At 68.8% G+C, this 113501-nt stretch carries 103 protein-coding genes and 4 pseudogenes (1 of these 107 running past the window's edge); 50 read left to right on the top strand and 57 right to left on the bottom strand.

Going from position 1 to position 113501, the window contains the following annotated elements:
* Nucleotides 1-18, top strand: partial view of a hypothetical protein gene (locus tag WI697_RS20440; RefSeq protein ID WP_062766174.1) — the final stretch only. Its footprint begins 468 nt before the window's first position; the window shows 18 of its 486 coding nt (coding positions 469-486); its start codon lies off the left edge, out of view; its stop codon occupies nucleotides 16-18.
* A gap of 154 nt (nucleotides 19-172) precedes the next feature.
* On the opposite strand, the gene WI697_RS20435 is transcribed toward WI697_RS20440, so the two are convergent.
* From WI697_RS20435 to WI697_RS20405, 7 genes are all read right to left on the bottom strand, one after another.
* Nucleotides 173-2119 (bottom strand): ATP-binding protein, encoded by a 1947-nt coding sequence (locus WI697_RS20435; protein WP_345959750.1) that lies wholly within the window; start codon nucleotides 2117-2119, stop codon nucleotides 173-175.
* Between the two features lie 44 nt (nucleotides 2120-2163).
* The gene (gene flhB, locus WI697_RS20430) at nucleotides 2164-3243 is read right to left on the bottom strand and encodes a flagellar biosynthesis protein FlhB (RefSeq protein WP_345959749.1); all 1080 of its coding nucleotides are present in this window, start codon (nucleotides 3241-3243) and stop codon (nucleotides 2164-2166) included.
* A 17-nt stretch (nucleotides 3244-3260) separates the two neighbouring features.
* The gene (gene fliR / locus WI697_RS20425; RefSeq protein ID WP_345959748.1) at nucleotides 3261-4016 is read right to left on the bottom strand and encodes a flagellar biosynthetic protein FliR; all 756 of its coding nucleotides are present in this window, start codon (nucleotides 4014-4016) and stop codon (nucleotides 3261-3263) included.
* Between the two features lie 19 nt (nucleotides 4017-4035).
* Nucleotides 4036-4311 (bottom strand): flagellar biosynthesis protein FliQ, encoded by a 276-nt coding sequence (fliQ, locus tag WI697_RS20420; RefSeq protein WP_062766183.1) that lies wholly within the window; start codon nucleotides 4309-4311, stop codon nucleotides 4036-4038.
* Between the two features lie 70 nt (nucleotides 4312-4381).
* A complete protein-coding gene (locus WI697_RS20415) occupies nucleotides 4382-4696 on the bottom strand; it encodes a flagellar hook-basal body complex protein FliE (RefSeq protein WP_062766186.1) in 315 nt (104 codons plus the stop codon).
* 58 nt (nucleotides 4697-4754) lie between these two features.
* Nucleotides 4755-5162, bottom strand: a complete 408-nt coding sequence (gene flgC / locus WI697_RS20410; protein ID WP_014744640.1) for a flagellar basal body rod protein FlgC — start codon at nucleotides 5160-5162, stop codon at nucleotides 4755-4757.
* Between the two features lie 48 nt (nucleotides 5163-5210).
* Complete coding sequence (locus WI697_RS20405; protein ID WP_082828669.1) at nucleotides 5211-5678, bottom strand: flagellar basal body rod protein FlgB; 468 nt, start codon at nucleotides 5676-5678, stop codon at nucleotides 5211-5213.
* Nucleotides 5679-6010: 332 nt separating this feature from the next.
* Between WI697_RS20405 and csrA the strand changes: the two genes are divergently transcribed.
* The 6 genes from csrA to WI697_RS20375 all read left to right on the top strand — a co-directional run bounded on the left by csrA (nucleotide 6011) and on the right by WI697_RS20375 (nucleotide 9110).
* On the top strand, nucleotides 6011-6289 hold the full coding sequence (gene csrA, locus WI697_RS20400) for a carbon storage regulator CsrA (RefSeq protein ID WP_231889465.1): 279 nt from the start codon (nucleotides 6011-6013) through the stop codon (nucleotides 6287-6289).
* Between the two features lie 125 nt (nucleotides 6290-6414).
* The gene (locus WI697_RS20395; protein WP_014744637.1) at nucleotides 6415-6699 is read left to right on the top strand and encodes an EscU/YscU/HrcU family type III secretion system export apparatus switch protein; all 285 of its coding nucleotides are present in this window, start codon (nucleotides 6415-6417) and stop codon (nucleotides 6697-6699) included.
* Nucleotides 6700-6760: 61 nt separating this feature from the next.
* Nucleotides 6761-7120: a hypothetical protein gene (locus WI697_RS20390; RefSeq protein WP_345959747.1), complete on the top strand. Its 360-nt coding sequence runs from the start codon at nucleotides 6761-6763 to the stop codon at nucleotides 7118-7120.
* A gap of 65 nt (nucleotides 7121-7185) precedes the next feature.
* The gene (locus WI697_RS20385; protein ID WP_345959746.1) at nucleotides 7186-7644 is read left to right on the top strand and encodes a FliO/MopB family protein; all 459 of its coding nucleotides are present in this window, start codon (nucleotides 7186-7188) and stop codon (nucleotides 7642-7644) included.
* 8 nt (nucleotides 7645-7652) lie between these two features.
* Nucleotides 7653-8411, top strand: a complete 759-nt coding sequence (gene fliP / locus WI697_RS20380; protein ID WP_345959745.1) for a flagellar type III secretion system pore protein FliP — start codon at nucleotides 7653-7655, stop codon at nucleotides 8409-8411.
* A 417-nt stretch (nucleotides 8412-8828) separates the two neighbouring features.
* Nucleotides 8829-9110 (top strand): hypothetical protein, encoded by a 282-nt coding sequence (locus WI697_RS20375; RefSeq protein WP_345959744.1) that lies wholly within the window; start codon nucleotides 8829-8831, stop codon nucleotides 9108-9110.
* Nucleotides 9111-9119: 9 nt separating this feature from the next.
* On the opposite strand, the gene WI697_RS20370 is transcribed toward WI697_RS20375, so the two are convergent.
* Nucleotides 9120-9998, bottom strand: coding sequence for a LysR family transcriptional regulator (locus WI697_RS20370; RefSeq protein ID WP_345959743.1), 879 nt, complete (start codon nucleotides 9996-9998; stop codon nucleotides 9120-9122).
* A gap of 157 nt (nucleotides 9999-10155) precedes the next feature.
* On the opposite strand from WI697_RS20370, the gene WI697_RS20365 reads away from it, so the two are divergent.
* Nucleotides 10156-11067, top strand: a complete 912-nt coding sequence (locus WI697_RS20365; protein WP_345959742.1) for a DMT family transporter — start codon at nucleotides 10156-10158, stop codon at nucleotides 11065-11067.
* A gap of 22 nt (nucleotides 11068-11089) precedes the next feature.
* On the opposite strand, the gene WI697_RS20360 is transcribed toward WI697_RS20365, so the two are convergent.
* From WI697_RS20360 to WI697_RS20295, 14 genes are all read right to left on the bottom strand, one after another.
* Nucleotides 11090-11854 carry an SDR family oxidoreductase gene (locus tag WI697_RS20360; RefSeq protein WP_345959741.1) on the bottom strand — a complete coding sequence of 255 codons (765 nt, stop codon included), beginning with the start codon at nucleotides 11852-11854 and terminating at the stop codon, nucleotides 11090-11092.
* A gap of 65 nt (nucleotides 11855-11919) precedes the next feature.
* Nucleotides 11920-12531, bottom strand: a complete 612-nt coding sequence (locus tag WI697_RS20355; protein WP_345959740.1) for a TetR/AcrR family transcriptional regulator — start codon at nucleotides 12529-12531, stop codon at nucleotides 11920-11922.
* 93 nt (nucleotides 12532-12624) lie between these two features.
* Nucleotides 12625-12885, bottom strand: a complete 261-nt coding sequence (locus WI697_RS20350) for a hypothetical protein (RefSeq protein WP_345959739.1) — start codon at nucleotides 12883-12885, stop codon at nucleotides 12625-12627.
* A gap of 24 nt (nucleotides 12886-12909) precedes the next feature.
* On the bottom strand, nucleotides 12910-13737 hold the full coding sequence (locus WI697_RS20345) for a TrmH family RNA methyltransferase (RefSeq protein ID WP_345959738.1): 828 nt from the start codon (nucleotides 13735-13737) through the stop codon (nucleotides 12910-12912).
* Nucleotides 13738-13740: 3 nt separating this feature from the next.
* Nucleotides 13741-14718 carry an RsmD family RNA methyltransferase gene (locus WI697_RS20340; RefSeq protein ID WP_345959737.1) on the bottom strand — a complete coding sequence of 326 codons (978 nt, stop codon included), beginning with the start codon at nucleotides 14716-14718 and terminating at the stop codon, nucleotides 13741-13743.
* Nucleotides 14719-14859: 141 nt separating this feature from the next.
* Nucleotides 14860-18021 carry a tetratricopeptide repeat protein gene (locus WI697_RS20335; RefSeq protein ID WP_345959736.1) on the bottom strand — a complete coding sequence of 1054 codons (3162 nt, stop codon included), beginning with the start codon at nucleotides 18019-18021 and terminating at the stop codon, nucleotides 14860-14862.
* The gene (locus WI697_RS20330) at nucleotides 18018-18782 is read right to left on the bottom strand and encodes an OmpA/MotB family protein (RefSeq protein ID WP_345959735.1); all 765 of its coding nucleotides are present in this window, start codon (nucleotides 18780-18782) and stop codon (nucleotides 18018-18020) included. The genes WI697_RS20335 and WI697_RS20330 overlap by 4 nt, the downstream gene beginning before the upstream one ends.
* Nucleotides 18779-19441: a flagellar motor protein MotB gene (locus WI697_RS20325; protein WP_062766232.1), complete on the bottom strand. Its 663-nt coding sequence runs from the start codon at nucleotides 19439-19441 to the stop codon at nucleotides 18779-18781. The genes WI697_RS20330 and WI697_RS20325 overlap by 4 nt, the downstream gene beginning before the upstream one ends.
* Nucleotides 19442-19491: 50 nt before the next feature.
* Nucleotides 19492-20154, bottom strand: a complete 663-nt coding sequence (locus WI697_RS20320) for a protein phosphatase CheZ (RefSeq protein WP_062766235.1) — start codon at nucleotides 20152-20154, stop codon at nucleotides 19492-19494.
* Between the two features lie 49 nt (nucleotides 20155-20203).
* Nucleotides 20204-20590 carry a response regulator gene (locus WI697_RS20315; RefSeq protein WP_014744621.1) on the bottom strand — a complete coding sequence of 129 codons (387 nt, stop codon included), beginning with the start codon at nucleotides 20588-20590 and terminating at the stop codon, nucleotides 20204-20206.
* A 23-nt stretch (nucleotides 20591-20613) separates the two neighbouring features.
* Nucleotides 20614-21429: a MotE family protein gene (locus WI697_RS20310; protein ID WP_014744620.1), complete on the bottom strand. Its 816-nt coding sequence runs from the start codon at nucleotides 21427-21429 to the stop codon at nucleotides 20614-20616.
* An 83-nt stretch (nucleotides 21430-21512) separates the two neighbouring features.
* Nucleotides 21513-22106: a DUF6468 domain-containing protein gene (locus tag WI697_RS20305; protein ID WP_345959733.1), complete on the bottom strand. Its 594-nt coding sequence runs from the start codon at nucleotides 22104-22106 to the stop codon at nucleotides 21513-21515.
* The gene (fliM, locus tag WI697_RS20300) at nucleotides 22103-23209 is read right to left on the bottom strand and encodes a flagellar motor switch protein FliM (RefSeq protein ID WP_014744618.1); all 1107 of its coding nucleotides are present in this window, start codon (nucleotides 23207-23209) and stop codon (nucleotides 22103-22105) included. The genes WI697_RS20305 and fliM overlap by 4 nt, the downstream gene beginning before the upstream one ends.
* A 55-nt stretch (nucleotides 23210-23264) precedes the next feature.
* On the bottom strand, nucleotides 23265-23828 hold the full coding sequence (locus WI697_RS20295) for a flagellar basal body-associated FliL family protein (RefSeq protein WP_041604843.1): 564 nt from the start codon (nucleotides 23826-23828) through the stop codon (nucleotides 23265-23267).
* A 387-nt stretch (nucleotides 23829-24215) separates the two neighbouring features.
* On the opposite strand from WI697_RS20295, the gene flgF reads away from it, so the two are divergent.
* The 4 genes from flgF (at nucleotide 24216) to flgH (ending at nucleotide 27683) form a co-directional block, all read left to right on the top strand.
* A complete protein-coding gene (gene flgF, locus WI697_RS20290; protein WP_345959732.1) occupies nucleotides 24216-24935 on the top strand; it encodes a flagellar basal-body rod protein FlgF in 720 nt (239 codons plus the stop codon).
* A gap of 48 nt (nucleotides 24936-24983) precedes the next feature.
* Nucleotides 24984-25769: a flagellar basal-body rod protein FlgG gene (gene flgG / locus WI697_RS20285; RefSeq protein ID WP_014744615.1), complete on the top strand. Its 786-nt coding sequence runs from the start codon at nucleotides 24984-24986 to the stop codon at nucleotides 25767-25769.
* A gap of 48 nt (nucleotides 25770-25817) precedes the next feature.
* Nucleotides 25818-26810, top strand: coding sequence for a flagellar basal body P-ring formation chaperone FlgA (flgA, locus tag WI697_RS20280; protein WP_345959731.1), 993 nt, complete (start codon nucleotides 25818-25820; stop codon nucleotides 26808-26810).
* Nucleotides 26811-26888: 78 nt separating this feature from the next.
* Nucleotides 26889-27683, top strand: coding sequence for a flagellar basal body L-ring protein FlgH (flgH, locus tag WI697_RS20275; protein ID WP_062762566.1), 795 nt, complete (start codon nucleotides 26889-26891; stop codon nucleotides 27681-27683).
* A gap of 13 nt (nucleotides 27684-27696) precedes the next feature.
* Here flgH and WI697_RS20270 read toward each other — a convergent pair whose 3' ends face one another.
* From WI697_RS20270 to WI697_RS20260, 3 genes are all read right to left on the bottom strand, one after another.
* On the bottom strand, nucleotides 27697-30402 hold the full coding sequence (locus WI697_RS20270) for an ATP-binding protein (protein ID WP_345959730.1): 2706 nt from the start codon (nucleotides 30400-30402) through the stop codon (nucleotides 27697-27699).
* Nucleotides 30403-30738: 336 nt separating this feature from the next.
* Nucleotides 30739-31155 (bottom strand): RNA polymerase-binding protein DksA, encoded by a 417-nt coding sequence (dksA, locus tag WI697_RS20265; protein WP_014744611.1) that lies wholly within the window; start codon nucleotides 31153-31155, stop codon nucleotides 30739-30741.
* Nucleotides 31156-31276: 121 nt separating this feature from the next.
* The gene (locus WI697_RS20260) at nucleotides 31277-31705 is read right to left on the bottom strand and encodes a flagellar assembly protein FliX (protein WP_014744610.1); all 429 of its coding nucleotides are present in this window, start codon (nucleotides 31703-31705) and stop codon (nucleotides 31277-31279) included.
* 339 nt (nucleotides 31706-32044) lie between these two features.
* Here WI697_RS20260 and WI697_RS20255 point away from each other — a divergent pair, with 339 nt between their 5' ends.
* The 12 genes from WI697_RS20255 to bcsN all read left to right on the top strand — a co-directional run bounded on the left by WI697_RS20255 (nucleotide 32045) and on the right by bcsN (nucleotide 48699).
* Nucleotides 32045-33208, top strand: coding sequence for a flagellar basal body P-ring protein FlgI (locus WI697_RS20255; RefSeq protein ID WP_345959729.1), 1164 nt, complete (start codon nucleotides 32045-32047; stop codon nucleotides 33206-33208).
* Between the two features lie 11 nt (nucleotides 33209-33219).
* Nucleotides 33220-33603 (top strand): rod-binding protein, encoded by a 384-nt coding sequence (locus tag WI697_RS20250; protein WP_296718986.1) that lies wholly within the window; start codon nucleotides 33220-33222, stop codon nucleotides 33601-33603.
* 55 nt (nucleotides 33604-33658) lie between these two features.
* Nucleotides 33659-34180: a hypothetical protein gene (locus WI697_RS20245; RefSeq protein WP_345959728.1), complete on the top strand. Its 522-nt coding sequence runs from the start codon at nucleotides 33659-33661 to the stop codon at nucleotides 34178-34180.
* 31 nt (nucleotides 34181-34211) lie between these two features.
* Complete coding sequence (gene flgK, locus WI697_RS20240; protein ID WP_062762575.1) at nucleotides 34212-36023, top strand: flagellar hook-associated protein FlgK; 1812 nt, start codon at nucleotides 34212-34214, stop codon at nucleotides 36021-36023.
* A 78-nt stretch (nucleotides 36024-36101) separates the two neighbouring features.
* Nucleotides 36102-37004 carry a flagellin gene (locus WI697_RS20235; RefSeq protein ID WP_345959727.1) on the top strand — a complete coding sequence of 301 codons (903 nt, stop codon included), beginning with the start codon at nucleotides 36102-36104 and terminating at the stop codon, nucleotides 37002-37004.
* A 143-nt stretch (nucleotides 37005-37147) separates the two neighbouring features.
* Nucleotides 37148-37666 carry a flagellar assembly protein FliW gene (fliW, locus tag WI697_RS20230; RefSeq protein ID WP_345959726.1) on the top strand — a complete coding sequence of 173 codons (519 nt, stop codon included), beginning with the start codon at nucleotides 37148-37150 and terminating at the stop codon, nucleotides 37664-37666.
* A 25-nt stretch (nucleotides 37667-37691) separates the two neighbouring features.
* Complete coding sequence (fliB, locus tag WI697_RS20225) at nucleotides 37692-38867, top strand: flagellin lysine-N-methylase (RefSeq protein ID WP_345959725.1); 1176 nt, start codon at nucleotides 37692-37694, stop codon at nucleotides 38865-38867.
* A 218-nt stretch (nucleotides 38868-39085) separates the two neighbouring features.
* The gene (gene bcsA / locus WI697_RS20220) at nucleotides 39086-41422 is read left to right on the top strand and encodes a UDP-forming cellulose synthase catalytic subunit (RefSeq protein WP_345959724.1); all 2337 of its coding nucleotides are present in this window, start codon (nucleotides 39086-39088) and stop codon (nucleotides 41420-41422) included.
* 17 nt (nucleotides 41423-41439) lie between these two features.
* A complete protein-coding gene (locus WI697_RS20215; RefSeq protein WP_345959723.1) occupies nucleotides 41440-44220 on the top strand; it encodes a cellulose biosynthesis cyclic di-GMP-binding regulatory protein BcsB in 2781 nt (926 codons plus the stop codon).
* A complete protein-coding gene (locus tag WI697_RS20210) occupies nucleotides 44217-45545 on the top strand; it encodes a glycosyl hydrolase family 8 (protein ID WP_345959722.1) in 1329 nt (442 codons plus the stop codon). The genes WI697_RS20215 and WI697_RS20210 overlap by 4 nt, the downstream gene beginning before the upstream one ends.
* Nucleotides 45536-48007, top strand: coding sequence for a hypothetical protein (locus tag WI697_RS20205; protein ID WP_345959721.1), 2472 nt, complete (start codon nucleotides 45536-45538; stop codon nucleotides 48005-48007). Before WI697_RS20210 ends, WI697_RS20205 begins: the two co-directional genes overlap by 10 nt.
* 5 nt (nucleotides 48008-48012) lie before the next feature.
* The gene (bcsN, locus tag WI697_RS20200; RefSeq protein ID WP_345959720.1) at nucleotides 48013-48699 is read left to right on the top strand and encodes a cellulose biosynthesis protein BcsN; all 687 of its coding nucleotides are present in this window, start codon (nucleotides 48013-48015) and stop codon (nucleotides 48697-48699) included.
* Between the two features lie 92 nt (nucleotides 48700-48791).
* Here bcsN and WI697_RS20195 read toward each other — a convergent pair.
* Nucleotides 48792-49172, bottom strand: a pseudogene (locus tag WI697_RS20195) (carboxymuconolactone decarboxylase family protein); the annotation flags it as partial.
* A 326-nt stretch (nucleotides 49173-49498) separates the two neighbouring features.
* On the opposite strand from WI697_RS20195, the gene WI697_RS20190 reads away from it, so the two are divergent.
* The 6 genes from WI697_RS20190 to WI697_RS20165 all read left to right on the top strand — a co-directional run bounded on the left by WI697_RS20190 (nucleotide 49499) and on the right by WI697_RS20165 (nucleotide 56292).
* Nucleotides 49499-50662: a flagellin N-terminal helical domain-containing protein gene (locus WI697_RS20190; protein ID WP_345959719.1), complete on the top strand. Its 1164-nt coding sequence runs from the start codon at nucleotides 49499-49501 to the stop codon at nucleotides 50660-50662.
* 414 nt (nucleotides 50663-51076) lie between these two features.
* Complete coding sequence (locus WI697_RS20185; RefSeq protein WP_345959718.1) at nucleotides 51077-52240, top strand: flagellin; 1164 nt, start codon at nucleotides 51077-51079, stop codon at nucleotides 52238-52240.
* 394 nt (nucleotides 52241-52634) lie between these two features.
* The gene (locus WI697_RS20180) at nucleotides 52635-52901 is read left to right on the top strand and encodes a flagellar protein FlaG (protein ID WP_345959717.1); all 267 of its coding nucleotides are present in this window, start codon (nucleotides 52635-52637) and stop codon (nucleotides 52899-52901) included.
* Between the two features lie 82 nt (nucleotides 52902-52983).
* On the top strand, nucleotides 52984-55107 hold the full coding sequence (gene fliD / locus WI697_RS20175) for a flagellar filament capping protein FliD (protein ID WP_345959716.1): 2124 nt from the start codon (nucleotides 52984-52986) through the stop codon (nucleotides 55105-55107).
* Between the two features lie 31 nt (nucleotides 55108-55138).
* Entirely contained in the window at nucleotides 55139-55615 is a 477-nt protein-coding gene (fliS, locus tag WI697_RS20170; protein ID WP_345959715.1) for a flagellar export chaperone FliS, read from the top strand.
* A 197-nt stretch (nucleotides 55616-55812) separates the two neighbouring features.
* Nucleotides 55813-56292: a carboxymuconolactone decarboxylase family protein gene (locus WI697_RS20165; protein WP_345959714.1), complete on the top strand. Its 480-nt coding sequence runs from the start codon at nucleotides 55813-55815 to the stop codon at nucleotides 56290-56292.
* Here the strand turns inward: WI697_RS20165 and WI697_RS20160 are convergent.
* The 5 genes from WI697_RS20160 to WI697_RS20140 all read right to left on the bottom strand — a co-directional run bounded on the left by WI697_RS20160 (nucleotide 56276) and on the right by WI697_RS20140 (nucleotide 61578).
* Nucleotides 56276-56752 (bottom strand): pyridoxamine 5'-phosphate oxidase family protein, encoded by a 477-nt coding sequence (locus WI697_RS20160; RefSeq protein ID WP_345959713.1) that lies wholly within the window; start codon nucleotides 56750-56752, stop codon nucleotides 56276-56278. The genes WI697_RS20165 and WI697_RS20160 overlap by 17 nt on opposite strands.
* A gap of 96 nt (nucleotides 56753-56848) precedes the next feature.
* Nucleotides 56849-57706, bottom strand: a complete 858-nt coding sequence (locus WI697_RS20155; RefSeq protein WP_372021112.1) for a hypothetical protein — start codon at nucleotides 57704-57706, stop codon at nucleotides 56849-56851.
* Nucleotides 57707-57819: 113 nt separating this feature from the next.
* Entirely contained in the window at nucleotides 57820-58338 is a 519-nt protein-coding gene (locus WI697_RS20150) for a hypothetical protein (RefSeq protein ID WP_296718925.1), read from the bottom strand.
* Nucleotides 58339-58373: 35 nt separating this feature from the next.
* Nucleotides 58374-59900, bottom strand: coding sequence for an acetaldehyde dehydrogenase ExaC (exaC, locus tag WI697_RS20145; RefSeq protein WP_041605524.1), 1527 nt, complete (start codon nucleotides 59898-59900; stop codon nucleotides 58374-58376).
* A 217-nt stretch (nucleotides 59901-60117) separates the two neighbouring features.
* Nucleotides 60118-61578, bottom strand: a complete 1461-nt coding sequence (locus WI697_RS20140) for a sensor histidine kinase (protein WP_345959712.1) — start codon at nucleotides 61576-61578, stop codon at nucleotides 60118-60120.
* Nucleotides 61579-61867: 289 nt separating this feature from the next.
* On the opposite strand from WI697_RS20140, the gene WI697_RS20135 reads away from it, so the two are divergent.
* Nucleotides 61868-62950, top strand: a complete 1083-nt coding sequence (locus WI697_RS20135) for a GGDEF domain-containing protein (RefSeq protein ID WP_345959711.1) — start codon at nucleotides 61868-61870, stop codon at nucleotides 62948-62950.
* A gap of 8 nt (nucleotides 62951-62958) precedes the next feature.
* Here WI697_RS20135 and WI697_RS20130 read toward each other — a convergent pair whose 3' ends face one another.
* The 6 genes from WI697_RS20130 to WI697_RS20105 all read right to left on the bottom strand — a co-directional run bounded on the left by WI697_RS20130 (nucleotide 62959) and on the right by WI697_RS20105 (nucleotide 74891).
* Nucleotides 62959-64260, bottom strand: coding sequence for an HlyD family type I secretion periplasmic adaptor subunit (locus WI697_RS20130; protein WP_062770008.1), 1302 nt, complete (start codon nucleotides 64258-64260; stop codon nucleotides 62959-62961).
* The gene (locus WI697_RS20125) at nucleotides 64250-66061 is read right to left on the bottom strand and encodes a type I secretion system permease/ATPase (protein WP_062770011.1); all 1812 of its coding nucleotides are present in this window, start codon (nucleotides 66059-66061) and stop codon (nucleotides 64250-64252) included. The genes WI697_RS20130 and WI697_RS20125 overlap by 11 nt, the downstream gene beginning before the upstream one ends.
* A complete protein-coding gene (locus tag WI697_RS20120) occupies nucleotides 66058-67485 on the bottom strand; it encodes a TolC family protein (protein ID WP_345959710.1) in 1428 nt (475 codons plus the stop codon). The genes WI697_RS20125 and WI697_RS20120 overlap by 4 nt, the downstream gene beginning before the upstream one ends.
* 145 nt (nucleotides 67486-67630) lie before the next feature.
* Nucleotides 67631-69652 (bottom strand): Ig-like domain-containing protein, encoded by a 2022-nt coding sequence (locus tag WI697_RS20115; protein WP_345959709.1) that lies wholly within the window; start codon nucleotides 69650-69652, stop codon nucleotides 67631-67633.
* A gap of 14 nt (nucleotides 69653-69666) precedes the next feature.
* Nucleotides 69667-74394: a choice-of-anchor I family protein gene (locus WI697_RS20110; protein WP_345959708.1), complete on the bottom strand. Its 4728-nt coding sequence runs from the start codon at nucleotides 74392-74394 to the stop codon at nucleotides 69667-69669.
* A gap of 209 nt (nucleotides 74395-74603) precedes the next feature.
* Nucleotides 74604-74891 (bottom strand): hypothetical protein, encoded by a 288-nt coding sequence (locus WI697_RS20105; RefSeq protein WP_062770022.1) that lies wholly within the window; start codon nucleotides 74889-74891, stop codon nucleotides 74604-74606.
* Between the two features lie 307 nt (nucleotides 74892-75198).
* Here WI697_RS20105 and tmoA point away from each other — a divergent pair, with 307 nt between their 5' ends.
* The 8 genes from tmoA to WI697_RS20065 all read left to right on the top strand — a co-directional run bounded on the left by tmoA (nucleotide 75199) and on the right by WI697_RS20065 (nucleotide 84770).
* The gene (gene tmoA / locus WI697_RS20100) at nucleotides 75199-75417 is read left to right on the top strand and encodes a 3-thiahomoleucine biosynthesis pearlin carrier peptide TmoA (RefSeq protein ID WP_345959707.1); all 219 of its coding nucleotides are present in this window, start codon (nucleotides 75199-75201) and stop codon (nucleotides 75415-75417) included.
* Between the two features lie 269 nt (nucleotides 75418-75686).
* On the top strand, nucleotides 75687-77750 hold the full coding sequence (locus tag WI697_RS20095) for a B12-binding domain-containing radical SAM protein (protein ID WP_345959706.1): 2064 nt from the start codon (nucleotides 75687-75689) through the stop codon (nucleotides 77748-77750).
* Between the two features lie 83 nt (nucleotides 77751-77833).
* A complete protein-coding gene (locus WI697_RS20090) occupies nucleotides 77834-78463 on the top strand; it encodes a LysE family translocator (protein ID WP_062770031.1) in 630 nt (209 codons plus the stop codon).
* Between the two features lie 65 nt (nucleotides 78464-78528).
* A complete protein-coding gene (locus tag WI697_RS20085) occupies nucleotides 78529-79446 on the top strand; it encodes a DUF692 domain-containing protein (RefSeq protein ID WP_062770034.1) in 918 nt (305 codons plus the stop codon).
* A complete protein-coding gene (locus WI697_RS20080) occupies nucleotides 79446-80300 on the top strand; it encodes a hypothetical protein (protein WP_345959705.1) in 855 nt (284 codons plus the stop codon). The genes WI697_RS20085 and WI697_RS20080 overlap by 1 nt, the downstream gene beginning before the upstream one ends.
* Nucleotides 80297-82696 carry a lantibiotic dehydratase gene (locus WI697_RS20075; protein WP_345959704.1) on the top strand — a complete coding sequence of 800 codons (2400 nt, stop codon included), beginning with the start codon at nucleotides 80297-80299 and terminating at the stop codon, nucleotides 82694-82696. Before WI697_RS20080 ends, WI697_RS20075 begins: the two co-directional genes overlap by 4 nt.
* Entirely contained in the window at nucleotides 82693-83853 is a 1161-nt protein-coding gene (locus tag WI697_RS20070) for a M50 family metallopeptidase (protein WP_345959703.1), read from the top strand. The genes WI697_RS20075 and WI697_RS20070 overlap by 4 nt, the downstream gene beginning before the upstream one ends.
* Nucleotides 83850-84770, top strand: a complete 921-nt coding sequence (locus WI697_RS20065; protein WP_345959702.1) for a class I SAM-dependent methyltransferase — start codon at nucleotides 83850-83852, stop codon at nucleotides 84768-84770. The genes WI697_RS20070 and WI697_RS20065 overlap by 4 nt, the downstream gene beginning before the upstream one ends.
* Here WI697_RS20065 and WI697_RS20060 read toward each other — a convergent pair.
* The 3 genes from WI697_RS20060 to WI697_RS20050 form a co-directional block, all read right to left on the bottom strand.
* Complete coding sequence (locus WI697_RS20060; RefSeq protein WP_345959701.1) at nucleotides 84754-85350, bottom strand: hypothetical protein; 597 nt, start codon at nucleotides 85348-85350, stop codon at nucleotides 84754-84756. The two genes, WI697_RS20065 and WI697_RS20060, sit on opposite strands and share 17 nt — an antisense overlap.
* A 23-nt stretch (nucleotides 85351-85373) precedes the next feature.
* Nucleotides 85374-86633 (bottom strand): MFS transporter, encoded by a 1260-nt coding sequence (locus tag WI697_RS20055; protein ID WP_345959700.1) that lies wholly within the window; start codon nucleotides 86631-86633, stop codon nucleotides 85374-85376.
* A 263-nt stretch (nucleotides 86634-86896) separates the two neighbouring features.
* Nucleotides 86897-87469, bottom strand: coding sequence for a histidine phosphatase family protein (locus tag WI697_RS20050; protein ID WP_345959699.1), 573 nt, complete (start codon nucleotides 87467-87469; stop codon nucleotides 86897-86899).
* A gap of 187 nt (nucleotides 87470-87656) precedes the next feature.
* Here WI697_RS20050 and WI697_RS20045 point away from each other — a divergent pair, with 187 nt between their 5' ends.
* Nucleotides 87657-88160 carry a DUF2147 domain-containing protein gene (locus WI697_RS20045; protein WP_345959698.1) on the top strand — a complete coding sequence of 168 codons (504 nt, stop codon included), beginning with the start codon at nucleotides 87657-87659 and terminating at the stop codon, nucleotides 88158-88160.
* A gap of 38 nt (nucleotides 88161-88198) precedes the next feature.
* On the opposite strand, the gene WI697_RS20040 is transcribed toward WI697_RS20045, so the two are convergent.
* The 9 genes from WI697_RS20040 to WI697_RS20000 all read right to left on the bottom strand — a co-directional run bounded on the left by WI697_RS20040 (nucleotide 88199) and on the right by WI697_RS20000 (nucleotide 96784).
* Nucleotides 88199-88657: a hypothetical protein gene (locus tag WI697_RS20040; RefSeq protein ID WP_345959697.1), complete on the bottom strand. Its 459-nt coding sequence runs from the start codon at nucleotides 88655-88657 to the stop codon at nucleotides 88199-88201.
* Between the two features lie 93 nt (nucleotides 88658-88750).
* Nucleotides 88751-89266, bottom strand: coding sequence for a flavin reductase family protein (locus WI697_RS20035; protein ID WP_345959696.1), 516 nt, complete (start codon nucleotides 89264-89266; stop codon nucleotides 88751-88753).
* A gap of 75 nt (nucleotides 89267-89341) precedes the next feature.
* The gene (locus WI697_RS20030; protein ID WP_345959753.1) at nucleotides 89342-90565 is read right to left on the bottom strand and encodes a PepSY-associated TM helix domain-containing protein; all 1224 of its coding nucleotides are present in this window, start codon (nucleotides 90563-90565) and stop codon (nucleotides 89342-89344) included.
* A gap of 10 nt (nucleotides 90566-90575) precedes the next feature.
* The gene (locus WI697_RS20025) at nucleotides 90576-93065 is read right to left on the bottom strand and encodes a TonB-dependent siderophore receptor (protein WP_345959695.1); all 2490 of its coding nucleotides are present in this window, start codon (nucleotides 93063-93065) and stop codon (nucleotides 90576-90578) included.
* Nucleotides 93066-93229: 164 nt separating this feature from the next.
* A complete protein-coding gene (locus WI697_RS20020) occupies nucleotides 93230-94225 on the bottom strand; it encodes a FecR family protein (protein WP_345959694.1) in 996 nt (331 codons plus the stop codon).
* Nucleotides 94222-94746, bottom strand: coding sequence for an RNA polymerase sigma factor (locus WI697_RS20015; RefSeq protein WP_385998688.1), 525 nt, complete (start codon nucleotides 94744-94746; stop codon nucleotides 94222-94224). Before WI697_RS20015 ends, WI697_RS20020 begins: the two co-directional genes overlap by 4 nt.
* Before the next feature lie 338 nt (nucleotides 94747-95084).
* Nucleotides 95085-95711, bottom strand: coding sequence for a TetR/AcrR family transcriptional regulator (locus tag WI697_RS20010; protein WP_062763785.1), 627 nt, complete (start codon nucleotides 95709-95711; stop codon nucleotides 95085-95087).
* Nucleotides 95712-95789: 78 nt separating this feature from the next.
* Nucleotides 95790-96284 (bottom strand): hypothetical protein, encoded by a 495-nt coding sequence (locus WI697_RS20005; protein ID WP_345959692.1) that lies wholly within the window; start codon nucleotides 96282-96284, stop codon nucleotides 95790-95792.
* Nucleotides 96281-96784: a cupin domain-containing protein gene (locus WI697_RS20000; protein WP_062763783.1), complete on the bottom strand. Its 504-nt coding sequence runs from the start codon at nucleotides 96782-96784 to the stop codon at nucleotides 96281-96283. Before WI697_RS20000 ends, WI697_RS20005 begins: the two co-directional genes overlap by 4 nt.
* 121 nt (nucleotides 96785-96905) lie before the next feature.
* On the opposite strand from WI697_RS20000, the gene WI697_RS19995 reads away from it, so the two are divergent.
* From WI697_RS19995 to WI697_RS19980, 4 genes are all read left to right on the top strand, one after another.
* The gene (locus tag WI697_RS19995; RefSeq protein ID WP_014744555.1) at nucleotides 96906-97130 is read left to right on the top strand and encodes a hypothetical protein; all 225 of its coding nucleotides are present in this window, start codon (nucleotides 96906-96908) and stop codon (nucleotides 97128-97130) included.
* A 173-nt stretch (nucleotides 97131-97303) separates the two neighbouring features.
* Nucleotides 97304-97897 carry a hypothetical protein gene (locus tag WI697_RS19990; RefSeq protein ID WP_156503143.1) on the top strand — a complete coding sequence of 198 codons (594 nt, stop codon included), beginning with the start codon at nucleotides 97304-97306 and terminating at the stop codon, nucleotides 97895-97897.
* 269 nt (nucleotides 97898-98166) lie between these two features.
* A complete protein-coding gene (locus WI697_RS19985; RefSeq protein ID WP_345959691.1) occupies nucleotides 98167-98889 on the top strand; it encodes an L-threonylcarbamoyladenylate synthase in 723 nt (240 codons plus the stop codon).
* 10 nt (nucleotides 98890-98899) lie between these two features.
* A complete protein-coding gene (locus WI697_RS19980) occupies nucleotides 98900-100138 on the top strand; it encodes an MFS transporter (RefSeq protein ID WP_062763780.1) in 1239 nt (412 codons plus the stop codon).
* 33 nt (nucleotides 100139-100171) lie between these two features.
* On the opposite strand, the gene WI697_RS19975 is transcribed toward WI697_RS19980, so the two are convergent.
* From WI697_RS19975 to WI697_RS19955, 5 genes are all read right to left on the bottom strand, one after another.
* Complete coding sequence (locus tag WI697_RS19975; protein WP_298651572.1) at nucleotides 100172-101074, bottom strand: LysR substrate-binding domain-containing protein; 903 nt, start codon at nucleotides 101072-101074, stop codon at nucleotides 100172-100174.
* Between the two features lie 22 nt (nucleotides 101075-101096).
* Nucleotides 101097-101966 carry an ABC transporter permease gene (locus WI697_RS19970; protein ID WP_062763778.1) on the bottom strand — a complete coding sequence of 290 codons (870 nt, stop codon included), beginning with the start codon at nucleotides 101964-101966 and terminating at the stop codon, nucleotides 101097-101099.
* A 5-nt stretch (nucleotides 101967-101971) separates the two neighbouring features.
* Entirely contained in the window at nucleotides 101972-102922 is a 951-nt protein-coding gene (locus tag WI697_RS19965) for an ABC transporter permease (protein ID WP_062763777.1), read from the bottom strand.
* 18 nt (nucleotides 102923-102940) lie between these two features.
* Nucleotides 102941-104599: a peptide ABC transporter substrate-binding protein gene (locus WI697_RS19960; RefSeq protein WP_345959690.1), complete on the bottom strand. Its 1659-nt coding sequence runs from the start codon at nucleotides 104597-104599 to the stop codon at nucleotides 102941-102943.
* A gap of 89 nt (nucleotides 104600-104688) precedes the next feature.
* Nucleotides 104689-105834, bottom strand: a complete 1146-nt coding sequence (locus WI697_RS19955; protein ID WP_345959689.1) for an NAD(P)/FAD-dependent oxidoreductase — start codon at nucleotides 105832-105834, stop codon at nucleotides 104689-104691.
* Nucleotides 105835-106116: 282 nt separating this feature from the next.
* On the opposite strand from WI697_RS19955, the gene WI697_RS19950 reads away from it, so the two are divergent.
* The 5 genes from WI697_RS19950 to WI697_RS19930 are packed head-to-tail and all read left to right on the top strand — an operon-like array spanning nucleotide 106117 to nucleotide 112510.
* Nucleotides 106117-106545, top strand: a complete 429-nt coding sequence (locus WI697_RS19950; RefSeq protein ID WP_062763774.1) for a Rid family hydrolase — start codon at nucleotides 106117-106119, stop codon at nucleotides 106543-106545.
* Nucleotides 106532-107887, top strand: coding sequence for an NAD(P)/FAD-dependent oxidoreductase (locus WI697_RS19945; RefSeq protein WP_345959688.1), 1356 nt, complete (start codon nucleotides 106532-106534; stop codon nucleotides 107885-107887). Before WI697_RS19950 ends, WI697_RS19945 begins: the two co-directional genes overlap by 14 nt.
* 51 nt (nucleotides 107888-107938) lie before the next feature.
* Nucleotides 107939-109471: an aldehyde dehydrogenase family protein gene (locus WI697_RS19940; protein WP_345959687.1), complete on the top strand. Its 1533-nt coding sequence runs from the start codon at nucleotides 107939-107941 to the stop codon at nucleotides 109469-109471.
* Entirely contained in the window at nucleotides 109468-111324 is a 1857-nt protein-coding gene (locus tag WI697_RS19935) for an ABC transporter ATP-binding protein (protein ID WP_345959686.1), read from the top strand. Before WI697_RS19940 ends, WI697_RS19935 begins: the two co-directional genes overlap by 4 nt.
* Nucleotides 111325-111367: 43 nt before the next feature.
* Nucleotides 111368-112510, top strand: coding sequence for a serine hydrolase domain-containing protein (locus tag WI697_RS19930; protein WP_345959685.1), 1143 nt, complete (start codon nucleotides 111368-111370; stop codon nucleotides 112508-112510).
* Nucleotides 112511-112599: 89 nt separating this feature from the next.
* Here WI697_RS19930 and WI697_RS27560 read toward each other — a convergent pair.
* Both WI697_RS27560 and WI697_RS27555 read right to left on the bottom strand, forming a co-directional pair.
* Nucleotides 112600-112857 (bottom strand): annotated as a pseudogene (locus WI697_RS27560) (transposase); the annotation flags it as partial.
* Nucleotides 112839-113057: pseudogene (locus WI697_RS27555) on the bottom strand (transposase); the annotation flags it as partial. The pseudogenes WI697_RS27560 and WI697_RS27555, both read right to left, overlap by 19 nt.
* Here WI697_RS27555 and WI697_RS19920 point away from each other — a divergent pair.
* Entirely contained in the window at nucleotides 112950-113177 is a 228-nt protein-coding gene (locus tag WI697_RS19920; RefSeq protein WP_345959754.1) for a hypothetical protein, read from the top strand. The pseudogene WI697_RS27555 and the gene WI697_RS19920 sit on opposite strands and share 108 nt — an antisense overlap.
* Before the next feature lie 106 nt (nucleotides 113178-113283).
* Here WI697_RS19920 and WI697_RS19915 read toward each other — a convergent pair.
* Nucleotides 113284-113501: pseudogene (locus WI697_RS19915) on the bottom strand (helix-turn-helix domain-containing protein); the annotation flags it as partial.

The raw sequence follows: 113501 nt of genomic DNA, 5'->3' as shown, positions 1-113501 counted from the left end.
CGCACGCGCGCGACGTGACGTCGCTCCCTGCCGTCAGCAGGCGCCGGGGCCCGATGCGCCGCGCATCCCGTCCCCTCCCCGCGGCCCCGTCCAGGCCCCGGCGTCGCATCCACCGGTCGATGCCCCGCCCTGCCCTCCCCAGGCAGGGCGGGGCATCGCCGTTCGGGAAGGTTCACCCCGCGGCTTCGTCCATGGCGTCGCGCACCGTCTGAACCAGCTGCTTCAGGTTGAAGGGCTTCGGCAGGAAGCGGACATTCGGATCGTCGCCGAGCTTGCGGCGGAAGGTGTCTTCGGCATAGCCCGAGATGAAGACGATCGAGACCCCCGGCACCTTCTCGCGCACCTTCTCGGCCAGTGCCGGGCCATCCATGCCCGGCATCACCACGTCGGTGACCAGCACGTCGATGCCGGCCTCGACCAGTTCGTCCAGCCGGGCCGCCGCCACATCGGCACTTTCGGCCTCTTCCACCGTAAAGCCCCGCTGACGCAGGGCGCGGGCGGCAAAGGCACGTACCGGATCCTCGTCTTCCACGAACAGCACCCGGCCGCCGGAACCTGCGATCTCGGATTTGCGCGGCGGCGCGGCTTCGGGGGCGAGATCGATTTCGAGCCCGCTGGTTTCCACCTCGGTGTGACGGGGCAGCAGAATGCGAAAGGCGGTGCCGCGGCCGGGCTCGCTGCGCACGAACAGGAAGCCGCCGGTCTGGCGGATGATGCCATAGGCGGTGGCGAGGCCGAGCCCCGTGCCCTGCCCGGCCGCCTTGGTGGTGAAGAACGGCTCGAAAATCTTGGGCAGGATGTCGCGCGGAATGCCCGAGCCGGTATCGCGCAGTTCGACCATCACGTAATCGCCGGTCGGCACCCGCTCGCGCCCGCCGGCCATCATCCAGTCGCGATCCATCGCCAGCGTGTCTTCGCTCGCGAAATTGCGGGTCGCGATCGACAGCTGCCCGCCGCTCGGCATCGCATCGCGGGCATTGACCGCCAGATTGATGATCACCTGTTCCAGCTGCCCCTGATCCACCCTGACCGGCGCCAGATCGCGACCGTGATGGACGTCGAGCACGATCGCCTCACCCAGCAGCCGGCGGAGGAGATGGGTAAGCTCGGCCAGGACATCGGTGATGTCCAGCACCCGCGGCTGCAGGGTCTGCTGGCGCGAAAAGGCAAGCAGCTGGCGGACCAGATTGGCCGCGCGATTGGCATTCTGCTTGATCTGCATGACGTCGGCAAAGGAGGCATCGCCCGGCGGATGGCGCATCAGCAGCAGGTCGCAGAAGCCGATCATCGCCGTCAGCAGGTTGTTGAAGTCATGCGCGACGCCGCCGGCCAGCTGTCCCACCGCCTGCATCTTCTGCGACTGGGCGAACTGAACCTCCAGCTCCTTGCGCTCGGTGACGTCGATGACATGGATCAGGGCCGCCGCCAGATGATCTTCATCGGCCCGGCGCAACAGCAGAGAGGCGACCCGGTCGGGGCGCTGGCGAAACGAGACCTCGATCGGCGCGGTGATCCGCTCGGCACCGCCGAAGACCGCATCGAAGGCGTCGGACAGGGCAAACCGTCGGTCGTGGACCACCAGATCGGTGAAGGCATGGCCGGGCTCCAGCCCGTCCTCTCCGGTCAGGCGGATCAGCGCGGCATTCGACGCCAGCACCCCGCCGCGATCGTCGACAAGGGCGATGCCGATCGGCGCCAGATCGAACAGACGCCGGAAACGTCCCTCCGCCGGCTCGATCGGCACGATGTCGAGATCGAGCCCGCCGCCACGGCCGGCGGGCAGCTGCGGAGGTGGCGGCGGCAATTGCAGCGGCTCTTCCACCTCGGGCACCACCTCGGGCAGATCGTCCGGCACGGCGGTCACCGCCGGTGATGTGTCGATGGCGGCAGCCCGAAGCACCGCCGCCCGCGCAAGCCCGGCACCGGCAAAGATGATCAGGATCAGGCCGGCGACATCGACCAGCGTGGTCATACCCCCTTCCGGCATGCCACCCAGTTCGAGCCCGGTACTGCCCGCCAGAAGGGCGATGCCGGTGATGCCGATCACCAGATCGCGCATCACCGCCTGGGTCGCGCCCTTCAATGCCTCGATGCTCATGCCGTCCTGCTCGCCCGTCATGGTCTCCGGCGGGATGCCGTTCGGGCATCATGCCACAGCACGGGTCATCCGCGCACGCGCCGCCCTTTGGCCCGGAAGACATAGCCGATCACCTCGGCCACGGCCTGATAATGCTCGACCGGAATTTCCCGGTCGATCTGGGCCGTATCCCAGAGCGCGCGGGCGAGCGGCGGGTTCTCCACCACGGCCACATCGTTCTGCAGCGCCAGATCGCGGATGCGGAAGGCGACCGCATCCACGCCCATCGCCACCACCATCGGCGCATGCATTTTGGGCGGGTCGTATTTCAGGGCGACGGCGTAATGGGTCGGGTTGGTGACCACCACATCGGCGGTCGGCACCGCCGCCATCATGCGCTTGCGGGCGCGTTCCATGCGGATCTGGCGCAGGCGGGCCTTGATGATCGGATCGCCTTCGCTCTGCTTCATCTCGTCGCGGACCTCGCGCTGCGACATCCGCATCTGCTGCATGAAGGTATAGCGCTGGAAGGCATAGTCAGCGGCGGCGATCACGGTCATCACGCAGGCCGCCGCCAGGACGATCACGAAGGCATCATCGGCCAGCCGTTCCATCAATGCCACCGGCGCTTCGCGCGGCACCAGATCCAGATCTTCCAGCCGCGGCCGGGCCACCAGCCACGACACGCCGGCGACCACCATGATCTTCAGCAGCCCTTTCACGAATTCGACCAGCGCCTTGGCCGAAAACTGGCGCTTCAGTCCGCCGATCAGCGAGATCTTGTCGAGGCTGGGCTTCAGCGATTCCGCGGAGACATTACCACCGCGCTGCACGAAGCCCGAGGCAAGGGCCGCGATGATGAACACCAGCACCGGCAGCGCCAGCCAGGTGAGCATCTGAATGGCCAGCGCCCTGAGCAGATGGCCGACGGCGCTCGGGTCCATCAGGAAGGTGTCGGCGCTGGCGATCAGCCCGCGCAGACCCAGGCCGACATCACGGACCATACCGGGCAGCACGGCCACGATCGCGATCGAGACCGCAACCAGCATAAGCCAGTGATTGATTTCCTGGCTGGACGGCAGCTGACCCTTCTTGCGCGCGTCTTCGAGTTTTTTTGGCGTGGGGTCTTCGGTTTTTTGGCTGTCGTCTTCGCTCTGCTCGCTCATGGCTCAGGATCCCGGCTTCAGGGCAGGAGCATGTCGAGACGCTGGCCGACCCGATCGAGCCAGACAAGCATCGCGGCAGACAGGGTGATCGCCATGACGGACAGCCCGATCAGCATCTGGACCGGAATGGCGATGAAGAACACCTGGATGGTGGGCATCAGCCGCGCCAGCAGGCCAAGCGCCACCTGGAACAATGTGCCGACCAGCAGCAGGGGTGCTGCAACCTGGGTCGCAAGCACGAAGGCCTGGTCCAGCAGCCGCCCCATCATCTCGGCCGCATCGCCGAAGGGCAGCGGCTCGCCCACCGGGAAGGTCTGGTAGCTGTGGATGATCGCCCCCAGCATCATCAGATGCATGCCGCTGGTGAAGATCAGCACCAGCGACAGTGCGGTCAGGAAATTGCCCGGCAAGGCGCCCTGGGCCTGCTGGGTGGGGTCGTACATCATGGCGGTCGCAAGACCGCTCTGCATCGAGATGACCACACCCGCCGTGTGCAGGGCCGCGACCAGAAGCCGCAGCATCAGGCCGAGCAGGATGCCGACGGCGGCTTCGAGAAAGGCGAGCCGCAGAATCTCTGCCGGCTGGTCGGGCGTAATGGGCAGATCGGCCTCGATCACGGGCGCGAGTGCCACCGACAGCAGCAGGGCCAGGATCAGCCGGGCCCGGGCCGAGACATTGGTTTCACCGATGCCGGGCATCAGCATCAGGGCGGCGCCGAGCCTCAGGAACACCAGCAGGACCGAGAAGACCTCGACCCCCAGGAGGTCGGTCATGCCCCAGGCCCTCCGGGCGTCATGGCGCCGCGCCGATGGCGGGGATGCGCTCGTAAAGCAGGCGGGTATAGTCGGACATGCCCGTCCACATGAACGGCAGGAAGATCACCAGCGCCACGACGATGGCGATGATCTTCGGCACGAAGGACAGGGTCATTTCCTGGATCTGGGTCAGCGCCTGGACCAGCGAAATGGCAAGGCCCACGGTCAGCGCAACCAGCATGACCGGCGCGCCCAGCTTGAGCATCGTCCACAGCGCCTCGCGCCCGATATCGATTGCCTCGTTGGGCGTCATGGCCGGCCGGTCCGGAACTGGGGAAGACGAAGCGGAAGAGAGAGGAACGGAACGCAGGCCACGGCCGCGCTCAGATCGGCATGCGCATGATTTCCTGATAGGCGCCGATCACCCGGTCGCGGATCGCCACCACGGTCTGCAGAGAGGTTTCGGCGGCAGCCACCGAGGTCACCACGTCCTGAAGGCTGGCGGTGCCCGAAACCGCCTGCATCGCCGCCCGTTCCGATGCCTGACCGGCCTTCACGCTCTGGCCGATGACGTCACTCACCATGTCGGCGAAGGCGCCGGAAGCACCGGCCCGGTCGCCGCCCTCGGTGCCCGGCGCCTTGATGCCGCGGGCGGCATTGGCGTAGGCGGCGGCGGCTGAGGCGAACTTGGCATCCATGGGTCTGATCCGTCCGTGTTCTGGGGCGTAGCGGCCGGGGCCGGCGGCAGGTCAGGTCTCAGCGCAGCAGATCGAGCGCGCGCTGCACCATCGTGCGGGTGGTCTCGATGACGCTGAGATTGGCCTCGTAGCCGCGCTGGGCCTCGCGCATGTCGACCATCTCGACCACCGGGTTGACGTTGGGGCGCAACACATAGCCGTTCTCGTCGGCTGCCGGATGGCCCGGATCGTATTCGCGATCGAAAGGCGACTGATCGACGCCGTAACGCGACACCCGAACCGTCGGCAGGCCCAGTTCCTTGTTCAGCCCTTCGGCGAAACTGATCGTCCGGCGGCGGTAAGGTTCCGAGCCCGGCGTGGTTCCGGTGCTGTCGGCATTGGCGAGATTTTCCGCGACGACCCGCAGGCGTTCCGACTGCACCTGCATGCCGGCCGCGGAGATCCGCGTGATCTTCATCAGGTCCATGAGGCAAGCCTCCCCTGGCCGATGTCAGCGGGATGATCCGTCATGGCCTCACCCCGCCCCGCCACCGCGCCCGAGCGCAGTGCGGATCATGTCCATATGCTTCTTGTAGAGGGTGGATGCAAGCGTGAACTGGCTGGCATTGCCGGCAAGCTTCACCGCCTGATCCTCGATGTTGATCTTGTTCTCGTCGATCGTGACCTCGAGCGGCTTGCGATCCTCAGCCGCACGGTAGCCGCCATCCGCCACGGCCGGCGCCATGTGGCCGGTTTTCGTCGCGGCCATCTGCAGCTCGCCGCCGGCCGCCATGCTGCTGCCGCCGCCCGTCGAGGCGCCGGTCATCCGCAACCCCGAGGCCCGTTCGGCCATGGCGCCGAAATCGACGGGCTTCAGGTCGCGTGCCTTGTAGCCCGGCGTGTTGACGTTCGCTATGTTCTGGGCCAGCACCGCCTGACGTTCGGTCAGCCAGCCCATCCGCTTCTTCAGGGAAGAGAACAGCGGTATGCGCGTTATGTCCATCGTCGGGCCCGGTCCGATCGGATATCTTCAGGAAGCGCGCGAGGCGGGCCGGCAGGGCCGGCAACGGGATCCACCGACGGATCCGTTTCCGGATGCCAATCCCGCACCGTGGCAGGATGCCAGCATCGTGGCAGGAAGGTCGCCGCAGGATCAACAGGATATGCCGGCGGCCTTAAGGAAACGTAAAACCGCGGCGCCCGCGGATCAAGAGAAGGACGTGCGCGACAGATGCGCGCGCCGGCTGCAGAGGGCGGCGAGACCGCGGAAATCGACGGTTCGGAACCGGCGCCCCGATCCGGAAGGCCAAGGCCTGCCGGAGACGGGCCCCGGACATGGAAGGGGCGAGCATGCTCTATCTGACCCGCAAGGTCGGTGAAGCGGTGGTGATCAACGACGAGATCGAGGTGACCGTGATCGAGGTGCGCGGCAAGACCGTGCGGCTCGGCCTCACCTTCCCCGCCGATGCGACCGTACTCAGGCGCGAGGTCTATGACCGGGTCCAGGCGGAAAACCGCGCGGCGCTGGGCCTGGACGAAGCCGGGCAGACCGGCGCGCCGGAAGACGTGCCGGCCTTCGTGACCCGAGGCCCCGCCCCCGACGAGGCCGGCTGAGCGAAGGTTGACCGGCTCTCTGAGTTGCTTATGGGCCCGGAAGGGATCATCATGAAATCTGTTGCCAGACGACGGCCCCGGTCTGCCAGACGAAGGGCCGTGTCAGCCCGACGGGATGATCCGAGATGACCCAGAAGCAGCCACGCCAGGTGGCGGTGGCCCTTGGCTTCGATCCCACCGGCGACGACGTGCCCAAAGTGCTGGCGGCCGGCCACGGCGCCCTTGCCGAAAAGATCCTCGCCATGGCCTTCGCCTCGGGGATCCCCGTCCGGCGGGATGCCGACCTGGCCGCGATCCTTGAGGCGCTGGAGCCGGAAAGCCCGATCCCGCCGGCCGCCTTTGCGGCGGTGGCGGAGATCCTGGCCCATCTCTACCGCCTGAACGGCAGTCTGGGCGGCGGCGACCGCTGATCGAGGGCGACGCGGAACGATGGGGACGCTGCACGTGGACACCGACGGAGGATGACGGGTGATGACGCCTGATCAGGGCGACGACGATCGCAGAACCGGCCTTGGGGACATCCAGGACCCGGTGGCGGCGCTGGATGCCATCGCCGCGGAAATTTCCGTCGCCCGCGAGATGCTGGCCCGCGGCGATGCCGTGGACCTGCACGGTATGGAAGTGCGGGTCACCCGGTTCTGCGAACAGCTGGCGAGCCTGCCGCCCGGCAGCGGCCAGGCCGTCCGTCCGCGCATGCTGGGGTTGATCGATGCGCTGAACGTTCTGGAGCGCGAGATGCGGCAGGTTTTCGATGAAACCGCCCGCGAGATGGGCGGGTTCTCCGCCCGCCAGCGCGCCACAGCCGCCTATGGCCGCACAGGCAATCGCTGACTGCGACGACGCAACACGCCCCCTGCCCCAGCCTTCCCGCGCCCCTGTACTTCCGGACCGCTTGCATGACCTTTAACGATATTCTCCAGATGATTGCCGGGCTGGCGCTCGTGGCCGGGCTGATCGGGCTTGTCGCCCTGGCGATCCGCCGCTGGGGCGACCGGGCCGGCGCCCCCGCCCGCGGCCGCCGGCTTGCCCTGGTCGAAAGCCGCCAGATCGACCCCAAGCGGCGGCTGGTGCTGATCCGCCGCGACGATGTGGAACATCTGCTGCTGATCGGCGGCGACGGTGATCTGGTGATCGAGCGGGCGATCGAAGCGCCCGACATGGCCGCTGCACCCGCGCCCATGCGGGGGACCGAGCCCGGCTTCCGCCCCGCGGCCGCGCCCGTCGCTGCGCGCGACTATGCCGATGACGACGACGACGACGAGCCGGTGCTGCGCGTCGACCGGCGCGGAACCGAGCGGCGGCGCGGTTTTCCGCCTCAGCCCGGACGGCGGATCCCGCCGGAGTTCGACCGGTGAATCAGGTCGTGCGGTATAAGACCGCACAGCTTGCCGGCCTTCTGATCCTGGTTCTGCTGGCGGCCCTGGCCGGCAGTCATCCGGCCTTTGCCCAGTCGGTCACCGTCGATCTGGGGGCCGAGGATCCGGGCGGCTTCACCGGCCGGATCGTTCAGCTCGTCACCCTGGTCACTGTGCTGTCGCTGGCACCGGGGCTGCTGGTGGCCGTGACGTCTTTCACCCGGATCGTGGTGGTGCTGTCGCTTCTGCGCAGCGCGCTGGGCGTGCAGCAGACACCGCCCAATGCGGTGCTGATCGGCCTTGCCATGTTCCTGACCGGCTTCGTGATGACGCCCACTTTCGAGCGCGCCTGGACCGAGGGCGTGGCGCCGCTGGTGGCCGAGGACATCACCGAAGAGGAAGCCTTCGACCGGATTTCCGCCCCGTTCCGCGACTTCATGACCGCCCATGTCGGCGAGCGCGAGCTGACGGCCTTCGTGGATATGGCGGCGCTCGATCCCGAGCCCGCATCGGTGGAAGACGTTCCCCTTCAGGTGCTGGTGCCGGCCTTCATGGTCAGCGAGTTGCGCCGTGCCTTCGAGATCGGCTTTCTGGTCTTCCTGCCCTTCCTGATCATCGACATGCTGGTGGCATCCCTGCTGATGTCCATGGGTATGATGATGCTCCCGCCGGTGATGATCTCGTTGCCGTTCAAGCTGATCTTCTTTGTTCTGATCGACGGCTGGTCGCTGATCGCCGGCAGTCTGGTTCGCAGTTTCGCCGGCTGAGGACTGCCGCCACCTGATCTGCGCCAGATCCCCCAAACGGGGATGGGCGCGATGGCGCCTTTTCGCGTAGACTAACCGCATTGCGCGACAGAATCCGGCCACACAAAAGCATGACGGGCGGGACGTATGATCAGGTGGAAGTTTGCCGTAGCAGCCATGACACTGTTCATTGCCGGGCAGGAGGCCGCCGCAGCCTCATCGGTAACCGTGTCGACACCGGTTTCGCGGGTCGGGACCGGTGACGGCGGCGCCGAGGTGACCCTCACCTCCGGCGCAGATGGCGGGCCGCTGCTGCAGTTCCGATCATGGGCAGCCCCCCAGCTGATCGGAGATCACGCCCAGTCCAACGCCGTTGCCCTGATCAGCGACGCAGAGGGACATGTGCTCCGGCGCGCGGTCTTCAGATGTCATCGGGCGATGACCCGGCTTGCCCAGAACCTCAATCGTCAGTGCGACCACCAGTTCAGCATGCCTGCCGAGGTCGTGGGACGGGCCGCCTGGCTGTTCGCCTTCAATCGCCTGTGCGTCTGGCAGGAACACGACAAGGCAGCGAGCCATCGCCAGACGGGGTGCATCCGCGATGGAGACACCATTCAGGCTGCCGATGCCTTCGCGGGCAGGCTGCCCCAGCTGCTGTCGACCGCCGGTGACGCGGCAACCATCGATGCCGGGGAATGGCGGGGCGTGCGGTTGCCCTGATCCCGCGGCTCAGCGCCCGGCCGCCAGCCCGGCAAGGGCGGCGACAAGATCGGCACCAAGCCCTGGTGCTGCCAGCGGCCGCAGCATCGCCCCCGGCAGGGGCGGCAGGCCAAGCCCGGCCGGAGCATGGGGAATGTCGTCATAGCGCCCGACATCGGGAACGGCGGCAACGCCCAGACCGGCCGACAGTGCCGCCGCCAGGGAACGGGCATCGGTCGCTTCGTGAACCAGCCGCCAGCGCCGGCCGGCACGCCCGAGCGCCATAATCGCTGCCTGCCGGAAGATGCAGGGTGGCCGGAAGGCGATCAGAGGCAGCGCCGTGGTGCCTCCTGCCTCGCTTGTCCCGCGCCAGTCGATCGAAACCGGCAGCGCCCCCTCGTGCCCGGCCCCTCCATCCTGCCCTGCACCATCCATCACGACCGCCAGTGGCAGCGCCAGATCAAGCTCACCTGCGGCAATCTCTGCCGTCAGCTGGGCATTATGGGTGATGCGCAGGTCCAGGCCGGTGCCGGGGCGCAGCCGCGCCACTTCTGCAACCAGCCGTCCCAGGATCTCGTCGCTGGCATGCTGGTGCACGCCCAGCCTGAGCGTGGCCGGCAGTTCCTCCAGCCCCAGCATATCGGCCACCAGCCCGTCATGCAGCGCAATCAGCCGCCGGGCCTGTTCGGCCAACCGTTCCCCCGCGGCCGTCGGCTGCGGCGGCTGGCTGCGCCCGGGGGAGGCACGCTGGATCAGCCGATGGCCCAGCAGATCTTCCAGCCGCCGGATCTGCTGGCTGACCGCCGGCTGGGTCCGGCCGAGCAGGCTGGCCGCGCGGGCGAAACCGCCGGCGTCGAGCACCGTCAGAAAACAGCGCAGCAGGGTGATGTCGAGATCGGGGCGGATCATCCGGCGGCCTGTCGCTGGGAATACCTATAACGGAGCGTGATAGGGTGGATCACGCCATTCGATTTTACAAGCGCTTACCTTGGGAACCACACTGCGCGTGTTCTCCATCGGGCGGTGCCGCATGAACGGCCCTGCCCCGCCCTCCAGAGGATGCGCCATGATCCGCACCGCATCGCATACCCAGGCCCCAACCCCCGTCCCGGTCGCCCCCACCCTGATCGACCGGACGATGCCGGCGGGTTTCGTTCTGTTGTGGAGCACCGGCTATATCGGCGGCGCGATCGCACTCCGCGGGCTGGAGCCGCTGACGATGAGCGTGATCCGCTTCGCCCTCGCCACCCTGGTGATGGCCGGCATCGTCGCCGCCCTGCGCATCCGGCGGCCGGCACGGCCGATGCTGCTGGTCCATGCCGCCGTCACCGGGCTGCTGATGCACGGCCTGCAGTTCGGCGGGCTGTATGGCGGCATGGCGGCCGGCGTGCCGGCGGGCACGGCGGCGCTGATCATGGGGCTGATGCCGGTGGTGGTGACGGTGGCCGCCGGGCCGTTTCTGGGCGAATGGCCGGGGCGGCGGCATCTGGCGGGGCTGGCGCTCGGGGTGGCCGGTGTCGGTCTGGTGGTGGGGCAGCGCCTGGGGGATCCGGGCCAGGCACCGCTCCACGCCTATCTGCTGGTGGCGGCGGGGCTCGCCGGTCTTTCCTTCGGCTCGCTCTGGCAGAAGCGGTTCTGCGCCGGGCTTGACCTCAGGCTGGCCGGCATGGTGCAGACGGCGGCCGGCGGGCTGGTCCTGGTGCCCGCCGCCCTGCTGCTGGAAACCGGCCACATGGTCTGGACCGCCGAGGTGACCGGCGCGGTGGTCTGGCTGGCCCTGGTGAATTCGATCGCCGCGATCGCAATCCTGGGCGCGCTGATGCGGCGTGGTGCGGCTGCCCGCGCGGCCGGGCTGTTCTTCCTGGTGCCCTCTGCCACCGCCATCATGGCCTGGCTGCTGCTGGGTGAGCCGATCACCCCCCTGATGCTGGCCGGCATCGCCCTTTCGGCCGCGGGGGTGCGGCTCGGCCGCAGCTGACCCCGCCGGGCCATTGTCATTGTCAGATCACGGTCATGCCGCCATCGACCGTAAGGGCATGGCCCAGAACGAAGGCCGCGTCGTCCGAGGCGAGGAAGACCACCGCATTGGCGATCTCCTCTGCCTCCCCCACCCGGCCGATCGGGTGCATGGCCGCCATCAGCGGCTCGTGATCTGGCCGGCGCTCCACCGCCCGGGCCATCATGTCGGTGCGGATGACCCCGGGGCAGACCGCATTGATCCGGATGCCCTTGCGACCGTTCTCTACCGCCGCACTCTTGGTCATGCCCAGAACCGCATGCTTGCTGGCGGCATAAAGCGCGCGGCCCGGCGCGCCGACCAGTCCGGCCACCGAGGCGGTGTTGATGATCGCCCCGCCGCCCGGGCGATCCAGCATATGCGCCAGCTCGTGCTTCATGCACAGCCACACGCCCTTGACGTTCACATCCATCAGGCGCTGATAGATCTCGTCGTCGCTGCGCACCAGCGGGCCGGTTTCGATCTCGATGCCGGCATTGTTGAAGGCGATGTCCAGCCGGCCGAAGCGTGCCACCGCCTGCGCCACCATCCGGCTAACCTGGTCGCCATGGCGGACATCGGCCGCCAGCCCGAAGGCCTCGCCGCCGCCGGCCATGATCGCATCCGCCGTCGCCGCGGCGGCGGCGGCGTCGATATCGGCGACACAGACCCGCGCGCCCTCGCGGGCAAAAGCGAGTGCGGTGGCACGACCGATCCCGCCACCGCCGCCGGTCACCAGCGCGGCCCTGCCTGACAGGCGCTGCGTCATCCTGTTCCTCCCGTCTTGTCGTTGTGGCCGTTTTGTCGTTATGGCCGTCTTGTCGTTATGATATGTCAGGCAGCCTGATGATGGGGCCAGAGCAGCTGCCCCAGCAGCAATGTCATGCTCTGCCGGACCGGCTCCGCCGAGCGTTCCAGCTTCATGCGCAGCAGCGCGCCTTCCCAGGCATCCCAGATCAGCCCCGACAGCAGCCCGGCCGGCAGATCGCGGCGCAGCTCCCCCTTGTCCTGCCCCTCGCGGATCAGCCCGGCCAGACGGCCGCGCCAGGCCAGATGCGCCGCCTGCAGCGCCTCGCGGCACAACTCACTCGACAGCGTGATCTCGGCCGCCAGATTGCCCATCAGGCAGCCGGGCCGGTCGGGCGCGCGCTCGTGCCAGGCGATCATCTCGTTGAAGACATGGGCGATGGTGGCCTGCGCCCCCGGCGGGGCGGCGGCGACCATCGCATCCCACGACCGCTGCAGATGGTCGCCATACTGGCCGATCACCGCGACCGCAAAGGCTTCCTTGCTGGGGAAGTGATTGTAGAACGAGCCCTTGGGCACGCCCGCGGTCTCGGTGATCTGCAGGATGCCGGTGGCGTTATAGCCGTCGCGCCAGAACAGATCGCGCCCCGCCTTCAGCAGATGGTTCGGAATATCGGCGCTGTCCTTGGTTCGCGGCATGGCGGTCACCCCGGGGGCGGAAGGATTGATCGAACAATATGACCGGTCGTCTCAGGCCGTCAAGCAGCTGCGGCACGCGGGTCGATCTGGGGCCTAACCCATTCGCGGGATGGCAAAACCGGGATCCTGCCCCGCCGTCAGCGGCGCGGTGATCAGATCGGCGAGGTCAAGCAGCACCACACGCGCCGGCCTGAAGCCGCCGTCTTCCGCCCCGACCAGCAGCCCGGCATCCAGCAGGGCATCCCGCACCGCCGAGGGCCCGAGCGGCCGGCCTTCGGCGGCAGCGGTCAGAAGATCGATCGCCCCGGGCAGGGCCAGGGCCGCAAAGGCGCGGCGGGTGGCGGCCTCGGTCATCTGCTGGTCCTTCCGCTTGCCCGGTCAGCTTTCCGCCAGCGGCTGGCGGCAGCGCACGACCTCGTAAAGCATGATGCCGGTGGATACCGCAAGGTTGAGGCTGTCGGCCCGACCCAGCATCGGAATCTTCACCGTCCGGTCGCAGGCCTCCACCATCTGGGGCGGCAGGCCCGATTGTTCATTGCCCATCATCAGCAGCAGCGGCGGCCGGTAGTCGACCAGGCGGTAATCCACCGCTGCGGTGAGCGCGGTTCCCACCACCGTGCCGGTCCAGCCGCGGCGCCAGTCCAGGAAGGCCGCCATCGGGGCACGCACGATGCGGTTGACGAACAGCGAGCCCATGGTTGCACGAACCGCTTCCACCGACCAGGGGTCGCAGGTGTCGCCGACCAGGATGACCCCGGCCCCCTTCACCGCATCCAGCGTGCGCAGCACCGTGCCCAGATTGCCGGGATCCTTGATCCCTTCCAGCACCACCCACAGCGCACCGGGTTCGGGCCGGACGTCGGCCAGGGTGAATTCCCGGCGGCGGAAGGCGCCGATCACGGTCTGCGGGTTGTCGCGCCGGGCGATCTTAACCAGAACCTCGGGCGTCACCTCCAGCGCGCGGGCGCCGGTGCCGGCGATCAGCTTCGCCAGCCGCCGCCCGGGCGGCAGATCGCGCAGCCGGTCGACGAAGACCACCTCGTCCAGCGTGAAGCCCAGTTCCACGCCTTCGATCACCGCCCGCAGCCCTTCGACCAGGAACAGGCCGGTCGCCTCGCGGTTCTTCTTCAGGTGCAGCCCAGCCAGCCGCTTCACCGCCGGATTGGACAGGCTGCTCACCGGCCTCGCATCGATTTCGAAGGTCATGTCTCAGGCTCCGCGAAGGGCGGCGGGCTCGGCCGTCAGCGCCGTATCGGACATCCAGCGGGCGAAGAGCGCGGTGGGCAGCACCCGGCCGGCCGAGAGTTCGGCCGTGGCGATCTCGCCGCAGAACACCCGCCCCTGCAGCCGGCCCATGGTTTCGGTCATCAGCCCGGCCAGCGCCGCCGAGGTAAGGCGCGTGGCATAGGCGGTCAGGATCACGAACATGGCATCGGGGGCGGTCACGGCCGCGACATCGGCCAGGATCGGCGGCAGATCGTCGAACAGCTTCCAGACCTCGCCCTTGGGGCCGCGGCCATATTTGGGCGGATCGAGCAGGATGCCGTCATAGGTGTTGCCGCGACGGACCTCGCGCGCCAGGAAGCGGCGGGCATCCTCTACCAGCCAGCGGATCGGCAGATCGTCGAGGCCGGCTGCGGCCTGGTTCTCGCGCGCCTGATGGATCGCCTTTTTCGAGGCATCGACATGCACGACCTCCGCCCCGGCCGATGCGGCCAGCAGCGAGGCGACACCGGTATAGCCGAACAGGTTCAGCAGCCGCGGCGGCGGGCCGCCGGCGGCGACCCGCGCGCGGATGCGTGGCAGCATCCAGGCCCATTGCGTCGCCTGTTCGGGAAAGAAGCCCAGATGCCGGAAGGGCGTGAACCGGCCGAGGAAGCCGACGCCGTCAAAGCTCATCGGCCAGGTCTCGGGCATGTCGTCGCGGGCGAAGCGCCAGCGGCCGCCCTCGTCTTCCGAGCTGCGATCGGCATCGAACATCGCATCCGCCCGCTCCCACGCCGCCTCGTCGAGCGCCGGGCTCCACATTGCCTGAGGCTCGGGACGGATGACGGTCATCCGGCCGGCACGCTCCAGCTTGCGGCCATAACCGCTGTCGAGCAGGGCGTAATCGGCCCAGCCCTCGGTGATCATCAGCTCAGGCGAGGGCCAGGCGGGATTGCGGGACGGATCGGCGGGCGCGGACAAGATGCGGACGAAGCTCCGGCAGGGACAGGACATGCGATCCCGGCGGCAGACGGCCCGGGACCGGAGGCGCGCATCCTAAAGCCTCGCCGCGGCAGACGGAACCGCAAAGCGGCAGGCGGGATCAAGGGGGGCGTGCCCCGATCAGTTGATCGTGCTGAGACGCTGGGTCGCGACCTGCTGGCGATAGGCGGCAAGGAAGCTCTCATAGCTGCCGACCTGCGACAGGGCCGCGCGGAAATCGGCGCTTTCCGGCCGTGCGATCGGGTCGGTCACGAAACGGAAGGCACCGGCGACGGTGGTACCGGCCATGCGCTGGCCCAGCTTCTGGCGCAGCTCGCGCCGCAGCTCGTCATTGCCGGCCAGCACGGCCGCAACCGCGGTCTTCAGCGCCTCGCGCGCGGTGACGTCGTCGACCCGGGCGTCGGGGCTGTTCAGCACCGGCTCGATGACATGGCGATAGGCGGTGGCCGCATCGCCCCATTTCTCCTGGGCCCAGTTGAATTCGGCCCGCAGCCGACGGGCTTCGGCGCCGTCATCCCCCTGGATCGCCGCGAAGGCGCCGGGATATTCGCCCAGATCGGCCAGCGCCCGCGCCTCCAGCCGCTGGCGCTGTTCAATCAGCGACGGGGTCATGTCGGCGGTGACACTGTCCTGCAGGGCCTGGCGCGCACCGGCGGGGTCGTTGTCCAGCAGGCGGATCAGCGCCAGCCGGGCGCCCACCCGCGACTTGTCGGCGCCGCTCAGCCGGAAGGCGACCTGATGGCGGAGCAGTTCCGAGGCCTCGTCGAGCAGATCGACCGCGGCCAGCTTGTCGGCCATGATCCGGATCATCTCGTCGCCGCGTTCGCCCACCGGGGTCAGTTCCCGATAGTCGTAGAACAGGGCCAGCGCATCCAGCGGCGCCAGTTTCGAGGCGCCGCCATCGACGAACAGCCACGAGAAGGTGTCGCTCATGCGCTTGGCCAGCGCCGCCGATTGCGGGGCGTCGGGATAATAGGTCACGGCCTCTTTCCAGGCGGCGAGCGCATCATGGTAGTTGCCGGCCTTTTCGTGCATCTCGCCCAGAAGCTGCAGCATGTGCAGCTCGATCTCGTCTCCCCGCCAGTCGAAGCGCAGCTTGTCGATCGCCGCCGCCCCGTCGGATGGGGTGATCGCACCGGTCTCCACCTCGGTCTGGATCTGCGCCAGGCGGGCCAGAACCGAGACCTTGCGATCGATGCCCTGGTCGGCGATGGCGCGCCAGCGCTGGATGGCAGCCTCGGGATTGCCGGCCGCCTTGTCGGCCAGGCCCGACAGATAATCGGTCATCGCCCGGTCGGATGGCGACAGGTTCATCGACGACAGGTTGTCCAGGATCTCGCGGCCGATCTCCAGCCGGCCGCTGGTCAGCGCCGACTGTCCGATCTGGACCAGCATCCGCACCCTGAGTGCTTCCGGGAAATCGGCCGGCACCTTCACGCCGCCCGAGGCATACTCGCCCACCTGCTGATGGCGTTCCCGCCCGGCCGCCACCGCCGCGCGCCACAGCGCATAGCCGGGGTCCTGGTCGAAGCGCGGATCGTTGAAGGCGGTCTCGGCCTCGTCGTAATGCCCCTGCATATAGGCCGCCGCCCCCTTCAGGGCCACCACGTCCACCCGGTCGGCAACGCCCGGTTCCAGGGCGATCGCGGTTTCGATCACCCCCGCCGCCTCGGCCGCGAAGCCATTGGCCAGCAGGAAGCGGGCCAGCGTCAGCCGCGGCCCGGTGCGCAGCGGCGGCGCCACCGACACGATCGCCTGCTGCAGGGCCTGGCGGGTCTCGGTGATCAGATCCGGGGTCCGCACCCAGCGAGCGAAATCGAACGGATCGCGGCCGCCGATCGCCATTTCGGTCATCAGCCGGGCCGCCTCGGTGTCGGTCTCCTGCACCGGGGCCGACGGGGCCGGCGGCAGGGCGGCCGGCGCCAGAGCCTCGGCCGAAATCGGCAGGCCGCCGCCACCGCCGATCTCCACACCGTCGCGACGGCTGGCAACCGGCAGGGTATCCGGCCGCGGCCGGATCGCGACGCCCTGCGCGGTTTCAAGCAGTTCGAACGGCACGAATTTCCGGGTCGGGACCACCCCGCGCGAAGAGGCACGGATCGGCACCAGAATCATGTGGATGCCCGAAACCGGGTCGGTGACGTTGAGCGGTGCTGCACCATCGCTGCCATCCACCACCAGCCCGCCGGTGGTGCCGCCGGCCACCGTCAGCGGCTGGTCGGGCAAGGGGGCGTCTTCCAGCAGCCGCACCCGCCAGATCCCCTCGTCGCGGCGGACATGCGGTCGGAGCCCCGGCCGGGTGTCGAGCCGGAGCACCAGCGCCCGGTCGGGATTGTCGACCACCAGCACCCGTTCGATCTGCCCCGCCGACGGCCCGGTCAGGCTTTCGGTGACGACATTGGCCGGCCGGTCGAAGGCGATCCAGATGGCATCATAGGCTTCGAACACCACTGCGGCCGGGGCATTGCCACCCCAGTCGAAATCGATCACCACACCACGATCGGCGGGCGTGGTGATGATCGTGACACCCGAGGCCTCGGTGCTGCCGGTGCCGGCCTGAAAACCGGGCAGCAGGCCCGGCAGGCCACCGGCAGGGGCAGGCGTCGCAGGGCCGGGGGCAGCGGGGGTCGCCGGCGCGGTTCCCGAGCTGTCGGCACCGCCCGGCGCCGCACCCGGCGCGGTCTGGATCTGAACCGGCGGCACCGGCCCGTCGGGCACGGCAGGCGTCGGCGTCGGCGTGGGGGTCGCAGGGGTCGGGCTCTCGCCCACCAGCGTCGCGATGTCGGCGATCGGCTCCCGCCCGGCGGCGCGTGCCGCGGCGTCGGCGGGTTCGTAGATGTCGATCACCACACGATTGCCGACATAGAAATGGCGGATGCGGGCATCGGCCTTGACGGTAAACCCCGCCGCGGTGCGCCCGTTGCCGGTCTCCACCGCCGCCGCGGCGACATAGCGGCCAAGGCGCACCGGCACGTCGGTCACATCGATCGTCACCGGCTCCTGAAAGACGATGGTGAGAGCATTGCCCTCTACCTTCACCTCATAGCCGACACGGCCGGTCCAGTCGAAGACGATGCGGCCGAAAGTGGGGTGCAGACCGGTGCGCACGCGGATGGACGGCAGGGTCTGCGCGGCCGCCCCGTCCGGCCGGGCCGCGGCGGCGGCAGGCGCCTGCTGGGCGAAGGCACGGGGGGACATCGACGGCAGGCACAACCCTGCCGCCACCGCCAGCGCGACCGTCAGCCGCGTTACGGGCCCGTACCCTCCCTTCAGATCCCTCACGATCCGAAGCCCTCCGCTTCCGGTTCGTCGATCAGCACGTCGACCCGCCGGCTCTTCGCATAGCGTTCGTCCCTGGGCAGGCGGATATCGACATCGTCGAACCGCGAAGACCCGTGACCATAGACCGCTATCGTCTTCGTGTACCCGCTCTGGCGCAAGGCCCGTGCGACCGAAGCGGCACGATCGATCGACAGTTCCCAGTTGGACGGATAGCGGTCGTTCTGGATCTGGATCGGATCGGTGTGGCCCTCGACACTCACCCGGTTGGCGAAAACCGACAGGCTTTCACCCAGCAGGAACAGCACCCGGCGCGCGCCCGGCACCAGTTCGGCACTGCCTGGCTGAAACAGGCTGTCGGCCGGCAGGGACAGCACCACCCGGCCGTTCTCGCGCCGCAGTTCCAGATCCGGGATGCGTTCCGCCATGGGCAGCTGGGCCAGCTTGGCGGTCATGATCCGGCGCAGATAATCCAGATCCACCGCCCGCGGGATCAGCACGCTCGGCATGTCGACCGAGGCCGAGGGCCGCGGGGCCGGCACCGCCTGGGTCAGGTTCAGCCGCGCGCCGAGCGAGCTTGCGATCTCCTGGAAACGGTCGTCCTGAAGGGAGGACATGGCGAACAGCATCACGAAAAAGGTCAGCAGCAGCGAGACCAGATCCGCGAATGTGTACATCCAGTCGGCCTTGGCCGGCTCGCCATGGACCGGTCCGTCCTCTCCCCCGGCACCATCGACGCCCATCGGATCGTCCAGGCCGCTCATTGTGCGGCCCCCCCGCCCTGAGGGTCGATCTGCGGCGGGGATCCGGCGCGGAACTCGATCACCAGTTCGGGGTCCCGGTGGTCGCCGACACCGGTCGCCAGGATCCGTTCGGGCATGCCGAAGGCGACGGCGGTGCGGGCCAGCACCCCGGCGCGGAGCAGGGATTGCCGGTCGACATCACCGCCCGGGCCGCGAGGCAGGCCGAAGGTCACCTCGCGCACCTCGGGCCCGCGGGTGGAGAGCAGATCGCTCACCCGGTCGAGCAGGTCCGAAACCCGCGGCCGCACCCGGGGCTCCCCCTCGGTGAAGACCTCGTCCATGGGCACGCGCACCTGCAGCACGTTGCCATTGTCGAAGGCCTGCACCCGGGCACGCGGGATCGCCGCCTGCAGCAGTTCGAACAGGGCGGTGCGGAAGGCTTCCGAGATATTGCCCGGGCCATAGAGGATCGCGATCCGGTCGAGCCGGCCGTCGGTGGCGGTCGAAGAGGCGAAGGTCGACTGCAGGCTGTCGACCGTCGACTGAACCTTCTCTTCGCTGACCTTGGAGATCACGTTCAGCATGATGAAGAAGGACAGGAGAATGAGGTAGAGCCCCAGATACAGGGCCACGTTGCCGTCGGCGTGCCGCCGCTTGGGGCGTGGCGCCTCATCCTCCATTCCCCGTCTCCCTCAGCTTCCCGCCGATCGCAGCATCTGAGCCTCTGGTCTCAATCGAACAGCGCGTCGATGTCTTCCTGGCGGATCGCATCGTCGTTCGACGCCGGCCCTTCCAGGGTCTGATCGTCGTCGACGCGCGAGACCACGTCCTTCCAGGTCTTGTGCGACGGGTCGGCCGGGGCCTTCTCCGCCTCGCCCATATCGCCGAAGACCGAGATCATGGCGTCGATCTTGATCTCGATATACTTCAGCGTCTTGACGACCTTGCCGATGCGCTGGCCGGTCACGTCCTGGAAGTTGCAGGCCTCGTAGATGCGGGTCACCTGATCGCGCATCCGGTCGGCAGCCTCGCCTTCCATGCCGTCGAGCGCGGTCTCGATGGTCTCGACCGCATCCAGGATGTTGCTGGTCGCAACCTCGGTCGCGCCCACGATGGCATCCAGCTCGTCGGTGGCCGACGGGATGTGATCGGTCCGGATCTCATGCGGGCTCAGCTCGGCGATTTCGAGCTTGGCACGCTGGATGTAGGTCGCGAGTTCGTTCAGTTCGCCGTAGAGCTGCAGCTCCTGGGCGGTGATGTCGCCATCCATCGTGCCGAGCAGCGCCTCGACCACTTCGGTCACTTCCGAGAGCTGCACGTTCTCGCCGCGTTCGGCACGCAGCGTATCGATACGCTGCTGCAGGTCGGCACGCAGATTGCCTTTGACGTTCATAGCACGGTGCTCCCGATGAGCCTGCGAAAGGACCGGAACCCGCCTGAAATCAGAACGGCCCGAGGACCGCAACAAGCTTCGACTTGAGCGTCTCGGCGTTGAACGGCTTCACGATGTAGTTGTTCACGCCGGCTTCCTTGGCCGCCAGCACGTTCTCGGTCTTGCTTTCGGCCGTGATCATGATGAAGGGGGTGTCCTTCAGCTTCACGTCCTTGCGCACTTCCTTGAGCAGCTGGAGACCGGTCATCGGCTCCATGTTCCAGTCGGAGATGACCAGCCCATACTTCTTCTCGCGCAGCTTGCGCAGGGCCATGCCGCCGTCGGTCGCCTCGTCGACGTTCACGAAGTCGAGCTGCTTCAGCAGGTTACGGATGATCCGCAGCATCGTCTTGTAATCGTCGACGATCAGGATCGGCATGTTGAGGTCGACACTCATAAGGGTCCAACTCCGTTCGTTCTTCAGTTGCCGTTTCCGGGAGCAGCCGGGGTTGCGAGCGTCCCGCCCTCCACTGCACCTTCTGCGCCGGGCGGCAGCTTGCGCCGCTCGGCGAGTTCCGTCGTCACCTCACGCGCGCGGACCGGGTCCATCTGGGCCAGGATCGGCGCGGTGCGGCGCTCTTTCATACGTTCCATCACCTGCATCAGCACCGGCAGGTCCAGGCCCTGGAAGATCCGGGCGGCATCTTCGGGCTCCATCGCCTCGTAGATGCGGACCAGGCGCTGATATTCACTCTCCTGTGCCTCGCTGACCTTGCCGAGCAGGGACTCGATCTCGGTCTGGATGGAACGGAGCTGGGCGATCTTGTCGTCGATGCGGGTCTCCATCGCCGCCAGCAGCCGCTCGCGCTCGTCGACCCGGGACTGACGTTCGTCAAGCTCGCGGCGACGTTCGGACAGGCGCTGCAGCACGGCCACCTCGCCGCGGGTCAGCTTGCTCACGTCGATCGGCTCGGACCCCTCGCTCCCCGATGGGACGTCGGGGGTGCGGAAGGCGTCGGTCGCGATCGGACGGTCGGGTGCCGGTGCAGGCTCGGTCGCGGCAGGCTGGGCCGGCGCGGCCTCAGCCGGGGCAGCGCCCCCCTCGGTGCCGGGCTTGCCCTCGGGCGGGGTCGGCGGCACGGCCTGCGCTTCGGCGGGCGCGCCGCCGACACCGATCTCCACCGCCGGATCCCGGCCGTCGAAGATGTCGACCACGCGCACCGACAGCATCAAGGCCGCCACGAAGATCGTCGCCGGCAGCAAACGCAGGCCAAGCGGGCCCGAGCGGCGCTGCACGGCGGCAACGCTCGGCCTCGGGTTCGCGGCAGCGGCTTGTGGTGCAGGCGCCGTCGTCCGCCGCCTGCGGATCAGAGAGGCCATCAGTCACCCCCCTTCAGCATGCGCAGGATCGCGGCCGTGGTTTCGGCGCGGCTGCGCTGGGCGCGCGGCTGTGCGGGTTCGGGTGTCGCCGCCGGCCGCTCCGCGCGCAACGGCCGGTCGTCGTCCTCGTCGTCGAAATCATGGGCCTGGGGCTCGGCGGCGCCGTTGCGCCGGCCCGGCCCGCCCCGATCAGCCGGCCCGCCCCGCTCGACAGGTTCGGGCCGTGCGGAGGCCAGGGGGGCGGCGGCACGGCTCTGTGCCTCCACCCGCGCCACCCGGACGGCGGCTTCCAGCCGGTCGGCCAGCTTGCCGCCATGGTCGATCATGAAGGCCAGATCCTCACGCAGGACCTGCGCCTCGCCCAGCTTGGGCCCGATCTCGTCGGCAGTGGCGGCGCTGGCCGCCTTCAGCCCGGCGATGCCGGCCTCGGCCCGGCGGGTGGCTTCGATGAAATTGTCGATCAGTCTGGGCAGTTCGCTCTGGGCGGCACGCAGCTCCCCCAGGCGCCGGTGCAGGGCAACGCAATAGCCGATGGTGGCGCCCAGCAGCACCACCAGCGTCACGTCGAGAATCATGCCCAGGCTGAAGCTCATCGTGTCATCTTCGACTTGCGCACGCTGTCCTTGAGCTGGACCGCGATGTTATCCATAACCCGCCCCAGACGGCCGCGCGCCAGCGGCACACTGCCGCAGCGCACCAGCACATCGGAATTCGGCCGTGCATTCAGCTTCAGGGTGGTCCCCACCTTGAACCTCATCACCTCGCCCAGGGTCAGGGTCTGTTCGTCGAGCAGAGCCTCGACGGTCACGTTCGTATACCACAGCTCCTGAGCGAGATGAGTCTCCCAGATCGTATCGCGACCGAACTTCTCACCCATGAACATCTGAAGCAGCAGCTCGCGCACCGGCTCCAGGGTCGCATAGGGTATCAGGATCTCCAGTCGCCCGCCGCGATCCTCCATATCCACCCGGAACCGCGCCACGATCGCGGCATTGGCGCCGCGGGCGATGGTCGCGAAGCGGGGGTTGGTCTCCAGCCGCTCGAACTTCATGTTCACCGGGCTCAACGGATCGAAGGCCGCGGACAGGTCGTTCAGCACCACCCGGATCATCTGTTCGACCAGGTTGCGCTCGATGGTCGTATAGGGCCGGCCCTCGATCCGCATGATCGTGGTGCCGCGCCGGCCACCCAACAGCACGTCGACGATCGAATAGATCAGCGAGCTGTCGACGGTGACCAGGCCGTAATTGTCCCATTCCTCGGCCTTGAACACCGCGATCATCGCCGGCAACGGGATCGAGTTCAGATAGTCGCCGAAGCGGATCGACGAGGTGCTGTCGAGCGAGACTTCGACGTTGTCCGAGGTGAAGTTACGCATCGAGGTGGTCATCTGCCGCTGCAGGCGGTCGAACACGACCTCCAGCATCGGCAGACGTTCGTAAGAGACCAGCGAGCTGTTGATGATCGCCCGGATGCCCGAACGTTCCTCGTCGCCCTCATCGCCCTGGTCGAAGCCCAGCAGGCTGTCGATTTCGTCCTGGCTGAGCGCACGCGTGCCCTCTTCGGCGAAGAGCGCATCGACATCGCCCTGGTCGCCGCCGCCCTCGCCGGAGCCCTCGGCCGCCATCATCGCTTCCCATTCGGCGGCGATGGCGTCTTCGTCGGGGCTGCCGTCTTCGTCGTTGGGATCGGCCATGGACCTGGTCTCCTTCCGGCAGAGGCGGCGTGGCCGGGGCCCCGCCGCCCGCCGCCTACTGGACGAGCATCTCGCGGAACAGCACGTCGTTCACCACGACGGGCCGGGCCGCCACGTTCACCCGGTCGAGCAGCTCCTCGCGGAGGCGGTAGATGCCGGCAGACCCGCTCAGATCCTCGACGCGCATTTCGCGCAGATAGACCTGAAAGCTGTCGATGATGCGCGGCAGCACTTTTTCGACCAGGGGCGTATCTTCCTGCTTCTGGAGTTCGAGGGAAACCTTCAGCTTAAGGAAACTCACACGTTTGCCGCCGGTGTTCAGGTTCACCAGCATTTCAGGGAGATCGTAATACACCGCGGTCAGCGGATCGCGGGCCTGCTGGCCGGCCGGGGCCGCGCCATGGCCGCCGCCGGCGGCGGCCGCAGCGCCGTGCCCGGCCGCATCGCCCTCCGCATGGGCCGCTTCCTCGCCGCCGCCACCTATCATGCCGGTCAGGAAGGCAGCGGCTCCGCCACCGCCGATCAGCAGAAGGGGGAGCAGGATGAAGAGGATCAGCTTCTTGCCGCCCTTCTTCTTCCCCTCGCCCTCGCCGTCCATACCGACTGCCTCGTCAGCCATCTTCCAAGCTTCCCGCTTCTGTCCGTCCCGTCGGAGATCCGGGCACATGCCTCTGATATACGAGATCGTCCGCCTCTGACGGAGCTGCAAGCCCCGGTGCGGTCCGATCCGCAGGCGCGGCCGTCCTCTCCACCGTTCAGCCGTACCCTAATCGGAACACGGTTAACAAGCTCTTGCGCTGCACCACGGACCGGCAATTTTTTCCGGACCGACCGGCGGTCGACCCGCAGATCCTGCCGCCCGGCAGGGGCAGGTTCGGCTTCCTGCCGCAGATCCATCCATCAACTTTCATATCTTTCAATGACTTACGAGTTTGGCACGCCATCTGCATAGAGGTTCGGCGACCCCGCCGGGATGCCGGCAGCAGAGCGTTTCGAGGCCGATCCGATGCAGAACACCAGTTATGTCGCCCTGTCGCGTCAGATGACGATGGCCCGCGAGCTGGAGCTGGTGGCGAACAACATCGCCAACGCGGAGACCACGGCCTATCGCGGCGAGCGGATGATGTTCACCGATTTCCTCCACGATCCGTCCGATGCGCCCAAGACCCATTTCGCCCGCGACGTCGCGGTCGTCCGCAACCTGGCCCAGGGCCGGCCGATCCAGACCGGCGCGCCGCTGGACGTGATGATCGAGGGCGACGGCTACTTCCAGGTCGAAACCCCCTTCGGCCCCCGCTACACCCGCAACGGCAAGTTCTCGACCGATGTCGACGGCCGGCTGGTCAGCGTGACCGGCGACCCGGTCACGGCGGCGGGTGGCGGCACCATCACGGTGCCGCTGAACGACGGCCCGATCCGGGTCGGCACCGACGGCACGGTGGCAACCGATGCGGGCCCGGTGGCGCAGATCCGGGTGGTGAATTTCGAAAGCGAATACCTGCTGCGCAAGACCCAGTCGGGCCTCTACGCCACCGATTCGCAGCCGCAGGACGTCGACGAGCCCAAGGTCGTGCAGGGCATGATCGAAGGCTCCAACGTCCAGCCGGTGGTGGAGATGACCCGGATGATGACGCTGCTGCGCGCCTTCGAGGCCGCCCAGAACGTCATCGACACCGAACACGACAACCAGCGCCGCGCCGTCGAGCGCATTCTCCGTCAGGCCTGAGCCGGCTGACCCCAGGACGTACAGGATCGGAAGAGAGAGGCCAGGCAGATGAGATCGCTCAGCATCGCAGCCACTGGCATGGTCGCCCAGCAGACCAATGTCGACGTGATCGCGAACAACATCGCGAACATGAACACCGCCGGCTACAAGGTGCGGCGCCCGGAATTCCAGGATCTGCTCTACCAGAACCAGCGCCGCGTGGGCTCGGCCTCGTCGGATGTGGGCACGATCGTGCCGTCGGGCGTGCAGATCGGCCTGGGCGTGCGAACCGCCTCGGTCTACCGCATCACCCTGCAGGGCCCGCTGGAGGTCACCGACAACCCGCTCGATCTCGCGATCCAGGGTGACGGCTATTTCCGGGTGGCGCTGCCCAATGGCGACGATGCCTATACCCGCGCCGGTTCTTTCCAGCTGTCGCCCCAGGGCGCGATCGTCACCGCCGACGGTTTCACCGTTCAGCCGCAGATCGTGATCCCGGCCGAGGCGACCGAAATCTCGATCAACCCGACGGGCGAGGTGCAGGTGAAGCTGGCCGGCCAGGTGGATCCGCAGAATGTCGGCCAGCTGGAACTGACCATCTTCCCGAACGAAGGCGGCCTGGAGGCGCTGGGCAACAACCTCTTCGCCCAGACCCCGTCTTCGGGCGAGCCCGCCAATGCCGTGCCCGGCACCGCCGGCTACGGCACCCTGCTGCAGGGCTATATCGAGCGCTCGAACGTCGACCCGGTGAAGGAAATCACCAACCTGATCACCGCCCAGCGGGCCTATGAGATGAATTCCAAGGTCATCACCGCCTCGGACGAGATGTACTCCACCGTCACCAAGCTGCGCTGATTGCCTCCCGTCCTCTTCCGCCTCTTCCGTTACCGGAGCCCGGCCGCCATGACCCGCCCCACCGCCCGCCTCACCCGTCATCTCCGCGCCGCCGGCCTTGGCCTGCTGCTTGCCGGCGTTGCCGTGGTCCCGGCCATGGCCGGGGTCATTCTGCGTGCCGCATCGGATGTCGGCAGCGCCCAGGTCCGCCTGTCCGATCTGTTCGACGGTCTGGCGCCCGAGACCGGCAGCCTGATCGCCTTTCCGGCCCCGGCCCCCGGCGAGAGCATGACCATCAATGCCCGCCAGCTGGACGGCATGGCCCGCCGGGCAGAAATTGCCTGGCAGCCGTCGACCGGCACGGAAGAAGTGACCATCACCCGCCGGGGCCAGCGCATCCCGCGGGAGCAGATCGACGCGCTGATCACCGATGCGCTCGACCGGGCGCCCGGTGCCGGCATGGCCGACGAATACCGGCTGGACTATACCGGCCGCGCCCCCGAGGTCATCGTGGCCGAAGGGCTTGAGGTGATGCCGCGCCTGGCGGATTTCATCTACGACCCGCGCAGCGAGCGCTTCTCGGCCCGGATCGAGGTCGATCAGGGCGAGGGGCTGGCGCCGCTGGTGGTGGTGGCCGCCGGACGCGCGACCGCGGTGGTCTCGGTTCCGGTGCTGCGGGAACGGCTGGCGCGCGGCGCCATCATCGGCCCGGGCGATATCGACCTGATCGAGGTGGAACGCCGCCGGCTGACCAACCAGCAGGTCACCGACCCCAACCAGCTGATCGGCCAGGCCCTGCGCCGCCCGGGCTATCCCGGCCGGCCGCTGATGGCCCGCGACGTCGGCACCCCGCAGCTGATCCGCAAGGGCGAGATGGTCACCATGATCTTCCGCCGCGGCGGTCTGGTGCTCACCGCCCAGGGCCAGGCGCTGGACGATGGCGGCGAAGGCGAGACCGTCCGGGTGCTGAACCCGCGCAGCCGCAACACCGTCTACGGCCGGGTCGCCCCCGACGGCACGCTGGAAGTTGGTGACGCCGGCCCCAGCCTGGCACGCAACTGACCGAGCCTCTCCCCATTCCCAAACTTAAGCTTCCCAGACTTTCCCTTCCCAGGCTTCCCGAGATCCGAGGACCGCATCATGACGACGGCCCGCACCCCCCGCACCTCTGCCCCTGCCCGGACCGGCCGCCGCTTCGGTGGCGCCCATGTCGCCGTCCTCGGCCTGGCCCTCGCCCTCGGCGCCTGCAATGCCGGTGAGCGCATTGCAAACATCGGCAAGGCACCCGACCTTTCGCCGATCAACAACCCGACCCAGACGGAAGGCTACAAGCCGGTCTCGATGCCGATGCCGCCGGTGCGCACCGACAGCCGCGCGCCCAACTCGCTGTGGAAGGCCGGCGCCCGCGCCTTCTTCGACGATCAGCGCGCCAAGCAGGTCGGCGACATCCTGACCGTGAAGGTCACGATCAACGATCGCGCCCAGATCAACAACCGCACCAACCGGTCGCGCACCAACAGCGAAAAGATCGGCCTCGACGGCTTCTTCGGTGTCGAAAACCAGCTGGGCAAGGTGCTGGCCGAGCCGATCGATCCGGGCAGCCTGGTCGATCTGGGTTCGTCGACCAGCAATGTCGGCCAGGGCGGCGTGCAGCGGACCGAAGCGGTCGCGATCTCGATCGCCGCGGTGGTGACCCAGATCCTGCCCAACGGCAATCTGGTCATCAACGGCCGCCAGGAGATGCGGGTGAATTACGAGGTCCGCGAGATCCTGGTGGCGGGCGTGGTCCGGCCGGAAGACATTGCCGGCGACAACAGCATCCCGCACGACAAGATCGCCGAGGCCCGCATCGCCTATGGCGGCCGCGGCCAGATCTCGGACGTGCAGCAGCCGCGCTACGGCACCCAGGTCATGGACATCCTGCTGCCCTTCTGACCCGGGCGGCAGATCAATGCAGACGGCCGGCGGGCCCCGGGGGAAGATCTCCGGGGCTCGTCGGCTTTCTGGCCGCGACCGGCGGCTCGGGTGCACCGTCCAGGCCCAGCGTGCGCTCTGCGGGCAGGGTCACCCGCACGGTGGTGCCGAGGCCCGGGCGGCTCAAAATCTCCAGCCGGCCGCCATGCAGTTCGGCGATCGCACGGGCAAGCGGCAGGCCGAGCCCCGTGCCGCCGCCCCGGCCGCGCCCCGCCGCCAGCTGCTCGAAAGGTTGCAGGGCGACGGCGATCTGCTCGGGGTCCATCCCGATGCCGTCATCCACGACCTCCAGCATCACACCGCCTTCCTTGCGCCGCACGACCGAGAGCGAGACGGCGCCGCCGGTGTCGCTGAACTTCACCGCATTCGACAGCAGGTTCAGCACCAGCTGGCGGAGCTTCAGCCGGTCGGCCAGCACCACCGGCGCCGGATCGGGCAGGTCGAGAGAAACCTCCACCCCGCGCGTCTCCGCCTGCGGCGTGATCAGCCGTACCGCCTCGCGGCCGATGGCGCCCAGATCGGCATGGCTTTCATCCAGCCGGGCCTTGCCCGCCTCGATCTTCGACAGGTCCAGAATGCTCTCGATCACCCCCAGAAGATGCCGGCCGGCCGACAGCACATCGGCCAGATAGCCGCGATGCCGGTCAGACGGCGCGCCGCCCAGCCCGCCGAGCATGGCTTCGGTAAAGCCGATGATCGCATTCAGCGGCGTGCGCAGTTCGTGGCTCATATTGGCCAGGAAGATCGACTTGGCCTCGTTCGCAGCCTCGGCCTGTTCCTTGGCGCGGCGCAGGGTCTGGGCGGCGACCCGGTCGGCGGTGGCGTCCAGCAGGGCGGCCAGCAGCACCCGCCGGCCGCCATCCACCTCCATGGCGCCTTCCACCCGCAGCCAGCGCGGCTCCTCCCCCGGACGGCGGATGCGCAGATCCATGCGCAGCGGTGCGCCGCTTTCCACCGTATGGGCCAGCGCCCGGTCGAGCAGCGCCATGTCTTCGGCCACGACATATTCCGCCAGCCGTTCGAAGGGCAGCGGGCCGGAAGCGGGCGGACGATCGAACAGCCGGTAGGTTTCGGCCGACCACCACACCGTATCCGTCGCCGGATCCCATTCGACGATGCCGAGGCCGGCAACGCGCTGGGCCGAGGCCAGGCTGCGCTCGCTCAGGCTCAACCGGCGCATCATCACGGTCTGCTCGGTCACGTCGTCGACCACGATGATGACGTGGTTGAGGCGGTCGTCGCCGCCCGCGAGCGTGTCGCGCACCAGGCTTGCCGTCACCCGCAGCCAGATCGCTTCGCCGGCGCGGATCACCCGGCAGTCGGTCGACAGCACATCCGTCTGCCCCGAAAGCAGGGCGGTCACCCCGACCGTCCAGTCCGGGCGGTCGTCGGGATGGACGAAATCATCCACCCGCCGCCCGCGCAGGGTCTGGGTCGACAGGCCGAAAATGGTGGCGAAGCGGCTGTTGCTGCGCTCGATCGTGCCGGCCGGGCTCAGATGGGCGATGCCCACGGCCGCATGATCGAAAGTGCTGCGGAAGCGGCGCTCGCTGATCGCCAGGCGCTCCACCGTCTCCACCAGCCGCCGCTCGGTGTCGTCATGGGCCATGATTTCGGCCTCCAGCTGACGCAGGGTGGCCAGATTGCCCGCCCGCGCGTCTTCCAGCATCGCAGCGCGCCGCTGGGTGCGCCGCAGCAGCCCGGCAGCCATGCCGGTCACGGCAAAGCCGGCCAGCAGCACGGCCAGCGCCGGCACTTCGATCGTCCAGCGCCCGGGCATGTCGCTGCCGGCCGCGATCTTGATCCGGAACAGCCGGTCGCCGACCTCCACCGCCCGGACCCGGGTCCAGGCCGAGGGATCGGATCCTTCCGGCATGCGGTCATAAATTCTCGGTGACACGGCGGCAGCCGAGGGCAGGCGCTCGATCGGCCGCAGGCTGAGCTTGCCGGCGCGGGTCAGATCGTCGGTGCGCCGGCCGACATCGTCGACCAGCCGCATGGCGTCGATCAGGCCGATCACCACGTCCAGCCCGCCGACCCTGCCGCCGGTGCGGACCGGAATCGCGAACAGCAGCCCGGTGACCGGGCCGCTCGCATCCGGATGACCGAAGGGTTCCACCGCCGTCGCGCCCGAAAACAGGGCCCGTTCCACCAGCCGCGTCATGACCGACGGCTCCACGGGCGGACCGCTCGACAGCTGCCCGGTTTCGTCCTCGGGCCCGGCCACATCCCGCGCCTGGACCAGGACCTGCCGCTCCAGCCGCGCCGCCATCAGATCCACGTCATGGGGCAGCATCTCCCCCGGGGTCGGCGGCACCTCCCGCAGGGGCGAGACGATCTGGCCGCGATACCAGGCCAGAGCGCTGATCGCCGGCGCACGCCTGCGGGCCGAGACGACATAGCGTTCGAACTCGTCGGCCGAGACTTCGTTGGACGAGGCGAACAGGGCCGCAAGATCGTCGGCCACACCGATATGGCGGTCGATGTCCAGCGCCATGGCGGCCGCGGTGGCCGTCGCGATCTCGGAAAAAGCGTGCCGGCTGGCCTGAAGCCGGTCATGTCGGGCGATCGACCAGACGACGATCGAGAAGACGACGCCGAGCGAGGCCACGACGATCAGCCAGCGGCGCTCACGCCGACGCCGCCGCTCCATCGCGATCGTCGGATCGGCCATCGACATCGTCGGATCGGATTCCCCCGTCGGCCCGGTTAAGGCCATGCACGACCGTCCATCGGCAGCCACGTCCCCCACGTGTTCCCGGCACCTGCCCTGCGGGACCATCCCCCTTCCCGCATGCAACCGTTACACGACTATGGCATCACAGCCGTCGCCCGACCACCCTTCAGCAGATATGGTTTCCCGGTCACGCTCAAGAATATCGGGTCACGTTCAGGAATATGGGCCGCGCTCAGAAAAAATAAGGGGCGCACCGATGTTCCCGGCATCGGTGCGCCCCTTACGTTCTGGCGGTTGCAGGGCCACGACATGCCCCGCTTCCGGTGCGTGGCCCCGCGGTCAGTCGTCGCGATAGCTGCGCTCGCGGCGCTCGTGGCGTTCCTGGGCATCGATGCTGAGGGTCGCGATCGGCCGTGCGATCAGCCGCTTCAGGCTGATCGGCTCGCTCGTTTCCTCACAATAGCCGTAGGAACCATCCTCGATGCGCTTCAGCGCGGCATCGATCTTGGAAATCAGCTTGCGCTGACGGTCGCGTGTGCGCAGATGGATCGACCAATCGGCCTCTGCCGAGGCACGGTCGGTAATATCCGGCTCCTGCAGGCTGTCTTCCTGCAGGTTGCGCAGCGTTTCCGAAGATTCCCGGAGGATTTCCTCGCGCCATGCCAGAAGGCGACGGCGGAAGAACTCGACCTGCCGATCATTCATGAACGGCTCGTCTTCGGACGGCAAGTAGTCGGGCGGCAGCGTGACAGCCATCCTGGTCTCCCCTCAGAGAGGCCATCCACCCACGATACGGCCGCGGGCAGGTGGTCGCTCGCGTTCCGGTTGGCGGCCGGCCCGCGGGGGAACACGGCGGCCCGTCCGGTCGGGCCTGTAGTTACCCGATACGATCGAGTTTCGCAAGCTCGACGGCAGCACGAACGTCGATCTCGGCCAGAACCTCTGCCAGACGGGGATCGGAGACCTTGCCGCGCTCGGCATCGACCAGGCTGCGGAGCTGGCCGAGCGCCGCCTTCGGCACCCGCCCGTCCAGCAGACCCAGGCGGATGTCGTCCAGCAGGTCGAGCATCTGGCCGCCGCGCTCGGCCGCATCACGATCGGCATCCTCGCCGCGGCCCGGCACACCCTGCAATGCCAGCAGGGCGTCCATGGCGGTCAGCGGCCCCGCCTTGGCGGGCGCCGCGGTCGAGCGGGTCTCACCTCCGTCGTCGACGCGGCTCGCGAAATCGTCGGAGCTGCCGCTGCGACCCTGGGTCCGACGGCTCTTGGATGCGGGCGCGCCGGTACCGACGCCTGTGACCTTCATTGCCTCGTCAGCCTCCACTGCCTGAAGCGGTCCCACCGGGGACCGCGGGCTGCATACGACGTTTATAACAACCGGCACCCACATCTGTATATCGGCGTGCATGTGCCGGGTGCCAAGCCCCGGCGGCAAGCGGTCATCAGGCGGCCCGCTGTTGCAGCGGGAACCCGGCAGTTTCTGCCGGGCACCATGCAGCGCTTGCCGCGACCCCCGTGGCCGCTTCTGCCCGCCCTGCCCGGGTCGCACCACAAAAACCACGACACGGCAAAGGCTTCGGTCCTGGCACGGTTCTCGCATCTGCACTGGCGAAGCGAAGCCCCCCGAACCGGAGCAGATCCGCCCATGTCCGCCTCCCGCCATCTGACCCATGACCGCCCGCGCCGCGCCTTCCGCGCGATCCGCGCCGTGTTCGCGGCGTCGCTGGTCGCCGTGGCGGCCATGACCCTGCCGACCGGGGCGCTGGCCCAGTCGCGGATCAAGGACATCGCCGATATCGAAGGCGTGCGCGACAACCTGCTGGTCGGCTACGGTCTGGTCGTGGGCCTGAACGGCACGGGCGACAGCCTGAACAACGCCCCCTTCACCGAGCAGAGCCTGGTGGCGATGCTGGAACGGCTGGGCGTCAACAGCCGCGGATCGCGCCTCCGCACCGACAATGTGGCGGCGGTGATGGTCACCGCCAACCTGCCGCCCTTCGCCCGCCAGGGCAGCCGGGTCGATGTGCGGGTCTCGGCGATCGGCGATGCCAGCTCGCTTCTGGGCGGCACCCTGCTGGTCACCCCGCTGCTGGGCGCCGATGGCGAGATCTACAGCGTCGCCCAGGGCCAGGTCGCCGTCGGCGGCTTCTCGGCCCAGGGCCAGGGCGCCTCGGTCACCCAGGGCGTGCCGACGGTGGGCCGGATCGCCAGCGGCGCGATCGTCGAGCGCGAGGTGACCTTCGCCTTCGACTCGCTCGATCAGGTGACGATCGCGCTCCGCAACCCCGATTTCACCACCGCCCAGCGCATCGCCTCTGCCGTGAATGCCTATATGGGCGGCGCCATCGCCAAGGCGACCGATCCCGCCAGCGTGCGGGTGCAGGTGCCGGCGCAGTGGCAGGGCGACGTCGCCGGGTTGATGACCCAGATCGAACAGCTGCGCGTCCAGCCCGACCAGGTCGCCAAGGTGGTGATCGACGAGAACAGCGGCATCATCGTGATGGGCGAGAACGTCCGGATCGACACCGTCGCCATCGCCCAGGGCAACCTGACCATCCGGATCACCGAGACCCCGCAGGTCTCGCAGCCCGGCCCCTTCTCCCAGGGCCAGACCGCGGTGGTGCCGCGCACCAACATCCAGGTCGACCAGGGCGCGGATCGCAAGCTGGCCGTACTGCCCAAGGGGGTCACGCTGCAGGAACTGGTCGACGGGCTGAACATGCTCGGCATCAGCCCGCGCGACATGATCTCGATCCTGCAGGCGATCAAGGCTGCAGGCGCCCTCCAGGCCGAAATCGAAGTGATGTGAGGACCGGTCAGATGTCGATCAGCAGCTCCGGTGCCCTTGCCACCCCGCTCATCCCCTCCGCCTTTTCGGGCACGCAGAGCCGCGATGCCGAAGGCCGCGTCGAGACCGGCCGGCTGAACCAGCTGGCCACCGGCCGCAGCATCGACATCGACAAGGCCCGCGACAAAACCGAAGCCCTGGAAGGCGTTTTCCTGTCGCGGCTGATGTCGACCATGCTGGAAGGCATCGATCTGATGCCCGGCATGGGCGACGGCGCCGGCGCCCGGGCGGCGGAAGACTTCCAGAAGTCGATGCTGGCCGAAAAGACCGGCCAGGCCATGGCCCAGGCCGGCGGTATCGGCCTGTCGGCCGAGGTGCTCGACCAGTTGATCCGCATCCAGGAAGCCCAATCCTGACGACCGCCACCCGACGCTGCCCTGAAACGCCCTGCCCTTTGCCCGGAGATCCGTCATGCCCGCACCCACCGACGTCATCACTGCCGGCCAGGACGGCCTCGCCGCCGCCATTCGTGCCGCCGCCAGCCGCCAGGATCCCGAAGTCGCCACCCTGGTCGCCGATCTCGCCCATGTGGTCGAGGAACTGACCCGGGTGCTGGAAGAGGAAACCGCGGCGCTGGCGATCAAGGACATGGACCGGATGCGCGCGCTGCAGGGCGACAAGCAGCGCCTGGGCCGCGGCTACGAGCAGCTCTATGCCCTGCTCGGCCGGCAGGATCAGGCGGCGGTGCGGCAGACCCCGGATTTCGCGCGCCTGGGCGACATCGCTCCGCGCTTCGCCGAGGCGGTGAAGGACAACCTGCGCCGGATCGGGGCGGCCCGCTCGCTCAATGAACGGATCCTGGGCGCGGTGCGCAGCGCCATCGTCCGGGCCCAGGCCCCCACCACCGTCTATGGCGCCAATGGCCGCACCTGCACCGCAGGCCGCGCCGGCACCATCCGGGCGGGTGCGATCAGCGTGAACACCAGCATCTGATCCAGACCCCGAGCCGCCGGAGCCCTTCGCCATGTCGCTCTCCCTCGACGCCGCCTTCCGCAACGCGACCACCGGCCTGAACGCGGCCCAGGCGGGGCTGTCGGTGACGTCGCAGAACGTCGCCAACGCCAACACGCCGGGCTATACCCGCAAGACGGTCGTCCAGGAATCGGCGACCATCGGCGGCTACGGCATGGGCGTGCGGGTGACCGGCGTCGAGCGCGAGGTCGACAACTATCTGCGTGCCGAGCTGCGCCGCGCCTCTTCCGACGAGGCGCGCGACAGCACCCGTGCCTCGATCCTGGATCAGGTGCAGAGCATGTTCGGCAAGGTCGGCGGCAGCAACTCGATCGCGGCCGATCTGGATGCCTTCCTCACCCAGCTCGAATCGGTCGCCAACGCCACCGAGTCGGGCAGCGAGCGCTACAATCTCGTCTCGTCCGCCAAGGCCCTGACCGACCGGCTGAACACCAATGCCGCCCAGGTCGGCCAGGTGCGTGCCGACACCGACGCGAAGATCGGCGACTCGGTCGAGGCCGCGAATGCGGCGCTGCGCCAGATCTATGATCTGAACGCCCGCATCCAGCGCGCCAATGCGCTGGGCGAATCGGCATCCGAGCTGGAAGACAAGCGCGACATCGCGATCGCCAGCCTGTCCGCCGAGATCGACGTTGAAATCGTCAGCGGCAGCAACGGCCGGATCGCGATCTATACCGGCGCCGGCCAGACCCTGCTGGACGAAAGCCTGCGCCAGCTGACCTATACGCCGGTGATGGAGCCGGGCGCCGACGCCGTCTATGGCCCGATCAAGGCGGTGGCGGTCGATCCCGACACGCTGGAAGAGCTGAACGACGGCGATGTGCTGGTGACCGGCGGCACCAGCGATCAGGTCACCTCCACCATCAAGGGCGGCAACCTCGCCGGCCTGCTGCAGGTGCGCGACAAGGACCTGGCGGCGCTCAGCGGCCAGCTCGACACCCTGGCCGACAATCTGGTCGAGCGGATGAACGCCATCCACAACCAGGGCACCGGCTGGCCGGCACCCTCGTCGCTGACCGGCTCGACCGATGTCGCGGCGACCACGCCGCTCTCGGCCACCGGCAATTTCCGCATCGCCGCGGTCGCAGCCGACGGTACGCTGGTGGCCCCCCCGCTCGACATCGATCTCTCCACCGTCACCAGCATCGGCGACCTGCGCGACACCATCAATGCCAGCGCGCTCGGCCCCTATGTCTCGGCCTCGATCGTGGACGGCAAATTCACGCTGACCGCCACCGGGACCGCCTCGGGCATCGCGCTGTCGGAAAGCACCAGCCAGGTGACCGACACCGACGGCACGGTGCGCGGCCTGTCGCATCATCTGGGGCTGAACAACCTGTTCGACGGCGACGATGCCGCGACGATCGAAGTGTCCAAGGCCGTGGTCGCCGATCCGGGCCGGGTCGCGACCGGGCTGCTGAAAGACACCGCCCTGCTTGCGGGCGACGTCGCCATCACCTCGGGCGACAACCGCAACGCCCAGGCGCTGGCGGTCGGTGTCAACACCGCCCAGGCGATGCCCGGCGTGGGGTCGCTCGCCCGCGGCAACTACACGCTGACCGGCTATGCCTCGGGCATCATCTCCAACATCGCGAGCGTGTCGGCCGAAGCCTCTACCCGCGCCAGCGACTCGGCCATCCTGAAGGAAGATCTCTCCTATCGCGATGCCTCGGTCACGGGGGTCAACATCGACGAGGAGATGAGCAACCTGATCGTGTTCCAGAACGCCTACACCGCATCGGCCCGCGTGCTCACCACCGCGAAGCAGATGTTCGACGAGTTGCTCAACATCGTCGGCAACTGACCCGGCCGGCCCCTTCATTCAGCATGACGCCCGGCCCCCGCCGGTTCCGCCAGATCCTCTCGATGCAGGTTTCCGATCATGATCCGCGTCACCAACTACGCCCAGATGAACCGCAGCCTGAACAACGTGATGGAGGTTCAGGCGCGGACCTATGCGACCAACACGCAGATCTCCAGCGGCAAGGTCGCCCAGAATTATGCGGGCATCGCGGGGGATTCGGAAAAGACGCTGAACCTGCGGTCCGAGGCGACGCGGATCGACAACTATCTGTCGAATGCCAAGGACGTCGATCGCCGGCTGACCCTGATCGACCAGAGCCTCTCGGCCATCGGTGATGCGGCAAGCAGCCTGCGCACCCTGCTGATGCAGGCGACCACCTCGGGGCTGTCGGATGCGGTGCCACTGGAACAGGAAGCCCAGGGCCTGCTCGATACCGTGACCGGTGCGCTGAACGTGTCGGAGGACGGCCGCTATCTGTTCGGCGGCTCGCGCACCGATACCAAGCCGGTGACCGTCCCGGTTCCCGATCCGGCGATCTGGGGCGACCCGGATGCCAGCTATTACGCGGGCGACGAGGTCGAACTCAGCGCCCGGCTCGACGACCAGATCACCATGGATTACGGCATCAATGCCGACCGGCCAGGCTTTCAGCAGCTGATCGGCTCGCTGAAAGCGGCGATCGAGGCCGGCCAGATCGGATCGACCGCCATGGCGGAAACCGCATTGACCATGGTCAATGACGCCATCGCCACCCTCGCCGATTATCGCGCCGAGGTGGGCACCAATCAGGCCCGGCTCGACAGCATCATCACCGGCCACGAGGACCGGAAGGTGACGCAGGAAGAAGCCATCTCTGCCATCGAGAATACCGACATCCCCTCGGCCACCGTCCGGATGTCCAACGACCAGACCATTCTGGACGCCTCTTACATGATGGTGTCGCAGATCAACCGGATGTCGCTGGCCGACTATCTGAAATAAGCGCCCGCGCAGGGCTGAAGTAGGCGCCCGCGCAGGGCTGAAGCAAGCGCCCCCCGCAGGGCCCGCCCCTGCATCCACCCGATTCTCCCCCGTATCGCGGCACTTGCCCATACGGGGACTGCTCAAGCGAAGGAAAGCGTGTCATGCTGACGGCTGTCGCCCATGCTATCCGGATGTCGCCCGACATGTCCGAAACCACTTCCGATGCCCCCATGACCTCCGATGCGCAGATGGTGCTCGACACCCGCTTCGGCCGGATCGCGATCGACCCCGATCGCGCCATCGAAATTCCCCGCGGCCTGGTCGGCCTGGGCGGTCGCGGCCGCTTCGCCCTCGCCGAGGTTGCGGACGAGCGCATCGACCATCTGAAGATCCTGGTCTCGATCGACAATCCCAAGGTGTCGATGCTGGTGCTGCCGGTGCCGGTCAAGACCGATGCCATCGATGCCGAGGATCTGGACGAGGCGCTGGCCCATCTGGGCATCGCGCGCACCAATGCCGCCGTGCTGCTGGTGGTCGCCAGCCACCGGGTGGAAGGCGGCGTGCTGCTGACCATCAACCGCCGGGCGCCGATCCTGGTGGATGTGGAGGCGCGCCGGGGCTGGCAGCATGTGCTGCACAATCCCAAATATCCGATCCGCCAGCCGCTGATCGCAGGCTGAGCCCAACCCGTCTCGTCCGGACCGCATGGAGCAGGACAGCCCGCGCAACCAACCCGTTCTCGATGCCTTCACCTGCATCGGCCCCGCCTGCGGCGACACCTGCTGCGCCGGCTGGTCGATGCAGGTCGACGACGAGACCTGGGCGCGCTGGCAGGACCTGTTCCCACCGGCGGAACTGGCTTCGCTCACCAGCACCGATGCCGATGCCGGCCGCAGCATGGCCCGCCGCGACGGTGCCTGTGTGGCGCTGGATCAAGGCTGGTGCCGGCTGCACGCAGCCCATGGTCATGACGTGCTCTCCAAAGCCTGCGGCGGCTTCCCGCGCCGGGTGGCAAGCTTCGCCGACGGCAGCCGGCTGCGCATCGCCCAGCTCGCCTGCCCGGAAATCGCCCGGCTGGCGCTCGACCCCACCGCCCGGGACGGTGTCGGCCCCCCTGCCCCTGCCGGCGAGGGGTTGAGGGCGGTGATGGCCCGGCTGGCGGCCGATGCGCCGGCCGATCAGCGCATGCGCGCACTCACCGCGCTCACCGGCTCGGTCGCCCGGTTTGCCGAGGCCGAAAAACCCGCCGCGGCAGCGGCGCTTGCCCGATCGATCCTCGACCGTCTGCCCCAGCCGGCGGGCGACCCGCTCGACGAACCGCGCCTGCTGCTGACCCTGGGCGCCCTGGTCCATGCCACGGGCGGCGTCTGGCGGCCGGCGCTCGACCGGCTGACCGGGCGGCTGGAGGCGGCGCTGGGTGTGACGCTCGATCGCACGACGCTTGCGCTCGATATCCGCGGGCAGGACGATCCCGATGTGTTGAGGGCCGCACGCGACGCGGCCTGGCGGCGCCATGCCGCCCCCTCGGGCCTCGCCCGGATGCTCGATGCCTGGATCGACCATCAGCTTCTGGCTTCTCCCCACGCGCCGGCGGCGGCCCCGCTGCCCACGACCACGCCGGAAACCCTGCCCGGCATCCGGCTGGTCGTCACCTTCGCCATGACGGCACTTGCCGCACGGGTGGCCGCGCTCGATCTCGACACCGATGCCGCGCCGGAGGCCGAAGAGGCCCGCGCCGCCTTCGTCGCCGATGCAGCCGTCATCGCCCGCCTGTTCGAGCATCTGAGCCGTCCGGCGCTGATCGACGCGCTTGCCACCGAGTGTGGCTGGAACAGCGCAGGGCGTGTCCATGGTCTGCTGTCTTATGCAATGTTGACTTGACGGGCCCATCGCTCGATGCGCCATCATGCATCGAGGGGCGGTAGGCACACGGGCATTCAAGAGATTCTCCGAAAAATTTTACTGGTATTTTATGTTTCCAGAGGGTCATATCGTAGCATCCCCTGGTCGTCGCACCGGTCAGCCCCCACGTCGCAGCGGAACGTCGACGACGATCCGTGTCCATGGCATCACCCCGGACCCGGTATGGAATTGACAGGATGGTCGCACAACGCTTCGGGCGCCTCGCGCTCGGTCTGATCTGGATCCTGGCGCTGATCGCGCTGCTGGCGGCCGCGGCGCAACCGGTCAGCCTGCCGGCGCAGATCGTGCTGATGATCCTGCTGCTGGCGGCGATGGCGGTGCTGAAAGGCACACGGGCGCACGAGGACGCCAGCGTCCGCCGCACCATGCTGGTGATGATCGGCGGCTTCATCGTGGCGCGCTATCTGTGCTGGCGCACGCTGTCCACCCTGCCGCCGCTGGACGACCCGTTCGCCTTCGTGCCCGGCCTGGTGCTCTATGCGGCCGAGGTCTACGCGATCGTCATGTTCTTCGTGAACAACTTCGTCGTGATCGACCCGGTGACGCGGATGAGCCCGCCTTTGCCCGACAATCCGGCGGAACTGCCGACGGTCGATGTCTTCGTGCCCAGCTTCAACGAGGATGACGGGCTGATCGAGACGACCCTGATCGGCGCAAAGCGGATGTGGTATCCGGCCGACAGGCTGAACGTCTATCTGCTCGACGACGGATCGACCGACATGAAGCGGTTGTCGGCCGACCCCCAGGAGGCGCTGAAGGCGCGTGAACGGCACGAGCGCCTGAAGGCGATGTGCGCCCGGCTGGGCGTGCACTATCTGACGCGGGAAACCAACGCTCATGCCAAGGCCGGCAATCTGAATGCCGCACTGCCGGAAACCCATGGCGACCTGATCGCGGTCTTCGACGCCGACCACGTGCCCACCCGCGACTTCCTGCTCGCCACCGTCGGCTTCTTCCGCAAGGATCCAAAGCTGTTCCTGGTGCAGACCCCGCATTTCTTCCTCAGCCCGGATCCGCTGGAGCGCAACCTCAAGACCTTCGAGCGCATGCCCAGCGAGAACGAGATGTTCTACGGCATGATCCAGCGTGGCCTGGACCGCTGGAACGGCGCCTTCTTCTGCGGATCTGCAGCCCTGCTGCGCCGTGCCTGCCTGGAAGAAGTGGGCGGGTTCAGCGGCCTGTCGATCACCGAGGATGCGGAAACCGCGCTCGACCTGCATGCCCGCGGCTATAACAGCGTCTATTACGGCAAGCCGCTGATCGCCGGCCTGCAGCCGGAAAGCTATGCCGCCTTCATCGGTCAGCGCTCGCGCTGGGCCCAGGGCATGACCCAGATCTTCATGATGAAGAACCCGCTGCTCAAGCGCGGCCTGCGGCTGCCCCAGCGGCTGTGCTATCTGGCGAGCAGCATGTTCTGGCTGTTCCCGTTCTCGCGGCTGATGTTCCTGATCGCGCCGCTGTTCTATCTGTTCTTCGGTCTGGAAATCTATCGGGCGACGGCAGCGGAGTTTGCCGGCTATACGCTGACCTATCTCGTCGCCTCGCTGATGATCCAGAACGCGCTCAACGGCCGGTTCCGCTGGCCGCTGATTTCGGAACTCTACGAACTCAGCCAGTCGCTGCACACCTCGGTCGCGATCGTCAAGACGATGATCGACCCGCGCAAGCCGACCTTCAAGGTTACCGCCAAGGGCGAGACACTGGCCCATGACCATGTCTCGCCGCTGGCGAAGCCGCTGGTGGTGGTGGTCGGCCTGCTGGTTCTGGGAACGGTTGCCGCGCTCTGGCGCTGGTGGATGGAACCGGCCACCCGCGACGTGCTGCTGGTGGTGACCTTCTGGAACACCTTCAACCTGCTGCTCGCCTCGGCGGCATTGGGGGTGGTCTGCGAGCACGCCCAGCATCGCGCGGCCCCGCGGGTCACGGTGAAGCGCCCGGCCCGGATCCTGATCGACGGCACGCTCTATGAAGGCGCGCTGCTGGACCTGTCGCAGGGCGGTGCCCGGCTCGCCATTCCGGCGCGCCAGGCGCCCAAGGGTCGCCTGACCGGCCGCTTTGCCGAGCTTCTGGTCGACGAGTTGACGGCACCCGCCCATATGGCCACCGGCGAGGCCCGCCCGGTGCCGGTCGAAATGCGCTATGGCCGGCCCGACGATGCCGGCAACATCCAGATCGGCCTGCGCTTCATGCCCGAAACCGACGCCGCCAAAGAGGCCATCGTCGATCTGGTCTACGGCTCCAGCGCGCTTTGGGCCGAACTGCTCTCGCGCCGTCACAGGCGGCCGGGCGTGGTGCGCGGCGTTGCCCATTTCATCCGTCTGAGCGCCGCCTACGGCTTCCGCTCTCTCGGCTTCGTGCTGGGCGGATCGCGCTTCCGCACCAACCCGGCGCCGCCCCCGCCGCCGCGGCTGCAGATCGAGCCGGCCGGCGCCGAAGACGGCGTGCCGCCGGACGGAAATTTCACGCCGCCCGCCGGCTGGAGCGGCAGCGCACCCGCCCCGCGCACCAGCTGAGCCGGAGGACGACGCAGATGGCCATCCATCCATCATTCCGTGTACCGCTCGCCACCCGCGGCCGTCTCCGGTTTCTGGCGCTGGGCGTGCTTGCCCTGCAGCTGGGCGCCGCCCCCGCCATGGCCCAGTCGCAGGGGCCGGTGGATCTGAAGCTCTGGGGGCAGACCCCGGCAGATGCCGGTGGCGCCTATCGCGGGGTCATCGCCCCGGCCCCGGCGCCGGCGGAACCCGCACCGGCACCGCGGGCGGTGGAACAGCCGCGGCGTACATCGCCGCCGGCCCCCCGCCCGGCATCACAGCCACGCCCGGAACCGGAGCCGGCGCCCAGGCCGCAGGCACCGCGGGTGACCGTGCCGCCGACACCGCTGCCGGCGGCGTCGGCCCCCGCACCCACCCCCGCCCCGCAGCCGGTGCAGGCGATGCCGGACGATATGCTCGGCTACGCCCTGGTGCCGCTGGACCCGACCGGCAGCCGCGGCACGCTGCTTTCGGGCGAGTATGCGGTCGGCCGCTTCTCGGTCCTGCTGCCCGATGCGGTGGCGGTGGATCACGCGGTGCTGAAGCTGGTCTACAGCAATTCGGTCGAGACCTCGCCCGAGGCTTCGGCGCTGGATGTCTGGATCAACGGCCAGCCGGTGGCCCGCCTGCCGCTGGACGCGCATCGCGGCCCGGTCACCGCGCGGATCGAACTGCCGGTCGAGATGCTGACGGTCGGCCAGAACCGGGTGGATATCATCGCCCGACAGCGCCACCGGTTGCTCTGCGACATCCCGTCCACCTATGAACTCTGGGCGCGGCTCGACAATCAGGCCTCGCGTCTGATGCTCGCCGTCGCCGATGACGGCCCGGGCCTGGCCGATTTCGACAGCCTGATCACCGATCCGGCCCTGGCGGACGATCCGGTCGCGATCGTTGTCGCCGACGGCTTCCGGTCGGATGGCGGGATGACGGCGGCCGCGATCGCCGCCCAGGCGCTGGCGATCCGCGCCGGGGTATCGATGCCGTCCTTCGAGATGATCGACGCCACCGACGATACCCGGCTGGCCCGCCAGCTGTCGGACCCCGGCTCTGCCGACGGCCCCCGGCGGGTGATCGTGGTGGGCTCGGCACCGGCCATTGCCGGGCTGGTGGGCGAGGATCCGGGCGATGCCGGCGACGGCGTGCTGCGCCTGATCCGCAGCACCGGCGACCGCAGCATTCTGGTGCTGACCGGCCGCGACACCCGCGAGGCCCAGCTGGCGGCCCGCCGCTTCGCCGACCAGACCCGGCCCCTGCCCGGCAGCGACCGGCTGGTGGCGGACCTCTATGACATCGAAACCCGCGTGCCTGCCCGCCCCACCCCCAGGATCGACGGCGACGCAAGCTACAGCCTTGCCCAGCTGGGTTATCACACCGATCCCTTCGACGGTCTGCGCCAGCGCATCGACCTGCCGGTCGACATGCCGATGGATCTGTATGTCGGCGACAATTCGCGGGTCCGGATCCGTCTGGATGCCGCCTATGGCGCGAATGTCGGCCCGCGAGCCGAAGTGGCGGTGCTGATCAACGGCAATTTCGCCACCGCCCTGCAGCTGGACGCCCCCGGCGGCGCCCTGATCGAAAATGCCGAGCTGCTGGCACCGCTGTCGATGTTCCAGCCCGGCCGCAACGTAATCTCGTTCGAGACCCGCCTGCCCGGCACACCCGCCTTCTGCGGCCCCGACGGCGTTCTGGCCGGCCCCGGGGGCGGCGGCACGGCGGGCGGCGGCGCACCGCGCTTCACCCTGTTCGACACCACGGCGATCGAGGTGCCGCCGGTCGCCCATCTGGCCAGCCTGCCCGATCTGCGGGTCATGGCCGGGACCGGCTTTCCCTATAACCGCCCCGGCCACGACATCAGCGCCTTCCATGTGGTGACCCCGCTGGACCAGCCGCTGGGGGTGACGGCGGCGGCCACGGTCATTGCCCGCATGGCCCGGGCGGCCGGCGTGCCGATGGAACCGCATTTCTACGACCAGATGCCGCGGCTGCGCGCCCGCGACACGCTGATCGTGGCGCCGATTGCGCGGCTGGGCCTGGATCTGGTCGCGGCGGCACCGGTCGGGCCCGAACTGCTGGGCGATCTGAACCGCGGCCGTCTGCCCGAGGCGATCGTGGACGGCGACGACGCCGCGGCCCCCGGGGGTGATGCCGAATCCGGCCCGCAGCTGCTGCAGGCACAGACGGCCCGGCGGCTGGAAGCCCGGGCCGCCGCAACCAATCGCTGGTCCGAGGGGCTGCGCGAGGAATGGCAGCGCCGGCTGGGGGAAAATGCCGAAGACAGGGGCGACGGCATGATCGGCTGGGCCAGCCGCAGCTGGGGCTGGCTGCGCACCCAGACCCGCTGGATTCTGGACGAGACCCTGCCCGACCGGCGCAGCCCGGAAACGCTGTTCACCGAGGGCAGCCGGCCCTTGGTGGCGGTGATGCAGTATGCCGCCCCCCAGGATGTCGGCACCACCTGGACGCTGGTGACCGCGGCCGATGATCAGCGCCTGCTGGGCGGCGTGCGGCTGCTGGCCGCCGACGAGGCCTGGGACGCGCTCAAGGGCGGTGTCGCCACGCTGGCAAGCGACGGGCGCACGGTGACGACGGCCGATGGCGGCCCGTCCTATCACGTGCTGACCGGAGAGGTGGGGCCCTTCGGCGTGCTGTCGATCACCGCCAGCTGGTTCTCGCGCAATGTGCTGATCTGGACTGCGGTGATCGCCCTGCTGATCGGCACGCTGGGCGTCGCCACCCATATTCTTGTCCGCCATTCCCCCCGGAGACCCGTATGAGCAGCCGTTCCCGCGTGATCAGCCTGGCGGTGATCGCCGCGATCGCCTTTGCGGTCTGGGCGACCACCAAAAGCCGCACGCCGGACGGCACCGCCGAGGCCGGGACGGCACCGGCCGCACCGGCCCAGCCGGCCCCGCGTGCCCTGGCCGCGGCGGCGACGCCGGCGGTCGTGCCCGTCTCGTCAGAGGCCGTCTCGTCAGAGGGACAAGCCATAGCGAAAGACCGGACACAGCTGCCGACCCCCACCCCTGCCGGTACCCCGCCGGTTCAGACGGCGCGCGCCGAAGCCCCACGGCCCGAGGCCGACCGCAAGGCGGGGCTGGATGCGGGCACCGTGGCCCTGTGGGAAGACTGGCGGCAGCGTTTTCTCACCCCCGAAGGCCGGGTGATCGACACCGGCAATGGCGGCATCAGCCATTCGGAAGGCCAGGGCTATGGCCTGCTGCTGTCGGTGCTGATGGGCGACCGGGCCAGTTTCGCGCGGATCTGGTCGTGGACCTATACCACGCTGTTCGTGCGCGATGACGGCATGATGGCCTGGCGCTACGACCCCAAGGCCGATCCGGCGGTGACCGATCGCAACAGCGCATCGGACGGCGACATCCTGGCGGCCTGGGCGCTGGCCGAAGCGGGGCGGCGCTGGAGCGACGATCGCTATCGCGAGGCGGCGGCAGAACTTGCCGCCGCGATCCGCCGCACGGTGATCGTGGAACATGCCGGGCGGCTGATGGTCCTGCCCGGCCAGGAAGGCTTCCGCCGCGACCCGTCGGTGGTCGTGAACCCGGCCTATTGGGTGCTGCCGGCCTTCCCGGTTCTGGCCGACATCGATCCGGACGGTGCCGCGGTCTGGAACCGGCTTGCCACCGAAACCCCGGCGGTCATGGCCGCCGTGCGCTTCGGCACCCCGGCCCTGCCGCCCGAATGGGTGGTGGCAGAGCCGGACGGCGCCTTCACCCTGCCGCAGGATCCGAATTTCCCCGCCGCCTTCGGCTACAACGCCGTGCGGGTGCCGCTGTATCTGGCCTGGGCCGGGGTGCTGGACCCTGCCCTGCCGATCTATGTCGATCTCGACCGGCTCTGGCCGGCCGGGGCCGCCCGCATCACCGACCGGCCGCAGGTCGTGGCCCTGCCCGACGGCAGGGTCACCGAGCGCGGCAGCGATGCCGGTTTCCGCGCCGTGGCCGGCCTGGTCGCCTGTATCGTTCACGACCGGCCGATGCCGGCCGATGTCACCGCCGTCGACGACGACGCCTCGTATTACGCGGCCAGCCTGACCCTGATGGTCCGCCTTGCCGCCGCCGGGAGGAAGCCTGCATGCCTGTGACCCTGAGACCGCTTCTCCGCGCCTCGGCGCCGGCGATGGTATCGGTGATCGCCCTGCTCGCCGGCACCGGCATGGCCGCGGCGCAAGGCACCGCCACCCCGCGATCCGGCGCCGAAAGCCTGGCCCCCGGCGTGCGGGTCGAGGTTCAGCCCAGCACGCCGGCCACCGGCGCCGTCGACGAAACGGCGCTGCGCTATTACGCCCGCATCCGCGACATGGAGAAGCTGGAGGCCGAAATCCGCCGGCTGAAGGCGCTCCATCCCGACTGGCAGACGCCGACCGACCTGTTCAGCCGCACGCCCGACAGCCCGGTGGACGAACGCCCGATCTGGGATCTGATCGGCGACGGCCGCTTTGCCGAGGCACGGGCACGGGTGGCGGAGCTGCGCGGCCGCTATCCCGGCTGGTCGCCGTCGCAGGCCATGCTCGACACCCTGGCCATGGGCGAAGACCGCACCCGGCTGGTCTCGGCCAGCGATGCGAAGCAGTGGCGGACCGTGGTGGAGATCGCCGATCGCCATCCGGCGCTGATCAGCTGCTCCAGCGTCGACAGCATGTGGCGCCTGGCCGAAGCGCGGGCCGAACTCGGCGATCCGGATGCGGCCTTCGGCCTCTACCGGACCATCGTGTCCACCTGCGACAACGCGCAGGAGCGGCGCGCCACCTTGCAGAAGGCCGGCACCATCCTGCCATCCGATCAGGTGGAACAGCTGGTGGCGATCGAACGCGGCCGGGTCGGCACCGATCCGGCGGCGCTGCAGCAGGTGGTCGGCGGGCTGCGCCGCGGCGAGCTGGCCGCGGCGATGTCGCCCGAGGCCCGCAAATCCGGCACCCGGCCGCAGGTGACCGCCGAAACGCTGGACGCGGTGAAGGCCGATGTCGAGGCGGGCCGCGATGCCGACGGCGCGATGCTGGTCGCCTGGTATCTGATGGAACAGGGCCAGGCCGGCGAGGCCGAAGCCTGGTTCCGCAAGGCCGAAGGCTGGGGTGCGAAAGAGGCCGGGCTGCGCGGCCGGATTCAGGCCCTCACCCGCCAGGGCAAGACCGCCGAGGCGGCGCGCCTCGCCCGCTCGTCGGGGCTTGGCCGCGACTATGTCGACAGCATGAGCGCCATGCTCGGCCGCCAGACCAACGCGCCGCGCGCCATGGTGGTGGATTTCGCGACCTGGGCCGAAGAAAAGCACGATGCCCGCGCCGCCATGGCGCTCGGCTGGTGGCACAGCCGGCGCGAGGATCCCGCCACGGCGGCGCTCTGGTTCGAAAATGCGCTGGCCTGGGGCGGCGGAGACGAGGCGGTCGAAGGCCTTGCCCTCGGCCTGCAGGGCAGCGGCCAGACCGCCCGGTTTCAGGCACTGGAACAGCAATATGCCGGCCGCTCGGCGCGGCTGACGAAGTTCTTCAGCGGTCTGCGCGGCAGCGGCGGCGGTGGCGGCCCCGCGACCGAAGCCTATGCCCGCGGCGACAATGCCGGCTGCCTGCTGGTGCTGGATGGCCGGCTGGCCCCGGATCCGCGGGGCGGGGCGGCCGGATATGCCGCACAGATGTCCACCGACGCCGCCCGCGCCCTGGCCGGGCGCCTGCCGCCGGTGCTGCCCCCCGACGCCGTGCCCACCGCCTATACCGGCTATGGCACCGGCCGGGCGGGTGTGACCTGGTCGGCGGGCGAACCGGTCTATCGGGCGGGCCTGCCGGCCGCAGCCGGCTATGCGCCGACCACGGGCTATACCGGGGGCGATGTCTATGGCCGCTCCTATGGCTATACCCCCGATGCGGTCGCCAGCCGCGGCGCCACCAGCGCACAGACAGGCGTACCGGCGGGGGTGTCGACCACCGCAGGGCGGGCCACGACCGGCGGTGTCGTCCCGGGCGGCCTGAGCGCGGGGGGCCTGAGCGCGATGGGTCTGAGCGCGGGGGGCCGCGCCACCAGTGTCGCAGCACCGGCAGCCACGACGCTTTCAGGCGCCGCCGCCCTGCCGCCGGTGCCGGTAGAAGCACCCGGCACCGCCATGCAGCGCGCCTGGTGTCTGCTGGGCCTCGGCCGGCCCGCAGAAGCCCAATATGCCTTCGCCCAGGCCCGCGCGGCCGGCGGCGAGATGGGGGCGGATGCCGTCTATGGCGAAATCCTGACCCTGATGCAGATGGGTCTGGTCAGCGAGGCGCAGCGGATGATCGAAACCCAGCCGATCACCCCGGAACGCCGCACCGATCTGCAGGCGGAACTGCTTGCCGCCCGTGCCCAGGCCGCCTATGACGACGAGGATTATCTGCTGGCGATGCGCCTGCTCGACACCCGCCGCCAGATCGCCCCGGAACGGCGGGATCTGGCCCTGATGCGGGCCTGGTCGCTCTATCACACCCGCAAGCTCGGCCAGTCGCGCCGGCTGTTCGAGCGGCTCGACACCGAACTCAGCACGCCCGAATCGCGCGAGGGCCTGCGCGTCGTCACCTTCTATCCGGAGTGATCCCGATGACCCGGATGCGCAACTCAGCCCTCGTCCCCGGCCTCCGCCCCCGCCTTCTGGCCGCAGCACTCGGCCTTCTGGCTCTCGGCGGCTGCACCTATGAACGTGCGGGGCCCCAGCCGACGGCGCTGGCGGAAGAGGCCGGTGCCACCCGTCTCGGCCCGCTGGAGGCGCTGGCCCGGCTGGCGGCGGCCCCCGATCCGCTGATCGTCACCCAGACCAGATCGAACAACGGCTCCGAGCTGAAGCAGGTGTCGATCCTGCCCAACCGTTCGGTCGAAGCCGGACAGAACCGGCTGGAGGCCGATCTCTGGCTGGTGCGCACCGACAGCCTGTGGTCTTTCGCCGATCTGCCGGTGAATGCGCCCCGCGACCGGTTCACCCAGGAAAAGCTGAGGCTGCTGCTGGCCAAGGAATTCCCGGGGCTGGAGCCGCAGATCTCGGCCGTGCCGCGCCGCAACGCCTATGGCCGCTACGGCTTTGCCGTCGCCCGCCGGCCGCTGGGCGTCACCTGCGTGCTCGCCTGGCAGCGGCTGCAGGATGAACGCGGGATGCTGCCGCGCCATATCGAGGGCTTCGACATCATCTTCCGGGCCTGCGACCCGGTCCTCGGCCCCGAGGCGCTGCTCGACGGCTACGACACCCTGCAGATCCGCCCCGAGACCGGTGTGGTGGGATACGGCTACCGCTGATCGCGCCCCGCCCGACGCGCCCTGACCTGAGCTGACCGCGGCCGACGCTTCGATGCGTCGGCCGCATCCGTTTCGGCGGCGGCGGCCGGCGGCTCGTCCATCGGCACCTGATAGCCGAAGACCAGGCGGTTGGTCTCGTTGGCCATGCCGACCACGGCCAGCATCTCGCGGATCATCTCGGGGCTGGCGCCGGCTTTCGCCGCCGCGCCGCCATGGCTGGTGACGCAATAGGCGCAGCCATTGGTGGCGCTGACGGCGGTGAAGATCAGCTCCTTCACCATCGGGTCCAGCGCGCCCGGGGCCATCACCTCCTTCAGGCTTTCCCAGGTCCGCTTCAGGGTCGGCGGGTGGACCGCGATCACCTTCCAGAAATTGTTCAGCCGGTCGACGCGACGGGTCTGCATGATGTCGTCGAAGACCGCCCGCACCTCGGGCGATGCATCCTCGTATTCGACCATTTCGGGTCCGGCCATGGGGCTCCTCCGGCTCGGCAGATATTGACGGGGTCGCGACGAGATTACCGCCGTGCCCCGGGTGATGCGAGCCTGCCGATCGGCAGTTTCTGCCGCCCGCCCTGGCGGAAACTGCCGGGTCGGAATCTCCGCACGGTCTGCAGATGCGGCGGATCAGACATCATAACTTATTGAATTTCATCATTTTTCAGACTTGGCACACCCCGTGCAATAAGCGTCCCCGATCAGATCGTGCCGTGCGGGCCGGGCCAGGGATTGGCCGCTCGGGTTGGCGCGATGGAACGCTCCAAAGCCACCGGAAGCGCAAGTATCGGAGAGACCAAGTCATGGCGCTGACGATCAATTCGAACTACGCCGCGAACGTCGCGCACCGCCATCTGAGCGCGAGCGACTCGGACGCCACCCGTTCACTCGCCAAGCTCTCGGCCGGCACCCGTGTGCTGTCGGGTCGTGACGACGCAGCCTCGCTCGCCATCGGCAAGCGACTGGAAGCCGAGACCGCGGCTCTGCGTCAGGCCAGTGTCAACGCCGGTCAGGCGGGCTCCATGCTGCAGATCGCCGATGGTGCGCTCTCCAGCATCAGCGACATCCTGACCCGGATGAAGACGCTGGCCACCCAGTCGGCCTCGGATCAGGTTTCGGATGCCGAGCGCGTCTACCTGAACGACGAGTTCGCCTCGCTCCGGTCGGAAATCGACCGCATCGCGGCCGACACCGACTTCAACGGTCAGAAGCTGATCAACGGTTCGCAGACCGTGACCGCGGGCACCATCGGCACCGATATCGAATCGGCCGACGGTTTCGGTGCGATCACCTTCGACACCAACGCGGCCGGTGTGTCGAACGGCGATACGTTCAGCATCGCATACGACACGACCACCAACCGCTTTACGGTCACCAACACCACCACCGGTGTTGCCCAGACCTCTGAGCAGGTGACCGCGGCCCCGGCGGCCGGCGCGACCCAGGATGTCCGGCTCGACGAATTCGGCCTGACCCTGACGCTGACCTCGGACTTCGACCCGGCGACCGCAATCACGGCGAACAACACCTTCGACGTGACCATCGCCAACAGCGCGTCGGCGACTTTCACCTACAAGATCGGCACCGGCACCAACGCGATCGAAGACGATCTGGCCTTCACCATCGACAGCGCCGCCGTCGCCTCGCTTTCGGCCGGTCTCGCTGCCGACACGCTCGACACCCGGGCGAATGCGGAGACCGCGATCGACAACGTCGCCGCCGCGATCGACGAGATCAACAGCCGCCGCGCGGGCATCGGTGCCAACCAGAACCGTCTGGAATTCGCCGCCGCGAACCTGGCGTCGAGCATCGAGAACAGCGAAGCTGCCCGCTCGGAACTGCTCGACCTCGACATCGCGTCCGAGATGACCGCCTTCACCTCGAAGCAGATCCTGCAGCAGGCCGGCGTGTCGATGCTCGCCCAGGCCAACCAGATGCCGCAGAACCTCCTCAAGCTGCTGGGCTGATCAGGGCGGCCGCCGCCGCGGCCCCCTCTTCCGCTCCAGGACCGTCCTCCGGGGCGGCCCCGTCCCGCAGCGGCACCTCAGGGTCGCCGCAAAGGGAACCGGGCCGCCCCGCAGTCGTTCAAGCCGGCGCACCCGGCACGTGCCCCATCCGGCGCATGGCCAGCCCGGCAAAAATAGCCCGGTTGCGCCGCCGCCCGGCAAAATCTGCCGGGCCAGACCGCCAAAACCCGGCAAAATCTGCCGGGTTTTCTCTGCCTGCGACAGGCTGCCTCACGGTATTTCAGGGGCTTGCGTCTCTGGCATTGTCATTGCATACTTACCCACAGGCACGACCAGGAAGGACGTGCTGCCGACAGGATGTCGGCATCAGCGGGTGGATGCCCGCGCCATCGGTTCCAAGTAGGAGACCGTACCATGGCCATGACCATTGCCTCCAACTATTCGGCCAACGTTGCGTACCGCTACCTGAAGGACAGCGATAACGACGCGACCCGGTCGCTCGCCAAGCTGTCGGCCGGTACCCGCGTTCTGTCGGGCCGTGACGACGCCGCCTCGCTCGCCATCGGCAAGCGTCTCGAATCCGAGACCGCGGCGCTGCGTCAGGCCAGTGTCAACGCCGGTCAGGCGGGCTCCATGCTGCAGATCGCCGATGGCGCGCTGTCCAGCATCAGCGACGTTCTGACCCGGATGAAGACGCTCGCCACCCAGGCCGCATCGGACCAGGTCTCCGACGCCGAGCGTGTCTACCTGAACGACGAGTTCACCTCGCTGCGGTCGGAAATCGACCGTATCGCCGGTGACACCGAGTTCAACGGCCAGAAGCTGATCAACGGTTCGCAGACCGTGACCGCGGGCACCATCGGCACCGATATCGAATCGGCCGACGGTTTCGGCGCGATCACCTTCGACAACAACGCGGCCGGCGTGTCGAACGGCGATACGTTCAGCATCGAATACGACACGACCACCAACCGCTTCACGGTCACCAACACCACCACCGGTGTTGCCCAGACCTCTGAGCAGGTGACCGCGGCCCCGGCGGCCGGTGCGACCCAGGATGTCCGGTTCGACGAATTCGGCCTGACCCTGACGCTGACCTCGGACTTCGACCCGGCGACCGCAATCACGGCGAACAACACCTTCGACGCGACCGTCGCCAACAGCGCCTCGACCACCTTCACCTACAAGATCGGTACGGGGACGACGGCGGCCGAAGACGATCTGGCCTTCACGCTCGACAGCGCCGCGGTGGCGTCTCTGTCGGCCGGCCTCGCCGCCGACACGCTCGACACCCGGGCGAATGCCGAAACCGCGATCGACAACGTCGCGGCGGCCATTGACGAAGTCAACGACCGCCGCGCCGGTATCGGTGCGAACCAGAACCGGCTTGAGTTCGCGGCGGCGAACCTGGCCTCGAGCATCGAGAACAGCGAGGCCGCCCGGTCCGAGCTGCTCGACCTCGACATCGCCTCGGAGATGACCTCGTTCACCTCCAAGCAGATCCTGATGCAGGCCGGCGTGTCGATGCTCGCCCAGGCCAACCAGATGCCTCAGAACCTGCTCAAGCTGCTGTCCTGACGGCCCTTCCGGAGCCGCCGGCGCCTGATGGCCCGGCGGCTCCGGCGCCTTTCCATTACGGTGGCACGATCCGAGAGATCGCACCTGACGGGCGGCGGGGCCGGCTTGGCGCTGCCGTCCGCTTTTGCGTGACATCCATCGTGTACCGCACGTCTCGACCCGACATGTACAGCAAGCCGTCAAGGCATCCTCAGCAGCCGCGTCAGGGCAAGGGAACGCGGCAGCCATGGAGGGGACAATGGACATCGCATCGGTACGCGGAAGCTCATACGTTCAGACCGTGACCGACCGACCGGCAACCAATGCCCGGTCCGGGAGCGGTGGTGGCGGCGACACATCGGCAGCGGCGAGTTATGCGCGCGCTGCCACGATAGAACCCTTCCGGCGGGTCGACGTGACCCAGACGGAAGAGCAGAGCAGCGGCAACAAGGCAGCCGAGGCTCTGGCCAAGGCCCTGCGCGAACAGGGCATCGATCTGGGCGGCATGGCCAGCCAGGTCAAGCTGGCGCTCGACATCGATACCAATACCGGCGACGTGGTCGGCCGTATCGTCGACCGGAGCACCGGTGAGGTGGTGGAGCAGCTGCCGCCCGAGAAGACGCTGCGCATGATCGCGGCGCTGCGTGAGATGGTCGGTGCCGTCGTCGACCGGACGTTGTAAACTGTCCGGGTCGGCCCGTTCGACACGCATCTGCCGGTTACAGCCGGCCGCCTGATCCAGTTCTGCGAAGAGGCAAGGCCCCATGTCGACCAGTTCGGTAAGTTCCAGCTACAAGCTGTCGACGGATGCGAACGGCCGCCTCACCGTGACCGGCCTGTCGAACAGCGGTATCGATACCGACGCAGCGGTCGAGGCGCTGGTCAAGGCAAAGCGTGTGCCCATCGACCGGCTTGAAACCAAGGTCGAGACGGTCGACAAGCAGATCGCTGCGCTGAAGGAATACCAGACGCTGATGCAGAACTTCCGCACCGCGGTTGATGGTCTGCGCGGCAAGGTGACCTTCGACAAGAGCGGCAGCGCGTTCGAAACCAAGAACATCTTCCTGCAGACCTCGCGGCTCGACGGCGGCACCGCCTCCAGTGCCGCCAATCTGGTCAGCATCTCGGCCACCAATCAGGCCGAGGTCGGCGTGCGCTCGATCGAGGTTCTGCGGGTCGCGACCCAGGCCAAGGTGGCGACCGGCGCCGCCGCATCGCAGACCGCGGATCTGGGCACCGCCTTCGGGGGTGCGGCCAATTCGGTCTCGGGCAGTTTCGACATCGTCAATGGCGATGGCGCGGCGACCACGATCAACGTCTCCGGCACGGATACGCTGCAGTCGCTGCGCGACAAGATCAACAACGCCAACACCGGCACCACCAAGACCGGTGTGACCGCCAGCATCATCTCGGTCGGCGGCACCCAGAATTATCTGGTGCTGACCAATGATGCGACGGGCGAGCCGATCCAGATCGGCAACGAGACCGGCGGCGTGCTCTCCACGCTCGGCATCTCGGCCGATGGCGGCGCCACCTTCTCGAACGTGCTGCAGGAAGCGCAGACGGCGCGAATGGCGGTCGACGGCCTCAAGGACCCGTCCCGCTACGAAAGCCATCGCTTCGCGAACGACACGGCCTCGATCAAATCGCTGGTATCGACCGCGCCGTCGACCGGCAGCTTCACGCTGTCGACCGGCCTGGGCTCGGTCGCGATCAATTTCGACACCACCACCGACAGCCTCTCCGACCTCGCCAACACCATCAACGCCAATGCGGCGGCGATTGGTGTCGAGGCCTCGATCATGGATGATGGCGGCGGTGCGCGGCTGGTGCTGAAGGACACCAATGGCGGCCAGCTCAGCGTCATCGACAGCGACGGGCTGATGGCCTCGCTGGGTGTCGACAATGATCTGGTGGTGGAGCGGAGCAGCAACACGGTCTCCGACCTCTTCACCGGCATGACCATCAATCTTTATCAGGCCGAGGAAGGCACCAAGATCAACCTTCAGGTCGAACGCGACCTGAACGGCGTGAAGGATCAGGTCTACGCCTTCGTCGACGCCTATAACGAGATGCGCCGGTTCTATAACGAGCAGAACCTGACCGCAGCCGACGGCACCAAATCCGAAGATGCCGGGCCGCTGTTCGGCAACAGCGCGCTCAAGGACATGAACAGCTCGCTGCGCGACGCCATCAACGGCGATGTCGAAGGCCTGGGCATCGATTTCGCCGCCCTGTCGGCGATCGGCATCACGCTGACCTCGACCGCGACGCTGACCGATCCCCTCGACAAGGAAACGCTGCAGATCGACGAGTCGAAGCTGAACGAGGCGCTGCTCAACAATTTCGACGATGTCCGCAACCTGCTCAGCTTCCGTTTCACCACCGACAACGCCGATCTGTCGCTGGTGAGCTTCGCCTCGACCACCGGCTACAAGAATGGCGGCTACAATCTGGAAGTCACCGTCGCCGGCGGGGTGATCACCTCGGCCAAGCTCGACGGCGTCGACATGCAGGTCAGCGGCACCACGCTGACCGCCACCGAAGGCAGCGCCAAGGGGCTGAAGCTGTTTTTCCGCCCGGGCGCGGACGGCACCACCAACAGCACCTTCAGCGTCACCCAGGGTGTGGCCTCCCAGCTTTACGACGTTGCCGACAAGGCGCTCGCCAGCGAAACTGGCACGATTGCTGCACAGCTCGATACATTCGAGACCCGGACCAGCGCCTGGGAGGATCAGATCTCCCGGATGGAAACCCGCCTCGACCTGTACAAGACCCGGATCACGGCGAAGTTCCTGCGGATGGAAGAGTCGCTCTCGCAGATGAATTCGATCCTGGAAAGCCTGAAGGCCCAGGTCGATGCCATGAACCCGAACTCCAACAACTGATCCGCGGCCCTGCCACACGAGGAATAGGCCGATGAGCAACCCCTACGGCGCCTCCGCCCAGACCTATCGCATCCAGTCGGTGATGACGGCCAGCGCCGCGCAGCGCGTGGCGATGCTCTACGACCGTGCCATCACCTGGCTGCAGGAAGCGAAGGCCGCCATCGCGCGCGGTGACGTCAAGGCTCGTCACGACGCCAACAACCATGCCGGTGAGATCATCGTCCATCTGCAGGCGACGCTGGACCTGGAAAAGGGCGGGGAAATCGCCGCCAATCTGTCGCGGCTCTACCGCTTCATGCTCAACCGGATGATCCAGATCGACCTGCGCAACGACGCCAATGCCGCCGATGAGGTGATCGGCCTGCTCCGGCCCCTGTCGGAAGCCTGGCATGCGCTGGACGCCCAGATCGTCGCCGAGGCCGGTGCCAGCGGGCGGGCCTCGGGCCAGCAGGGCTATGGCCAGAACGCCACCGGCGGTGCCTATTCGCGGGTCAGCGCCACCGCCTGACCGGCCGGCCTTTCCGGAACGACACAACCCGGCAGATCCCCCGGCATTTTCTGCCGCCGGGTCGGATCTGCCGGGTATTTTTTGCCGGGTACCGTTTTTTCGCGTCCAGGGATGTCACGTCCGGGGCCCTGCCGTCGTCTGACAGGTATCAAGACCTGAATGGCCCCATGGCCTGATGACGAAACGGAGTGCCCGTCATGACCAATCTCGCCAACCTGCCCGCCGCCACATCCCTGATCGACATCCACGGCTCAAAGTCTACGGCTGCAACATCGCGCAAACTGATGGCTGCGAGCGAAGCGTTGACCGGCCCTGCCCTGCCTGCGGCCCTCGGCCATCTGATCGACCTTCACGTCTCGCGGCTGAACGGCTGCAGCTATTGCAAGCTGCTTCATCTGGCCGAAGCGCGCGAGACCGGCGTGGATGAAGCGCTGATCGCGCAGATGGGCGATCCGGCCGCCGTGGCGGCACTTGAAGATCGCCGCCTCGCCGCCGCCCTCGCCTGGGCCGAAGCCCTCACCCTGCCCTGTGACGAGGCGGCACTCGATGCCCCGCGCGCCGAACTGGCCCGCCACTGGTCGCCCGAGGAACAGGCGGCCATCACCGTGAAGATCGCGCTGATCAACGCCTGGAACCGTCTGGGGCGCGGCGCCTGGCATGTCACCGAAGCGGCGTGACCGCCGCCTCGTCAAGCCGCAGCCGCGGCACGGTGCCGGCTGAGCCGGCATCGTAGCCGGTGACCGCCACCTCGATACAGCGCAGGGCCGCGGGCCACCAGCCGTGCCAGGCATCGGGCCAGCGGGCCGGGTCGTCATGGATCACGGCATCGCCGTCGACCCTGAGCCTGAGACCGCGGGCGAAATCGAGGAACAGCAGGCTGACCGCCGGACGCTGGATCAGATTGCCCAGCGAATTGAACATGGCATTCCCCTTGTAGTCGGGGAACACCAGCCGCCGGGGGCCGGTCACCTTGACCAGGGGATCATGCGTCCCCTCCTCTCCCCGAAGCCCCGCCTCTCCCCTGGGCATGCGGCCGCGATGGGAACAGTCCGCCGCACCCGTGGCATCGACGGTTCCCAGCATGAAGAAGGGCAGTGCCTCCAGCACCGCCGCCTCGGCGGCCGGGATGGTCACCATGCGATCGGCCTCCCTGGCATTCTTTATGTCGCGAATCGAAAAAGGGCCTCCGCCACCATCACCCCGGTGTGGCGGAGGCCCGGCTGCATCACCGGATCAGGCGGCCGAGGTTTCGGCCGCGCCGGCGAGCGCCAGCTGTTCGTCCCAGAACCGCACCCAGAGGTCGCAATATTCCAGGCTGATGCGGCGGACGTGATCGAACTGATCCTCGGTGATCGCCTGGGTCAGGATGAACCACAGATCGTCCTCGTGATCGTCATCGGCCGCCTCGGCGGTGTCGTCGTCACTGACACCATGGACGTAGTAGTAGCCGTCATCGACCCCCAGACCCAGGGCACCGGTGGCCCGGCGCAGCGGCGGGCTGAACAGGATCACCTCTTCCTCGGCCACCGCCAGCAGGGCCGAGACATCGACATAGCTGCCGTATGCATCTTCCAGGAAGGACCGCACCTCGGTCGCGATCGCGGTGGGCTTGAAGGTCGCGCGGTCGTCGGCGCTGACGCCGTAATCGTCCAGCACCGCCTCGAACAGCGGATAATGGGCGCAGGCCGGGTTGCCGCGGTAATAGCCCTCGGTGTCCTTGCCCGGGCGGAAGCCGAATTCGTCGAGCACGTTCAGGGTCAGCAGGAAGCGGCCGGCCATCTTCGAAGCGGGGGCCAGGCGCGGCTCCAGCTGGCGGCTCTGCATCTGGGCGGCGAGCAGCGCATCGGTGAAGATCTGCACGATGGCGTGGCGATATTCCAGATGGATCAGGCGCATCGCGTCGTGATCGAGCACACCGCGGTTCAGGATGTCGATCGCCGGGTGGCGCGACACCGGATGCGCCGAAATCTCGCGGCGCAGCTCGGCCACGAAGGCGGCGTTCCGCGCCCATTGCTCGGGCGAAAGGCTCGCCTTCATGGCATCGATCGCCTGGCGACGGGGGGCATTCAGATCGGCTGACTTCAGGGACACCATGTCGTCCTCCCTCTTTTATCTTAGGTTGTGTTCCAAGGCATGCGAGGTCGTCACGAAGACCGGTGGGGGTCAGCGTGAGAGACCGTGTCAGCGGGTATGGCTGGCGGCGTTCAGTCGGCGGCGATCAGCCGCACGATGCGCGCCGGGCAGTTGGCATAGGCCTGGTCGACGGTCACCTCTACCAGCGCGCGGGCCTGGGGCCAGAGCGTTCCCATCTCCGCCTCGATCGCCGCCGGATCGACGGCGCGGCACCGGCCATTGACGCGATAGCGCGCCCGCCGATCAAAATCGACGAAGAGCAGGCCGATACCGATATCATCCTGCAGACAGTTATCAAAAACGTCCAGATCATCCCATGGTTGCAGGGCCATGATCAGGCGTTTCGAATCGGCGGCGCGGATCAGCGGCGGTTGCCCCGGCATGTCGTCCGGTCGAGCCTTGAAGGCCGTGACCGGACGGCCGGTGCCGTCGACGGTGGTGACGAAGACGATGGACCGGGCCTCGATGAAACGGCGCACCCCCAGGCTCAGCCGGTCGGTGACCATGTCCGAGATCTCCGCCGCCTCGTCCTCGACCCCGAACCGGCGATGCGCCTCGCGCTCGCCCTCGTGATAGACCAGGCGTGCCATCGTCTTCGCCCTCCCCGATCAGACCGATGCCCGGCTCAGAAGAAGCCGAGCGCGTTCGGGTTGTAGCTGACCAGCAGGCACTTGGTCTGCTGATAGTGCGACAGCGCCATCTTGTGGTTCTCGCGGCCGATACCCGACTGCTTGTAACCACCGAAGGCGGCGTGGGCGGGATAGAGGTTGTAGCAGTTGGTCCAGACGCGGCCGGCCTCGATCTCGCGGCCCATGCGATAGGCGCGGGTGCCGTCGCGGCTCCACACCCCGGCACCCAGGCCGTAGAAGGTGTCGTTGGCGATCTCCAGCGCCTCGTCCTCGTCCTTGAAGGTCATGACCGAGGCGACGGGGCCGAAGATCTCTTCCTGGAAGATCCGCATCTTGTTGTTGCCGAGCAGCATGGTCGGCTTGACGTAGAAGCCGTTGGCCAGATCTTCCGACAGGCGGCTGCGCTCGCCACCGGTCAGGCACTGGGCGCCTTCCTGACGGCCGATATCGATATAGGAGAGGATCTTCTCCATCTGCGCTTCCGACACCTGCGCACCGACCATGGTGTTGCGGTCGAGCGGGTTGCCGGTGGTGATCGCCTCGACGCGCTTGATCGCGCGCTCGATGAAGCGGTCATAGATCGATTCCTGGATCAGCACGCGCGACGGGCAGGTGCAGACCTCGCCCTGGTTCAGCGCGAACATGGCGAGCCCTTCCAGCGCCTTGTCGAAGAAGGCGTCGTCGCGGTCCATCACGTCGGCGAAGAAGATGTTCGGGCTCTTGCCGCCCAGCTCGACCGTGGTCGGGATCAGATTGTCGGCCGCCGCCTTCAGCACCAGCTTGCCGGTGGGGGTGGACCCGGTGAAGGCGAGCTTGGAAATCCGGGTGCTGGTCGCCAGCGCATGGCCGGCCTCGCGGCCATAGCCGTTGACCACGTTGATCACGCCGGCCGGGAACAGGTCGCCGACCAGTTCCATCAGCAGCAGGATCGAGGCCGGGGTCTGCTCGGCGGGCTTCAGCACCACGCAGCAGCCGGCGGCCAGCGCCGGGGCCAGCTTCCAGGCCGCCATCAGCAGCGGGAAGTTCCAGGGGATGATCTGGCCGACGACGCCGATCGGCTCGTGGAAATGATAGGCGACGGTGTCGTGGTCGATCTCGGAGATCCCGCCCTCCTGGGCGCGGATGCAGCCGGCGAAATAGCGCAGATGGTCGATGGCCAGCGGCAGGTCGGCCGCCATGGTCTCACGCACCGGCTTGCCGTTGTCGATCGAATCGGCCACCGCCAGCAGCAGCAGGTTCTGCTCCATCCGGTCGGCCATGCGCCACAGCAGGTTGGCGCGCTCGGTGGTCGAGGTGCGCGCCCAGGACTTGCGGGCGGCATGGGCGGCGTCCAGCGCCTTCTCGATGTCGGCGGCACCCGAACGCGGCACCCGGCAGAAGGGCTTGCCGGTGATCGGCGAAACGTTGTCGAAGTATTCGCCGCCGACCGGGGCCACCCACTGGCCGCCGATATAGTTCTCGTACTGCCCCTTATACGGGTTGTCGACGTCGAGCCCCATCTTCTTCGGCTGGATCGTATCCATCAGGTCTTCCTCCCGGAACATTCGGCGCGGCATTCCCTCGCGCGCCGTCGTTCCGGTCATCGCAACCGTCATGCCACCCGGGAATGATCAGGATAAGACCGCGGAATATCTGGAGTTTCAATCCGTCATTGCCCCGCGTCACCCGGGGCGGCGTCGCGCGATGCGACGGCCCGGCTGTCGCATGCGACGCCGCCCCTGTCGCGTTCTGCGACAGGGGTCAGATCTCGACCACCACGCGGGTGCCGACGCCCGGGCGGCTGGTGATGTCGAACCGTCCGCCATGGGCCAGGACCAGCAGGCGGGTCAGCGGCAGGCCGAGCCCGGTGCCGCCCGCCCGCCGCTGGCGGTCGGCCGAGACCTGTTCGAAGGGCTGAAGCGCGCGGGCAAGCTCCGCCTCGGTCATGCCCGCGCCGCCGTCTTCCACCACGAAACGCACCGCATGGGGCGCCGCCTCGGCCGGCGCGATGCCAAGCCGGATCTCCCCCCCCTGACTGCCATAGCGGATGGCATTGGTCAGCAGGTTGATCAGCACCTGCTTCACCCGCCGCGCATCCAGCCTGGCCTGACCCGGGGCCTGATCCGCCTCCAAGACGATCTCCACACCGGCATCGCGGGCCATGGTCGAGACGATCGACATCGCCTCGGCCGCCAGCTGGCGCGGCGAGGTTTCCACCGGGTCGATATCGATCCGCCCGGCCTGGATGCGCGACAGGTCCAGAATATCCTCGATCAGGGCCAGCAGATGGCGGCCGCTGGCCAGAATGTCGCGCGCATAGCCGGTGTAGCGCGGGTTGCCGACAGGGCCCAGCATCTCGGTCGCGATCATGTCCGAAAACCCGATCACCGCATTCAAGGGCGTGCGCAGCTCGTGGCTCATATTGGCCAGGAAGCGATCCTTGACCGCATTGGCGTCGGCAAGCGCGCGATTGGCACGCAGAAGCTCGGCCGTCCGCACCGCCACCCGGCTTTCCAGCTGCAGATTGGCGGCTTCGACCTGAAGGCGCAGATGGCGTTCCTGCTCCCGGCTGCGGCGCAGGCGGCGGAACATGACGATCGCGGACGGGATGGCGAAGCTGAAGCCCAGCAGCGAGGCGCCGGCGGCGATGGTGAAATTCTCGTCGGCAGCCGAAAGCCGCGCGGAAATCCGCTGGCCGATCTGGGTCTGCGCCAGGGCGATCTGCTGGCGCGCCAGATCGACCGCCTGCATCTGCCGCGCTTCCGCGGCCATCAGAACCTCGTCATCGGCGCGCGCCTGGCGGAGGTCGATCACCCGGTCCATGCTCCGGAACGCCTCTTCCAGCATCGCCGTCATCACGCTGCACCCGGCGCCGCTGTCGGCCTGTTCCGCCTCTGCCAGACGTGCCAGCTGACCGAAGGCGACCGGCGCGCTGCCACGGGTGCGGCGGTAGTCGTCGAGCGCCCCGGCCGTCTGCAGGCGCAGATAGCGCCCCTGCGCAACCTCCGCTTCCTGAAGCAGATGCAGCAGGCTGTCGGTTTCCCGCATCAGCGCGTCGCCGTCGGCCACCGCACGGGTCGACGAGATCACGCCGAAGCCGGCCCAGATCTGCAGGGCCAGCATCAGCGTCATCAGGCCCGCGAGCCCCGCGATCCAGATCTGCGACCCAAGGCCGGACATGCCCTTGCGGGCTGCCGCCGGATCGGCTGCGTCGCGCGCCATTTAACCTCCAGGACCGGCATGTGGTGGAGCTTTGCTTTATCCTGGATAGAAAACGACAGGAAGCATGAAGAAAGCGTTTGGAAGATGATGCCGGAACGCGAAAACTTGTGATGAAGACCCCGGTACCTGCGGATGCCATCCATCCGACGGCTTCGTCTCGATGGAATGATCATTTCCGAAATACACCCTGTGGTGCCACACCGGGTGATCCGGACGAAGGGGAGGATGAGATGCTGATGCCACGGCACGCAGACCTCGTGCGGCCGCATTGCCGGATGCGGAGCATCGCATGACCGGCGGCCTGCTCGCCCTTGCGATCAACGTCGTGGTGTCGGGGCTGTTCGCCGCCGTCTTCCTGCTGATCGCCCGCTCGCACCCGGCCTTCCGGCATCTGGGCTGGATCGCCGCCGCCTGGGGGGTGGGCACCGGGGCGCCGGCCGCAGAGGTTCTGCTGCGGGTCACCCCCTGGACCACGGTCTTATCGTTCACCGGCTATGCCTGTTTCTCGGCCGGTGCCCATCTTCTGGCACATGGGCTGGCCCGCCACTACCGTCGCACCCTGCCCCGCTGGCTGTTGCCCGCAAGCTTCGCCGCATCGCTGATCATCCGCCTGGCGATCTGGGGCGGTGAGCGCAACACCATGCCTTACGAGCTGTATTATCAGCTGCCCTTCGTCACGGCGCTGGCGATCTCCGGCGTCATCGTCTGGCCTGCCCGCCGCCGCAGCGTGTGGGACGCGATCCTGGCCGGATGTCTCTGGCTGTTCACGCTGACCTTCGCCAGCAAGCCGGTCGCCGCCATCCTGCTCGGATCGGGGGCCACCGCACGCGACTATGCCTCCAGCCACTATGCGATCTATTCGCAGGCGGCCTCGGGGCTCATCGCGCTCGGCTGCGGCATCGCGCTCATGGCCGTGGTGATCCGCGATCTGCGGGTCCGGCTGAAACGCGATCTGGTGACCGACGCCCCGACCGGCCTGCCGAACCGCCGGGGCTTCCTGGCCGGGCTGCAGACCCGGATGGATACCGCTCCGGCCGGGGATCTGCTGATCGTCTGCGAGACCGGCTGGCAGGCGGCACCGCATGACCGGATCACGGCCCTGCGCCGGGCGCTGCCGCCCACGGCGCTGCTGGGGCGGATCGACCCGCAGCGTCTTGCGGTGCTGCTGCCGGGCGAGACGGACCCCGACCGATCGGCCATCGTCCGGGGGATGATCCGCGACCTGTCGGGCGCCGGACATGATGGCGGCCTGGGAGAGGTGAGGCTTGCGGCAGGCGAGGATGCCGCCGCGGCGCTCGCCCGTGCCGAAGGCAGCCTGTTCCTGGATGCCGAGTTGCGCAAGGGGCGCCGCGGCCCGTCGCCGCAGCCCTGACGCCTTGCTCAGCGCTCGGTCAGCGCCATTTCGCGCAGCTTGACCACCGGCTTCAGCAGATAGTCCAGCACGGTGCGCCGCCCGGTCAGAATGTCGACCTGGGCGACCATGCCCGGGATGATCTCGAGCGGATGGCCATCGGGGGCGGTCAACGCTGCGCCGGTGGTGCGGACCTTGACCAGATAGCTGCTGGAACCGTCTTCCTTGACCACCGCATCGGCGCCGATGGTCTCCACCTCGGCATCCAGCATGCCGTAGACCGAATAGTCATAGGCCGTCAGCTTCACCCGCGCCGGCTGGCCCGGATGCAGGAAGGCGATGTCGGCGGGCTTGACCTCGGCATCGATCAGCAGGGTGTCTTCGACCGGCACGATCTCGGCCAGCGGCTGGCCGGGGGTGGCGACGCCGCCCTCGGTGGTGACCAGCACCCGGTTGACGATGCCCTTGACCGGCGAGCGCACCTCTGTCCGGCGGACCTTGTCGACCAGTGCGGGCAGCTGTTCGACCAGCCGGTCGTGGTCCAGCTTGGCGGTGGCCAGTTCCTCGATCGCGCGGGTGCGGAAGCGTTCGCGGGTGGTGCGGCGCTGCTGCTCCACCTCGTCGATCGCGGCATCGGCGCGGGCGACCGCAAGCCGGCCGGCCTCGATCGCGCCCTCGGCCTCGGCCAGGCGCTGTTCGGCGCGGATCCGCTCCAGCTTCGGCGCCAGACCGCGGGCGACCAGCGGGCCCAGCACGTCCAGCTCTTCCGCCGCCAGCGCGCGCCGGCGGCCGGCCGCATCCAGCGCGGCGCGGGCCTCGTTCAGCGCCTCCTGCCGCTGGCGGGACTGGGCGTCGAGCATGGCCAGGCTGGCCGCCAGTTCGGCGGCCCGCGCGGCATGGATGCTGCGCTCCACCTCGATCATTTCCGCCGGCAGATCGGGCGCGAAGGCCGGGGCCTCGAAGCGCGCCTCTGCGGCCAGACGGGCAAGCCGCGCGCGCGCCGCCAGGAAGTCGGTGCGGCTCTGCTCGTAATCGGCGCCGAACTGGGTCGAATCCAGCCGGATCAGCAGGTCGCCCGGCTCCACCCGGTCGCCGGCCATGACCGCGATTTCAGAGACGATGCCGCCTTCCAGATTCTGGGCCACCTGCACCCGTTTCGACGGCACCACCTTGCCGTCGCCGCGGGTGATCTGGTCCAGTTCGGCGACGGCCGCCCAGGTGATCAGCGCAAAAACCGCCAGACAGACGGTGACGATGATGATGCCCGGCACCGCCGAACGGCGCGGCGGCGCCTCGCCGGGAAACAGGTCGGCGACCGGATCAATCTGCATGGCCACGGAGACCTCGCCGGACGGTTGGGGTTTCACGAAGATTGGCCGGGGCCGCCCCGTCGGCGGGGGCCTGAAGTGCGGCCAGCACCTCGGCCTTGGGGCCGTCGGCCACCACCCGGCCCTGATCGAGCACGATCACCCGGTCGACCAGTTCCAGCATCGACATGCGATGGGTGACCAGGATCAGGGTCCGGTCGCCCAGATGCGGTTTCAGCCGCTTCACGAACAGCGTTTCCGAGCGCACATCCATGGATGCGGTCGGCTCGTCCATCACCAGCACCCGCGCGGGCGAGACCAGGGCGCGGGCCAGCGCGATCGCCTGGCGCTGACCGCCGGAGAGCCCCTCGCCCCGCTCGCCCAGCATCAGGTCGTAGCCGTCGGTCATGCCGCCGATGAAATCATGGACACCGGCGACGCCGGCGGCCGCCAGCATGCGTTCGTCCGAGGGCTCGTCCGCCCCCATCAGGATGTTGTCGCGGACCGAGCCGCTGAACAGCGGCGTGTCCTGCAGCACCGCGGCGACATGGCGGCGCAGCTCGTCCGGGTGCAGCTGGCGCAGATCCACGTCATCCAGCAGCACCGTGCCTTCCGACGGCGCATAAAGCCCCGAGGCCAGGCGGACGATGGTGCTCTTGCCCGAGCCGATCCGCCCCAGCACCGCCACCTTTTCGCCCGGCTGAATGATGAAGCCGGCGCGGGTCAGCGCCGGCTGGCGGCCGCGGGGATAGGTGAAGGAAACGCCGCGGAAGGTCATCCGCCCCTCGACGGTCCGGCGGGTGAGATAGCGCCGGCCCGGCTCCACCGTCGCCGGCAGGCGCATCAGCCGGTCGATCGCCCGATAGCTCTGAGCGACATGGTTGAGACGGGTGAGCAGCGTGGCGATCTGGGCCAGCGGCGCCAGCGCCCGGCCGCAGAGGATCACGCTCGCGATCAGCGCGCCGATGCTGACCGTGCCCTCACGCACCAGGAAGACGCCGGCAAAGACGATGGCGACCTGGGCGCCCTGCTGCACGAAGCTCGCAAGGTTGACCGCCAGCTGGCTCCAGAACCGGCTTTTGGACTGGATGCCGGCCTGAAGCTCCACCGCATCGCGCCAGCGCCCGGCCATGATCCGTTCGGCCCTGGCCCCCTTCACGCCTTCAAGCGAGCCCACCGTTTCGACCAGCACGCCATGCTTGGTCTGGGCGGCCTTGTGGCCCTCGCGCGCGGCACGGGCCAGCATCGGCTGGACGGCGAGCCCGGCCAGGATCACCAGCGGCACCGCCAGCGCCGGCACCCAGACCAGCGGCCCGCCGATCATCAGGATCACGCTCAGGAACAGAAGGACGAAGGGCAGATCGACGAAGGCGGCGAGGCTGGCCGAGGTCAGGAAGTCCCGCAGCGATTCGAATTCGCGCACCGTGGCGGCGAAGGCGCCGGACGATCCGGCGCGATGCTCCAGCGGGATGCGCAGCACATGGCCGAAGACCCGGCGGCCGATCCGCTCGTCGGCGGTCTGGCCGGCGACGTCGATCACATGGCTGCGCAGCATCTTGAGCAGGAAGTCGAAGACCAGCACCAGCACCATGCCCAGCGTCAGCGCCACCAGCGATTCGACCGCGTCATTGGGGATGACCCGGTCATAGATCGTCATGATGAACAGCGACGAGCCCAGCGCGAACAGGTTGATCACCGCCGCGGCAAGCGCGATCTGGCCGAAGGCCGGCCATTCCCGGCGGACCCCGCTCCAGAACCAGTGGCCGGGGCGCCGGCCCGGATGGACGGCGGCGGCCGTCCCGTCATCGTCGATGCCTGCGGTCATTCGTCATCTCCCTGACGGGCGAGGCTGAGCAGGCCGACGGCCCCGCCCAGGGCGCCGCTCGCCTCCAGCAGCCGCCAATGGGCGCGTTCGGCCTCGACCCGGCCGGACACCAGGCGCGCCGCGGCAAGGTGGTAGTCGCGTTCGACCTCGATCAGGTCGAGCAGGTCGCGCTGCCCGGCTTCGAACTCGTCGCGGAAAATCGCGCGGGCGTGCTCATTGGCCTCCAGCGCGCTCATCAGCGCGCCCAGCTCGGCGTCCCGGGCGGCACGAACCGCCACGGCCGCGGAAACGTCGCGGGTCAGCATGCGGCGGATGCGGGCGGTATCGGCCTCGGCCGCGCGCATCGCGGCGCGGGCCTGGGCCTGGCGGCCGTCGCGGGCGCCGCCGTCATAGAGCGGCAGGCTGACCACCACCCGCCCGACCAGATCGCTTTCGCGGCCGTCGTCGAAAACGTCATAGCGCCGCCCCTGCACCTGCAGGCTGAGTTCCGGCCAGTCTTCGGCATCGGCGGCGTCGACATCGAAGCGCGCGGCGCGCTCGGCATCGCGGCGGGCAGCCAGCGCCGGGCTGGTGCCGTCGATCAGCCCGATCGCCTCCTGCACCTCGCGCGGGGCGTCGGGCCGGGGCGGCAGGATCAGCCCCGCCGGCGGTTCCTGGCCATAGAGTTCCAGATAGGCTTCGGCGGCGGTGTCGAGCGCCCGGCTCTGCGCGGCCTCGGTCGCCAGCGCCTCGGACAGCCGGGCGGCGATGCGCAGCCCGTCGCCGCGGGTGCCGCCGCCCAGATCCAGACGCTCGGCGATCCGGGCTTCGAGCGCGCGATAGGCATCGGCCTCGGCACGGGCGAGATCGAGCCGGGTGCGCGCCTCCAGCACGTCCAGATGGGCGATCACCGCATCGCGGATCAGCAGGGCCGCCTCGTCCCGGTCTTCGTTGCGGGCGGCGGAGACCCGGGCGCGGGCGCCGTCGATCCGGTCGAAGGTGGCACCGCCGTCATAGAGCAACTGGCGCGCGGTCAGCACCACGTCGCTGCGGTCGTCGGAGCCGCGGATCCGGCTGTCGAGCGTGTCGACGCCGTGATCGGCCAGCCGGCGCGAGGTGTCGAGGCCGATATCGACCGCGGGATACTGGCCGGCACGGGTTTCCCCCAGCCGGCCACGGGCGGCATCGATCCGGGCCGCCGCCACCGCGCGGCGCGGATGATCGGCGGCAACGGTCAGCAGCCGGTCGCGAAAGCGCGCCCAGTCGTCCGGTGCAAGGGCGACCGGAACCGGCGCGTCGCGGAAGGCGCCGGGCAGCGGCAGCGGCGGCAGCACGGGCATGCCCGGCAGGGCCGGCTCCGCCGCCGGCGCCGTCTCGTCGACCATGGCGGATGCGAGACCCGCATCGAAGGTGAAGACCGCCGCCGCCGCGGCGCCGGCCAGCACCACCCGCCTCAGGGTGGCGCCGGCCGGGCTGCGGCGGCGGGGATGGTTCGGGGTGAGGGGAAACAGTGCCGGGGCACTCCGGTGGAAGGTTTGTCAGGCGCCAGGGTCAGGCGCCTGGGTCAGGCGACAGGGTCAGGCGCCAGGGTCAGGCGGCAGCCGGGGTGCCGAGGGCATCGTCCAGATCGTCGCGCCAGGCGGGCGCTGCATCGAAGACGAAATCCCCGGCGCCGAGATTGCCGGCATCGATGCCGGCCAGGGTCAGATGGCCGGTGACGGCACCGCCGCCGGTCCCGGTCAGCCCATCCAGATCGATCACCGCATTGCCGTCCACCGTCTGGGCGCGGCCCAGCACGTCCTCGATGGTCAGCAGGGCACCATCGGCACCGCGCAGATCACCGAGGTCGATCAGGTCGCCCTCGATCCGCGAGAAATCGGCGATGGTGACGTCCAGATCGAGCGCGCCGTCCGCCTCGCGCGGGGCGATGATGAACCGGTCGGCCCCGGACCCGCCGAACAGGTCCACCGCCTCGCCGGCCTGATGGGCGGCGACGATCCGGTCGGCGCCGGAACCGCCCGCCAGCCGGTCGGCGCCGGCCTCACCCACGATCAGATCGGCACCGGCCCCGCCGAAGACGGTGTCGTCGCCGGCACCGGGCAGGATGAGGTCGGCACCGGCGCCGCCGTCGATGGTCTCGGCCCCGTCGGTACCGAGCAGCAGATCGTCACCATCGGTCGCCCGCCAGGCCGGCACGTCGACCAGCACCAGGCCCTCGGCCTGATGGCCGGCGGCATCCTCGACCACATAGGTGAAGGCGGCGGTGCCGTGGAAATCGAGCGCGGGGGTGATGGTGATCGCGCCGGTCTCGGGGTCGAGGGTCACGACCAGCTCGCCCGCCATGCTCTCGGGCACACCGACCGAGACCAGTTTGAGCGCGCCACCCGCGGCATCCAGCGTGATGTCGTTGGCAAGCGGATGGTCGTCATCGGCCGCCTCGACCACCAGGCTCTCGCCGCGCGCCACCACATAGAGATCGGCGCCGGCCACCAGCTGCGCATCCGGATCGGCGACATCCGGCAGCACATCGGCGAGGCGGATGATCAGATCGTCGAGCCCGTCGCCATAGCGCGCCGCCAGCCGGTCGAGTGCCGACGCATCCGCCGTGTCGCCGGCAAGCGCCGCGATTTCCTCGGGCAGCACATATTCGGCCAGCAGCGCCGTCGCCCGTGCGCTGGCGGACAGCGGATCGGCCGCCATCTCGCTCGCCAGCCGGTCGTTGACCGCGGCCAGCGCATCGGCCAGACGGGCGATGTCGGCGGTGTCGGCATCGGTTCCGGCGGCACCGGCCAGCAGATCGCCGATCAAGGCGGTGTCGGTGAGGTCGATCGGGTCGCCGGTCTCGATCTCGGCGCCCAGCAGGTCGAGCGCCCGATCGGCGGCCGCCATGTCGGTGACGCCGTCCTGGATCGCCTGGAGCGCGGCGAGGGTTGCATAGACCATGTGGCCCTGGGCGAGTACATCGCGGGCAAGGGCGTCTTCGGCCCCGCCCAGCGCCGCCAGCGGATCGAAGGTCGCAAGGTTCGTGCCCTCGGGCAGGCCCAGCGCCTTCAGCAGTTCCGCGGCATCGCCGGTCTCTACCAGCAGCGTGGTCAGGGGTGTGACGACCTCGGCGCCTTCCGGTGCCATCAGCCGGCCCATCACCGCGCCGGTGGTGGTATCGATGCCGCCCTCGGTGACGATCTGGCCGTCGCGGCCGTCGATCTTCACCCGGCCATCGGCATCGGAGACGTCGCCCTTCTCACCCTCGTCGCGGATGCGGTCCCCGTCGGCATCGAGGAAGGCCTCGGCACCGGCGATCTGGTCCTTGACCAGCCGGGCCTCGGTGGCGCCGGCCGAGGGCAGCGGGCCGTCATTGTCCGACGAGCAGGCGGCGAGCGCCAGGGCGGCGAGCGCCACACCGCCCAGGCCCATGCCGCGGTTTTCGATGAAGCGCATCAGCCGCCGGCGCAGCTGGCGACGCAATGCGCCATGGGCCGCCGCATCGGCGACCGGTGCGGTGGCGTTCAGGAAGCCGGCCCCGGACAGGGGTGCGGCACCGGGAAGCCGAAGCTCCCCGGTGCCGTCGTCCAGGCCCAGATCCGCGAGAGACGGGATCGTGGCGAAGGTCATCTCGTGCCCCCCGCTCACGCCGCCGCCGCCGCGGCGACCAGATCCTCGTCGAAGGCGCCGTTCGAGAAGACGAACATGCCTGCGTCCAGATCCGCTGCATCGAAGCCCGCGATCGTCAGCGAGCCTGCAACCGCCTCGCCACCGGTGGTGGTCAGACCATCGAGCGCGATGACCGCATTGCCGTCGACCGTCTCGGCCATGCCGACCACGTCGTCCAGCGTCAGCACCGCACCATCGGCACCACGCAGGCCCGACAGGTCGATCATGTCGCCTTCGATGGTCGAGAAGTCGGCGATGATGCCCTCGACATCGATGCCCTCGTCCTCACCGGCCGAGAGGCCGAAGACGTCGGCGCCCGAACCGCCGAACATCACCACCGTCTCACCGGCCTGATGGCCGGCGGCGATGATGTCGTCGCCCGAACCACCCGCGAGGTTGTCCTCGCCGGCATCGTCATAGAGCTGGTCGTCGCCCGCGCCGCCCAGCACGGTGTCGTTGCCGGCACCGCCTGCGATCACGTCGTCGCCGGCACCGCCGTCGAGCACGTCGTCACCGGCACCGCCCGCGACCTTGTCGGCGCGGCTGCCGAAATCGATCTCGTCATTCGAAGCCGACAGGGTCAGCACGCCGTCTTCCACGGTGAAGGCGCGATCGCCGAAGGCGATGACATCGGCCTGGACCCGGGTCTGCGCGCCGGTCTCCAGATCGGTGATCACATAGGCCGGGGCGTCGGCGTCGAAGGCCGCATCGCCCGCCGCCAGCAGGCGGTTATAGAGCGAGATGTCGAAGGCGTTCATCGTGGTGATCCCGATCTCGGAGGGGTCGAGGTCGAGCATCACGGTGTCGCGGCCTGCGCCGCCGATCGCGATGTCGGCACCGCTGCCGGTCGAGATCATGTCGTCGCCGCCGACGCCGACGATGATGTCGTCACCGGCCGCACCCGCCATATGGGCGTCGCCGCCCTCGACCGCCTGGAAGCGGTCGTCACCCGCGCCGCCTTCGGCCGCACCGACGATCTCGACGGTGACGGTCGAGCTGTCGGTGTTGCCGGCCTCGTCGGTCGCCACGATCTCGAAGCTGTCGGTGGTGACCTCACCCGGATCGAGCGCGCCCAGCACCGCCGCATCGGCCTGATAGCTGTAGCGGCCGTTCTCGTCGATCTCCACCGTGCCCTTCTCGGGGCCTTCGCCGGCCGAGAACACCGGCAGGTCGCCGTTCAGGTCGACGGCCAGCGGGGCTGCGATGTTGTAGAGGCTGGTGGTGCCGCTCACCTCGTTGGCGACGATCAGCTTGGCGACGCCGTCAGCCGAGTCAGCTGCCGCGATGTAGAGCACGCCTTCGGGGCTGACATCGCCGTCGCTGCGGATCATGTCGAGGAAGGTGACGTTCTCGGGGTCGGTGATGTCGAACACCATCACCGCGCTCGAACGCTCAAGGCCGATGAAGGCCAGCGTGCTGGCGCCGTAGTGGCCGACGGTGACACCCTCGGGCTCGGGGCCCTTGTTGTCCGAACGGCCGTCGTCCCAGAGTTCCGGATAGCGGGCGGCGATGATCTTCTCGATCGAGGCGCCGCTGTCGAAGACCATCTCGCCCTTGTCGTTCAGGATCGAGAAGGACCGCGCACCATAGGCATAGAGGGCGTCGTAATCGCCATCGCCGTCGGTGTCGCCCAGCTCTTTGGTGACGGTCAGCCGGCCCAGATTGTCATCGGCCTGCAGTTCGTCGGCGTTCGGGAAGGCGGTCGGGTCGAGATCCAGGTCCTTGACCCGCTCTTCCTCGGCATAATCGCCCCATTCGCGGGCATCGCCCTCGTTGGCGATGACCAGATAGGTGCTGCCATCGGTGCCGGCATAGGACGCGATCGAATCCGGCATATACATGCCGAAGACCGGGTGGTTGGCGATGTTGATGCCGTCGTCACGATCCGAGGCGTCGAACTCGTTGCCGGCCAGCGAATGGTCCTTGTAGCCGAGCGGCACGATCTCGGTCACGACCGGCGCATCGCCCGACAGGTCGACGATGGCGATCGCGTTGTTTTCCTGCAGGGTGACATAGGCGGTCTGGCCATCGGGCGCGACCGCGATGTATTCCGGCTCCAGATCCTGGGCAACCGTCGAGCCCGGGCCGAAGATCCGCACGCCGGCATCGCGCAGCGCGTCGATCTGGTCGTTGAACTGGGTGAAGCCGGCAGTCTGGACGGTGCCCGAGGCCAGGTCGATCACGCTGATCGAGCCTTCCGGATCACCGACGGTGTAGTCCTCGGGCTCGCCCTCGTTGGCGACCAGGATCCGGGTGCCGTCGGGGGTGAAGGTCACCATGTCGGGCAGCGAACCGACCGTGTAGCGGCCGATCTCGGCGCCGTCGGTATCCATCACCACCACGGTGCCGGGCTGGGTCTTGTCTTCGGCGCCGACCGCGACCGCGACCATCCCGTTCTTGACCGAGACCGAATTGGCGCCGCCGAGTGCCGAGAGATCAACGCCGCCCAGAACCGTGCCGGTCGCCGCGTCGATGATGTCGACACCGTTCGGGCCGACCGCGAAGACACGGTTGCTGGCCTTGTCATAGGCGACGATTTCCGAGGCACCGGCGGTGGTGTCGGCGCTGCTGGTGGTCCAGACATTATGCGCGATCACCGATCCCTCGGCGACGTCGTCGCCCGAGACGGTGATGCTGCGATCGGCCGCGACCGGGCGGCTCTCGATATCGGTCTGCACCGCAAGATCGACGATGCGGGTATCGTCCGAAACCGGCGTCTCGGCCTCGCCGAAGGCGGTGCCGCCATTGTCGACATTGTGCTCGTCGAGCAGGTATTCGGCGAGCGCATCCTGCTCGCTGCCCGGGGCCGCGAAGCTCGCATCACCGGCCGCGACGTTGTTCTCGTCCAGCGCCACGACATTGGCGAAATCGGGATCGGCCTCGGCGAATTCCGCGAAGGGATAGCCGTCGCCGCCTTCCTGCATGAAGCCCAGCGTCACGACCCGGATCGGCCGCGAGGCATCGCCCTGCACCTCACCGCCCGAGACGATGGTGTCGACCACCTCGCCCGCCTCGTTGACGATCTGCAGCGTCTCGATGCGGTCGCCGGCGGCGCGCTCGGGATTGAAGGCGAAGGTCATGCCGCCGACCTGGGCGAACTGGCCCGGGGTAGCGCCGTTGCCGCTGGCGGCGACCGCATGTTCCATCACCGCCTTCAGCTGGGCGGCGGTCAGGGTCTGCATCGACAGCGTGTTGTTGAAGCGCAGCGCATTCTCGATGTCGAGCTGCGAGATGTCGCCCGCGTCCTTGCCGGCCACCGGGTTGGCCTGGGGCGGCAGGGCGGACACCTGGCCGGTCGCATCGTCGACCACGACCTCGCCGATGCCGGCGCGGATGCCGCCGCCATTCTTGATCGAGACCATCACGGTGTCGTCCACCTCACGCGCCGCCGCCAGATTGGCATCGGCCGAGAGATTGCCCAGATTGGTTTCCTGGGTGCGGACATCGGCGCGATCGCCGTCGAGATAGACGTCGGTCTGGCCGAGGATGTTGCCGTCCTTCTCGACCACCACGGCCTCGACTGCGTCGACCAGATCGTCGACCAGATCGCCCTTGGTGCCTTCGGCGAAGGCGGCATCCAGATCGCCGTCCCAGGCGGCGGCGACATTCTCTTCGGTGCTCGCGACCGGGCCGTTATCCGGGTTGGTCACGCTCTCTGCGATCACCTTGCCCTCGTCGTCGAACTCGACGATCAGGCGGCCCAGATAGGAATACTCGCCGTCGGTCGACACCACGACCGCGGTATCGCCATCGGCATTGGTGGTGACGATCGGGTAGCCGGCAACCGCCTCGTCGCCCGGGTTCAGCACGTCGTCCTCATTGGCGAGGATGGTGTCGGAACCGCCGGCGATGACCACGTCGACGCCGTGCAGCAGCTTCACCAGCTCCTGCTCCAGCGCGATCTGCTGCAGATGGCTGACGAGAACGACCTTGTTCACGCCCTGGGCGATCACCTCGTCGATGACCGGCTGCAGCACCCTGGCCAGCGCCGCCATGTCGTTCTGATCGGTGCCGATGGTGTCGACACCGCCCGGCGAGGAAATGGTGCCGAGAACCGGGGTGGTGGCGCCGACCACACCGACGGTCTCGACGATGCCGGTCTCGGGGTCGGTGACCTCGATCAGGGTCGCCGGCGCGATCTTGGGCGCGGTGGTCGAGGTCGCCGACTGCTCGGGGCCCGTCGCGAAGGCATCCGAGGTCAGGATCTCGCCGGTATAGAGGCCCCGCAGGCTCGAATCGCCCGAGAAGTCCAGATTGGCCGAGAGATAGGGGAACTGGGTGCCGACCCAGCCGTCATCGGCGACGCCGTCGGCCGCACCGAAATTCGGGGTCAGCAGACCACCGACCGTGCCGGTGCCGAGGTCAAACTCGTGATTGCCGAAGGCCGAAGCGTCGAAGCCGATCACGTTCATGATCGAGATGTCGACCCGGCCGGCGCCGGCGCCGAGACCGGCATAGCCCTCGCCATCCGCCAGGTCGTAAAGGTCGTTATAGACCTGATCCAGCACGCCGCTTGCGCCGAAGGACGGGTCGGCGGCCGCGTTGAAGAACGGGCCCGACAGATAGTTGTCGCCGGCGGACAAGGTGATCGAATAGGCGTAGTCGTCTTCGAAGGCATCGACCAGCGCCGCAAAATTCGCGGCACGACCGATGGCATCGACGCCACCCTCAAGGTCAGAGGCGTGCAGGATCTGGAGCTGCATGAACCGTATCTCCGGCTTGCGGACCGGTGCGGGGGATCGCCGTCACCGGGTCCGTTTCTGTCGGGAAATTCTGGACAGGTGCGACGCCGCGCATGCTTTCGTCTGAAGCCCTGCGCGGCGCCCAGGTGTGGAAGATGCCCAAGGAAAGTTGCAGCTTCGGGACAGGACCGTTAAATCCGTGCCCGCCGGCGAACATCAGGCGGTGGCGGTTACCCCTGCGCGGTGCCGGGGGCCGCAGCGGCAGCCGCCGTCTCGGCCAGCTTGCGATCGCCGGCGGCGATACCCGCCTGCACCAGGCGCTGGGCGACGCCGGCGAACTGGCGTTCCGCCCGCAGGAACGCTTCCACCGGCATGATCAGCATGCCGTTGGGCGCCAGTTTCGGCCGGCCGTCGGCGTCGGCATCGTCGAACACCGCACGCGCAAGCTCGATGCGTACGACGCCGCCGGCCAGGCGGATGGTGCCGAAACCGTCGATGAAGATGTCCTGGTCGACCATGGGTCTGCTCCTGAAACGGGCCGGGACCTGCGATATCCCCGGAACGGCCGGCACACTAGCCGTCGCCGGTAACCGTTTCATGACAGATCCCAAGTGGAGCGGATGAGATCGGATACTCATCCCCAGGCGCGCAGATAACTCCACCATTCGGGGAGTTTCATGATACTCAATGGTTAGAAAGGTTGACGTATCGGGGCCTTCGGCGCCAGAATTCAAAGATTACGCACTCCAGAACAGAGCGGCCCGCGACGACGAGGCAGCCCACCTGCGACGACAGGTTTCACCGGAACACGAGGAGGAGACGAAAATGACCGAGAGGGACGCCACCGCCACCGACGAGCTGGAGCCGGCCGCCACCGAGGCCGAAGGCACCACCGACACCACGGCGGCAACCGATACCGCGGCAGCCGACGGTACCGATACCGTCGAAGCCGACGCTCTTGAAGCCGACGCTCTTGAAGCCGACGCTCTTGAAGATTTCGATCTCGAAGACGTCGAGATCATCGAAAGCAAGGTTTTCGCCTGACCGGCCGACACGGCCCGCGCGACGCCGCCCCCGCTGCTCCGCGATCCGTCCCGGCCGGACACCGGCCCGCTCCGACATGACGACGACAGGATCCGGCCGTGCCCTTGCGCATCTCGCACAGGCACGAAGCGTTCTCGTTATGTCCGCCGACCGGCCGGTGCACCCCCGTGACCCCGGTGTAAAATTCCGCGTCGCTGCCGCCCCGTCGCATGACCGGCCATTTCCGAATGAGCCAGGATCCGGACCTTTTGTCTCCGGATCATCAGGGGATGGACATGCCCGATACCATGATCGCCCGCACCGCCACCGCGGCCTCTGCGAGCTTCGGCGCGAAGCCGACCCTCCGCGTCGGTCTCGTCGCCTATAACTGGGAAGCCGACACCTCGCTCGCGCTGTGGAACCTGGTGACCTATGCCCGGCGCACGCCCGCGATCGCCGAGCGTGTCACCTTCGTCGAACACTGTGCCGCCACGCCCAAATCCCTGATGGATGAAGAGGCGCAGCTGTTCTTCCTGCTGAAATGGCAGGAGACCCACAATTTCGACGTGGTCGGCTTCTCCTGCTACATCTGGAACATCAAATTCGTGCTGCGCGCCGCCAAGGCGATCAAGGAGCTGTGGCCGCAGACGGTGGTGATCTTCGGCGGCCAGCAGATCCGCGGATCCTATGTGCCCTTCGTGTTCGATCGCGAGCGCTGCGCCGATATCTGCGTCTGCAACGAGGCCGAGGTCACCTTCCGCGACCTGCTGAATTCCTTCCTCGACGGCAGTCCGAAGCTCTCGACCGTGGGCGGCATCGCCTATATGGCGCCCGACGGGAACACCGACGACTTCCTGATCTTCGACGGCAGCGGCCGCGTGCCCGCAGGCACGGCCTATCACGAGACCGCCGAGGCCGCGCTGATCGAAGACATCAACGACATCCCCTCGCCCTATCTGGGCGGGATCGAGCTGCCCCATGGCGGCGCCTTCCTCTACGAAGCCTCGCGCGGCTGCCCCTATCGCTGTTCCTTCTGCATCTGGGGCGAGAGCAAGGGCGTGCGCGAATACGAGATGGAGCGGGTGGAGGCAGAGCTTCACAACATCCTCTCGCATCATCCGTCGCACATCATGTTCTGCGACGGCACCTTCAACATGCGCAAGGAACGCGCGGCCCGGATCCTGGAAATCCTGGTCGAGCATCTGCGCGACGGCCGGGTTCAGCCCTTCAGCCTGCTGCTGGAGCTGAAGCTCGAGATCATCGACGACAACCTGGCCCGGGTGATGGACGAGCTGGTGCGGCTGAACCCGCTGGTCACCTTCGAGTTCGGCCTGCAGAGCGCCAGCCAGGAAGCGGCGAAGCTGATGCGCCGCCCCTTCACCGAAGACCGCTTCCGCCGCGCCTGGAACCGGCTGTCGGACAAGCTGAAATCCTCGGCGATCATCGATTGCATCTACGGCCTGCCGGGCGACGGCATCCCGCAATTCATGCAGACGGTGGATTTCTGCTACTCGCTGAGCCCGCACCGCATCCAGGCCTTCCGGCTCTCGATCCTGCCCGGCTCGGAATTCGAGCGGCAGGCCCAGGAGCACGAGATCCGCTATATGCGAGAGCCGAACCACATGGTCTACGAGACCAAATGGCTCAATCTCGACCAGATGGCCTGGGTGGAGACCTTCGGCTTCGCGGTGGCCGACCTCTACCACTTCCACGGCACCACCATCAAATGCCTGCTGGCCATGAAGGATCAGCTGGGCGTCGACGGCTTCAGCGACCTGATCCGCCGCTTCGTCGACTGGGCGGGCCGCGACCGGATCCTGGGCAGCATCTATGCCGGCAACCGGCCGGAGGGCCGCTGGCGGGCGATCGACCTGTCGAAACCCTTCGAGCAGTTCATCCAGACCCGGCTTCTGCCCGATGCCGGCATCACCGATCCGTCGATCCGCGACCGGCTGCACGACCTGTTCCGCTACGAGGTGACCATGGGCCGCGTCGCCGTGGGCGGGCTTGCCGAAACACCGCTGCCGGCGCTGTCGGCCGGCGGCGGGGCGGGTGAACTCGCCATCCGTGTGGAGCTGATGCACAGCCGCTTCGACATTCCGGGCTTCATCATGGGGGCCCATGGTCGCGGCGACATCGACATCATGGATATGGACGAAACGGACAGTTACGTCGCCTTCACCCAGAAGGCCGGCCATCAGGGGGTTCTGGTGCCGATCTCCTACCGGATCAGCGGCCGCATGGCCGGGCTGATCGAGGCGGCGCGGCGCGACACCGCGGCCGGCGCCGGGCTGGCGCCGGTGCTCTCCAAGCTGGTGAAGATCGGCATCGTCGCCGAAGCGACCGGCAGCTGAGGCATCGCATCGCCCGTATTGCACTCCGGGTTCGGATGGATCAACCTCGGGTTATCCATCCAACCCGCGCCGGAGCCGCCCCCGTGCCGCCCATCGAACCACCCTCGCTCGACTTCGTCTGGCCGGTCGTGACCTTCGCGATCGTGGCCCTGCTGTCACCCGGCCCCAACACCGTGCTGCTCACCACTTCGGGCGCCAGCTTCGGCTTCCGGCGCAGCCTGCCGGCGATGGCCGGCATCTGCTTCGGGGCCCCCCTTCTGATCCTGGCGGTGGGGCTGGGTCTTGGCGCCATTCTTGAAACCGTGCCCGCAACCCGGATCGCGATCGAGGTGATCGGCGTCGCCTACATGCTCTGGCTCGCCTGGAAGATCGCGAGCGCCGAGCCCAAGGGGCTGGACCAGAACCTGAAACAGGCCGAGGGCCGGCCGGTGGGCGCGTTGCAGGCGGCCCTGCTGCAATGGGTCAACCCCAAGGTCTGGACCATGGCGGTCGCGACCATGGGGGCCTATGGCGCGGCGGCCAACAACCCCACCGTTCAGGCGGTGATCATCGCGCTGATCTTCTTTCTGGTCTGCGTGCCGGCCGCGGTGATCTGGACCGGCTTCGGCGTCGCGGTCCGCCGGCTGCTTGCGACGAGGCGGGCGGTCAGGATCTTCAACACCGTCATGGCGATCCTGCTGGTCGCCTCTCTCATTCCCATCGTGGCGGGCTGACGCTGCAGCGCAGCCAGGCCTCCCCAGGATCAACCTGCCCGGGATCAACCCTTAAGGACTCCCCGATGGACAAGCCCGCACCGCTCGGCGTCGGCCTGCAGTACAATCCCGAAATCCTCGACTGGTTTCCGTTCGAAACCCAGCCGGTCGACCTGTTCGAGATCCTGCTGGACGCGATCATGGGGCCGCTCGACAGCCCCTGGATCTTCCGCCCGGGGCAGGAGCGGCGCATGCAGGCGCTGGGTGCCGCGAAGCCGCTGCTCGCCCATTCCAATTACGGTTGCGAATTCGGCTTCGGCCGGCTGGAAGACACGCCGGCCGTGCGCCGCCATGTGGCGCTGGCCAAGGCGATCAACAGCCCCTGGGTCGGCGATCACTGCTTTTATGGCGACGGGTCCTGGCTCGACATCTGGTCCAGCCCGGTGCAGTTCTCCTCGCCCGAACTCGTCCGGGTCGCCGACCGGGCACGGCGGCTGCAGGACATCTACGGCATGCCGCTGGCGCATGAGAACGCGGCCTATTACATGCCGACCCCGGGGGCTGCGATGCGCGAGGCCGAATTCATGGCCCGGCTGGTCGATCGCGCCGGCACCTGGCTGCATCTCGACCTGCACAACGTCTATACCAATTCAGTCAATCTGGCCGGCTACGACGCCGCCGACTATCTGGCGACCATCCCGCTCGACCGGGTGGTCTGCATCCATCTGGCCGGCGGATCCTGGTATGACGGGCTCTATCACGACTGGCATGACAGCACGGTGCCCGAACCGGTCTGGGCGATGCTCGATCAGGTGCTGTCCCGGGCCCTGCCCTCGGCGGTGATCCTGGAATTCCAGGGCCGCGCCCATCACCCCCAGACCCGCGAGCTGGGCGGGGCGGAAGACGAGGCGATGATCGCCGCCGATCTGGCCCGCGCCAAGGCGGCCTGGGATGCGGCAGCACACCGCCATGGCGTGGTGCCGCCGGTTCGGGAGATCGCGTGATGACCGCCATGCCCCCGCCCGCCGCCCCCATCCCCGGTGCCGGGCTGCCCGCCGCCACGGTCTATGCCACCTGGCGGCGGATCCTGCGCGAAGCGCCGCTGGCCGAGGCGATGTTCGATCCCGCGATCGACGATCAGACGCTGGGCCGCCGCTTCGGCCTGGACGATGACGGCGTGGCCACGGTACGTGCCTATGCCGCGACACCCAAGCCGACGCGCATGTTCATTCTGAACTACCGCTTCCGCATGACCGGATCGGTGCAGAACGCGCTGGAAACGGCGGCCCCATTGACCATGCGGGCGCTGAAGGGCAAGGGGCTGGACCTGCGCGAGCTGGCCGAAGGCTTCCTCGAAGCCGATCGCTGGCAGGATGACGGCCCCTTCGTCGTGGGCTATTGCGCCCGGATCCTGGACCATCTGGCCGCCGATCCCGCGACCGGGGCCCCGGCGGGGCTGCGCGACCTGATCGCGCTCGACCGCGCCACGGCCGGGCTGCTGATGCGGCTTGCCGATGCGCCGCCGCAACCGGCGGTGCCCGCAGGGCATGTCGGCCTCACCGGCCGCGCGGTGGCCGTCACCACCAGCCATGATCTGGCCCCCTGGCTGCGCAATTCTGCGGCGCTGGGCCGCGAGGATCTGCCGGCGCGGCCGGCCGCCTATCTGGTGGCCATGCCCGATCTGGCCGCCGCGCCCAAGGTCTCGGCCCTGCCGCCGCGGGGGGCCCTGATGCTGGCGGCCCTGGAAGAAGGACCGCTCAGCCCCGCGGCACTCACCCGGCGGCTGGGCGGTGCCGGCCCGCAGGATGCGGCCCTACTGGGCAAGCTGGCCGAACGCGGCGCGGTGGTGGGGGCATGACGGTCGCGACCCGCCCGGCCCCATCCGCCACCCGTCTCGCCACCGCAGATCAGGCCGCCACCACAGACCAGGTCTCCACCACAGGCCGGGCATCCGCTGGCGACCTGCCCGCCATCGACTGGTTTCCGCTGTTCTGGATGCGCGGCGCCGGTTTCGGCTTCGCCCGGTTGCGGCGCGCCTGTCTGGACGCGGACATTCTGGCCATGATCGATGATCCGGCCGTCACGCCCGATACCCGCGCCGCCGCCTTCGCCCCTGCCGCGGCCGATGCCCGGCGCCGGCTGGTTGCGGCGCTCGGCGATGCCATGGCGGAAGAGGCGCTGTTTCTGTCCAACCGCGACGCGCCGGCGCGCATCGCCGAACTTGCGGCCGAAAACCTGGATCAGCCGCGCAAGCGCGCCCGCCAGAAGCTGCGTCTGGCCTGGAGCTATCTGCAGCGCTTCGCGGCCAAGAACGACACCGCGAGCTTTTTCGGCCCCGTCGCCTGGGGGCGGATCGATCCCCGATCCGAAACCGCGCTGCAGGTGACCGGCGATCCGGACCGGGTCATCGGCGACCGGATCACGGTGATCGAACACTGGGTGGCCGAGGCCCTGGCCGAAGCGGTGGCCGCCGATCCGGCGCTGGCCGGGCAGCTGCCGCTGATCCTCAACCCCGGTTGCACGCTGGATGATGCGGGCCGGCTGCGCCTGCCGGTCGATCGCAGCACCCCCCTGCCCGCCCGGGTCGCCGCGGTGGTGCGCGCGGCCATGCGGCTGGGGCCGGCGCGGCCCGCCGAGCTTGCCGCCGCCGCAGCGACCGGGGACGCGGCCGCCGCCATCGACATACTGGTCGGCCGGCGGGTGCTGCTGCCGGCGCTGACGCCCGCGCCCGGCAGCCGCCGGCCGCTCGATCATCTGGCCGGGCTTCTGGGGCGGATCGGCACACCGGCCGCCGGCCTCTGGCTGGATCGCATCGCCGCGATCGAGGCCGGCGCCCGCGATTTCGCCGCCGCGGCCGGGTGGCCACGCGACCGGCTGGCGATCCTGGACCGGCTGCACGCCCTGCTGGCCGCCGCCGGCGCCGACCGCGAGCGCGACCATGGCCGGATGTATGTCGGCCGTCAGCCGGTCTACGAAGATTGCGCCCGGGCCGGCACTGTCGTTCTGGGCGGGCCGTTCCTCAAGGCCGCCGAACCGGATCTGGCCCCGGTGCTGAACCTGTACCGGCGGGTGGCGACGGCCGCGGCCATGCTGATCGCCGATGGTCAGGCACAGGCCTTCGACCGGCTGGTGCATGACGGTGCCGCCGATGCCGGGGGAACGGTCGATCTGGTCCGGCTGCTGGCCGCCACCCCCTCGGCCGATCTCGCGACCGCCGCGGTGGCGGTGATCGAGCCGGTGCTGCGCGAGGCCTGGGACCGGTTGGCCACTGATGCCACCGTCGATGAAATCGCCCTCACCCCGGCCGATATCGCACATGTCGGTGATGCGGTGGAGGGCGCCGTCCGCCGCCTGCTGCCGCAGGCACCCCGGCCGGTCACCCTCGGTCTCGACATCGCCTCACCCGATCTGATGATCGCGGCGGCAAGCCCTGCGGCGATCATCCGCGGCGACTGGCGGCTGGTGATCGGCGAGGTGCACCCGGCGGTCGCCACCGCCGTGCAGCCGGTGGCCATGCCCTTCTGCCCCGATCCGGACCGGGCGGCCGATCTGGCGGCCGGCTGGGCGCTGGCGGATGCCGCCGGGCCGGCGCGGCTGGGCCTGGCCGATGACGGCCGGCATTACCAGCGGTCGCATATCGACTGGCCCGAACACCCCGGCTTCATCGACATCGCCCTGCCCGGCGATGCCGCGACCGGCCCGCGCCGGCGCATCCGGGCGGCGGAGGTCCGGGTCCGGCGCGCGGCCGACGGCACGCTGCGCGTCCAAAGCCGCTGCGGACAGGATGACGACCTGGGCACCCTTACCCGCACGGCCCTGCACCGGGCGATGTTCACGCTGGCCTCTGCGGTGACCGGGCGGCATCTGGCGCCGCGGCTGGTGCTGGGCCGGCTGGTGGTCAAGCGGCGAAGCTGGCGGATCAGAGCCGGTGACCCTCGCCCCGGCGGCAAGCCGGCAGAGGATGCCGAGGCCTTCCGGGCCATGCGCCGCTGGGCGCGGGATCTGGGCCTGCCGCCGGCGATCTTCGCCAAGGCGCCCGGCGAGCCCAAACCGGTCTGCATCCTGCTTGATGCCCCCCAGGGGGCGGAAATGCTCGCCCGGCTGTTCGACCGCGACGAGCCGATCGATCTGGCTGAAATGTCGCCGGGCCCGGACGACCTCTGGCTCGATGCCGGCCCGGAAGGCCGGGTGACGGCAGAATTCCGCCTCAGCACCCGGCTTCGCCCGGCAGCCCCCACGAAAGACCCGGCATGACGACGCTGACCGCGCCTGAGATCGACACCACGGCCGCTGAGAGCGCCGGCGCCGCGATCGCCCGCGGCTGCTTTCCCGCCCGGTTTGAACATGCCGAGATCACCGATCCGGCCCGCGGCCGGCGGATCGAAATCACCGATCCCGCGGGCGATGGCCATTGGGTTCTGGGCCCGGCCGAATTCGAAGTCGCCCGGGTCTTCGACGGGCAGTCGAGTTTCGACACCCTGTCCGCCCGGCTGGCGGCGCGCGGCATTCGCGCCGATGCGGCCAAGCTGATGCGGTTCGAAACCAAGCTTCTGGGGCTTGGCCTGCTGGAGATCGACGGCCGCGGCAACCGCGCCCGCGACCCGTTCACCGGCTTCGATTTCGCCCTGCTCCACCATCTGGTCATCCAGCGGCTGGGTGTGGTCCATCCCGAACCGCTGCTCGACCGGCTGCTGGCCTGGCCAGGCGCGGTGCGGATGGGGTTGCTGGGGGCCGTGACCCTGGCCGCCCTGGCAACCCCGGTGCTGCTGGTCGTGATGGGCGGGCGCTTCCTTGACGAGGCTTCGGCCACACTGACCGGCTGGATGCTGCCGCTGCTCTATCTCGTGACGCTGGCCAGCGGCTTCCTGCACGAAGGCGGCCATGCACTTGCCTGCAGGGCGCTTGGCGTTAAGGTGCGCGAGACCGGGTTCGCGATCTATTTCCTGATGCCCTTCGCCTGGACCCGCCCCGACCGGCGCGACTGGGAGGCGCTGGCCATGGGGCCGCGCATGGTCGCGATCCTGGCCGGCCCCTTCGCCAGCCAGGCCCTGGCCGGGCTGGGGCTGGCGGCGATGATGGCCGCCCCCATGGGCAGCCCGCTGCATTCGGGCGGCGTGATCCTGGCTGCGGCCGGGCTGTTTGGCGCCACCGTCACCCTGCTGCCGGTGCTGAACGGCGACGGCTATCTGATGCTGGTCGAGGTGCTGCGCCTGCCCAATCTGCGCCGCCGGGCCTTCGATCATCTGCGCCGGGCGGTCGGGCTGCCGGCCCCCGCCCTGCCGGCATCGCTGCCCGCCGGACGCGGGCCGCTGCTGCTGGCCGTCGCCGTCGGCACCATCCTCGGCTGGGCGGGGATCTGGGTCGGCATGGCGTGGTGGCTGGGCGGCATGATGCTGGAGTTGATCCGATGACCGCCCCCTCTCCTGCCAGCCCCGCCACCTATGGCAGCCGTGCCCACTGGGACGGCGTTCATGCTCTGCTGGAGGATCGGGCCCTGCTGGAGGATGGCGGCTCCGTCCGGCCAAAGGCGGCAGGCGCGCTGCTCGACCACATGGCGGCGGTGGCCGATCGTCTGGCCGGGGCCGACGGGGTGGTGATGGATCTGGGGGCGGGCCAGGGGGCGCTCGCACGCGCCCTGGCGCAGCCGGCCCCTGCACATCCGGCCTCGACGAATCCAGGTCGCCTGGTGATCGCCAGCGACATCGCGGCCGGCCCCCTGGCGGCCATCCGGGCGCCGGGCATCGCCGGGCTCGTCGCCGATGCCGCCCGGCCGGCGCTGAAGCCGGGGGTGGTTGATCTGATCACCTGCCTGCGCGGCCTCTGGACCCTGCCCGATCCGGCAGGGGTGCTGACGGCGATGGCCGGGCTGCTGGCGCCCGGCGGCCATATTCTGGTGCAGCTCTGGGACAGGCCGGCCCGCTGCCGGCTGATCGGCACCGGGGCCGCCCTGCTCGGCAAGGTGCTGCCCGATCTCACCCGCCCCGCGGGCGAGGCCGGCCCCTTCGACATCGATCCGGACGGGCTGGCGGCGCTTGCCGCCCCGGCCGGGCTGGAGCTGGTCGCGATCGAGGATGGCGCCGCCACCGCCGAGATCGGCGATGCCGCCGGCTATTGGCGCGAATTCGACGCCCTGGCGGAAACCGCCGCTGCGGCCAGGCTGCGCGCCCCGGCCGCCCTGCAGGCAAGGCTGGATGCCGCCCTGCCGGGCGTGCTGGACCGGGTTCTGCCGCGCGGCGACGATGCCGCCGTCTGGCAGGCGCCGATCGCCTGGCATCTCTGCACCCTGGCGCCGCGCATGGCGCCGGAAACGGTCACACCGACGGGCTGATCTCCGGCGAGCTGACGCCCCCCGCCGCAATGGTCTTCGCCAGCTGACGGTCCATTGCGGCCAGCAGATCGGATCTGAGTGCGTCGAGTTCCGCCAGCGCCCGGGTGAACTGCTGGCCGGTCCGGGCGATCTGGGCCGCGGCATCATCCCGCGTCGCCGCATCGCCATCGCGGCAGGCAAGCGCATGGGCCAGTTCGGCATCGCCGCGGGCATGGTCGATGCGCCCGATCCGGGCATCGAGTTCGCCGAGACGGTCCTGAAGGGTGGCGGCTGCGGGATCGTCCACATCCTGCAGTGCGCGGACCGCCTCGATCATCCGCACCCGGGCGGTGGTATGGCTGCAGGCCAGGCGCTGGCGGCGCACCGGCATCGGACAGAGCCCCGCGCGCACCACCCCGTTCGGCAGGTCGGAGGGCAGCGGCGTCTGCCCGTCTGCCGCCCGCAGCACCCGTTCATGGACCATCCCGCAATCGACGATGCGGGCAGCGGCGATTTCGGCGCGCAGCCCCTCCAGCCGCATCTGCGGCGGAAGGGGCTGCAGGACCGAAAGGTCAGGGACGACGGGTGCGGCAGGATGCAAGCAGAACCCCTCCGGAGTTGACGTCAGGCGGTGGCGGCGGCCGCGCGCAGCCGTTCGACCGGCCGTTCGCGGATCAGGATATGCAGCAGGGCCGAGATCAGGCCCAGCCCGACCGACAGCCACCAGACCGGATCGTAAGAGCCGACCATATCGAAGATCCGGCCGGCAAGCCACGAGCCCAGGAAGCCGCCCACCTGATGGCCCATGAACACCAGGCCGAACAGGGTGGACAGATAGACCGGCCCGAACATATGCGCCACCAGCCCGCTGGTCAGCGGCACGGTGCCGAGCCAGGTAAGGCCCAGCAGGAAGGACATGGTGATGACCAGGGTGGGCGACAGCGGCAGCAGCAGGAACCCCAGGAAGATGAACGCCCGGACGGTGTAAAGCAGCGCCAGCGCATCCTTTTTCTGGATCACCGTGCCCAGCTTGGCGAAGCCATAGGTGCCGAAGATATTGCCCAGCCCCACGGCGGTGAGTGCCGCGGTCGCCACCCAGGGCTCCAGCCCGCGATCCGCGGCATAGGCCGGCAGATGCACGCTGATGAAGGCGAGGTGAAAGCCGCAGACGAAGAAGCCGGCATTCAGCAGCCAGAAGCCAGGGGTGCTGAAGGCCTCGCGCACCGCCTCGCCCAGGGTCTGGCGCGAGACGATCGGGTCGCCGGCCTTCGACGCCCCCATCAGCCCCAGCGCCAGCGGCACCATCAGCGCCGAGGTGATGCCCAGGATCACCAGGCTCCACCACCAGCCGGCGGCATCGGTCAGCCCATGGGCATAGGGCAGCGCCACGAACTGGCCAAGCGACGAGCCCAGGCTGGCCAGCGCCAGCGCCGAAGCGCGGAAGCGTTCGGGCGCCGCGCGCCCCACCGCACCCAGGATGACGGTGAAGCCCGCGCCGCTCAACCCGATGCCGATCAGGATGCCGGCACCGGCGAGTTCGAGTTCCGAGCCCGAAAAGGCGAGCCAGACCACACCCACGGCATAAAGCGCGCCGCCGGCCAGGCCCACCGCCATCGGCCCGCGCTTGTCGGCCAGCACGCCGGCAAGCGGCGCAAACAGGCCCCACATCAGATTCATCAGCCCCAGCGACAGCGCATAGGCTTCGCGCCCGGTACCGATCGCCTCGCTGACGGGGGTGAGATAAAGGCCCAGGCTCTGCCGGACCCCCATGGACAGGGCCAGGATGCAGCCTGCCGAAATCACGATCAGGGCAAGCGACCGGGGCATCCGCCCGTCATCGCCGCCTCTGGACACACCGCCTGCGGTGCCGCGCGCCACGCTCATGGCGTCGTCTCCTCCACACGGGCCCTGATCCCCGGCCCGGCCGGCCCCAGCCGGCCAGGTCCGCTGATCGGGCTCTGGCTCTCCGGTGTTCCAGGCGGCATGGCGTCTTCTGGTCCTGCCCTGTCGAGCCGGCGCCATGTTTCTCATTGCTTCTTGGGGCGCAGTATCGCGCGAAGCCGGGTGCGCTTCAATGGTCGAATGTGGTTGTAAAATACACACGCACGACGCGCAGCAGCGCAACCGACCTTCGCAGGCGGGTCCGATCAGGCGAACAGGCTCTCGTCTTCGGCCCCCAGCGATTCGACCGCCAGGCCGTCGGCCCCGGCGGTGAAGATGGTGACCGAGGCCGGGCGCGGGCGGAATTCCAGCACCCGGTCACTGCCTCGGGCATGGCCGACCAGCACGTTGATCGGCACGAAATGCGACACCACGACCACCAGCCCCGACAGGCCCCGGGCCGCCTCTACCACGCCGGCCGCCCAGGCGCGCTGTGCCGCCGGCATGTCGCCCCAGCCGCGCCCCAGCCAGTCCTTGATGTCGGCCGCGCGGGAGACGACCGGCTGGCCGTCGGTCCAGGGGATCTCGGCAAAGGCGGGCGCGGGTTCGGGCGCAAGCCCCAGCGCCGCACCGATGATGGTCGCGGTCTCGGTGGTGCGGGCCAGCGGGCTCGCCAGCAGCCGGGGGCGCCGGCCTGCAAGCAGCGCCGCCAGATGCGCCGCGGTCTCCGCCGCCTCCTCGCGGCCGCGCGGCGCCAGCGGCGGGTCGCGCAGGTCCTCGGTCATGCGGGTGGCGGTGCCGTGGCGAACGAAAAGCAGGCGTGTGGTCTGGCTGGTCATCTGGCGGGCTCCCGGGCGTTTCCGTATCTGTTATGGCGCCAGCCTGCCTGCGCTTTGATGACGCTTGCAACCCCGGGGATGCACAAGCGGGCAGGAACCTGCCGATCCGTCAGGATTGCCGCCGCCGTTCAATCATAGGATGATGGCCTGTGCCGACCGCCCATCCCCCATCGGAGGCCCTTGTTCCATGCCCTCTTCCGCCCGTCTGAACCGACGCCTGCTGCTGGCCGGGCTTGCCGCCCTGCCCCTGGCTCTTGCCGCCGGCCGCCCAGCCCTGGCCCAGTCTGCCGACGATCAGGCCGCCCACGGCAATCCCGATGCCGCCGGGCTGTGGCGGACGATCGACGACGAAACCGGCAAGCCACGGTCTCTGGTCAGGATTTTTGAGCGGGACGGCCGCTGGTACGGCCGGATCGAAAAACTCTTCCGCGAGCCGGGCGAGGATCCGGATCCGGTCTGCCATGAATGCACCGACACCCGCGCCGGACAGAAGATCGTCGGCATGGAAATCCTGACCGGTCTGGTCCGCGACGGCCTGGCTTACGAGGGCGGCGAAATCCTCGACCCCAAGAACGGCGAGATCTACGACGCGAAGATGACGCTCTCGCCCGACGGCAGCACGCTGGAGGTCCGCGGCTTCATCGGCCTGTCGCTGTTCGGCCGCAGCCAGACGTGGATCCGGGAGGGCTAGGCCCGGATCCGCAAAGGCTAAGCCCGGATCCGCGACGGCTAAGCCTCAGCGACCAGCGGCCCGTACACGTCGGTGCGGGCCAGCGCATGGCGACGGCGGATCCTGTCGGCCATGACGCCGATCGCCACATAGAGCGCCGCCCAGGACGGCGTCACGTCCGGCGGCGGCTTCAGGCCGTCGGTCATCGACAGCATCCGGTCGAGTTCCCGCTCGATATCCGCCTGGCCCGCCTGGATGCCCCGGATCATGTCGGCCAGCATCGGGCTGCCGCCCAGGCGGATCAGCGGGTGCACGATTCCGGCCTCGGTACGCAGTTGCTCGATCAGCAGGGTCCTGACCCGGATCAGTGCCGCCACCAGCCCCGCCGGGTGGCGCGGATCGTCGCGCGCAACGGTCGCCACCGTCTCGGCCAGCCCGATCAGATCGGGCAGCTGGTCGTGAACCAGCGACTGCCCATCGGCCACCAGCGCCGCCAGGACCGAGTCACGATCTGGCATGACATTCCTCCCCTCGACGCTGTGGTCCCTGGAAAGGATGTCGGCGCTCGCCTGTACCTCGACAAGTCTGACGATGACGGAAGCTCACCGGGATCAGCCGCCGACCCGGCGATACTCTCCTGAAAAATAGAGCAGCGGATTGCCCGGCCGTTCGGCATAGCGCCGGACGGCGCCGACCAGAATCACATGGTCGCCGCCGTCATGCAGCGCATGCAGCGCACATTCGAACCGCGCCAGACAGCCCGGCAGCAGCGGCGCGCCGCCCAGCCCGTCTTCGACCGCAAGCCCGGCGAACCGGTCGGCCTCGGGGTCCGCGAACAGGTCCGAAAGCGGCTGCTGATCGGCATCCAGCACGTTGATCGCGAAATGGCCGCTGGTGGTGAAGGCGTTCAGGCTGGGGGAGGTCCGCTCCAGGCACCAGAGCACCAGCGCCGGGTCCAGCGATACCGAGGTAAAGGAATTCACCGTCAGCCCCGCCGGCCGGCCCGCGGCATCGCGGCAGGTCACCACGGTCACCCCGGTCGCGAAGCGCCCGAGCGCAGAACGATAGGCGCGGCTGTCGCCATCGGCCGGGCTGCCCTGCAGCGCCCATCTCAGGGTGTCGGTCATCCCATCCTCGCACGCGATCCGCCGGCACCAGGCCGGCCTTGCAGTGTCATGGATATGCGATCGGATGGAGACGAGTCAAACCCGTGCCGATGCCGGCCCCTTTCGGGCGGCCGCGGTCTCGCGCGCCGCAACCTGCCGGCGCGCGCGACGCTTGCGCCACCAGATCACCACCCCGGTGGCCGAAACCACCGCCAGCGCCACGCCCGCCACCGCGATCAGGATGCGACCGGCAAGCCCGCCGATCCGGCCTGAATGCAGCGGGAACTGCACCTGCAGGAACACGTCGCCCGGGGTGCCCCGGCCGGGAATGGTCGCCATCAGCACCTCGCCGGTCTGGTCGTCGAGATAGAGATGCGGGTGGCCGGTGTCGATCGCCCAGACATCATGCGGCGCCGCCTCGTCCAGGCTGACGATATAAACCCCGAAGACGGCATAGTGATAGGCATCGACCGCCTGCGGCGCCAGGCCCCGGGCCGCGGCATAGGCTTCGGCGCGGGCCGCCGCCGCTTCGAAGCCGAGCGCCGGCGGCGGCGGGTCGGGCCGGTAGCGCGGCGCGCCGATCTCGCGCGCACTCGGCGACAGCGCCGCCACCTGGCCCAGCAGCGGCCGCACCAGCTGGGTTTCCAGGTTCAGCGTCACGCTGCTGATCGCCAGCACCAGGAACACCAGCCACAGCCACAATCCCGGGGCGCGATGCAGATCCAGCACCCGGCGATGGCTGCCGGCGCCGCGCAGCGACAGGCCGGGCTTGATCTTCCAGGCCGGCGCCCAGCCGGCCCCGAAGCCACGGGTGAAGGGCAGCCGCCCCCGCGGCAGGGTCAGCCACAGCGCCACCAGCGCATCCAGCGCCCAGATCAGCGCCACCACCCCCAGCAGCCACTTGCCGACCGGACCTGCGGTCAGCGAATAGTGGAACGTATAAAGGAAGGGCATGATCGCGGTCATCTGGTCGCGCCGGCCCAGAATCTCGCCGGTCACCGGATCGACGAAGACCTGGTCATAGCCGGGCGGCGGGCTGCCCGGCCGCGGCAGCACGGTCACCAGCACCGCCTCTCCCGCCATCGGTTTCAGCGGCAGCGCGGTCACGGCGATGCCGGGATCGAGCGCCGCCACCCGCGCCGCGATCCGGTCGGGCGACAGCACCGCCCCCCGCCCCGGCGCCTGGAACAGCGCCGGGTTCAGCCAGGCGTCCAGCTCGTGCCGGAAGGCGATGGCGCTGCCGGTCAGCCCCGCCAGCACCAGAAAGAGTGCGGTGGCAAGCCCCGCCCAGCGATGAAGCCTGACCAGGAAGCCGCGCATCACGACCCCGTCACCACCGGTACTTGATCGCGGCGGTCACCGCCCGGCCCGGCCCCCAATAGCAGCCGGTGGCCGAGAGGCAGGTGGAGACATAGCGCTCGTCCAGCAGGTTGGTGGCGTTGATCGCCAGGCTGGCCCCGGCGGCATCGGGGCTGAGCCGCCCCAGATCGAAGCGCACCCCGGCATCGAACAGGGTGACGCCCGGCGATTTGAAGTCGTTGTTCAGGTCGCCATACAGATGGCCGATATAGCGCACGCCCGCGCCAAGCCCCAGACCCTGGGCAAAGCCGTCCTCGAAGCTCTTGTCCAGCCAGAGCGACGCCGTGTTGCGCGGCACGAAAGCCAGCTGTTTGCCACGCTGGGTCTCGCGCAGGGTCTCGGTGATCTCGCTGTCGCTGTAGGCATAGCTCGCGATGGCGCGATAGCCGTCGCCCAGCTCGGCATGGGCTTCGACCTCCAGCCCCTTCACCTCCACCTCACCCGTCTGGATATAGGCGGCACCCGAGGTGCTGGTGGCGACGTCCTGCTGCACCAGGTGATAGGCCGACACCGTGATCATCGAGGCGAAACCGGTCGGCTGATATCGCAGCCCGATCTCGGCCTGGCGACCCCTGGTCGGCTGCAGCGGTTCATTCTTGTCGTTCCGTCCGCCCAGCGGCTGGAACGAGGTGGTGTAGCTGACATAGGGGGCCAGCCCGTTGTCGAAGGCATAGACCAGACCGGCGCGGCCGGTGAAGGCTTCGTCGTTCTGGCGGATGGTGTACTGGTTATGCGTGCCGTCCGCCTTGTTGACGATATCGTTGTCCGTCTTCGCCTGAGCATGGTCGTAGCGTCCGCCGAGCATCAGATGCCAGCGTCCGTAGCTCATCACGTTCTGGATATATCCACCCACCTGGCGGCGGGTCTGGTCGATGGTCGTCAGCACCGGCGGCACGGTGATCCCGCCGGAATAGACCGGGTCGAAGACGTCGATCGTCGACACCAGCGGGAAGTCGGTTTCCTCGAAACGGCTGCGCTCGTACTGCAGGTCCACGCCCATCAGCAGGTCGTGTCCCACCGGGCCGGTTTCGAATGTCGCTTCGGTCCGGGTGTCGAGGGTTACCGTCCGCGCCGTTTCGGGGAAGGCCCAGGCATAGCGGTAGAGCGTCCGGTCCGCCAGCAGGGCGCCCTGCACGCGGCGGGTGTCGGTATCGACATCGGCATAGCGCAGGCTGTGGCTGAAGGTCCAGACATCGTCCAGCCGGTGCTCGACCTCGTAGCCCAGCATCCATTGTTCGTTGGTGAACAGGTCGTAATCGGGCTCGCCCACGAAGCGGCTGGTCGGGATATAGCCGTCGGGATGGGGGTAGAGCGTGCCCACCGCCGGCAGGGCCGGCGCGCCGCCGCCGCCTTCCGAGCGGATCTTCTGATACTGCGACAGGATGGTGACCGTGGTGTCGTCGCCGGCCCAGGTGAAGGCCGGGGCGACGAAGATCTTGTCTTCCTCGACATAATCATACTCGGTGTCGGCCTGGCGTCCGAGCACGGTCAGGCGATAGAGCAGCCGCCTGTCGTCGTCCATCGCGCCCGAGAAATCGCCGGCCAGCTGGCGGCGGTCATAGCTGCCGGTGCCGAGTTCGATCTCGTTCAGGGTTTCGGCGGTCGGGCGCTTGGAGGTCATGTTCAGCAGGCCGCCCGGGGCATTCTGGCCATAGAGCACCGAGGCCGGGCCCTTCAGCGCCTCGATCCGTTCCAGCCCGTAGGGCTCGATACGCGGCTGGCCGTAGCCGCGCGCACCGAAGGGCAGACGCAGCCCGTCGAGATAGCGCCCGGGGGTGAAGCCGCGCACCGTGAACCAGTCGACCCGAAGATCGACATCGCCATACTGGCTGATCACGCCCGGCGTATAGCGCAGCGCCTGGGAGACGGTGGCAGAGCCCTGCATGTCCATCTGGTCGCGGGTGACCACCGACACCGCCTGGGGGGTGAGCATGATCGGCGTGTCGGTCTTCGACGCCGTCACCGAATGGGTCGCGACGATCCCCGGAACGGCACCGCGCGCCGTGCCCTGGCGCCCCGCATCCACCGTCAGCGGATCGAGCTGCGTTGCCCCGTCGGGTGCGGGCGGCAGGGCTTCCAGCATCACCGCCCGCGGCCCCGTCAGGCGATAGGTCAGCCCCGTGCCCGCCAGCATCCGGCGCAGGGCCTGCTCGCTTTCCAGCCGGCCCCGCACGCCGGGCGAAACCACGCCGGCATCAAGCCCGGCCGCGAAGCCCGCATTCCAGCCGGTCGCGGCGCTGAAGGCGTTGATCGCCCCGACCAGCGGCTGGCTGGGGATGTCGAAATCATGCTGCTGATCCTGAACGGCAGCCGCACCCTGTGCCTGCGCCGCCGTGCTGGCGCCCATCCCGGCGCCGGCCAGAATCGCCGCGCCGACCAGGGCTGCGCCGGCCATGGCGACAGGGCGCCCGGTGGCGTGATGGCCGGCACTGTTGCGCCGCTGCTGATGCCGTCTGGTCATGTAGATCGTCCCGCCTGTGCGTCACCGAAAGGGCGGGGCGCGCTGCATGTCTTGCGATTGCGTCTCGTATGCAGTTACGCCCCGCAGACCTGACGTCACCGGGCGACGGATCGCGTAAATTTTTCTGAAGAAAATTCTCAGCCACCCGGCCTGCCGGGAAAATTTCAATGCAGAATCAACAGCCTGCCGGTGATCTGCGTGACCTCGGCGCCGGCCACGGCGGCAAGGGCGAGCGTGCTGCCGGCCGGATCGTCCAGCCGGTAATTGCCGGTGACGCGGCGGGCGGCAATGGCAGGGTCGGTGACCAGGATCCGCCCGGGCAGATAGCGGTCGAGTTCGGCCAGGACATCGCCGAGCGGCCGGTCCACGAAGACCAGCCGGCCATCCAGCCAGCCCAGCCCCTGAGCGGGATCGGGGCGGGCGGGATCAGGATGGGTGACGATGCCGGGGCCGGTGCCGTCCAGGCGCAGCGCGTCGCCGGCACCCAGCGCGCGGCTGCGGCCGGCGGCCCCCGCCTCCACCCGGCCGCTGCGGACCTGCACCATGATCGCGTCATCGGCGGTGAACCCCACGGCAAAGGCGGTGCCGGTGACCCGCACTTTGGCAGGTCCGGCCGCCACGTCGAACGGCCGGGCGGCATCGGGCGTGACCTCGAAAAAGGCCCGGCCCTCCAGCAGGGTCAGATGCCGTCCGGTCTCGTCGATCGTAACCGCGATGGCGCTGTCGGTGTCGAGCGTCACGCGGGACCCGTCGGCCAGCACCACGAGCCGGCGTTCGCCGGTGGCGGTGATCGCATCGGCCCGCAGCCGCAGCGGCAGGTCGAGCGCCGCCCCGATGCCGATCATGAGCAGGACGGAGGCGGCCAGGGCCAGCGGCCATGCCCGCTGCCGCAGCCGCGACGGGGACGACGCGGGCCGGGACGACGCGGGCAGCGGGGCCGGCTGCATCGTTCTGACGAGCGCCGCTGCGAAGGCATCGGCCCCCCACATCGCCTCCACCCGGGCGAGCGCGGCTTCATGGGCCGGGTCGGCGGCCGCCCAGTCGGCCAGCGCCTGCCGGTCGGCCGGATCGGCATCGACATCGCGGGCGCGGATGAAGCGTTCCAGCGCCGCATCGAGCAGGGCGGCATCGACGGGCGCCGTATCCGTGGAACCGCTCACCGCTCGCCACCCGTAAAACTGCCCAGACAGGCGGCCATCGCGTCCTTCAGATCCTTCTGAACCGTGCTGGTCGACACGCCGAGATCGGCCGCGACCTCGGCATAGCTGCGGCCTTCCAGCCGGCAGGCGACCATCACCCGGCGCTGGCGCGGCGTCAACCGCGACATCACCTGTTCCAGCCGGTCGAGCAACTGACGGTCGCCGACTTCCGCCTCGGGGCTGGGCGTGTCGGCGGCGATATGGGCAAGATCGTCCTGATCCTCGCCCTGGCGCAGCACGGCGCCCTGGCGTCGCTCCCGGCGCAGATGATCCAGCGCCAGATTGCGGGCGGTGCGGAAAAGGAAGGGTTCCAGATGCTGGATCTGGCTCTGTGCCAGCGCGGCCCGGACCTTCAGATAGGTCTCCTGCGCCAGATCCTCGGCCACCGCCAGGCTGCCGACGATCGGCATCAGGCTGCGCACCAGGATGCGCCGCCGGCCTGAATAGATGTGGTTGAGCCGGTCGAGCGCCGTTCGGTCCAAGATCCGCACTATCCCGAAGAGCCCGCCGGTCCGCCCGGCCTCCGTCAGCTCCCGGAATATCAAGATTGAGACTTATTTGCAATTAGGGGATCGCATCGGACGGGCAGATCCCGTCTCTGAAACGAGGACGCCCGGCGCAGGTTTCCCCACACCGGGCGTACGGCCGGACCGCCCTCCCCCCCGGCGGCAGTCCGGCAAGCTCTCGACACGGGGCTCACGGCCACCGCGTTACGAAACGTTTACTCCAGGATACAGAAAAAGCAAGTGGGTCCCGCATAATTCCGCCAAATACGATCATTCTGCATCGCGAAATCAGCGTCCGCCGCGGATCTCCCGGCTCAGGAGGCGATGGCGGCCGGCATTCTGCGCGCAACCGGCAGCATGGCGGCACCCTCGGCACTCGCGATCGCGGCATCGACGGCGGCCTGAATGGGCGCGCGGCCAAAACCCGCCCGGGCCATGACGTTCAGCCCCTGCAGCACCGCGGTCAGCATCGAGGCGACGGCGGTGACCTGCGTCTCGTCGGCACCGGTCGCACCGCGCGCCAGCGCACCGGCAAAGGCCGCGCGAACCCTGAGCAGATGCGCGCGCGCCGCCTCGGCCGCCGCCTCGTCCCAGGGCGCGCGTTCGACCGCACAATTGGTCATCAGACAGCCCCAGCGGCGTTCACCCGCAATGATGCCGTCGACCACCCGGGTGAAGAAGGCGCGGATCGCCGCCAGCCCGTCGCCGCGATCCTGCTCCAGACCATCAAGCGCCTTGTCGACCACCCGCGCCCGGTAGCGGTCCACCGCTTCGAAGAACAGCGTGCGCTTGTCCCCGAAGGCTGCATACAGGCTGCTGGGCCCGATGCCGGTGGCATGACGGATGGCCTCTACCGAGGTGCCGTCATATCCGTGACGCCAGAACAGATCCACCACGTGATCGAGGACCCGTTCGCGGTCGAAGCCTCGCGGCCTGCCCATAATGTGCTTCTCCTTCACTGCCGGCATGGCCCCGCTGTTGCATTGCGGGAAACCACATAAAAAAGTCGGATGACCGGCTCAGTTTGACCGAGTGGCGCGCGAACGCCAAGCCCTGCGCTGAGGGCGCGTGCAGGGCGCCTGCGTGGGCATGTCGCCATCGGGCGGCGGCGGCGCGGTGATACCGGCCACCCGCGCGGCCATATCGGGCCCGGCAATGCCCGCCCAGCGGCGGATTTCCGGCGAATCCGGCCCCATGGCGAAGCTCAGCGCCAGGCCGGTCAGCATCATCGCCTCCCCCAGCCGGTGGTCGGCGGCGATTTCGGCGCGATAGGGTGCGATCAGGTCCAGCCAGGGCATGGCGTCGCGGCGCACCAGATGCGGCGGCCGCCACAGCAGCACCGACAGCCCGGCCAGCGCCGCCGACCGGCGCGGCCCCGATCCGCCTTCGGCATCCCGGGCGATCCGCAGCATGCGGCGCGCGCGCCGCTCGGCCGAGGGGCAGTCGCCGCCGGCCAGTTCCGTGACGGTCAGGGCGGCGACGGCCTGCCAGCGGGCATCGCGGACCGGGCTCACGATGCCGGCCTGCCGGCCGGTCGTCCCGGCGCCCAGCCCGGTGCCGCCAGTTCGAAACCGTCGAAGGTGAAGGCGGGCGCCACCGAACAGCCGACCAGCGTGTATTCGCCCAGGGTTTCCGCCGCCTGCCACCAGCCGGCGGGCACCACCAGCACCGGCCGGCCGGCATTGGCATCCGCGGGGTGCAGGGGGTCGAAGCCCAGCAGATGGCGCCGCGGGGCCGCGGCATCGTCGGGTGCCATGTCCAGCGCCAGCGGCGCCCCGGCATAGTGATGCCAGACCTCTTCGGCATCGACCCGGTGCCAGTGCGACCGCTCTCCGCGGGCCAGCAGGAAATAGATCGTGGTCAACGCCCCCCGGCCCCCATCGGGTGCAGGGCTGCGCCAGACTTCGGCAAACCATCCGCCTTCGGGATGGGGGGCAAGCCCCAGGGCCTCCACGATCCGTGCTGCCGCCTGGGGCAAGGCCGCAAGGCGTGCGTCTTTGGGGGCATGGCTCATCGGGCGTCTCCACTGTCGCCTTTCATGTCCCATCCGCCCAGGATAGCGGTGGAAGGGACATGGCCGCAATCGAACAGACGCCATGATTGCATGGCGGCGGCGACCAGGGCATTCTTGCGGCATGCCCGATCGCTGGCGCCGCGCGCTCATCGTCTTCACCCTGGTCTGGATGACCTTCGTCACCGCGGTGACCGGGGCGGATCCGGCGCATCCCCTGTTCGACGGCTTCTTTCTGGTCCCGCTTGCCGCCTGGATCCTGGCCCTGCTGGTCCACGGGCTGCGCAATCGCGGCAGGCAGGAACGTCCGCCCGTCAACCCCGACAGCCGGCCGCCCCGCGGCCCCTGAACCGGGCCGGCCGACCGAAATCCCGCAATCCATGCGGCCACGGGTCGGGAACCCTTGTTTCGCATGCGCCACGCGACCATAACTATGGCGCCTGCGGCGTGTTGCCACGCTCAAGGCCTCCCCCGCCGCCCGCGCCCCCGCACGGCCCCGCCTCCTCAGCCAGGCTGCCCGACATGACCGACGGTATGACCATCGATCACGACGCCCGCATGCTGATCAGCGACGGCGACGCCGAACAGGCGGCCGCCCGGGCGGAACAGCTGGGCCGGGCCGCCCTGGAACAGGGCGACCGCAATCTCGCCCGGCAGATCTTTTTCCTGCTGGTCGACCGCATCGCCTCGAATGCCGATACGGCGGCGGCGGCCTATCGCCTCTCCCAATCCGCCGCCCAGGTCGGGGAACCGCTGGCGGTGGCCGATGCCGGTCGCGGCGATATCGATGCCGCCCGCGATGTGTTCCGGCGCCTGTCGCAGCAGGCAACCCGCCACAACCGGGTGCTTCTGCCGTCGATGGCGCGTGTGCTGACCGCCATCGCCGATGCCCATGCCCGCGCCGGGCGAATGCGGGTGGCCTTTGAAGAGGTCCAGCGCGCGGTACTGCTGCTCCGCCCGCTTTTCCTGGCCGAGCGCGAGACCTATGGGCCGTCGATGGCGCCGATCCTGCGCGCCTATCTGGCGCTGGCCCGCGATGCCGGCCAGCCGGTCGACCGTGCGATGGCGCGGGAGCTTTTCGCCGCCTTCGCCATCGGCGCCCCCACCGGCAGCTGACCCGGCCACCCCCGCCTCTTCCCGCAGGCCCCCGCCTCTCCGCACAGGGCCGAACCTCAGGATGAGACGGCCGGTCGCACATATCCCGTACAAGTTGATCTGCATGCTTCCGATTCGGGCCCGGTGATGTTAGCCTGTCGCCATAATTGATCGGATCACGGACCAGGCGATCCAGGGTTACGTCCGGCCGGAACACGGCCGGTCCCCGGGGCAACGGGGGCAGAACCCGGGATCGGCATGGTCCGCACGGGCAAGGGACGGCAGGCACCATGGTCAATATCGTGAAACTTTCCGCCGGCGCGATCGACGAGGCGGCCGAGGTGATCCGCGCGGGCGGGCTGGTCATCACCCCCACGCGCACGCAGTACAACCTGATCTGCGACGCCTTCAACGCCGATGCCATCCAGCGGGTGTTCGACGTGAAGAAGCGCACCAAATTCGGTCCGCTGACCTTCTCGATCGCCAATCCGGCCGAGGCGGCCCGTCATGTGGTGGTCCCCGACTGGGTCGCCCCCGATGCCTTCGAACGGCTGTGGCCGGGGGAGCTGACGCTGATCTTCGACAAGGCCTGCGAACTGCCGCCGGCCTTCACCATGGGCTATGACACGCTGGGTGTGGCCTGCCAGGGCGCCTCGCCGCTGGAAAACATCATCCGCGCCGCCGGCCGGCCGGTCGGGGCCACCTCGGCCAACATCTCGGGCCAGGGCGACATCTTCGTCGACCTCGACAAGGCGGTTGCCGATATCGGCGACGGGGTCGATCTCATCATCGATCTCGGCGGCGAGACGCCCGGCGCCACCTCGGACAGTGCGGTCAAGGCCAACACCATCGTCGACTTCACGTTCGAGCGGCCGTATCTGGTCCGCGCCGGGGTCTATCCGGTCAGCCGCATCCAGGAGGTCTTCCCCAATCTGGATACCGATACCGAGGCCTACAAGCAGCGCCTGATGCAGCGGGTGAACGAGGTCCGCGGCCGCGCGGCCAGCGCGTGAGGACCCGGTCATGAGCATCCGCAGCCCACGCGACGTGCCACTGATCTATGTCTATCGCATCCTGTCGCGGCTCTATTTCCACCTGCCGATCCTGTTCGTGTTCTTCTACGAACGCGGGCTCGACATCTTCCGGCTGGAACTGCTGCTGGCGGCCTATGGCCTGACCATCTGCCTGGCGGTCGGCCCGGCCGGCCGGCTTGGCCGGGTCTTGCCGCAGAAGGGCGTGATCGCCACCGGCGAGGTGCTGAAGGCGGCCGGCCTCGGCATGATCGTGGCCTTCGCCGTCGCCTCGCCCCTGCCCGCACCGCTGGCGGCCGATGGCGGCTTCTGGTGGCTGCTGGCGGCCCAGATCGCCGGCGGCATCGGCTATGCGCTGGCCCAGGGCACCGATTCGGCCCTGCTGCGCAGCCTGCACGGCGATGACGAGGTCATCGCCTATCGCACCCATGAAAGCCGCACCGCCTCTCTGATCTTCCTGGCGGTGCTGGTGGCGGGCACGGCCGGCAGCGTGCTCTATCGCTTCGCCCCGGAACTGCCCTTCCTGGCCGCACTGGCCGCGGCGCTGGTCTCGGCGATCGCGATCCTGATGGTCAGCACCCCGGCGGCGCCGGCACAGACCGCGGCCAGCCCCGGCGCGACCGCTTCCCCCGCCCCGGCGACCAGCGTGCCGGGCGAGGCGGGCTGGATGGCCTATTACGTGCTGATGCGCGCCTTCGCGCTTGCCGCCTTCGTGGGCTTCCTGCCGGCGCTGTTCTTCCTGACGCTGAAGGTCGATCTCTACTGGTTCGGGCTGGTGCTCAGCCTGTTCAACCTGGCGGCCTTCCTGTCGGCGCGCTATGCGCCGACGGTGATGGACCGGATCGGCGCCCGGGCGATCACGGTCGCCATGCCCGCGATCGGCCTGGTCTCGCTGATCCTGTTCGCCACCGCCTCGGAAAACCTGATCGCCGGCCTGGTCGCGATCACCGCGCTCGGCTTCGCCACCGGCGGCATCCGGCCGGTGACCATGGCCAATCTCAACCGCCTGCCGATGGCGGCGCCGGCCCGCGCCCGGCTGATCGGCCGCATGGAACGCTGGTACGGCCTGACCAACGCCGCCGTGCTCGCCATCGGCGGCTGGTGCCTGGCGGCCTATGGCTTCGTGCCGCTGATGTCGGGCGTGGCGGTGCTGTTCGCGGCCCTGGTTCTGGCCTATGCGCTGGCCGGCGAACAGCTGATGGGCCGCGGCACGGAACGCCGCGCGGCCTAGACGGGTCAGCTCGGGCAGCTCAGCTCCGGCAGCTCAGCCGCGCGCGTAGCCGGCGATCGTCTCGCGCGCGGTCGCGATCTCGGCCAGCAGCCAGTCTTCCACCAGGCGGACCTGGCGGCGGCGGCGAAGTTCGGGGCGGCGGACCAGGAAATAGGACACGCCGCTCGGCACCGCCTTGTCGATCGGCACCACCAGCCGGCCGTCGCGGATCGCCTGATCGGCCAGAACCACATCGGCGATCGCGACGCCGAGGCCGGCTTCGGCGGCACTCAGCGCCATGTCGAGCGCGTCGAAATCCAGCCCGTCATGGACGCGCAGCGGCATGCCCGACTTCTCGGACCAGGTGATCCAGTCCTGATGATCGGGCAGCGGGTGGAGCAGCATGGCGCTGCGCAGATCTTCCTCCGGCCGGTCGGGATCCAGATGCCCCGGGGCCGCCACCGGCACGATCCATTCGGCGTAAAGCTCGGTCGCATCCTCGTTGGGAAAGCCGCCGCGGCCATAGCGGATGCCCAGATCGGCGCCGGTCTCGTCCACCGTCATATCGTTCAGACGGGTCTGAACCACGATCCGGATCATCGGATGCTGTTCGTGGAACCTGTGCAGCCGCGGGAACAGCCAGCGCAGGGCAAAGGTGGGGATCACCTTCAGCGTGACCACATCCTGGTCGTTCTGGAACGGATCGATCGCATTGGCGATGTGATCGAAGGCTTCCGTCACCGCCAGGGCCAGACGGCGGCCCTCTTCGGTGATCTCCATGCCGCCATGGGTGCGCAGGAACAGCGACACGCCCAGCTGTTCCTCCAGGATGCGCACCTGGCGGCTGACCGCGCTTTCGCTGACATTCAGCACCTGCGCGGCCTTTTTCACCCCCATATGGGTCGCCACCACCTCGAAGCATCTGAGCGCGTTGAGCGAAGGCAGACGTCGGGACATGGCGCCTCCTGAAGGCCGGTCGTCAGCGGTGGGGGTCGAGTGTATCCCTGAGCCCGTTGCCCATGAAGTTGAAACTGGTGACCGTCAGGGTGATGGCCAGGCCCGGCAGGATGGCGAGCCAGGGGGCGGAGGTCAGGTAGATCTGGGCGTTGTTGAGCATGTTGCCCCAGCTCGCCATCGGCGCCTGGATGCCATAGCCCAGATAGCTGACATAGGATTCGAGCAGGATCGCCCGCGCGACGTTGAGCGTGGCGGCAACGATGATCGCGCCTGCCGCATTGGGCAGCAGCTCCACCACCATGATGCGAAGATCCGAGGCACCGGCGGTGCGGGCGGCGGCGACATAATCGGCCGTGCGCAGGGCGCGGTACTGCCCTTCGACCAGCCGCGCCACGCTCATCCACGAGGTGGCGGCGATCAGGATGGTGGTGGAGGCAAGGCCGGGGCTGATCAGCAGGGCCAGGGCGAGCACCAGAAAGACGGTCGGAAACGCCATCATCGCATCGACGAAGCGCATCAGCACGGTGCCGATCACCCCGCCGCGCCAGCCCGCGACCATGCCGATGGCGGTTCCGATCACCACCGAGAGCAGCATGGCCGAAAAGCCGATGGCGAGCGAGATCCGCCCGCCGCCGAGCAGGCGGGCGAGCACGTCCCGGCCCAGCTCGTCGGTGCCAAGCAGATGGCCGGGGCTGAGCGGCGGCAGGAAGCGGGCGAGCACGTCGATCCTGTCCGGATCGGTCGGATCGATCAGCGGCCCCAGAAAGGCGGCGGCGGTCATCGCCAGGATGAGCCCGGCACCGGCGACGGTGGCGGGCCGCGCCATCAGCCGGCGCAGGAAGCCGGGCGGCATGGGGGGTGCCGTGATGTCGGGGGCGGTCTGCACTGTCATCGCCGTCAATCCATCCTGATCCGGGGGTCGGCGACCGCATAAAGCAGATCGGCCAGCAGCGAGCCTGCCATCACCATCAGCGCCGAGAGCATCAGAATGCCCATCACCACCGGATAGTCGCGATATTCCAGGCTGTCGAGAAACAGCCGGCCCATGCCCGGCCAGCTGAACACCGTTTCGGTGACCAGCGCACCGCCGAGCAGGGTGGGGAATTGCAGCCCGACCAGGGTGATCATCGGCAGCAGCGCGTTGCGCAGCGCATGGGCGCGGATCACCACCCGTTCGCGCAGCCCCTTGGCACGGGCGGTGCGGATATAGTCCTGCCCCAGCGTGTCGAGCATCGAGGCCCGCATGAACTGCGCCCAGACCGCGGTCTCCACCAGCGCCAGCACCATCACCGGTGCGACCATGTGATGAAGCACGTCACCGAGCGAGCCGTCGCCGATGGTGCTGCGATTGCCCGAGGGCAGCCAGCCGAGTTCGATCGAAAACAGATAGATCGCCATCAGGGCGAACCAGAAGGTCGGGATCGACAGCGCGATCATCGCCCCGCCGGTGGCGAGCAGGTCAGTCAGCGAATGCCGGCGCACCGCCGCCCGCATGCCGATCACGCCGCCCAGCAGGGCGGCGATCACGGTGGAGGCGAGCATGATTTCAAGCGTCGGCCCGATATGGGTCGCGATCTTGGTCAGAACCGGCAGCCCGTCACGATAGGACTGCCCCCAGTCGCCGGTCACCATCCGGGCGAGCCAGTCGACATATTGCAGCAGGAAGGGCCGGTCCAGCCCCAGCTGGCGGGTGATCCGGTCGATATCTTCCTGCGCCATGTTCGACGACAGGACGTATTGCGACAGCGGCCCGCCCGGGGCGAGATGCAGGATGCCGAAGCCGATGACCGAGACCAGCAGCATCAGCACCACGGCCTGCCCGCATCGTCGCGCCAGATAGATCGTCATGGTCCGGAAGATCCCCCGTCACGCCGCCCAGAACCAGCGTCGCATGTTCCAGCAGTTCGACGAGGCATTGATGTTCGGGCGATAGCCGGTGAGCTTCGCCTTCGCCCCTTCGACGATCACCGACTGCGACACCGGCAGGAAGACCAGATCCTCGCGGATGATCTGCTGCAGGCGCTGATAGATCTTGCGCCGCACCGCCTGGTCCATCTCGCGGCTGCCGCGTTCCAGCAGCCCGTCGACTTCCGGGTTCCGGTACTGATAGGTGTTGAGGCCGCTGCCGCCCTGGGCCGGGATCGCCTTGCTGGAGAAGCGCGGCGTGACGTCCGGGTCGCTGCCCTGCAGGAAGTTGGAGGCGACCATCACCGACTGATATTGCGACTTCTGCCAGAATTCGCCCCAGATCACAGCGCCCGGCATGTTCTCGATCGTCATGTCGACGCCGATCTCACGCCAGTCCTGCTTCAGCAGCTGCTGGGCCTGTTCACGCGACTGGGAACCGGCGCTGGTCGAATTGGTGAAGGCCAGGCGCACGCCGTCCTTCTGGCGGATGCCGTCGGCGCCGGGCAGCCAGCCGGCCTTGTCGAGCAGCGCCTTCGCCGCCGCCGGATCGTGGCTGTGCTTCGGCAGCCCGTCATCGAAGGCCCAATGACCGTGGGGGACGTAGGATTCGGTCTCGATCGGCCGGCCGTGATAGATCGCTTCCAGCCGCGCCTTGCGGTTCATGGCCAGATAGAGCGCCTGGCGCACCGCCTTGTCGGCAAAGGGCGCGAAGCCGTGGTTGAGGGCGATATGCTCGACGAAGGGCGCCGGTGCCGCCACGATGCGCCGGTCCGGCAGGGCACGCGCCTCGGCATCGAAGGCCGGCTGCAGGCCGGAGAGGCCCAGATAGTCGATCTCGCCGCTGCGGAACTGGGTATAGAGCATGGTCTGATCGGGGATGTAGCGGAACACCACCCGGTCGAGATAGGGCCCGTCGCCGTGATAGGCGGGGTTCTTTTCCAGCAGCACATGCTCGCCTGCCCGGCGCTCCCCCCAGCGGAACGGGCCGGTGCCCACCGGGGCCGTATTGAAGGGGGCGGTGTTCGGATCATCCGCCTTGCCCAGAATATGGCGGGGCACGATGAAGGTCAGCGACAGCACCGACATATAGGGCGCGAAGGGTTCCGACAGCACCCACTGGATTTCGTCGTCGGCGGTGACGGTCACATTGCGCAGCAGGGAATGGCCGACCCGGTTGCGCACCCGGAAATCGGGATTGTTGATCAGGTCCAGCGTGTACTTCACGTCATGGGCGGTGAAGGGCGTGCCGTCATGCCAGGTGACGCCCTTGCGCAGCCGGATCTTCCAGATCCGGCCATCGGCCGACAGCCCGCCATTGGCGACCGTCGGCAGGTCCACCGCCAGATCCGGCACGATGGTGCCGTCGGCGTCGATGTACCAGAGCGTGCTGAACACCTGCCACCAGATGCCCTGGTCGTATTCGCTGCCCGGCATCAGCGGGTTGAACACCGTCGGCTCCTGAGAGATGCCGGCGATCACCTGGCCGCCCGGGCGCGGCTCGGGCCCGGCGGCGAGTGCGCGGAACGGCCCCGCGGCCATGCCGCCGACCGCACCGGCCACCCCTGCCGCGGCGGAGAGTTTCAGGAAGCTGCGCTTCGAAAGCGAAGGCGTCTGCATGACGTAAGTCTCCCGATGGATCTTCTTTTTTGGTCGATCGTGCCGGCTTTTTGCCGGTCATAGGGCAGCGCGGGGGGGAAGAAAAGGCGTCAGCCGGCCACAAGGCCCGGCCGGTCGGGCGACAGCGCCGCAAGGCGGAGGCCCCGGTCGTCCAGATCGTCCGGCAGGGGCCGGTTGCAGGCGATCGCCGCCACCGCCCGGCCGAGCGCGGGCGAGGTCAGCACGCCGCAGCCGCCCTGCCCCGCCAGCCAGACGAAACCGGGTGCTGCCCCCGACATGCCGCAGACGGGGTTGCGGTCGGCCACGAAGCTGCGCATGCCGGCCCAGCTGGCCAGCGGCCGGCGGATGGTGAGCGTGGTGTCGCGTTCGATCGCATGGATGCCGAGGGCGATGTCGAAATCTTCCGGATACATGTCGCCCGGCTGAACCCGATGGGCATCGGCGGGCGACCCCATGAAGCAGCCGGCCTCGGGCTTGACGTACCAGTCGTATTCGGCCGAGGTGACATGCGGCCAGTCACCCCCAAGGCTGCCGCCGTCAGGTGCCTGGATCAGCGGGAAGGTGAAGGCGGTCCGGCGATAGGGTGTGAGCCCGATCGGCGCCACACCCGCCAGCGCCGCCACCTGGTCCGACCAGCCGCCGGCCGCGTTGACCAGCACCGGCGCCTCGTGGCGACCGGTTGCGGTATCGACCACCCAGAGCCCGCCCGCGCGATGGATCGCGGTCACCGCCCCACCGGTTTCGGTCAATGCGCCATTGCGGCGGGCGCCGCGCAGATATCCCTGAAGCAGGCGGTCGACATCGATATCGGCGGCATCCACCTCCAGCACCGCCTCGTCGACCGTTTCGGGGCGCAGCGCCGGAAAGGCCGCGAGCGCGCCGGCGCGGTCCAGCCGCTCCGCCCGGCCGCCGGCCTCGGCGATCCGTGCCTCCAGCCGGTCGAGCACCGCAAACCGGTCGCGCCGCGCAACCGTCAGGCTGCCGCGCGGGCTGATCAGCGGCCCCTCGGCGAAGCCCTCGGGCGGGGTCTGAAAGAAGCTGCGGCTGGCGGCAGCGGCCGCCCGCATCGTGTCGGCGGAGATGCCGACGGTGAACTGGCCCGCGGTCCGGCCCGAGCTGTGGGTGCCGAAATGGCTCTCCTGCTCGATCAGCACCACCCGCCCTGCTTCCGACAGGAAGAAGGCCGCCGCCGCCCCCGATATGCCACCACCGATGATGACGAAGTCCGCACGCATATCCGTCCGCTCTCCCTGAGGCTGTTTCGTCGCCGTCGATCGGCGGAGCCAATTGGATCGCAGGGCCGGATCGGGTGTCGATTCTAATAAATCGCAGGCCCGACCCAATAAAGTGTGGCGGGGTGACAGCGGATCCTGTTTCGCGCAGGGATCCTTGCCCGCTGGAACCGATCCCCATACCGGTTCGATTTATTGCACCCCAGGCGCGATTTTTTGACATCGACGTCGGCGGCACCGGTCTCCGATCCTCATGGCGGAGTTCAACCCGCGACGGTGCCAGAGATGACCGACTTCCCCCATCCCGTGTCTTCGACCCCGCCTTCGACCGGTCGGCGGCTCTATTCGGGCAGCGCCTGGGAGCGGCGCTATGCCTATGCCCGGGCCGTGGTGACCGGCAACCGGGTCCGGATATCGGGCACCACCGGCTATGACTACACGGCAGATGTGCTGGCCGAGGGTGCCGCGGCCCAGACCGCCCAGATCTTCCGCAATGCCGCCGCCGTTCTGGCAGAGGCCGGCGGCGGGCTCACGCATGTGGTGCGGGTGCGGATCTACATCGCCCGCGCAGAAGATTACGACGCGGTCATGGACGGCTATGCCGAGGCTTTCCGCGGCATCGATCCCGCCTGCACCACGGTTCAGGCCGGGCTGTTCGACCCCGACATCCGGGTCGAGATGGACATGGATGCCGTGCTCGATGCCGTCGCTTAGTCTTCTGGGGCACGCCCCCGCCGACACCCTGGCCCGGCTTGCCGGCGGTGCCGAGCCGCTGCCCGCCACGGCCGATGCGGTGATCCTGGGCGGCGGCATCATGGGCTGTGCCGCCGCCTGGTATCTTGCCCGGGCCGGGCAGAGTGTCGTGCTGATCGATGTTGCGCGGATCGGCTCGCAGCAATCGGGCCGCAACTGGGGCTTCGTGCGCAGCCTCTGCCGCGACCCGGCGGAACTGCCGCTGGCGGCCCTCGCTTTGTCGCTCTGGCCGGGGCTTCAGGCCGATCTGGGGCACGAGACCGGCTGGCGGCAGCGCGGCTGCCTGTTCGTCGCCGCCGATGATGCCGAACAGGCCTCCCATGCCGACTGGCTGAAAGAGGCCGGCGACCGGGTCCGCGACACCCGGCTGTTGAGCGCGGCCGAGGTGACGCGGGCGTTTCCGAGCCTCGGCAGCCGCACCGCCGGCGGCATCCTGGCTGCCGGCGACGGCCAGGCCGAACCGCTGCTCGCAACCCTCGCCTTCGCCCGCGCCGCCTGTGCGGCGGGTGCCGTGCTGATCGAGGATTGCGGCGCCCGGGCGATCGAGACGACCGCCGGGCGGATCAGCGGTGTCGTCACCGAACACGGCCGGATCGCCACATCCACCGTCATCTGCACCGCCGGCGCCCGCAGCCACCGCCTGCTGGCCGGGCTGATCCCGGCCCTGCCGCAGAAAACCGTGCGCAGCACCGTGGCCCTGACCGCGCCGATGGCCGATCTGGACCTGCCCTGTTTCGTGGGCGCGGGGCTGGGCCTGCGCCAGCGGCCCGACGGGTCGTGCATCATCGCCACCGATGGCGGCACCGATGTCGACCTCACCCTCGATTCCTTCCGCGCCGCCGGCTTTTTCCTGCGCGAGCTGATCCAGCGGCGGCGGGCCTTCTCGCTCAAGCTGGGCCGCCCCTTCGCCGACGACCTGATCGAACGTCTGGCGGAACCCGCGACCACGCGCACCCTGCGGCCGCGTGCGCCCGACATCCCGGCCAATCCGAAACGGGTCTCGGATGCGGCCAGGCGCTTCGCGACGCTGTTCCCCGCCGCCGGCATGCCTCCGATCGCCAAATCCTGGGCCGGCGCCATCGACGTGATGCCCGACGCCCTGCCGGTGATCGACGCCCCCGCCGCCACGCCCGGCCTGCTGGTCGCCACCGGCTTTTCGGGCCACGGCTTCGGCCTCGGCCCCGGGGTCGGCCGGGTGCTGGCGGATCTGGCCCTGGGCCGGCCGGCACCGGTCGACATCACCCCCTTCGCCGCCGACCGCTTCGCAACCGGCAGGTGGCGCCGCCCCTATGGCGGCATCTGAAAGCTATTGCGCCTGGTCTGCTTCCCATCTTTCGCCACGGAGCCTGCGCCCATGACCTGGTCGACCCTCGAAGACACCCGGCGGATCGCCGCAGAGCTGCGCCTGCCCTCGCGGGCCTTCATCGACGGCGCACCGGCCGCCGCCCGCAGCGGCGCCCTGTTCGAGACGCTGAACCCGGCGACCGGCGCGGTGCTCGCCACCCTGCCTCTGTCGGGGGCCGACGAGGTCGACCGGGCGGTTGCCGCCGCCCGCCGGTCATTTCGCGACGGTGTCTGGTCACGGGCGACGCCCGAACGGCGCAAGGAGGTGCTGCTGCGCCTGGCCGGGCTGATCCGCGCCGCCGCCCCGCGGCTTGCGGTGATGGAGAGCCTGGAAAGCGGCAAGCCGGTCAGCGACTGCCTGAAGGAAATCGGCGGCGAGGTGCCGGACTTCTTCCAGTGGTATGGCGAGGCGATCGACAAGAGCTATGGCGACGTCGCCCCCACCGGCGAGGCGGCCTGCGCGCTGATCATGCGGGAGCCGATCGGCGTGGTCGGCGCCGTGCTGCCCTGGAACTTCCCGCTGCTGATGGCGGCCTGGAAGCTGGCACCGGCGCTCGCCGCCGGCTGCTCGGTGGTGGTGAAGCCGGCCGAAGAGACCTCGCTGACGACGCTCGCCCTGGCCGAACTCGCGATCGAGGCCGGGCTGCCCGAAGGCGTGCTCAACGTCGTCACCGGCCCGGGGGAGACCACCGGCCGGCTGATCGGCCAGCATGGCGATATCGACGCGGTCTCGTTCACCGGCTCGACCGAGGTCGGGCGGCTGTTCCTGCAATATGCCGGCAGCAGCAATCTGAAGACCGTGGGGCTGGAGATGGGCGGCAAAAGCCCGTTCATCGTGCTCGACGATGCCGATCTCACCCCTGAGCTGATCGACCATGCGGTGACCGCCGCCTTCTGGAATGCCGGGCAGAACTGCTCGGCCAATATGCGCCAGATCGTACCGCGCCGCCTTCAGGAGGACTATCTGGCGCGGATCGTCGACCGGCTGCAGTCGCTGGCGCCGGGCGATCCGCTCGACCCCGCGACCGAGATGGGGCCGATGATCTCCGCCGGGCACCGCCGGCGGGTGATGGCCCATCTGGAACGCGGCCGGGCCGAGGGGGCACGGCTGGTGTACACCGGCCGGGTCGATCCGGCGCTGGCGGCGGGCAGCTTCCTCGCCCCGGTGGTCTTCGGCGACCTCGCCGCCGGCATGTCGATCGCGCGCGAGGAAATCTTCGGCCCGGTTCTCGGCACCCTGCCGGTCGACGGCATGGACGAGGCGCTGGCGGTCGCCAACGGCACCGAGTACGGCCTGCATGCCACGGTCTTCACGCGCGACATCGACCGGGCGCTCCACTTCGCCCGCAGGCTCAGCTGTGGCACGGTGGCGGTGAACGGCTTCACCGAAGGCGACGTCAAGACGCCCTTCGGCGGCTGGGGCAAGTCGGGCTCGCTCGCCCGCGACAAGGGCCGGGAAGCAATGGCGCAGTATCAGCAGGTCAAGACGATATGGATCGGCCTGAAGACGCCGGCGGACCGCGGGGCTGGAGGGGCGGCATGAGTGCAGCGGCCTCCCCGCCCACCCCGGCATCCGTTCTCGGGGCGGCACCCGTTTTCGAGCCGGCACCCGTCCTCGAAATCGAGGGGCTGGGCGTCGCCTTCCGCGGACCCGCCGGCTGGACCAGCGTCGTTCGCGACATCTCGCTCGGCGTCGGCCCGGGCGAGACCGTGGCGGTGGTCGGCGAAAGCGGCTCGGGCAAGAGCGTCACCGCCATGGCGGCGATGCGCCTGCTGCCGCCCGCGACCAGCCGGGTGACCGGCTCCATCCGCCTCGACGGATGCGAGCTGACCACCCTGCCCGAGCCCGCCATGTGCCGGGTGCGCGGCGGCCGGATGTCGATGATCTTCCAGGAGCCGATGACCAGCCTGAACCCGGTCCGGACCATCGGCTTCCAGATCGCCGAGGCGCTGATGCTGCATCGCGGGCTGGACCGTCGCGCCGCCGATGCCGAGGTGGTGCGCCTGCTCGACCGCGTCAGGATTCCGGCCGCGGCCTCGCGCCTGGGCGACCATCCGCACAATTTCTCGGGCGGCATGCGCCAGCGGGTGATGATCGCCATGGCGCTGGCCTGCCGGCCGAAACTGCTGATCGCCGACGAGCCGACCACGGCACTCGACGTCACCATTCAGGCCCAGATCCTGGGGCTGATCCGCGAATTGCAGGCGGAAGACGGCATGTCGGTGCTGTTCATCACCCATGATCTGGGCGTGGTGGCCGAAATCGCCGACCGGGTGGTGGTGATGTGCCGCGGCGCCCTGATCGAAACCGCCGAGACCGCCCGGATCTTCGACGCCCCGCAACAACCCTATACCCGCGCCCTGCTCGCGGCCGTGCCGCGGCTGGGGGCGATGCGGTCGATCGATCGCCCGACCCCCTTCGATGCGATCGATCCCGAGAGCGGTGCCGCCACCCCGGCGGCGCCGCTCGCAGGCCCTCCCGACCATGCCGCCGCCCCGGCGCTGGAGATCCGCGGCCTCACCACCCGCTATCTGACCGGCGGCGGGCTGTTCGCCCGGCGGCGCCCGGCCGTGCATGCGGTGGAGAACGTGTCCTTCACGGTCGCACCGGGCGAGACCCTGGCCCTGGTCGGCGAAAGCGGCTGCGGCAAGTCCACCATCGGCCGCACGATCATGGGGCTCACCCGCCCCCATGCCGGCGAGGTGCTGGTCGACGGCCGGCCGCTCGACGGCCTTGCGCGCCGCGATGCCGTGCGCCGGGTGCAGATGGTGTTCCAGGACCCCTTCTCCAGCCTCAACCCGCGCCATTCGGTGGGCACCGCAATCGCGGCACCGCTGGAGATCAACGGCATCGCCCGGGGTGCCGCCGCCCGGGCGCGGGTCGCCGAACTGCTGGCCCTGGTCGGCCTCGATCCGCAGATGGCCGGGCGGCGGCCGCAGGAATTCTCGGGCGGGCAGCGTCAGCGGCTGTGCATCGCCCGGGCACTTGCTCTCGAACCCTCGGTGCTGATCGCCGACGAGGCGGTCTCGGCCCTCGACGTGTCGATCAAGGCCCAGGTGGTCAATCTGATGCTGGAGTTGCAGGCCCGTCTCGGCCTCGCCTATCTGTTCATCTCCCACGATATGGGCGTGGTGGAGCGCATCGCCCATCGGGTGGCGGTGATGTATCTGGGCGAAATCGTCGAGATCGGGCCGCGCGCGGCGGTGCTCTACGATCCCCGCCACGCCTATACCCGCCGGCTGCTCGACGCCGTGCCGGTGGCGGACCCGGCCGCGCGCTTCCGCCGCCGCGACATCGCCCCCGCCGAAATCGCAAGCCCGCTGCGCCCCGCCGGCTGGGAACCGCCGCTCCGGCGGTATGACGAAGTGGCGCCCGGCCATTTCGTGATGGCCTGACACCCTCCATTGCCTGCTTTCCGACAGACGAGGACGACCGGACATGGCCCTCTCCGCCACCGCCCGCGCCCATCTCACCCGTTTCTATGACGGGCAGCTGCTGCCCGACGAGATGATCCGGACCATGACCGGCGACACCGGCTGGTTCCCGACCCGCATCATCTCCCGCGGTTCCGGCCCGGTGCGGGCTTTCGAAGACCATCCGGCAGGCGGCCTGCCGCCGCTCGCGATCCGGGACAAGGGCCGCGTCTTCGACCTTTACGACTATCTGGCGACCAACGCCGTCGCCGGGCTGGTGGTGCTGAAGGACGGCCGGCAGGTGGCGGAGATCTGCCAGCGCGGCGTGACGCCGGATACGCTCTGGCATTCCTGCTCGCTCGCCAAATCGATCGCCGCCACGCTTGTGGGCGTGGCGATCGCCGAGGGCGCCATCGGCTCGATCGACGACCCGGTCACCAGATACGTCCCCCTCGGCGGTGGCTATCGCGCGGTCACGCTCCGCCAGGTGCTCAGGATGTGCTCGGGCATCCGCTGGAATGAAGACTATGTGGATCCAACCTCGGACCGCCGGCAGCTGCTGGAGGTTCAGGCCCGCTGGCAGCCGGGCGGGATCATCGGCTTCATGACCGGCCTGCCCGCCGCAACGCCACCCGGCGGGGCCTGGGCCTACAACACCGGCGAAAGCTATCTGGTGGCGGCGGTGGTCGAGGCCGCGACCGGCATGCGCCTCACCGACTATCTTTCAAGCCGGATCTGGTCGCGGATCGGCATGGCCCATGATGCCCGCTGGTGGTGCGAGGCGCCCGAGGGCATGACCATCTCGGGCAGCGGCATGAATGCCGCCCTCTCGGACTATGCCCGCTTCGGCCAGTTCGTGCTGGACGACGGCCGGATCGACGGCCGCTCCATCCTGCCCGCCGGCTGGCGCGACGAGGCCGGCAGCCCGTATGAGATCGACGGCCACCGCATCCCCTATGGCTATATGTGGTGGGTGCCGGAACTCGACGATCCGATCCTGGCCGGCAGCTTCCAGGCCGAAGGCATCTATGGCCAGTACATCCACATCAACCCCGCCCAGGGCCTGGTGGTCGTGGTGGCGAGCGCGCGCTCCAAACCCGGCTACAAACGCCGGCTGGAAATCGACGATGACGCCTTCTTCGCGGCTATTGCCCGGGCTTTGAGCTGATTCAAAATATTTGGAGTCCGGATCGTGTCCCGAGAATTGGTGTAACAGCGTAGTCGCCGTTTGATCTCCGGCAAGGTTGTCCGGGATAGTCAGGCTGCCGCGACGGGCGGCAGGCTGGTCAGCGGATCATCGCCCAAGGGGGCGACGGATTCCAGGGTCATATAGCGGGATCGCTAGACGGCCCATTCGTCGTTCTGCTCCAGCAGGATGGCGCCGATCAGTCGGGTGATGGCGGCCTCGTCGGGGAAGATGCCGACGATCTCGGTGCGGCGCTTGATTTCGCCGTTGAGGCGCTCGATGGGATTGGTCGAGTGCAGCTTGGCGCGATGCGCGGCGGGGAAGTCCATGACGGCAGATAGCTGCCTTTGCGCAGGCGTGGGATGCGCAACGCCACCGTCCCCGCCCGGGTCTCCCAGTCGCGCTCGCGGTAGCCGTTGCGGTGGACAAGGCGCTGATCGGGCTTGCGCTCACCATGCCCGGCGCCGGTCAGCGTCGCCACCTCCAACTCCATCAGCCGCTCGGCGGCAAAACCGATCATCTCGCGCAGCAGATCGGCATCTGCGCTCTTTTCCAGCAGGCCACGAAGGCTCATCATTTCATCGGTCATCGTCTTGATCCTTGGTTCGGTTGGGGGTTGCAACCAAACCCTACCGAAGATCGACGATGACCACCCCGATTTCGGGGGCGCCTGGGGATGATGCCTCCGGGCGCTCTGCGCCCTGCGACATCATCCCCAGGCAAACGCTGTTACACCATTCGGCGGGACGTGCCCCCTTCAGCTCTCGCCCCACCGTCGTCTCGTCGATCGAGATGCCGAATTCCTCGAAGATCCAATGCGCCAGATCCTTGAGCCGCCAACGCACCACACCATCAACCGCCGGGGTTGGCCCGCACACCACTTTTTCCGCCAGAGCCTGACGCTGGGCAGCATTCAGCTTCGGTACCGCACCAGGCGCCTTGCGATCGATCAGTCCGTCTGGCCCGTGGGCGT

The organism is Tistrella mobilis, assembly GCF_039634785.1.
GTDB lineage: Bacteria > Pseudomonadota > Alphaproteobacteria > Tistrellales > Tistrellaceae > Tistrella > Tistrella mobilis.
This window is presented reverse-complemented; position numbering and strand designations above follow the sequence as displayed.

Excerpts from the sequence above, each read along its gene's own strand:
- WI697_RS20435 (WP_345959750.1), bottom strand. The coding sequence starts at position 2,119 with ATGACGGGCGAGCAGGACGGCATGAGCATCGAGGCATTGAAGGGCGCG.
- flhB (WP_345959749.1), bottom strand. The coding sequence starts at position 3,243 with ATGAGCGAGCAGAGCGAAGACGACAGCCAAAAAACCGAAGACCCCACG.
- fliR (WP_345959748.1), bottom strand. The coding sequence starts at position 4,016 with ATGACCGACCTCCTGGGGGTCGAGGTCTTCTCGGTCCTGCTGGTGTTC.
- fliQ (WP_062766183.1), bottom strand. The coding sequence starts at position 4,311 with ATGACGCCCAACGAGGCAATCGATATCGGGCGCGAGGCGCTGTGGACG.
- WI697_RS20415 (WP_062766186.1), bottom strand. The coding sequence starts at position 4,696 with ATGGATGCCAAGTTCGCCTCAGCCGCCGCCGCCTACGCCAATGCCGCC.
- flgC (WP_014744640.1), bottom strand. The coding sequence starts at position 5,162 with ATGGACCTGATGAAGATCACGCGGATCTCCGCGGCCGGCATGCAGGTG.
- WI697_RS20405 (WP_082828669.1), bottom strand. The coding sequence starts at position 5,678 with ATGGACATAACGCGCATACCGCTGTTCTCTTCCCTGAAGAAGCGGATG.
- csrA (WP_231889465.1), top strand. The coding sequence starts at position 6,011 with ATGGAAGGGGCGAGCATGCTCTATCTGACCCGCAAGGTCGGTGAAGCG.
- WI697_RS20395 (WP_014744637.1), top strand. The coding sequence starts at position 6,415 with ATGACCCAGAAGCAGCCACGCCAGGTGGCGGTGGCCCTTGGCTTCGAT.
- WI697_RS20390 (WP_345959747.1), top strand. The coding sequence starts at position 6,761 with ATGACGCCTGATCAGGGCGACGACGATCGCAGAACCGGCCTTGGGGAC.
- WI697_RS20385 (WP_345959746.1), top strand. The coding sequence starts at position 7,186 with ATGACCTTTAACGATATTCTCCAGATGATTGCCGGGCTGGCGCTCGTG.
- WI697_RS20375 (WP_345959744.1), top strand. The coding sequence starts at position 8,829 with ATGACCCGGCTTGCCCAGAACCTCAATCGTCAGTGCGACCACCAGTTC.
- WI697_RS20370 (WP_345959743.1), bottom strand. The coding sequence starts at position 9,998 with ATGATCCGCCCCGATCTCGACATCACCCTGCTGCGCTGTTTTCTGACG.
- WI697_RS20365 (WP_345959742.1), top strand. The coding sequence starts at position 10,156 with ATGATCCGCACCGCATCGCATACCCAGGCCCCAACCCCCGTCCCGGTC.
- WI697_RS20360 (WP_345959741.1), bottom strand. The coding sequence starts at position 11,854 with ATGACGCAGCGCCTGTCAGGCAGGGCCGCGCTGGTGACCGGCGGCGGT.
- WI697_RS20355 (WP_345959740.1), bottom strand. The coding sequence starts at position 12,531 with ATGCCGCGAACCAAGGACAGCGCCGATATTCCGAACCATCTGCTGAAG.
- WI697_RS20350 (WP_345959739.1), bottom strand. The coding sequence starts at position 12,885 with ATGACCGAGGCCGCCACCCGCCGCGCCTTTGCGGCCCTGGCCCTGCCC.
- WI697_RS20345 (WP_345959738.1), bottom strand. The coding sequence starts at position 13,737 with ATGACCTTCGAAATCGATGCGAGGCCGGTGAGCAGCCTGTCCAATCCG.
- WI697_RS20330 (WP_345959735.1), bottom strand. The coding sequence starts at position 18,782 with ATGAGCGGCCTGGACGATCCGATGGGCGTCGATGGTGCCGGGGGAGAG.
- WI697_RS20325 (WP_062766232.1), bottom strand. The coding sequence starts at position 19,441 with ATGGAGGATGAGGCGCCACGCCCCAAGCGGCGGCACGCCGACGGCAAC.
- WI697_RS20320 (WP_062766235.1), bottom strand. The coding sequence starts at position 20,154 with ATGAACGTCAAAGGCAATCTGCGTGCCGACCTGCAGCAGCGTATCGAT.
- WI697_RS20315 (WP_014744621.1), bottom strand. The coding sequence starts at position 20,590 with ATGAGTGTCGACCTCAACATGCCGATCCTGATCGTCGACGATTACAAG.
- WI697_RS20305 (WP_345959733.1), bottom strand. The coding sequence starts at position 22,106 with ATGAGCTTCAGCCTGGGCATGATTCTCGACGTGACGCTGGTGGTGCTG.
- fliM (WP_014744618.1), bottom strand. The coding sequence starts at position 23,209 with ATGGCCGATCCCAACGACGAAGACGGCAGCCCCGACGAAGACGCCATC.
- WI697_RS20295 (WP_041604843.1), bottom strand. The coding sequence starts at position 23,828 with ATGGCTGACGAGGCAGTCGGTATGGACGGCGAGGGCGAGGGGAAGAAG.
- flgF (WP_345959732.1), top strand. The coding sequence starts at position 24,216 with ATGCAGAACACCAGTTATGTCGCCCTGTCGCGTCAGATGACGATGGCC.
- flgG (WP_014744615.1), top strand. The coding sequence starts at position 24,984 with ATGAGATCGCTCAGCATCGCAGCCACTGGCATGGTCGCCCAGCAGACC.
- flgA (WP_345959731.1), top strand. The coding sequence starts at position 25,818 with ATGACCCGCCCCACCGCCCGCCTCACCCGTCATCTCCGCGCCGCCGGC.
- flgH (WP_062762566.1), top strand. The coding sequence starts at position 26,889 with ATGACGACGGCCCGCACCCCCCGCACCTCTGCCCCTGCCCGGACCGGC.
- WI697_RS20270 (WP_345959730.1), bottom strand. The coding sequence starts at position 30,402 with ATGTCGATGGCCGATCCGACGATCGCGATGGAGCGGCGGCGTCGGCGT.
- dksA (WP_014744611.1), bottom strand. The coding sequence starts at position 31,155 with ATGGCTGTCACGCTGCCGCCCGACTACTTGCCGTCCGAAGACGAGCCG.
- WI697_RS20260 (WP_014744610.1), bottom strand. The coding sequence starts at position 31,705 with ATGAAGGTCACAGGCGTCGGTACCGGCGCGCCCGCATCCAAGAGCCGT.
- WI697_RS20255 (WP_345959729.1), top strand. The coding sequence starts at position 32,045 with ATGTCCGCCTCCCGCCATCTGACCCATGACCGCCCGCGCCGCGCCTTC.
- WI697_RS20250 (WP_296718986.1), top strand. The coding sequence starts at position 33,220 with ATGTCGATCAGCAGCTCCGGTGCCCTTGCCACCCCGCTCATCCCCTCC.
- WI697_RS20245 (WP_345959728.1), top strand. The coding sequence starts at position 33,659 with ATGCCCGCACCCACCGACGTCATCACTGCCGGCCAGGACGGCCTCGCC.
- flgK (WP_062762575.1), top strand. The coding sequence starts at position 34,212 with ATGTCGCTCTCCCTCGACGCCGCCTTCCGCAACGCGACCACCGGCCTG.
- WI697_RS20235 (WP_345959727.1), top strand. The coding sequence starts at position 36,102 with ATGATCCGCGTCACCAACTACGCCCAGATGAACCGCAGCCTGAACAAC.
- fliW (WP_345959726.1), top strand. The coding sequence starts at position 37,148 with ATGCTGACGGCTGTCGCCCATGCTATCCGGATGTCGCCCGACATGTCC.
- fliB (WP_345959725.1), top strand. The coding sequence starts at position 37,692 with ATGGAGCAGGACAGCCCGCGCAACCAACCCGTTCTCGATGCCTTCACC.
- bcsA (WP_345959724.1), top strand. The coding sequence starts at position 39,086 with ATGGTCGCACAACGCTTCGGGCGCCTCGCGCTCGGTCTGATCTGGATC.
- WI697_RS20215 (WP_345959723.1), top strand. The coding sequence starts at position 41,440 with ATGGCCATCCATCCATCATTCCGTGTACCGCTCGCCACCCGCGGCCGT.
- WI697_RS20210 (WP_345959722.1), top strand. The coding sequence starts at position 44,217 with ATGAGCAGCCGTTCCCGCGTGATCAGCCTGGCGGTGATCGCCGCGATC.
- WI697_RS20205 (WP_345959721.1), top strand. The coding sequence starts at position 45,536 with ATGCCTGTGACCCTGAGACCGCTTCTCCGCGCCTCGGCGCCGGCGATG.
- bcsN (WP_345959720.1), top strand. The coding sequence starts at position 48,013 with ATGACCCGGATGCGCAACTCAGCCCTCGTCCCCGGCCTCCGCCCCCGC.
- WI697_RS20190 (WP_345959719.1), top strand. The coding sequence starts at position 49,499 with ATGGCGCTGACGATCAATTCGAACTACGCCGCGAACGTCGCGCACCGC.
- WI697_RS20185 (WP_345959718.1), top strand. The coding sequence starts at position 51,077 with ATGGCCATGACCATTGCCTCCAACTATTCGGCCAACGTTGCGTACCGC.
- fliD (WP_345959716.1), top strand. The coding sequence starts at position 52,984 with ATGTCGACCAGTTCGGTAAGTTCCAGCTACAAGCTGTCGACGGATGCG.
- fliS (WP_345959715.1), top strand. The coding sequence starts at position 55,139 with ATGAGCAACCCCTACGGCGCCTCCGCCCAGACCTATCGCATCCAGTCG.
- WI697_RS20165 (WP_345959714.1), top strand. The coding sequence starts at position 55,813 with ATGACCAATCTCGCCAACCTGCCCGCCGCCACATCCCTGATCGACATC.
- WI697_RS20160 (WP_345959713.1), bottom strand. The coding sequence starts at position 56,752 with ATGGTGACCATCCCGGCCGCCGAGGCGGCGGTGCTGGAGGCACTGCCC.
- WI697_RS20150 (WP_296718925.1), bottom strand. The coding sequence starts at position 58,338 with ATGGCACGCCTGGTCTATCACGAGGGCGAGCGCGAGGCGCATCGCCGG.
- exaC (WP_041605524.1), bottom strand. The coding sequence starts at position 59,900 with ATGGATACGATCCAGCCGAAGAAGATGGGGCTCGACGTCGACAACCCG.
- WI697_RS20140 (WP_345959712.1), bottom strand. The coding sequence starts at position 61,578 with ATGGCGCGCGACGCAGCCGATCCGGCGGCAGCCCGCAAGGGCATGTCC.
- WI697_RS20135 (WP_345959711.1), top strand. The coding sequence starts at position 61,868 with ATGACCGGCGGCCTGCTCGCCCTTGCGATCAACGTCGTGGTGTCGGGG.
- WI697_RS20130 (WP_062770008.1), bottom strand. The coding sequence starts at position 64,260 with ATGCAGATTGATCCGGTCGCCGACCTGTTTCCCGGCGAGGCGCCGCCG.
- WI697_RS20125 (WP_062770011.1), bottom strand. The coding sequence starts at position 66,061 with ATGACCGCAGGCATCGACGATGACGGGACGGCCGCCGCCGTCCATCCG.
- WI697_RS20115 (WP_345959709.1), bottom strand. The coding sequence starts at position 69,652 with ATGACCTTCGCCACGATCCCGTCTCTCGCGGATCTGGGCCTGGACGAC.
- WI697_RS20110 (WP_345959708.1), bottom strand. The coding sequence starts at position 74,394 with ATGCAGCTCCAGATCCTGCACGCCTCTGACCTTGAGGGTGGCGTCGAT.
- WI697_RS20105 (WP_062770022.1), bottom strand. The coding sequence starts at position 74,891 with ATGGTCGACCAGGACATCTTCATCGACGGTTTCGGCACCATCCGCCTG.
- tmoA (WP_345959707.1), top strand. The coding sequence starts at position 75,199 with ATGACCGAGAGGGACGCCACCGCCACCGACGAGCTGGAGCCGGCCGCC.
- WI697_RS20095 (WP_345959706.1), top strand. The coding sequence starts at position 75,687 with ATGGACATGCCCGATACCATGATCGCCCGCACCGCCACCGCGGCCTCT.
- WI697_RS20085 (WP_062770034.1), top strand. The coding sequence starts at position 78,529 with ATGGACAAGCCCGCACCGCTCGGCGTCGGCCTGCAGTACAATCCCGAA.
- WI697_RS20080 (WP_345959705.1), top strand. The coding sequence starts at position 79,446 with ATGACCGCCATGCCCCCGCCCGCCGCCCCCATCCCCGGTGCCGGGCTG.
- WI697_RS20075 (WP_345959704.1), top strand. The coding sequence starts at position 80,297 with ATGACGGTCGCGACCCGCCCGGCCCCATCCGCCACCCGTCTCGCCACC.
- WI697_RS20070 (WP_345959703.1), top strand. The coding sequence starts at position 82,693 with ATGACGACGCTGACCGCGCCTGAGATCGACACCACGGCCGCTGAGAGC.
- WI697_RS20065 (WP_345959702.1), top strand. The coding sequence starts at position 83,850 with ATGACCGCCCCCTCTCCTGCCAGCCCCGCCACCTATGGCAGCCGTGCC.
- WI697_RS20055 (WP_345959700.1), bottom strand. The coding sequence starts at position 86,633 with ATGAGCGTGGCGCGCGGCACCGCAGGCGGTGTGTCCAGAGGCGGCGAT.
- WI697_RS20050 (WP_345959699.1), bottom strand. The coding sequence starts at position 87,469 with ATGACCAGCCAGACCACACGCCTGCTTTTCGTTCGCCACGGCACCGCC.
- WI697_RS20045 (WP_345959698.1), top strand. The coding sequence starts at position 87,657 with ATGCCCTCTTCCGCCCGTCTGAACCGACGCCTGCTGCTGGCCGGGCTT.
- WI697_RS20040 (WP_345959697.1), bottom strand. The coding sequence starts at position 88,657 with ATGCCAGATCGTGACTCGGTCCTGGCGGCGCTGGTGGCCGATGGGCAG.
- WI697_RS20035 (WP_345959696.1), bottom strand. The coding sequence starts at position 89,266 with ATGACCGACACCCTGAGATGGGCGCTGCAGGGCAGCCCGGCCGATGGC.
- WI697_RS20030 (WP_345959753.1), bottom strand. The coding sequence starts at position 90,565 with ATGCGCGGCTTCCTGGTCAGGCTTCATCGCTGGGCGGGGCTTGCCACC.
- WI697_RS20025 (WP_345959695.1), bottom strand. The coding sequence starts at position 93,065 with ATGACCAGACGGCATCAGCAGCGGCGCAACAGTGCCGGCCATCACGCC.
- WI697_RS20010 (WP_062763785.1), bottom strand. The coding sequence starts at position 95,711 with ATGGGCAGGCCGCGAGGCTTCGACCGCGAACGGGTCCTCGATCACGTG.
- WI697_RS20000 (WP_062763783.1), bottom strand. The coding sequence starts at position 96,784 with ATGAGCCATGCCCCCAAAGACGCACGCCTTGCGGCCTTGCCCCAGGCG.
- WI697_RS19995 (WP_014744555.1), top strand. The coding sequence starts at position 96,906 with ATGCCCGATCGCTGGCGCCGCGCGCTCATCGTCTTCACCCTGGTCTGG.
- WI697_RS19990 (WP_156503143.1), top strand. The coding sequence starts at position 97,304 with ATGACCGACGGTATGACCATCGATCACGACGCCCGCATGCTGATCAGC.
- WI697_RS19985 (WP_345959691.1), top strand. The coding sequence starts at position 98,167 with ATGGTCAATATCGTGAAACTTTCCGCCGGCGCGATCGACGAGGCGGCC.
- WI697_RS19980 (WP_062763780.1), top strand. The coding sequence starts at position 98,900 with ATGAGCATCCGCAGCCCACGCGACGTGCCACTGATCTATGTCTATCGC.
- WI697_RS19975 (WP_298651572.1), bottom strand. The coding sequence starts at position 101,074 with ATGTCCCGACGTCTGCCTTCGCTCAACGCGCTCAGATGCTTCGAGGTG.
- WI697_RS19970 (WP_062763778.1), bottom strand. The coding sequence starts at position 101,966 with ATGACAGTGCAGACCGCCCCCGACATCACGGCACCCCCCATGCCGCCC.
- WI697_RS19965 (WP_062763777.1), bottom strand. The coding sequence starts at position 102,922 with ATGACGATCTATCTGGCGCGACGATGCGGGCAGGCCGTGGTGCTGATG.
- WI697_RS19960 (WP_345959690.1), bottom strand. The coding sequence starts at position 104,599 with ATGCAGACGCCTTCGCTTTCGAAGCGCAGCTTCCTGAAACTCTCCGCC.
- WI697_RS19955 (WP_345959689.1), bottom strand. The coding sequence starts at position 105,834 with ATGCGTGCGGACTTCGTCATCATCGGTGGTGGCATATCGGGGGCGGCG.
- WI697_RS19950 (WP_062763774.1), top strand. The coding sequence starts at position 106,117 with ATGACCGACTTCCCCCATCCCGTGTCTTCGACCCCGCCTTCGACCGGT.
- WI697_RS19945 (WP_345959688.1), top strand. The coding sequence starts at position 106,532 with ATGCCGTCGCTTAGTCTTCTGGGGCACGCCCCCGCCGACACCCTGGCC.
- WI697_RS19940 (WP_345959687.1), top strand. The coding sequence starts at position 107,939 with ATGACCTGGTCGACCCTCGAAGACACCCGGCGGATCGCCGCAGAGCTG.
- WI697_RS19935 (WP_345959686.1), top strand. The coding sequence starts at position 109,468 with ATGAGTGCAGCGGCCTCCCCGCCCACCCCGGCATCCGTTCTCGGGGCG.
- WI697_RS19930 (WP_345959685.1), top strand. The coding sequence starts at position 111,368 with ATGGCCCTCTCCGCCACCGCCCGCGCCCATCTCACCCGTTTCTATGAC.